The 115343-nt window shown below is 44.1% G+C and carries 117 protein-coding genes, 2 other RNA genes and 5 pseudogenes; 92 read left to right on the top strand and 32 right to left on the bottom strand.

Annotated elements, in window-relative coordinates; all coding sequences use genetic code 11:
- Positions 1 to 341: 341 nt before the first annotated feature.
- A complete protein-coding gene (locus tag AC50X8_RS26125; protein WP_056033054.1) occupies positions 342 to 677 on the bottom strand; it encodes a type II toxin-antitoxin system PemK/MazF family toxin in 336 nt (111 codons plus the stop codon).
- 2 nt (positions 678 to 679) lie between these two features.
- A complete protein-coding gene (locus tag AC50X8_RS26130; protein WP_235533080.1) occupies positions 680 to 982 on the bottom strand; it encodes an AbrB/MazE/SpoVT family DNA-binding domain-containing protein in 303 nt (100 codons plus the stop codon).
- 230 nt (positions 983 to 1212) lie between these two features.
- On the opposite strand from AC50X8_RS26130, the gene AC50X8_RS26135 reads away from it, so the two are divergent.
- Complete coding sequence (locus AC50X8_RS26135; RefSeq protein ID WP_494863642.1) at positions 1213 to 2580, top strand: sensor histidine kinase; 1368 nt, start codon at positions 1213 to 1215, stop codon at positions 2578 to 2580.
- Positions 2581 to 2789: 209 nt separating this feature from the next.
- Complete coding sequence (locus AC50X8_RS26140; protein WP_494882419.1) at positions 2790 to 3812, top strand: alpha/beta fold hydrolase; 1023 nt, start codon at positions 2790 to 2792, stop codon at positions 3810 to 3812.
- Between the two features lie 14 nt (positions 3813 to 3826).
- On the opposite strand, the gene AC50X8_RS26145 is transcribed toward AC50X8_RS26140, so the two are convergent.
- Positions 3827 to 4465, bottom strand: coding sequence for a transmembrane-type terpene cyclase (locus AC50X8_RS26145; protein ID WP_494882666.1), 639 nt, complete (start codon positions 4463 to 4465; stop codon positions 3827 to 3829).
- A gap of 153 nt (positions 4466 to 4618) precedes the next feature.
- Between AC50X8_RS26145 and AC50X8_RS26150 the strand changes: the two genes are divergently transcribed.
- From AC50X8_RS26150 to AC50X8_RS26180, 7 genes are all read left to right on the top strand, one after another.
- Positions 4619 to 4936, top strand: coding sequence for a thioredoxin family protein (locus AC50X8_RS26150; protein ID WP_056032253.1), 318 nt, complete (start codon positions 4619 to 4621; stop codon positions 4934 to 4936).
- A gap of 273 nt (positions 4937 to 5209) precedes the next feature.
- Positions 5210 to 6715 carry a response regulator gene (locus AC50X8_RS26155; RefSeq protein ID WP_494863648.1) on the top strand — a complete coding sequence of 502 codons (1506 nt, stop codon included), beginning with the start codon at positions 5210 to 5212 and terminating at the stop codon, positions 6713 to 6715.
- Positions 6708 to 8477: a cache domain-containing sensor histidine kinase gene (locus tag AC50X8_RS26160; RefSeq protein WP_494882421.1), complete on the top strand. Its 1770-nt coding sequence runs from the start codon at positions 6708 to 6710 to the stop codon at positions 8475 to 8477. The genes AC50X8_RS26155 and AC50X8_RS26160 overlap by 8 nt, the downstream gene beginning before the upstream one ends.
- Positions 8478 to 8569: 92 nt before the next feature.
- Entirely contained in the window at positions 8570 to 9919 is a 1350-nt protein-coding gene (locus AC50X8_RS26165; protein ID WP_056032245.1) for an ABC transporter substrate-binding protein, read from the top strand.
- 103 nt (positions 9920 to 10022) lie between these two features.
- Positions 10023 to 10889: a carbohydrate ABC transporter permease gene (locus AC50X8_RS26170; RefSeq protein WP_494863657.1), complete on the top strand. Its 867-nt coding sequence runs from the start codon at positions 10023 to 10025 to the stop codon at positions 10887 to 10889.
- Positions 10886 to 11713, top strand: coding sequence for a carbohydrate ABC transporter permease (locus AC50X8_RS26175; protein ID WP_056032237.1), 828 nt, complete (start codon positions 10886 to 10888; stop codon positions 11711 to 11713). The genes AC50X8_RS26170 and AC50X8_RS26175 overlap by 4 nt, the downstream gene beginning before the upstream one ends.
- 38 nt (positions 11714 to 11751) lie before the next feature.
- Complete coding sequence (locus AC50X8_RS26180; RefSeq protein WP_494882423.1) at positions 11752 to 14688, top strand: family 78 glycoside hydrolase catalytic domain; 2937 nt, start codon at positions 11752 to 11754, stop codon at positions 14686 to 14688.
- Between the two features lie 161 nt (positions 14689 to 14849).
- Here the strand turns inward: AC50X8_RS26180 and AC50X8_RS26185 are convergent, their stop codons facing one another.
- Together AC50X8_RS26185 and AC50X8_RS26190 are read right to left on the bottom strand one after the other, a co-directional pair.
- Entirely contained in the window at positions 14850 to 15887 is a 1038-nt protein-coding gene (locus AC50X8_RS26185; protein ID WP_056032226.1) for an ROK family protein, read from the bottom strand.
- A gap of 27 nt (positions 15888 to 15914) precedes the next feature.
- On the bottom strand, positions 15915 to 17132 hold the full coding sequence (locus AC50X8_RS26190) for an MFS transporter (protein WP_494882425.1): 1218 nt from the start codon (positions 17130 to 17132) through the stop codon (positions 15915 to 15917).
- 359 nt (positions 17133 to 17491) lie between these two features.
- On the opposite strand from AC50X8_RS26190, the gene AC50X8_RS26195 reads away from it, so the two are divergent.
- Positions 17492 to 18658 carry a serine hydrolase domain-containing protein gene (locus AC50X8_RS26195; RefSeq protein ID WP_494882427.1) on the top strand — a complete coding sequence of 389 codons (1167 nt, stop codon included), beginning with the start codon at positions 17492 to 17494 and terminating at the stop codon, positions 18656 to 18658.
- Between the two features lie 335 nt (positions 18659 to 18993).
- Here AC50X8_RS26195 and AC50X8_RS26200 read toward each other — a convergent pair whose 3' ends face one another.
- Positions 18994 to 19164: a hypothetical protein gene (locus tag AC50X8_RS26200; RefSeq protein WP_155972888.1), complete on the bottom strand. Its 171-nt coding sequence runs from the start codon at positions 19162 to 19164 to the stop codon at positions 18994 to 18996.
- Between the two features lie 192 nt (positions 19165 to 19356).
- Positions 19357 to 19809, bottom strand: coding sequence for an Lrp/AsnC family transcriptional regulator (locus tag AC50X8_RS26205; protein ID WP_056032219.1), 453 nt, complete (start codon positions 19807 to 19809; stop codon positions 19357 to 19359).
- A 208-nt stretch (positions 19810 to 20017) separates the two neighbouring features.
- Between AC50X8_RS26205 and AC50X8_RS26210 the strand changes: the two genes are divergently transcribed.
- Entirely contained in the window at positions 20018 to 21550 is a 1533-nt protein-coding gene (locus AC50X8_RS26210) for an MFS transporter (protein ID WP_494863667.1), read from the top strand.
- A gap of 32 nt (positions 21551 to 21582) precedes the next feature.
- On the opposite strand, the gene motB is transcribed toward AC50X8_RS26210, so the two are convergent.
- Together motB and AC50X8_RS26220 are read right to left on the bottom strand one after the other, a co-directional pair.
- The gene (gene motB / locus AC50X8_RS26215) at positions 21583 to 22335 is read right to left on the bottom strand and encodes a flagellar motor protein MotB (RefSeq protein WP_056032213.1); all 753 of its coding nucleotides are present in this window, start codon (positions 22333 to 22335) and stop codon (positions 21583 to 21585) included.
- Positions 22336 to 22455: 120 nt separating this feature from the next.
- On the bottom strand, positions 22456 to 23097 hold the full coding sequence (locus AC50X8_RS26220; protein WP_056032211.1) for a TetR/AcrR family transcriptional regulator: 642 nt from the start codon (positions 23095 to 23097) through the stop codon (positions 22456 to 22458).
- A 173-nt stretch (positions 23098 to 23270) separates the two neighbouring features.
- Here AC50X8_RS26220 and AC50X8_RS26225 point away from each other — a divergent pair, with 173 nt between their 5' ends.
- Positions 23271 to 24179 carry an NAD-dependent epimerase/dehydratase family protein gene (locus AC50X8_RS26225; protein ID WP_056032209.1) on the top strand — a complete coding sequence of 303 codons (909 nt, stop codon included), beginning with the start codon at positions 23271 to 23273 and terminating at the stop codon, positions 24177 to 24179.
- A gap of 72 nt (positions 24180 to 24251) precedes the next feature.
- Here the strand turns inward: AC50X8_RS26225 and AC50X8_RS26230 are convergent, their stop codons facing one another.
- Positions 24252 to 24890 (bottom strand): class I SAM-dependent methyltransferase, encoded by a 639-nt coding sequence (locus AC50X8_RS26230; protein WP_056032206.1) that lies wholly within the window; start codon positions 24888 to 24890, stop codon positions 24252 to 24254.
- A 153-nt stretch (positions 24891 to 25043) separates the two neighbouring features.
- Here AC50X8_RS26230 and AC50X8_RS26235 point away from each other — a divergent pair, with 153 nt between their 5' ends.
- Entirely contained in the window at positions 25044 to 25502 is a 459-nt protein-coding gene (locus AC50X8_RS26235; RefSeq protein WP_056032204.1) for a hypothetical protein, read from the top strand.
- 162 nt (positions 25503 to 25664) lie between these two features.
- Here AC50X8_RS26235 and AC50X8_RS26240 read toward each other — a convergent pair whose 3' ends face one another.
- The 5 genes from AC50X8_RS26240 to AC50X8_RS26260 are packed head-to-tail and all read right to left on the bottom strand — an operon-like array spanning position 25665 to position 31791.
- The gene (locus tag AC50X8_RS26240; RefSeq protein WP_494863670.1) at positions 25665 to 26900 is read right to left on the bottom strand and encodes a sialidase family protein; all 1236 of its coding nucleotides are present in this window, start codon (positions 26898 to 26900) and stop codon (positions 25665 to 25667) included.
- 32 nt (positions 26901 to 26932) lie between these two features.
- A complete protein-coding gene (locus AC50X8_RS26245; RefSeq protein WP_494882430.1) occupies positions 26933 to 28291 on the bottom strand; it encodes a glycosyltransferase family 4 protein in 1359 nt (452 codons plus the stop codon).
- Positions 28288 to 29508, bottom strand: coding sequence for a glycosyltransferase family 4 protein (locus AC50X8_RS26250; protein ID WP_494882435.1), 1221 nt, complete (start codon positions 29506 to 29508; stop codon positions 28288 to 28290). The genes AC50X8_RS26245 and AC50X8_RS26250 overlap by 4 nt, the downstream gene beginning before the upstream one ends.
- A 33-nt stretch (positions 29509 to 29541) precedes the next feature.
- Positions 29542 to 30504 carry an SDR family NAD(P)-dependent oxidoreductase gene (locus tag AC50X8_RS26255; protein WP_494882439.1) on the bottom strand — a complete coding sequence of 321 codons (963 nt, stop codon included), beginning with the start codon at positions 30502 to 30504 and terminating at the stop codon, positions 29542 to 29544.
- 12 nt (positions 30505 to 30516) lie between these two features.
- The gene (locus AC50X8_RS26260; RefSeq protein ID WP_056032196.1) at positions 30517 to 31791 is read right to left on the bottom strand and encodes a nucleotide sugar dehydrogenase; all 1275 of its coding nucleotides are present in this window, start codon (positions 31789 to 31791) and stop codon (positions 30517 to 30519) included.
- A gap of 289 nt (positions 31792 to 32080) precedes the next feature.
- Between AC50X8_RS26260 and AC50X8_RS26265 the strand changes: the two genes are divergently transcribed.
- Positions 32081 to 33547, top strand: a complete 1467-nt coding sequence (locus AC50X8_RS26265; protein ID WP_494882441.1) for a glycosyltransferase family 4 protein — start codon at positions 32081 to 32083, stop codon at positions 33545 to 33547.
- Positions 33548 to 33934: 387 nt separating this feature from the next.
- Here AC50X8_RS26265 and AC50X8_RS26270 read toward each other — a convergent pair whose 3' ends face one another.
- The 5 genes and pseudogenes from AC50X8_RS26270 to AC50X8_RS26290 form a co-directional block, all read right to left on the bottom strand.
- Positions 33935 to 36010: a serine hydrolase domain-containing protein gene (locus AC50X8_RS26270; protein WP_494882443.1), complete on the bottom strand. Its 2076-nt coding sequence runs from the start codon at positions 36008 to 36010 to the stop codon at positions 33935 to 33937.
- A 245-nt stretch (positions 36011 to 36255) separates the two neighbouring features.
- A complete protein-coding gene (locus AC50X8_RS26275; protein ID WP_494863681.1) occupies positions 36256 to 37194 on the bottom strand; it encodes an alpha/beta hydrolase in 939 nt (312 codons plus the stop codon).
- Positions 37195 to 37318: 124 nt separating this feature from the next.
- Positions 37319 to 37858 (bottom strand): annotated as a pseudogene (locus tag AC50X8_RS26280) (AraC family ligand binding domain-containing protein).
- Between the two features lie 28 nt (positions 37859 to 37886).
- Positions 37887 to 38237 (bottom strand): annotated as a pseudogene (locus AC50X8_RS26285) (LysE family translocator); the annotation flags it as partial.
- 115 nt (positions 38238 to 38352) lie between these two features.
- Entirely contained in the window at positions 38353 to 38901 is a 549-nt protein-coding gene (locus AC50X8_RS26290) for a TetR/AcrR family transcriptional regulator (protein ID WP_056032184.1), read from the bottom strand.
- A 249-nt stretch (positions 38902 to 39150) separates the two neighbouring features.
- Between AC50X8_RS26290 and AC50X8_RS26295 the strand changes: the two genes are divergently transcribed.
- Positions 39151 to 40176, top strand: coding sequence for a ketopantoate reductase family protein (locus AC50X8_RS26295; RefSeq protein WP_494882445.1), 1026 nt, complete (start codon positions 39151 to 39153; stop codon positions 40174 to 40176).
- Positions 40177 to 40447: 271 nt separating this feature from the next.
- Here AC50X8_RS26295 and AC50X8_RS26300 read toward each other — a convergent pair whose 3' ends face one another.
- Positions 40448 to 41539: a GntR family transcriptional regulator gene (locus tag AC50X8_RS26300; protein ID WP_056032181.1), complete on the bottom strand. Its 1092-nt coding sequence runs from the start codon at positions 41537 to 41539 to the stop codon at positions 40448 to 40450.
- A 435-nt stretch (positions 41540 to 41974) separates the two neighbouring features.
- Between AC50X8_RS26300 and AC50X8_RS26305 the strand changes: the two genes are divergently transcribed.
- Genes AC50X8_RS26305 through araA form a run of 3 tightly spaced genes read left to right on the top strand, consistent with a single transcriptional unit; the run spans position 41975 to position 45756 of the window.
- Positions 41975 to 43591: a xylulokinase gene (locus AC50X8_RS26305; protein ID WP_494882447.1), complete on the top strand. Its 1617-nt coding sequence runs from the start codon at positions 41975 to 41977 to the stop codon at positions 43589 to 43591.
- Between the two features lie 2 nt (positions 43592 to 43593).
- Positions 43594 to 44289, top strand: a complete 696-nt coding sequence (locus tag AC50X8_RS26310; RefSeq protein ID WP_056032178.1) for an L-ribulose-5-phosphate 4-epimerase — start codon at positions 43594 to 43596, stop codon at positions 44287 to 44289.
- A gap of 42 nt (positions 44290 to 44331) precedes the next feature.
- Positions 44332 to 45756, top strand: coding sequence for an L-arabinose isomerase (gene araA, locus AC50X8_RS26315; protein WP_099517569.1), 1425 nt, complete (start codon positions 44332 to 44334; stop codon positions 45754 to 45756).
- A gap of 616 nt (positions 45757 to 46372) precedes the next feature.
- Here the strand turns inward: araA and AC50X8_RS26320 are convergent.
- The 3 genes from AC50X8_RS26320 to AC50X8_RS26330 form a co-directional block, all read right to left on the bottom strand.
- Positions 46373 to 46783 (bottom strand): hypothetical protein, encoded by a 411-nt coding sequence (locus AC50X8_RS26320; protein WP_056032172.1) that lies wholly within the window; start codon positions 46781 to 46783, stop codon positions 46373 to 46375.
- Between the two features lie 373 nt (positions 46784 to 47156).
- A complete protein-coding gene (locus AC50X8_RS26325) occupies positions 47157 to 48353 on the bottom strand; it encodes a spr1629 family repressor/antitoxin (RefSeq protein ID WP_056032169.1) in 1197 nt (398 codons plus the stop codon).
- A gap of 37 nt (positions 48354 to 48390) precedes the next feature.
- Complete coding sequence (locus AC50X8_RS26330; RefSeq protein WP_056032167.1) at positions 48391 to 49149, bottom strand: spr1630 family ClpXP-sensitive toxin; 759 nt, start codon at positions 49147 to 49149, stop codon at positions 48391 to 48393.
- Positions 49150 to 49391: 242 nt separating this feature from the next.
- On the opposite strand from AC50X8_RS26330, the gene AC50X8_RS26335 reads away from it, so the two are divergent.
- Both AC50X8_RS26335 and AC50X8_RS26340 read left to right on the top strand, forming a co-directional pair.
- Complete coding sequence (locus tag AC50X8_RS26335) at positions 49392 to 50327, top strand: stalk domain-containing protein (RefSeq protein WP_494882450.1); 936 nt, start codon at positions 49392 to 49394, stop codon at positions 50325 to 50327.
- 86 nt (positions 50328 to 50413) lie between these two features.
- Positions 50414 to 50974, top strand: coding sequence for a maltose acetyltransferase domain-containing protein (locus tag AC50X8_RS26340; RefSeq protein WP_056033042.1), 561 nt, complete (start codon positions 50414 to 50416; stop codon positions 50972 to 50974).
- 78 nt (positions 50975 to 51052) lie between these two features.
- On the opposite strand, the pseudogene AC50X8_RS26345 reads toward AC50X8_RS26340, so the two are convergent.
- Together AC50X8_RS26345 and AC50X8_RS26350 are read right to left on the bottom strand one after the other, a co-directional pair.
- A pseudogene (locus AC50X8_RS26345) lies at positions 51053 to 51439 on the bottom strand (manganese catalase family protein); the annotation flags it as partial.
- A gap of 331 nt (positions 51440 to 51770) precedes the next feature.
- Positions 51771 to 52028, bottom strand: a complete 258-nt coding sequence (locus AC50X8_RS26350; protein ID WP_494882452.1) for a hypothetical protein — start codon at positions 52026 to 52028, stop codon at positions 51771 to 51773.
- Between the two features lie 223 nt (positions 52029 to 52251).
- On the opposite strand from AC50X8_RS26350, the gene AC50X8_RS26355 reads away from it, so the two are divergent.
- Both AC50X8_RS26355 and AC50X8_RS26360 read left to right on the top strand, forming a co-directional pair.
- On the top strand, positions 52252 to 53256 hold the full coding sequence (locus AC50X8_RS26355) for a GmrSD restriction endonuclease domain-containing protein (protein WP_494882454.1): 1005 nt from the start codon (positions 52252 to 52254) through the stop codon (positions 53254 to 53256).
- Complete coding sequence (locus AC50X8_RS26360) at positions 53253 to 53840, top strand: HEPN domain-containing protein (protein WP_494882456.1); 588 nt, start codon at positions 53253 to 53255, stop codon at positions 53838 to 53840. The genes AC50X8_RS26355 and AC50X8_RS26360 overlap by 4 nt, the downstream gene beginning before the upstream one ends.
- A gap of 38 nt (positions 53841 to 53878) precedes the next feature.
- Here AC50X8_RS26360 and AC50X8_RS26365 read toward each other — a convergent pair.
- Positions 53879 to 54070 (bottom strand): annotated as a pseudogene (locus AC50X8_RS26365) (hypothetical protein); the annotation flags it as partial.
- 324 nt (positions 54071 to 54394) lie between these two features.
- Here AC50X8_RS26365 and AC50X8_RS26370 point away from each other — a divergent pair.
- On the top strand, positions 54395 to 54610 hold the full coding sequence (locus tag AC50X8_RS26370) for a hypothetical protein (RefSeq protein ID WP_494882458.1): 216 nt from the start codon (positions 54395 to 54397) through the stop codon (positions 54608 to 54610).
- 254 nt (positions 54611 to 54864) lie between these two features.
- Here AC50X8_RS26370 and AC50X8_RS26375 read toward each other — a convergent pair whose 3' ends face one another.
- Positions 54865 to 56454, bottom strand: coding sequence for a recombinase family protein (locus AC50X8_RS26375; protein ID WP_494882460.1), 1590 nt, complete (start codon positions 56452 to 56454; stop codon positions 54865 to 54867).
- A 233-nt stretch (positions 56455 to 56687) separates the two neighbouring features.
- Here AC50X8_RS26375 and AC50X8_RS26380 point away from each other — a divergent pair, with 233 nt between their 5' ends.
- The 5 genes from AC50X8_RS26380 (at position 56688) to AC50X8_RS26400 (ending at position 58943) form a co-directional block, all read left to right on the top strand.
- The gene (locus AC50X8_RS26380) at positions 56688 to 57362 is read left to right on the top strand and encodes a hypothetical protein (RefSeq protein WP_494882462.1); all 675 of its coding nucleotides are present in this window, start codon (positions 56688 to 56690) and stop codon (positions 57360 to 57362) included.
- Complete coding sequence (locus AC50X8_RS26385; RefSeq protein WP_494882464.1) at positions 57352 to 57855, top strand: accessory gene regulator B family protein; 504 nt, start codon at positions 57352 to 57354, stop codon at positions 57853 to 57855. The genes AC50X8_RS26380 and AC50X8_RS26385 overlap by 11 nt, the downstream gene beginning before the upstream one ends.
- Positions 57833 to 57955: a hypothetical protein gene (locus AC50X8_RS26390; protein WP_494882469.1), complete on the top strand. Its 123-nt coding sequence runs from the start codon at positions 57833 to 57835 to the stop codon at positions 57953 to 57955. The genes AC50X8_RS26385 and AC50X8_RS26390 overlap by 23 nt, the downstream gene beginning before the upstream one ends.
- A gap of 8 nt (positions 57956 to 57963) precedes the next feature.
- Positions 57964 to 58341 (top strand): dipeptidyl aminopeptidase, encoded by a 378-nt coding sequence (locus AC50X8_RS26395; protein ID WP_494882471.1) that lies wholly within the window; start codon positions 57964 to 57966, stop codon positions 58339 to 58341.
- 212 nt (positions 58342 to 58553) lie between these two features.
- Positions 58554 to 58943 (top strand): hypothetical protein, encoded by a 390-nt coding sequence (locus tag AC50X8_RS26400; RefSeq protein WP_494882473.1) that lies wholly within the window; start codon positions 58554 to 58556, stop codon positions 58941 to 58943.
- 371 nt (positions 58944 to 59314) lie between these two features.
- On the opposite strand, the gene AC50X8_RS26405 is transcribed toward AC50X8_RS26400, so the two are convergent.
- Positions 59315 to 59983, bottom strand: coding sequence for a hypothetical protein (locus AC50X8_RS26405; protein ID WP_494882475.1), 669 nt, complete (start codon positions 59981 to 59983; stop codon positions 59315 to 59317).
- Between the two features lie 190 nt (positions 59984 to 60173).
- Between AC50X8_RS26405 and AC50X8_RS26410 the strand changes: the two genes are divergently transcribed.
- The 50 genes from AC50X8_RS26410 to AC50X8_RS26655 all read left to right on the top strand — a co-directional run bounded on the left by AC50X8_RS26410 (position 60174) and on the right by AC50X8_RS26655 (position 95797).
- Positions 60174 to 60437 carry an XRE family transcriptional regulator gene (locus AC50X8_RS26410; RefSeq protein WP_494882477.1) on the top strand — a complete coding sequence of 88 codons (264 nt, stop codon included), beginning with the start codon at positions 60174 to 60176 and terminating at the stop codon, positions 60435 to 60437.
- Between the two features lie 97 nt (positions 60438 to 60534).
- On the top strand, positions 60535 to 60891 hold the full coding sequence (locus tag AC50X8_RS26415) for an XRE family transcriptional regulator (protein WP_494882479.1): 357 nt from the start codon (positions 60535 to 60537) through the stop codon (positions 60889 to 60891).
- A 57-nt stretch (positions 60892 to 60948) separates the two neighbouring features.
- Positions 60949 to 61188, top strand: a complete 240-nt coding sequence (locus tag AC50X8_RS26420; RefSeq protein ID WP_494882481.1) for a hypothetical protein — start codon at positions 60949 to 60951, stop codon at positions 61186 to 61188.
- 240 nt (positions 61189 to 61428) lie between these two features.
- Positions 61429 to 62604, top strand: a complete 1176-nt coding sequence (locus tag AC50X8_RS26425; protein WP_494882483.1) for an Alp7A family actin-like protein — start codon at positions 61429 to 61431, stop codon at positions 62602 to 62604.
- 23 nt (positions 62605 to 62627) lie between these two features.
- A complete protein-coding gene (locus AC50X8_RS26430; protein WP_494882487.1) occupies positions 62628 to 62936 on the top strand; it encodes a hypothetical protein in 309 nt (102 codons plus the stop codon).
- Positions 62937 to 63143: 207 nt separating this feature from the next.
- Positions 63144 to 63326 carry an aspartyl-phosphate phosphatase Spo0E family protein gene (locus tag AC50X8_RS26435; RefSeq protein WP_494882492.1) on the top strand — a complete coding sequence of 61 codons (183 nt, stop codon included), beginning with the start codon at positions 63144 to 63146 and terminating at the stop codon, positions 63324 to 63326.
- Positions 63325 to 63396: hammerhead ribozyme type II (locus AC50X8_RS26440), an RNA gene on the top strand. The genes AC50X8_RS26435 and AC50X8_RS26440 overlap by 2 nt, the downstream gene beginning before the upstream one ends.
- Positions 63397 to 63452: 56 nt before the next feature.
- The gene (locus tag AC50X8_RS26445) at positions 63453 to 64298 is read left to right on the top strand and encodes a hypothetical protein (protein WP_494882494.1); all 846 of its coding nucleotides are present in this window, start codon (positions 63453 to 63455) and stop codon (positions 64296 to 64298) included.
- Positions 64299 to 64341: 43 nt separating this feature from the next.
- Positions 64342 to 64518, top strand: coding sequence for a hypothetical protein (locus AC50X8_RS26450; protein WP_494882496.1), 177 nt, complete (start codon positions 64342 to 64344; stop codon positions 64516 to 64518).
- Positions 64519 to 64561: 43 nt separating this feature from the next.
- Entirely contained in the window at positions 64562 to 64702 is a 141-nt protein-coding gene (locus AC50X8_RS26455; protein WP_494882498.1) for a hypothetical protein, read from the top strand.
- Between the two features lie 227 nt (positions 64703 to 64929).
- Complete coding sequence (locus tag AC50X8_RS26460; RefSeq protein ID WP_494882500.1) at positions 64930 to 65292, top strand: hypothetical protein; 363 nt, start codon at positions 64930 to 64932, stop codon at positions 65290 to 65292.
- A gap of 21 nt (positions 65293 to 65313) precedes the next feature.
- Positions 65314 to 65649, top strand: a complete 336-nt coding sequence (locus tag AC50X8_RS26465) for a hypothetical protein (protein WP_494882502.1) — start codon at positions 65314 to 65316, stop codon at positions 65647 to 65649.
- A gap of 119 nt (positions 65650 to 65768) precedes the next feature.
- On the top strand, positions 65769 to 65993 hold the full coding sequence (locus AC50X8_RS26470; RefSeq protein WP_494882504.1) for a hypothetical protein: 225 nt from the start codon (positions 65769 to 65771) through the stop codon (positions 65991 to 65993).
- A 66-nt stretch (positions 65994 to 66059) separates the two neighbouring features.
- Positions 66060 to 66281: a hypothetical protein gene (locus AC50X8_RS26475; RefSeq protein ID WP_494882506.1), complete on the top strand. Its 222-nt coding sequence runs from the start codon at positions 66060 to 66062 to the stop codon at positions 66279 to 66281.
- A 138-nt stretch (positions 66282 to 66419) separates the two neighbouring features.
- A complete protein-coding gene (locus AC50X8_RS26480) occupies positions 66420 to 66587 on the top strand; it encodes a hypothetical protein (protein ID WP_494882508.1) in 168 nt (55 codons plus the stop codon).
- A 33-nt stretch (positions 66588 to 66620) separates the two neighbouring features.
- Positions 66621 to 66803 carry a hypothetical protein gene (locus tag AC50X8_RS26485; RefSeq protein WP_494859935.1) on the top strand — a complete coding sequence of 61 codons (183 nt, stop codon included), beginning with the start codon at positions 66621 to 66623 and terminating at the stop codon, positions 66801 to 66803.
- Between the two features lie 64 nt (positions 66804 to 66867).
- Positions 66868 to 67050 (top strand): hypothetical protein, encoded by a 183-nt coding sequence (locus AC50X8_RS26490; RefSeq protein WP_494882510.1) that lies wholly within the window; start codon positions 66868 to 66870, stop codon positions 67048 to 67050.
- Positions 67051 to 67341: 291 nt separating this feature from the next.
- On the top strand, positions 67342 to 67638 hold the full coding sequence (locus tag AC50X8_RS26495) for a hypothetical protein (protein WP_494882512.1): 297 nt from the start codon (positions 67342 to 67344) through the stop codon (positions 67636 to 67638).
- 5 nt (positions 67639 to 67643) lie between these two features.
- Positions 67644 to 67710: hammerhead ribozyme type II (locus tag AC50X8_RS26500), an RNA gene on the top strand.
- Positions 67711 to 67821: 111 nt separating this feature from the next.
- On the top strand, positions 67822 to 68535 hold the full coding sequence (locus tag AC50X8_RS26505) for a hypothetical protein (protein WP_494882514.1): 714 nt from the start codon (positions 67822 to 67824) through the stop codon (positions 68533 to 68535).
- 18 nt (positions 68536 to 68553) lie between these two features.
- On the top strand, positions 68554 to 70011 hold the full coding sequence (locus tag AC50X8_RS26510; protein ID WP_494882516.1) for a hypothetical protein: 1458 nt from the start codon (positions 68554 to 68556) through the stop codon (positions 70009 to 70011).
- 504 nt (positions 70012 to 70515) lie between these two features.
- Positions 70516 to 71214, top strand: coding sequence for a DNA-methyltransferase (locus tag AC50X8_RS26515; RefSeq protein ID WP_494882518.1), 699 nt, complete (start codon positions 70516 to 70518; stop codon positions 71212 to 71214).
- Positions 71215 to 71342: 128 nt separating this feature from the next.
- Complete coding sequence (locus tag AC50X8_RS26520) at positions 71343 to 72344, top strand: hypothetical protein (protein WP_494882519.1); 1002 nt, start codon at positions 71343 to 71345, stop codon at positions 72342 to 72344.
- Between the two features lie 10 nt (positions 72345 to 72354).
- Positions 72355 to 73035, top strand: coding sequence for an EAL domain-containing protein (locus AC50X8_RS26525; protein ID WP_494882521.1), 681 nt, complete (start codon positions 72355 to 72357; stop codon positions 73033 to 73035).
- A 61-nt stretch (positions 73036 to 73096) separates the two neighbouring features.
- Positions 73097 to 73870, top strand: coding sequence for a metal-dependent hydrolase (locus AC50X8_RS26530; RefSeq protein ID WP_494882523.1), 774 nt, complete (start codon positions 73097 to 73099; stop codon positions 73868 to 73870).
- A 67-nt stretch (positions 73871 to 73937) separates the two neighbouring features.
- Complete coding sequence (locus tag AC50X8_RS26535; RefSeq protein ID WP_430161367.1) at positions 73938 to 74339, top strand: hypothetical protein; 402 nt, start codon at positions 73938 to 73940, stop codon at positions 74337 to 74339.
- Positions 74339 to 74665 (top strand): hypothetical protein, encoded by a 327-nt coding sequence (locus tag AC50X8_RS26540; protein WP_494882526.1) that lies wholly within the window; start codon positions 74339 to 74341, stop codon positions 74663 to 74665. The genes AC50X8_RS26535 and AC50X8_RS26540 overlap by 1 nt, the downstream gene beginning before the upstream one ends.
- On the top strand, positions 74665 to 76941 hold the full coding sequence (locus AC50X8_RS26545) for a hypothetical protein (RefSeq protein ID WP_494882528.1): 2277 nt from the start codon (positions 74665 to 74667) through the stop codon (positions 76939 to 76941). The genes AC50X8_RS26540 and AC50X8_RS26545 overlap by 1 nt, the downstream gene beginning before the upstream one ends.
- The gene (locus AC50X8_RS26550; protein ID WP_494882530.1) at positions 76938 to 78866 is read left to right on the top strand and encodes a P-loop NTPase family protein; all 1929 of its coding nucleotides are present in this window, start codon (positions 76938 to 76940) and stop codon (positions 78864 to 78866) included. Before AC50X8_RS26545 ends, AC50X8_RS26550 begins: the two co-directional genes overlap by 4 nt.
- Positions 78838 to 80694 carry a TraG/VirB4 family ATPase gene (locus AC50X8_RS26555; protein ID WP_494882532.1) on the top strand — a complete coding sequence of 619 codons (1857 nt, stop codon included), beginning with the start codon at positions 78838 to 78840 and terminating at the stop codon, positions 80692 to 80694. The genes AC50X8_RS26550 and AC50X8_RS26555 overlap by 29 nt, the downstream gene beginning before the upstream one ends.
- Before the next feature lie 5 nt (positions 80695 to 80699).
- Positions 80700 to 81809: a M23 family metallopeptidase gene (locus tag AC50X8_RS26560; protein ID WP_430161372.1), complete on the top strand. Its 1110-nt coding sequence runs from the start codon at positions 80700 to 80702 to the stop codon at positions 81807 to 81809.
- A gap of 12 nt (positions 81810 to 81821) precedes the next feature.
- A complete protein-coding gene (locus tag AC50X8_RS26565; RefSeq protein WP_430161373.1) occupies positions 81822 to 82076 on the top strand; it encodes a hypothetical protein in 255 nt (84 codons plus the stop codon).
- Positions 82077 to 82080: 4 nt separating this feature from the next.
- Positions 82081 to 84204 (top strand): FtsK/SpoIIIE domain-containing protein, encoded by a 2124-nt coding sequence (locus AC50X8_RS26570; RefSeq protein ID WP_494882535.1) that lies wholly within the window; start codon positions 82081 to 82083, stop codon positions 84202 to 84204.
- 302 nt (positions 84205 to 84506) lie between these two features.
- Positions 84507 to 84698: a hypothetical protein gene (locus AC50X8_RS26575; protein WP_494882537.1), complete on the top strand. Its 192-nt coding sequence runs from the start codon at positions 84507 to 84509 to the stop codon at positions 84696 to 84698.
- Positions 84682 to 85587 carry an AAA family ATPase gene (locus AC50X8_RS26580; protein WP_494882539.1) on the top strand — a complete coding sequence of 302 codons (906 nt, stop codon included), beginning with the start codon at positions 84682 to 84684 and terminating at the stop codon, positions 85585 to 85587. Before AC50X8_RS26575 ends, AC50X8_RS26580 begins: the two co-directional genes overlap by 17 nt.
- 190 nt (positions 85588 to 85777) lie before the next feature.
- Positions 85778 to 86158, top strand: a complete 381-nt coding sequence (locus AC50X8_RS26585; RefSeq protein WP_494882541.1) for a hypothetical protein — start codon at positions 85778 to 85780, stop codon at positions 86156 to 86158.
- Positions 86155 to 86850, top strand: coding sequence for an SAF domain-containing protein (locus AC50X8_RS26590; RefSeq protein WP_494882543.1), 696 nt, complete (start codon positions 86155 to 86157; stop codon positions 86848 to 86850). The genes AC50X8_RS26585 and AC50X8_RS26590 overlap by 4 nt, the downstream gene beginning before the upstream one ends.
- Positions 86847 to 88010 carry a CpaE/TadZ family protein gene (locus tag AC50X8_RS26595; protein ID WP_494882545.1) on the top strand — a complete coding sequence of 388 codons (1164 nt, stop codon included), beginning with the start codon at positions 86847 to 86849 and terminating at the stop codon, positions 88008 to 88010. Before AC50X8_RS26590 ends, AC50X8_RS26595 begins: the two co-directional genes overlap by 4 nt.
- Positions 87983 to 89473 carry an ATPase, T2SS/T4P/T4SS family gene (locus AC50X8_RS26600; protein ID WP_494882547.1) on the top strand — a complete coding sequence of 497 codons (1491 nt, stop codon included), beginning with the start codon at positions 87983 to 87985 and terminating at the stop codon, positions 89471 to 89473. The genes AC50X8_RS26595 and AC50X8_RS26600 overlap by 28 nt, the downstream gene beginning before the upstream one ends.
- A complete protein-coding gene (locus tag AC50X8_RS26605) occupies positions 89457 to 90440 on the top strand; it encodes a hypothetical protein (protein ID WP_494882549.1) in 984 nt (327 codons plus the stop codon). The genes AC50X8_RS26600 and AC50X8_RS26605 overlap by 17 nt, the downstream gene beginning before the upstream one ends.
- A gap of 4 nt (positions 90441 to 90444) precedes the next feature.
- The gene (locus tag AC50X8_RS26610; protein ID WP_494882551.1) at positions 90445 to 91323 is read left to right on the top strand and encodes a hypothetical protein; all 879 of its coding nucleotides are present in this window, start codon (positions 90445 to 90447) and stop codon (positions 91321 to 91323) included.
- 33 nt (positions 91324 to 91356) lie between these two features.
- Complete coding sequence (locus AC50X8_RS26615) at positions 91357 to 91515, top strand: hypothetical protein (protein ID WP_494882553.1); 159 nt, start codon at positions 91357 to 91359, stop codon at positions 91513 to 91515.
- 49 nt (positions 91516 to 91564) lie between these two features.
- Positions 91565 to 91951, top strand: coding sequence for a hypothetical protein (locus AC50X8_RS26620; protein ID WP_494882555.1), 387 nt, complete (start codon positions 91565 to 91567; stop codon positions 91949 to 91951).
- Positions 91948 to 92427, top strand: a complete 480-nt coding sequence (locus tag AC50X8_RS26625; RefSeq protein ID WP_494882557.1) for a hypothetical protein — start codon at positions 91948 to 91950, stop codon at positions 92425 to 92427. Before AC50X8_RS26620 ends, AC50X8_RS26625 begins: the two co-directional genes overlap by 4 nt.
- 25 nt (positions 92428 to 92452) lie before the next feature.
- Positions 92453 to 93010 carry a 5' nucleotidase, NT5C type gene (locus AC50X8_RS26630; protein ID WP_494882559.1) on the top strand — a complete coding sequence of 186 codons (558 nt, stop codon included), beginning with the start codon at positions 92453 to 92455 and terminating at the stop codon, positions 93008 to 93010.
- Positions 93000 to 93263 (top strand): hypothetical protein, encoded by a 264-nt coding sequence (locus AC50X8_RS26635; protein WP_494882561.1) that lies wholly within the window; start codon positions 93000 to 93002, stop codon positions 93261 to 93263. Before AC50X8_RS26630 ends, AC50X8_RS26635 begins: the two co-directional genes overlap by 11 nt.
- Entirely contained in the window at positions 93264 to 94052 is a 789-nt protein-coding gene (locus AC50X8_RS26640) for a GNAT family N-acetyltransferase (protein ID WP_494882563.1), read from the top strand.
- A 162-nt stretch (positions 94053 to 94214) separates the two neighbouring features.
- Positions 94215 to 94355, top strand: a complete 141-nt coding sequence (locus AC50X8_RS26645) for a hypothetical protein (protein ID WP_494882565.1) — start codon at positions 94215 to 94217, stop codon at positions 94353 to 94355.
- Positions 94355 to 94741: a type II toxin-antitoxin system death-on-curing family toxin gene (locus AC50X8_RS26650; RefSeq protein WP_494882570.1), complete on the top strand. Its 387-nt coding sequence runs from the start codon at positions 94355 to 94357 to the stop codon at positions 94739 to 94741. The genes AC50X8_RS26645 and AC50X8_RS26650 overlap by 1 nt, the downstream gene beginning before the upstream one ends.
- A gap of 429 nt (positions 94742 to 95170) precedes the next feature.
- Positions 95171 to 95797, top strand: coding sequence for a sce7726 family protein (locus AC50X8_RS26655; protein WP_494882575.1), 627 nt, complete (start codon positions 95171 to 95173; stop codon positions 95795 to 95797).
- On the opposite strand, the gene AC50X8_RS26660 is transcribed toward AC50X8_RS26655, so the two are convergent.
- A complete protein-coding gene (locus tag AC50X8_RS26660; RefSeq protein ID WP_494882577.1) occupies positions 95721 to 96758 on the bottom strand; it encodes a beta family protein in 1038 nt (345 codons plus the stop codon). The genes AC50X8_RS26655 and AC50X8_RS26660 overlap by 77 nt on opposite strands.
- Before the next feature lie 159 nt (positions 96759 to 96917).
- Between AC50X8_RS26660 and AC50X8_RS26665 the strand changes: the two genes are divergently transcribed.
- The 4 genes from AC50X8_RS26665 to AC50X8_RS26680 all read left to right on the top strand — a co-directional run bounded on the left by AC50X8_RS26665 (position 96918) and on the right by AC50X8_RS26680 (position 105988).
- Positions 96918 to 97169 carry a hypothetical protein gene (locus AC50X8_RS26665; protein ID WP_494882579.1) on the top strand — a complete coding sequence of 84 codons (252 nt, stop codon included), beginning with the start codon at positions 96918 to 96920 and terminating at the stop codon, positions 97167 to 97169.
- A gap of 321 nt (positions 97170 to 97490) precedes the next feature.
- The gene (locus tag AC50X8_RS26670; RefSeq protein WP_494882581.1) at positions 97491 to 98072 is read left to right on the top strand and encodes a hypothetical protein; all 582 of its coding nucleotides are present in this window, start codon (positions 97491 to 97493) and stop codon (positions 98070 to 98072) included.
- 78 nt (positions 98073 to 98150) lie between these two features.
- Positions 98151 to 99398 carry an S-layer homology domain-containing protein gene (locus AC50X8_RS26675; RefSeq protein WP_494882583.1) on the top strand — a complete coding sequence of 416 codons (1248 nt, stop codon included), beginning with the start codon at positions 98151 to 98153 and terminating at the stop codon, positions 99396 to 99398.
- Between the two features lie 1157 nt (positions 99399 to 100555).
- Positions 100556 to 105988 carry a hypothetical protein gene (locus AC50X8_RS26680; protein WP_494882585.1) on the top strand — a complete coding sequence of 1811 codons (5433 nt, stop codon included), beginning with the start codon at positions 100556 to 100558 and terminating at the stop codon, positions 105986 to 105988.
- Positions 105989 to 106113: 125 nt separating this feature from the next.
- Here the strand turns inward: AC50X8_RS26680 and AC50X8_RS26685 are convergent, their stop codons facing one another.
- Positions 106114 to 106380: a hypothetical protein gene (locus AC50X8_RS26685; protein ID WP_494882587.1), complete on the bottom strand. Its 267-nt coding sequence runs from the start codon at positions 106378 to 106380 to the stop codon at positions 106114 to 106116.
- 18 nt (positions 106381 to 106398) lie between these two features.
- A complete protein-coding gene (locus tag AC50X8_RS26690) occupies positions 106399 to 106572 on the bottom strand; it encodes a hypothetical protein (RefSeq protein WP_494882589.1) in 174 nt (57 codons plus the stop codon).
- 381 nt (positions 106573 to 106953) lie between these two features.
- Here AC50X8_RS26690 and AC50X8_RS26695 point away from each other — a divergent pair, with 381 nt between their 5' ends.
- From AC50X8_RS26695 to AC50X8_RS26740, 10 genes and pseudogenes are all read left to right on the top strand, one after another.
- On the top strand, positions 106954 to 107313 hold the full coding sequence (locus AC50X8_RS26695; RefSeq protein ID WP_494882592.1) for a hypothetical protein: 360 nt from the start codon (positions 106954 to 106956) through the stop codon (positions 107311 to 107313).
- A gap of 209 nt (positions 107314 to 107522) precedes the next feature.
- On the top strand, positions 107523 to 107909 hold the full coding sequence (locus AC50X8_RS26700) for a histone-like protein (protein WP_494882595.1): 387 nt from the start codon (positions 107523 to 107525) through the stop codon (positions 107907 to 107909).
- A gap of 5 nt (positions 107910 to 107914) precedes the next feature.
- A complete protein-coding gene (locus AC50X8_RS26705; RefSeq protein ID WP_494882599.1) occupies positions 107915 to 109312 on the top strand; it encodes a hypothetical protein in 1398 nt (465 codons plus the stop codon).
- 4 nt (positions 109313 to 109316) lie between these two features.
- Positions 109317 to 110549: a hypothetical protein gene (locus AC50X8_RS26710; RefSeq protein WP_494882601.1), complete on the top strand. Its 1233-nt coding sequence runs from the start codon at positions 109317 to 109319 to the stop codon at positions 110547 to 110549.
- 478 nt (positions 110550 to 111027) lie between these two features.
- Positions 111028 to 111675, top strand: a complete 648-nt coding sequence (locus AC50X8_RS26715; protein ID WP_494882605.1) for a hypothetical protein — start codon at positions 111028 to 111030, stop codon at positions 111673 to 111675.
- A 179-nt stretch (positions 111676 to 111854) separates the two neighbouring features.
- Entirely contained in the window at positions 111855 to 112034 is a 180-nt protein-coding gene (locus AC50X8_RS26720; protein ID WP_494882608.1) for a hypothetical protein, read from the top strand.
- A 180-nt stretch (positions 112035 to 112214) separates the two neighbouring features.
- Positions 112215 to 112508 carry a hypothetical protein gene (locus tag AC50X8_RS26725; RefSeq protein ID WP_494882610.1) on the top strand — a complete coding sequence of 98 codons (294 nt, stop codon included), beginning with the start codon at positions 112215 to 112217 and terminating at the stop codon, positions 112506 to 112508.
- A gap of 190 nt (positions 112509 to 112698) precedes the next feature.
- Positions 112699 to 113448, top strand: a complete 750-nt coding sequence (locus AC50X8_RS26730) for a hypothetical protein (RefSeq protein ID WP_494882612.1) — start codon at positions 112699 to 112701, stop codon at positions 113446 to 113448.
- 13 nt (positions 113449 to 113461) lie between these two features.
- Positions 113462 to 113899 (top strand): GNAT family N-acetyltransferase, encoded by a 438-nt coding sequence (locus AC50X8_RS26735; protein WP_494882614.1) that lies wholly within the window; start codon positions 113462 to 113464, stop codon positions 113897 to 113899.
- Positions 113900 to 114264: 365 nt separating this feature from the next.
- Positions 114265 to 114870 (top strand): annotated as a pseudogene (locus AC50X8_RS26740) (recombinase family protein).
- Positions 114871 to 115343: the final 473 nt, after the last annotated feature.

Here is a 115343-nt window from a genome sequence, read left to right on the forward strand (position 1 = left end):
TCTTCATTGTATCGTTGCCGTTGTTCTCCCACTCGCGGACACCTCTTCTTTTTCGTTACGTCTATTATTAGGCGTTCCTTAACGCTGTGTCCACTTTTTATTCTAGTTACACCCTGTCCGCGCAGCAGTCGAAAACATGAAAATTGCTGAAATAGCGGAATGTCAGTCCTTTAAAATGGAGAATATTCGAGCTGAGCTGACTGAGCGCACTAGTATGCTGCTCTTGTTCGCCCACCGTGTTTCTCACCCTAACTATACGCGAATAAAAATAGAGTTGGCAAATCGCTCATTCATACGAAATCGCCGCGCTCCTAATGATTAAGGGCGCGGCGATTGCTTAGTTAGGCCAGTATAGAGCGCGTGTTGCGCAGCACAGCTTTCATGAAAGGAGAATCTACAGGGACGCTGCCCATAATTTTAATTTTCCGTTTCTGCACGTCGAGACTTTTCATTTGATTGGTCAGGACAACTCCAGAGAAGGCAAGACCGCCAGGCAACGCGACTTCAAACGGATATTCTTTAATTTGGCTCGTAATGGGACACACAACTGCAAAGCCGGTTAGTTCGTTAAAATCAGCCTCGGACAACACAAGAGCTGGTATTCTCCCAGCCTGCTCATGACCAGCTTGGGGATCAAAATCCAGCCATATTAAATCGCCGCGCTGGGGGATAGGTATCGTCAAATGAGCTCGTCTCCTTCAATGCCAACATCGAATTCCTCATGCCGTGGGGAAGCGGGCTGGATTTTAGCAAGGAGTTGCTTTAAATGAGTGCGCAGCTCTTCATTCGTTTCTTGCTGTTGTTTCATAGGACGCAGCAGCAATTCATTTTCAGGAGTAATGACCAATTCGATTTCAGCGCCCTCCTCCAAATTCAGACGTTTAAGAAGCTGATTCGGAATCCGGACAGCACTGCTGTTTCCCCATTTACTAAGCGTTACAGTCGTCATTGGGCTCATATCCTCTCTCTTCTGGTCTTTCAAGTATACTTCACCCCTTTTATCATGTATATACTTAGGATATACATCTTCCGACAATCGGATACTCGATGACCGAAGGAAAGGCACCTAAATCCCATTATTATATCTCCTTGCTATAATAGTATAATGATTACTACTGAATAGGATACGAAACAGGGAAAGAGGGATTGGATGCTTATTATTTTTCAACTCGAAACGGTTCGTAGGCTTGGCTATCGACTTGAGGTGCAACAATGATCAAATCATTATATACACGCGTAGTCCTAATATTCCTAGTCTCCGTGATCGGGAGCACGATCATTGCTTTTTTAGCAGCCACTTGGCTATTTGAAGATCAATTGAACGAAAACTCGCAAATTCTTTTGCGTAATTTTGGACATGACATCGCCTCGATCTACGAGACCATTCCGTCGCGTGAAGCGGACGCGTTAGTTAGTAAAATGAAGCAGCTCAATTCCTATCATATTCGAATTTATGAAGCAACGGATCGATTCCAGTCTTTTGGAGCGCTGGGCGGACATAAGCCTGCTGCTATAATAACGGAGCAAGTAAAAAAGGTATTAGCTGGAGAAACGGTTCAAGGCAATAAGGAAGGTGTTACGGTTGCCTACATTGGATTTCCGTTGAACACAGATATGGGGACGAAAGCGATGTTTGTGGAGACGCTCTCCCCTCCGTCCACCTCATTTGTCATAAAATGGGGATTAACGATTGCAGCCTATTCGTTAATTACAGGAAGCTTGTTTGTTCTAATTGCCTCGATCTTCATCATAAGCCCGATTAACAAGCTGACAAAAGCGACCAGGCGGATAGCGGCTGGAGACTTCAACGTCAAGCTGAATATTAAGCAAACGGGTGAATTAGGCACTTTGGCTCGCAGCTTCGAAGAAATGATGCATGATCTGCAGCGGCTGGAGCAGATGCGCAGGGAATTCGTAACGAACGTATCGCATGAGGTACAGTCGCCGCTCACCTCGATATCCGGCTATGCGATAGCGCTCAAGCAAGAAGGCATCGGAGCTAGCGAGCGCAGCCGTTATCTCGATATTATTATTAATGAAGCCAAGCGGATGTCCAAGATGAGCGATAGTTTGCTCAAGCTAAGCATGCTCGAATCACAGTCACAGCAGTTGCAACTCGTAACGCTCAGACTTGATGAACAGATTAGGCGAGTCATCGTCGGGATTCAGCCGCAATGGTCGGCGCGGAACATCCATTTTGAGCTTAATTTGAAGCCAGCTATGCTAACGGCTGATCACGATCAGCTAAATCAGGTATGGATCAATATCATTGGCAATAGCATCAAATTTTCCAACGATGGCGGCATGATTACAGTCAGCATCGAGCAAGACATCAAACATTTGACCGTCCGAATATCAGACGAGGGCATTGGTATTTCACTAGAGGACCAGAAGCGTATATTCGAGCGTTTCTTTAAGGCAGATCGCTCTCACAGCCGAAAATATGAAGGCAGCGGTATGGGTCTGGCCATCGTTAAGCAGATTATTTCGCTTCATCAAGGCGATATTCGAGTGGAAAGCGAACCGGGTCTGGGAACGACCTTCATCATCACCTTGCCCGTCACAATGCTGGCTGAATAAGAGGCTTATCCATCATTATCTCATAGCGGTCCCCTCGCTTCTCCCCATGCCTGCGTCATCAGGTACAAGCCTCCTGCCTATGATGACGCAGGTTTTTTTGCGTGTTCATATTCCGTTCATCCTGCCGGCATATAGAGTACATTTTCATCGTGTAAGCTTTCCCTATCGGCCCTTAAGGGCGCCCAGTAGAGAGATGACGATAGGAGAAGATGCAAGTGGAAATACGAGAGGTAAACAAGATGGAGCTGGATACAACAACAAATAAAAAGCCAGCCAGCAGTTTGAAAAAATGGCTTCGCAGGTTGCTTAAAGTAATAGCGGCCATAGGAATAGCAATCGTCGTTTTTATAGCCGTCGTTTTTTTCGTGAATTTGTTCAGCAGCAAATCAGAGCAAGCGAAATTATTGCCTTATGGCCAGTCGGTAGCTGTAGATGGGAAATATATGAATGTATCGACCCATGGACAAGGAGAAGAAACGATCGTGCTCCTGCCAGGTTATGGCACAGCAGCGCCAGCACTTGATTTTAAGCCGCTAATCGAACAACTGTCACCGTATTACAAAGTCGTCGTAGTTGAGCCATTTGGTTATGGATTAAGCGATCTGACCGACAAAGAACGAAGCACAGAAAATATAGTAAGTGAAATTCATGAAGCGCTGCAAAGTCTCCATATTGACCGTTACATTTTAATGGGCCACTCCATTTCAGGATTATACAGCTTAGATTATGTGAACAAATATCCAAGCGAAGTGAGCGCATTTGTCGGACTCGACAGCAGTGTCCCAACGCTCAAAGAGCAGAAGATAGGATCTTCCATATTAAAGACGCTTAGCCTGCTCAGAGAATCAGGTTTCGCCAGATTGCAATTGAAATTAGGCGATGACCCTTATGCTGAATTGCCATATGATGATCAAACCAAAGAGCAACTGAAAATCATGATTCGCAAAAACATTTATAATTCCAGTCAATTAAATGAAGCCGGAAGTATGTATGCTAATTTTGAAGCAGCAGAACAATTAACCTTCCCAAAAGCTCTTCCCGTTATTTTCTTTATCCAAGCCAATCATCCAGTAACGGATAGATGGATACCCGAGCATGAGAAGCAAATCAAGGATTCTGTTCATGGGAAAATAGTGTTATTTGAAGCAGACCACTATTTATATCGTACTCATTCGGCAGAAATCGTTGAAAACCTCAGGATGTTTATGGATCAAATAAAACAAGACAAATAGACGATTTTTGCGTCTTATGTTACAATCTGCTGCGAATTGTCCTGTTTTGCGCCGGGGCGCTGCACGATTTTCACCGAACGGCTTTGCACGAGTAAAATATAGCCAACATCAAAAAGGAAAATAAGGACATACATGAACATCAGCAGCAGGGAATCCGGGTAGAGCTTGTAGCTGAGCACGGAGGCGCATAGGGTGCCGAGCATTTTCGCCCAGGCAATAAAACGGGACTGCCCTAGCAAGTCCTTCTGGAACAGCATTTGAATAAACAATATGGACATCATCAAATTGATGCCAAAGGCGGTATATTTGCCCTCCGGGTCATGGAATTCGACCGAGACGCCATAATGCAGCAAGAAGGCGGTAGCGAGCAGAGAGCCTACGATGACGGCAATTTTTTTCGGTGAATAGTCATTGCGGGTGTAATACAAAAATTGCAGCAAAATGATAATGTCGAGCGCGAACCAGACGATTGTAATGATTTGCTGAAGCGGGTTGAAGGGAATGAGAAAGCCAAACAGCAGCTCCCACGTCAGGTTGGCACAGAGCGCAGCCAAAGGCATGCCGCACGTCCTGTCCTTAAAGCCTTGATAAATAATAAGCAGATAGGTGATTGTCCAAAAAAACGCCATTCCGAGCAGCAGCAGCAGGTCCATCAAGCCTTATCGCATCCTTTCCAAAAACGGTTGTTATAAAAACGTATGTTGGCGGCTGCTCGTCTATGTCTTATGTTAAAATAGAAGACAACGAAGCTGGCCGGGTGCCGCTGGGCACATATACAGCCAGAGCAAGGAAAGAAGGAAGAGCGTATGGCAATTTATGAAATTGAAGAGGATGAGTGGCTGCGTCTGGCGCGAATCGGCAATGGGAAGGATGCGCTGCTGTTCTCCAGCCCTTTCTGCGGAACGTGCAAGGTAGCCGAGCGGATGCTGGACATCGTTCAGGCAGCGGAAGTGCCGACGACGATGTATAAAATTAACATCAATTACGCGCCCAAGCTGCGCGAGGCTTGGAAAATTACGAGCGTTCCCTGCCTAGTGCTGGTGAAGGACGGCGAGCCCCAGCGGTTCGAATACGCGATGCGCTCTGTCGATTATCTTTACAAGCTGCTGAAAGAGGATGAGTAGCTATATATACTTTATAAAAATGGCACATCGGAGCATGCTCCGATGTGCCGTTTTTTGAATATAGGAAAGGATATGATTTTCTCGTAATGATACGCGCTGTGCCGCCAAAGGACGGCGACAGCCGTTTCATCTTGTTTTTTTACCTGAAAAAAGCAGACATCGACCTGAAATAAACAACGGTAGGAAAAAATCCAGCTCTCCATTACGATGAAGGAGAATAAGGCGGGTATACTAGAATTATTTAGAAGGTGCTTTGCAGGGAGGATGGGGAAAATGCTGAAAGCGGTTGTATTTGATGACGAATATATTGTCCGCCAAGGGCTGAGCCAAATGATCGACTGGCAGCGTTATGGCGTCGAGCTGGTAGGAACGGCGGGAGACGGCTTATCGGCACTAGAGATGTTTCGCGAACAGCGGCCGGACATTGTGCTGACGGATATTCGGATGCCGGGCATGGACGGACTGAGGCTCATTGAGACGGTGGCAGGCGAAGCAGGGGATACGATGTTTATTGTGTTCAGCGGCTTTAATGAATTTGAATATGTGATGCGGGCGATTGGGCTTGGCGTTGTTGATTATTTGGAGAAGCCGGTTACGGTAGAGAAAATAGATGAAGTGATGCGCAAAGCAATCGAGCGAATTGAGAAGCAGCAAGCATTCAGCTCCATGAAATCCAAATGGGAGGCGTCGAAGCAGGAGCTGCTGGAGAAAGCGACGCTGAACTTGCTGTTAGCGGGCGATAGTGCGCTAGGCAAATGGAAGGAAAGCTATGGCCCGGAGTGGGAAGCGATTGCGGGCATTACGGTGCTCGCTTTTTCCTCGGAATGTGTAGAGCTGCCAGAAAGTGCCGCTTATCAAATCGTTGAGGTGACGAATGGGGCAGACCGGCTGTCGGCGGTGCTTCATTTCAAGCTGCCCGCAGACGAGCTGTGGGAGCAGCTTATGCTGCAGGGCGGAGACTGTGAGCTGTTCGCAGCAGGAGGAACCTATGCAACGCTAGCAGAAGCGCCAAAAAGCTGCAAGGAAGCGCTGCGGGCGCTGCGCTACGGCCGGTTTTTGGAGGAAAGCGGCTTGATCCGCATTGAGGAAATGGAAGGCAGCGATGAGCTGGCAGACCATTTGACGAAGCATGAGGAGTCGGTCATTTTCTCCTTGCGCACGGGGGACAAGAAGGGGCTGCTGGCTGCGTTGGACGAATTCGAGGTGTCGGTTGGGGAGCAGAAGCTGGACCCGGAGCAGGCGGAGCGCGAAATTTTACAGCTCGTTTATGTGGGCCTTGAGGTGCTGAAGGAGACGGGGCGGGACATTCGCTCTCTCGGCAAGGTCGCGCATCAGGAGCTTGGCGTCATGCATACGCGCGAGGAAATGTTCCGCTGGCTCAGGGGCAAGGTGGAGGCGATGCTGACGGCCGTTACCGAAGCTAGGCGCTCCGCGAAGCATGCGGCGGTCGAGAAGGCGCTTGCCTATATGGAGGCTCGCTTTGGGCAGGACATTTCCTTGCAGGAGCTGGCGGAGCATGTTGGCCTGAATGCGACGTATTTCAGCCTGCTTTTCAAAGAAGAGATGGGCATCTCCTATATTAAGCATTTGACTCACGAACGGATGGAGCGTGCAAAGGTGATGCTGCGAGAAGGGATGCTCGTCGGGGAAGTCAGCGAGAAGGTCGGTTATCTCAACTACAGGCATTTTACGGAAACGTTCAAAAAGCTCATAGGCATGACGCCTAAGCATTACCGGGAAGCCTACTCGATCGAGCGTAAGGAAGATGGCCATGCCTAAAAAACGGCTAGTAGAATGGCTGCGGTTCAAAAAAATCCGAAGCCGGTTTTTGGCGGCAATGATTCTGCTCATCGTGCCTTCGATTATGCTGCTCGGCTACATTTCCTTCAATATTACGAAGGACACGCTGACGGATATGAATGAAAAAACGAATTTGGACCATTTGCGTACGTCCAGCGAGGTGGCCGACCTATTATTTCGAAATATTAACAATTTTCATCTATCTATTGTTGTCAACGATGCCATTCGGCAGAGCCTGCGCAGCAGCGGAGAAAATCCGGGCAGCCAGCCCGATACGGTGAACAGCACAACCTCCTCGCGGCTCAAAGGCTTAATCAGCAGCAGCTTTGCTGATACGCGTTATGTAACCTCGGTCTGTCTGCTTGATCTAAAGCTTCACACCTACTGCTTTGGCCGCTCCGATGATGCGGGCGTGTATGAAGGAAGCGATAAAATAGCCAAGATTACAAGCTCGGACTGGTACAAGAGAGCGTATGAGAGCAAGGGAAAGGTTGTTTATTATCCGTCAGATATTTTTGACGATACGAATAAGTCCTTTTCTACCGTGAAGCTGTTTCGCGATGCGGAGGACCCGAGCGGCCAGCCGATCGGCATTCTCGTCGTCAATGTATCCAAGACGATTTTTGATAAAGTGTTCGGGGGCAGCAAGGAGAACGGCTCCTTCATGGTGCTCAGCGAGGGGACTGGCTCGACAAAAGCAGTATACAGCCATAATGATACTGTTCCGCTTGCTGGCGGGACCATCTCGGAAACGCTGGACCACTTGAAGGATGAAGGCTTTCTGGTCAATCCTTATTATAATCAGACGACAAGCTGGACGCTGGTCCATCTCGTCGAATCGAAGGAGCTGCTAAAGCATACCCAATACATTGGCCTGGCGACGACGCTTATTGCCGCGGCTTTCGCGGTGACAGCGCTGATCCTATCCTTTTTTATATCGGGAACCATCACAAGGCCGCTGCTGCGGCTGAAAAAAATGATGAACGACTGGACGCTTGGCAAGCGCGATTTTCCGGCGGAATTTGCCCAGGATGAGGTCGGTGTCATCGGTGAAACGTTCAAGCGCATTGCCCGCGAAAATGAGGAGCTGAATGCGCGGCTCATCAACTCGGAGCTGAAGGAGCGGGAGGCGGAGCTTAGGGCGCTGCAATCGCAAATTAAGCCGCATTTTTTGTATAACACGCTGGATTCGATCTATTGGATGGCGATTTTGCAAAATAATAAAGAGGTCGCCCAAATGGCGGTATCTCTCTCCGAAAGCTTCAAGCTCAGCTTGAACAAGGGCAAGGAGACGATTCTCGTATACAACGAATTGAAGCATATCGAGCATTATTTGAACATCCAAAACATTCGGTTCAACAACCGCTTCCACTATATCGAGGAGGTGGAGGAGACGATCAAGGGGCTGGAGATCATGAAGCTGCTGCTGCAGCCGCTGGTCGAAAACGCCATTTACCATGGTTTGGAGCCGAAGGTCGGAAAAGGAACGATCCGTTTGACGGGTGGAACTGACGGGCCGTATTTGATTTTCACGGTCGAGGATGACGGGGTGGGGATGGCGGATATGGCCCAGACAGAGCAGGGCTACGGCATGCGCAACGTTAAGGAACGGCTGTCGCTGTCTTATGGGGAAGGCAGCTCGCTGACTGTCTGGAGCCGAGAAGGAGAGGGCACCCGTGTGACCCTGCGCTTCAACCCATCGAACCTACCTAAAAAAAACCGACACTCACCTGAAAAATGAAGCGCTTTCATAAAGGTCGTTTCCTCTCTACAATAAGGGTATAGAAAGCTACTTATACAGCATCAGCGACAACGAACGAGGGGGAACGAAACATGAAGAACATGAAGCTTAAATCGCTCGCAATGACAGCAACCGCACTTGTGCTTACCGGAACGCTAGCGGCATGTGGCGGAAGCAATTCGGGCGGCAATACCGGTACGGATACGGCGGCGGGCGGCACAGGCGGCAATACAGAGAAGAAGGTAACGCTCTCGCTGCTGGTTGATAATACGCAGGATTCGGTCAATTTGGCGAATGCTTATGTCGACGCTTTCCAGAAGAAATATCCGAACATTACAGTTGAGATGGAAACAAGGCCGGGCGGCGGCGAAGGCGACAATATTGTAAAGACTCGTCTGGCGACAGGCGATATGACGGATGTATTCTTTTATAACTCGGGCTCCTTGATGCAGGCATTGTCTCCAGAGAAAAACATGCTGGACCTGACGAATGAAGCATTCCAGTCGGGCGTCGTGGACTCCTTCAAGCAGACGGTTTCCTTCAATGGAAAAGTGTATGGCGTGCCGACATCTTCCACGATTGCTGGAGGCTGGTTCTATAATAAGAAAATTTATGCTGACCTTGGACTGAAGGTGCCTATTACTTGGGATGAGCTGATTGCCAATAACGAGAAAATTAAAGCGGCAGGTATTTCCCCGGTTATAGGCTCCTACAAGGACTCGTGGACCTCGCAGCTCGTTGTGCTGGCCGATTATTACAATGTACAGGCACAGGTACCGTCATTTGCGGAAGATTTTACCGCTCATAAGGCAACTTTCGCAGGCACGCCTGCAGCGTTGAGAGGCTTCGAGAAGCTGCAGGAGCTGTATGATAAAGGCTTTATGAACAAGGATATGCTGGCGACAACCTATGATGCAGGCCTCAAAATGCTTGCCGATGGCAAGGGCGCACATTATCCAATGCTATCGTTCGCATCACCATCGCTTGTGCAGAACTTCCCGGATGAAATCGAAAATATCGGCTTTTTCGCCCAGCCTGGCGACGATGCCTCGAAAAACGGTTTGAGCATCTGGATGCCAGGGGCGAGTTACATTTATAAGGAAACTAAAAATGTAGAGGCAGCCAAGCAATTTGTGGCCTTCATCGCTTCTGTAGAAGGGACACAGGTTGCGGCAGCTGTCTCGAAGCCAACCGGCCCGTATCTGATCAAGGATGCGACGATTCCGGACGATGTGCCTACGCTGGTGAAAGACATGCTGCCGTATTTCGAATCGGGCAAAACGGCGCCAGCGCTGGAGTTCGTTTCCCCAGTTAAAGGACCAAGCCTGGAGCAAATTACCGTCGAGGTTGGCGCAGGCATTAAGAAGGCAGCGGAAGGCGCGGCTGCTTACGATAAAGATGTGGAGAAGCAAGCGAAACAGCTTGGACTGGCGGGCTGGTAATTTTCAACTTAAGTAGTAGTAAAAAATAGATAGATAAGCTCGGCCCTGCTTGCAGGGCCGCTTTACTTCAAAATATACGCTTGACTGTGTAGGAGTGATAACGATGAACAATATATTTAAACGAACCTACTCCTATTGGTTCCTGCTGCCAGCAGCCATTATTTATTTTATTATTTTCATCCTGCCGACGATTATGTCCTTCTTCTTCAGTATGACGAGATGGACGCTGTCGGATTGGGAGTTTATCGGGTTTGAAAATTTTATTACATTTTTTCAGGAGCAGTCCTTAAGCATTGGTTTTAAAAATACACTGATCTATGCGGTCGTTACTTGTACGCTCAAGGTTGCACTGGGACTGCTGCTAGGCGTATTGCTAACCTCGAAAATTCGGACCAAAAGCTACTTGCGGTCTGTCATATTTTTCCCTACCTTGGTGAGCACGATTGCTGTCGGTATTGCCTTCAGCATGATGATGCACCCGACGCAAGGCGTCATTAATACAGCGCTTGCCGCCATCGGCATTGAAGGTCCGGATTGGCTCGGTGATACGAGAATCGCGCTGCTGTCGGTCGCCATGGTCGATGTGTGGAAAGGCTTAGGCTTCGCGACTGTCATTTACATTGCCGGGATTTTGTCGATCCCCGCGGAATATTATGAAGCCTTGCAAATCGACGGCGGCAACAACTGGCATAAGTTCTGGAACATTATTGTGCCGCTGAGCCGTCCAGCTACGAACTCCGTTATTATTTTGGCCTTCATCGGCGGTCTGCGCTCCTTCGATCTGGTATGGGCGATGACCAAGGGCGGCCCGGGCTTCACGACCGACTTGATTGCGTCGATCATTTACAAGCAATATCAAGGCGGCTTCTATGGCCTCGCTACTGCGGGCAATGTGATTTTGTTCCTCGTTGTGACAGCGCTTGCCTTCCCGCTCTATACGTATTTGAACCGCAAGGAGGTAGACCTGTGAGAAAGATCAGACAATGGGGCTTTGAGATTGGTGCCGTCTTGTTTACGATTGTCGTGTTCTGGATTCCGTTCTACTTCATACTGGTCAATTCGGGCAAGGACGCGAAAGAGTCTTCGCTGCTCACGATGTCATGGGCCTCCAATAGCCAATATTGGGAAAATATTAAAACCGTCGTTGTGGCCCGCGATTTTATGCTGATTCGCGCCTTCATCAACAGTACGGTGCTGACGGTGGCCTCCATCGCTATTTTGATCGTACTGTGCGCCATGGCAGGCTATGTGCTGCAGCGCCGGACAGGAAAGCTGTCGCCACTGTTCAACTTCTTGATTCTTGCCGGGCTTATCATTCCGCCGGCCATCGTGCCGACGATCTGGGTCATGGACGGGATTGGCCTGTTCAAAACGCTGATCGGTCTTATATTGATCGAAGTCGCGCTGGGCTTTCCATTCGCAGTTCTGCTTTATAAAGGCTTCATGAGCGGCATTCCGCGTGAAGTGGATGAGGCGGCCGTTATTGACGGCGCTGGCGGCCTTCGGCTGTTCTTTGGTATTATTTTGCCGCTGCTCCAGCCTGTAACGGCAACGGTAGTCGTATTGTCCTCGGTTACCATCTTCAATGATTTCACGAACCCGCTTTATTTTCTGCCGGGCTCGGACAATGTCACGGTGCAGCTGACGCTCTATAACTTCCAGAGCCAGTATGTGACGCAATACAATCTGCTGTTCACGAACATATTGCTGATTACGATTCCGCCGCTGCTGCTGTTTATTATTTTTAACAAGCGTATTGTAGCGGGCATGACAGCTGGTTCGGTTAAAGGTTAGTGTCTCATTCATAAATCCAGTAAAAAGGGGATAGCTACATGTTAAATGTTCATTCCGCAAGCTGTGAATATAGAGGTGCTCTGCTTGGCACAGACCTCACAAAGCCGCGATTCAGCTGGATGCTGGAAGCAGCAGAACGCAGAGGAGTCCGCCAGGCCGCTTATCAGCTGCAAGTAGCCGAGGCATCAAGCGGCTTTGAGACAAGCCTTTGGGATACGGGGCGGATCGAACAGGAGCAATCGCTTCATATTGTATATGGCGGTCCTGCGCTTGCAGCCCGTACTGCTTATCGCTTCCGGGTTAGAGTATGGGATACGGCAGGAGAAGAGTCGCCTTGGAGCGAGGAGGGCACCTTCGAGCTGGCCCTTGCTGGCGGGGCAGACTGGCAGGCGAAATGGATTACACCGGATACGTCTTCTATTGCTGCAGATGCGGCCCCAGCCTATTTGCTGCGCCACACCTTTCAGGTGAAAGCGGGGGGCATTTCGTCCGCCCGAGTGTATGCGACCGCGCTTGGCGTGTATGAGCTGTACCTGAACGGCGGCAAGGTGTCGGATGATTTGCTCGCTCCAGGCTGGACCAGCTATCACAGCCGTGTGCAATATCAGACCTATGATGTGACGGCGGAGCTGAAAGAAGGCGCAAATGGCATTGGCTTTATGCTGGGCGACGGCTGGTACCGCGGCGGACTGGGCTTTGATGACAAAAATTATATGTACGGCGACAATCGTGCCGCGCTGCTGGAGCTGCATATCCGTTATGCGGATGGCACGGAAGAGGTCGTAGCGACGGACAGCTCGTGGCAGGCGGCGCTTGGCGCGATTCAATACGCGAATATCTATCACGGTGAAACGTATGATGCGCGCTTGGAAATCGAGGGCTGGAGCGAAGCAGATGGTGGAGTGAACGGATCGGAAGCTCATAGCGATGATAAGCAGGCAGCTGGCGGATGGTCGGGTGTGCAAGTGCTGGATCTGCCATACAGTCAGCTAGTAGCACAAGAAAACTGGCCGACGAACGTCACCGAAATCATCAAGCCGATCTCCTCGTTTATTACCCCGGCAGGCGATCATGTGCTGGATCTGGGACAAAATATCGTTGGACGCATGAGATTTACCGTTGAAGCGCCGGAAGGAACACAAATCGTTCTGCGCCATGCAGAGGTACTGGACAAGGACGGCAACATATATTTTGGCAACCTGCGTCCTGCGAAACAGACGCTGACCTATATCGCGAAAGGCGACGGCATAGAAAGCTATGCGCCCCATTTCACCTTTATGGGCTTCCGCTATGTGCTGGTGCAGGGCTTCCCCGGGCAGGAAGCAGGCGCTGCGTTGCCGGCAGATGCATTCCAAGGCGAGGTTATGCACTCCGATATGCCTTCAACTGGTGAATTCGAATGCTCAGACGAGCGAATCAACAAGCTCCAGCAAAATATACGCTGGGGACAGCGCGGCAACTTCCTCGACGTGCCGACGGATTGCCCGCAGCGCGATGAGCGGCTGGGCTGGACGGGCGACGCGCAAGTATTTATTAGCACGGCCTTGTTCAACTTCCAAGGTGCACCGTTTTTTGCAAAATGGCTGCATGACCTGAAGGCGGAGCAGCATGAGGATGGCGGCATTCCTTTCGTTATTCCCGATATTGTTGGCGGAGCCAATTCGGCGGCATGGGGAGACGCTGCGGTTATTTGCCCATGGACGGTTTATCAATATTATGGCGATGAGCGGCTGCTCTCCGAGCAGTATGAAAGCATGAAGCAATGGGTGGAGTACATTCGGGCACAGGGCAGCGAAGAGTATTTGTGGAATAGCGGCTTTCATTTCGGGGATTGGCTTGCGCTCGATGCGAAGGAGAACAGCTATATTGGCGCGACGCCAACGGCATTGATTGCAACAGCCTATTATGCCTACTCCACGCGCATTGTTCGCGATGCAGCGAAGGTGCTCGGCCATGACGAGGACGCCGAGCGCTATGACGAGCTGCACACCCGCGTAATTTCCGCGTTCCGCGACGAGTTTATGACCAAGAGGGGACGGATCGCTTCGCCGACGCAAACCGCGCATATTTTGGCGCTTATGTTCGACCTGGTGGATGAAAGCGTGAAGGATCGGGTAGCGGAGGATCTAAACAACCTCATCGTCGAAAATGACTACCACCTGACGACCGGCTTTGTGGGCACGCCGTACTTATGTTTTGCCCTGTCGAACAGCGGCTATCATACGACGGCGGTTCGCCTGCTGCTGCAAGAGAGCTATCCGGGCTGGCTGTATTCGGTATCGAAAGGCGCAACGACGATTTGGGAGCATTGGGACAGCATTAAGCCGGACGGCTCGTTCTGGAGCGACGACATGAACTCGTTCAACCATTATTCCTATGGGGCGATCGGCGATTGGATGTACCGCAAGGTGGCTGGGCTAGACATGGACCCTTCGCAGCCTGCCTTCAAGCATATTCGAATCGAGCCGTTGTTAGGATCGACCATGCTGACTTATGCTAAAGCCTCCTACGACTCCGTATACGGACGGATCGAGTCGGGCTGGCGTGTAGAAGGCAGCCGTATTGAGCTTCAAGTTGTCATTCCAGCGAATACGACAGCAGATATTATTTTGCGGGGAGCGACGCTCGCTGGCACGACAGAAGGCGGGACTTCGCTTGAAAATAAAGCGGGCATCGCATCGGTGGAGGAAACCGCAGCTGGCTTGATCATCCGTGCCGGCTCGGGTACGTACCAGTTTGCCTATGAGAGTGAAGGCCTGTTCCGCTCGCAGTACAGTGCCAAGACGAAGATGAGTGAAATATGGATGGATGAGCGGGCGATTGCCATTGTGAGCCGGCATATGCCAAATCTGTTCAGCGGCGCACAGGCAAACATTGCTAAGCCGTTCTCTCTTCAGCAAATCTGCGACAATGGCATGTTCCGTATTTCCAAGGAGACGATTGACCAGGTGCTTGAGGAGCTTGCAGCGCTGTAGGTGTTGGAAGTAAGGGCATAGCCAGACAATGGGGCGTGTAAAAAGGGCATGTAAATAGGGCGTGAAAATAGAAGGAAACCGCACGGCTGCTGCCATGCGGTTTTTTCTATGCAGATAGCGATAGCGGCTGCTGCAAGCCGCATATAACCCTGAAACGAACGTTATTCGACTCCCGTGCCCAGCATCGTACGGATTGTCATTTGCTTTAATCCATGAATGTAGTCCTGCTGCCAATCTCGAATGATAAGTGCGGGTAAATGAGCCTCTGGCACATAAATAGCGCTGCGGCTTCTTACCTCCTCCAGCTCCTGCTCAGACAGATTGATGCTGCAAAAAATAAAAATATCCGGGTTCAGCGTTGCCGTGAAAATCGCAACCAAGCGGCTCATGGCATCAATCAGCTTGGCATCATCGCGTTTTTCGTTGGAACGATCGGTAAGCTCTTGAATGACCTCGCCAAAGTTCTGCTGCCCAAGGGGCAAATAAAAAACCTCGCCAGCAAAAAAGGTGTTCCCTCTGACGAGCTTTCCATTGACCATAATGCCAGCACCGGGGCCATTCATGCCGAAATACAGATAAACAAGCGATAAACTTTTGTTGTTATCCAGTTGGTCATGATAGCCGAGTACCGTGGCGTTCATATCATTTTCAATCTGGACCTGAAGCGGATAGCGGCTCTCGTAAGCGGCCTTCAAATCATAGCCGTTAAATTTCTCGTAGCTGGGAATATGAAAAACCTGGCCGTTCGTCACGCTCGCAGGAACGCCGAAGGTTAATGCGCGAATGAGCGGATATCGCTCCAAATAAACCTTCATTTGACGGTCCAGCGCTTCCGGCCCTTCATCCAAAACACCGGGCAGCCTGTCTTGCAGAAGGACCTCTCCGACATAATTCAGCAAGGTATAAATGGTGCAGTCCTTTTCCAAATACACAGCTAAGCCCGACATATGCGCTGCATTCAGCATATAAATTTGCGGCCTTCGGCCTCCGCTGGATTCCCGCAGCCCCGACAGCAAAACCTCGCCATCCGCCTTCATTTCCTCAATCGCTTTGCTCACGGTCGGGAAGGTCAGCCCTGTTATTTGAGCGATTTCGACCTTGGTCGACTCCTGCTCATAATAGAGCGCGCTGCGAATTTGCTGCCGGATCATTTCGCCCATTAATTTAGGATTCACAAATGGAAGCTTTATTTTTTCCACCCTCCTGACGGTTATAAAATGTGAGACCTACTTGGTCTTTGCCTGATCCTTCTCGCCAAGAGGTCTCGCGGCATGAGACGTCAGCCCTGCGAATACAATGCCGACAAGGACGACGATTAAGGCCATTCGCAAGCCAATTGAGTTGCCAATCATGCCAAGCAGCGGCGGCCCAACAAGGAAAGCCAAATATCCGGCTGTTGCTACAGCTCCGACCCGTGCAGCTACACCATGCGGATTGTCGCCAGCGGCGGACAAAGCGACAGGGAAGCCGAAGGCTGCGCCAAAGCCCCACAATACAACGCCGATAGAAGCGATGATGTAATTGTGACCCAAGATCACGATGAGCAGGCCGGCAATAGCGGATACAGCAGACGCTCGCAGCACAGCTACTCGGCCGAATTTATCGAGCAGCATGCCGCCAGTTGCCCGAACGATCGTCATTGCTGCTACAAATATGCCATAGACGAACGAACCTGTTGAAGCAGAAGTATCATAGCCATCGACCATAATTAAAGGAAGCCAGTCATTGGCTGAGCCTTCGGCGAAGGTCATACCCAAAATAATAATGCCGAGCAGTAAGGTGCGCGGCTCTTTCCAGATGGCAAGGCGCTCTTTAGTCGTTAGCGTAGGAGCATTCTTGTCTGTTTTACTTTCTTGTCCTGTTCCTTTAGGCACGAATCGGGACAAATAGACGATGAGCACAACTAATAAAATAAGAACAATACCCAAATGCATGATGACGGACACATGAGACTTCGTTGCTAACCAGCCCGCGACAGCGCCGATAAAGGTTCCTAAGCTGAAGGCAGCATGAAAGCCGGTCAGCAAAGACTTTTTCATTGCGCGCTCCAGCATGGTGCCCTCAACATTCATTGCCACATCACAAATGCCAAAGCCAAATCCGAAGATTGCTAACCCCACGAACACAACAGGAGCATAGGTGAAAAAGGAGCTGCCAAGAGCAATGATTGCGAGGCCTCCTGCAGCAATGAGCATCCCGTTCATCATGACGAAACGTCCGCCCTTGCTGGCAATAAAATGCCCTGCCCCAAGCAGGCCGAGGATTGAGCCAACAGACAGCCCGAAAATAATCCAGCCCATCTGGCCAGTCGAAGCGCCGAGTGTATCGCGAATGGCGGGCGTACGGGAGATCCAGGATGCCGTGGCAAAGCCGCATAAAGTGAAAATCACATAGATGGCATTACGCCATAATTCAATCTGTCTTGCGCTTAATTGTTCATTCATTAGAAGCTCCCCTTACTCGCTATCATACTTTTTAAAGATGTTTAATAACTAAGCAAGCTTATCATAACGTATCGCAGCCGTATTAAAAAGCTGTCTTTTTGCGAAAATCATATGGGATTGTGGGTTTTGCATAATAATGTCTTGTTTAGCTGTGGTTCTGACACTGAGCTAATATTTTATTGAAACCGGCTCTTTTAAATTTAAGGTTTTCCATGCAAACTGTCTTCATTTTGATTGCTGCAAGACCGATTTAACTTAATTGCCTTATATAAACGAAAATACTTATTTAATATAATTAACTCACAATAGTAAAGTCGAAAGGCTTTAACTATTCGAAAGGATGAAGACTGTTGAATAAGATGGATTCAAGCAAAGTTAGCCCAGAATTTCTACCCGGCCGAATGGATGAGGTAATTGATCAGACGATTGCTGACAAGCGTTTGGTCGGTGCTGTCATTAAAGTGGCGATAGATGGAAAAATGGTGTACAGCCGCGCTGCTGGCTTTGCCGACCGCGAGATGGACCGGCCCATGCAAGAAGATGCTTTGTTCCGCCTCGCTTCCGTTTCTAAACCTATCGTTTCAACGGCCGCCCTAGTGCTGGTGGGGCAAGGTCGCCTGCAGTTGGATGACCGCGTTGATCGTTGGCTTCCCGAGTTCCGGCCGCGTTTACAAAGCGGAGAGATAGCTGCTTTGACGATTCGACATTTGATGACGCATACCGCAGGTCTGACTTACCGCTTCTTTCAAGAAGAAAATGGTCCCTATCAACAAGCCGGGATATCAGATGGCATGGATCAGTCGGGTATTACGTTGGAAGAAAATCTGCAGCGTATTGCCTCTGTTCCGCTACTCTATACGCCAGGTACCGAGTGGAAATATTCCATCGCGACAGATGTGCTCGGAGCAGTCATTGCAAAGGTAACGGAAACAACGCTCAGCGAGGCCGTGCATTCCCTAGTGACAAAGCCGATTGGCATGAGCGACACCGATTTTATTGCAGTGGACCCAGATCGGTTGGCTAAAGCTTATACCAATGATCATCCAGAGCCGAGGCCGATACTGGATTTTGACAAAATCGGCTTTTTGGAAGGCACAGCAGGCTTTCGCCTTGCTCCAGGCCGTGCATTTGACGGTACAGCCTACCCTTCGGGAGGAGCCGGCATGGTCGGCAGCACCGGGGATTTTATGCAGCTGCTGGAAACCTTGCGTAAAGGAGGAGCGCCCCTGCTGCCGGAGGCTCTAGTTCGTGAGCTGACTACCAACCAGATTGGGGATTTGCCAATGGCTTATTGGCCAGGGCGAGGTTTCGGATTAGGCATCACGCTGCTGAGGGATCCCATTGCGGCAAATACACCGGAATCACCGGGCACATGGCGTATGGGCGGCACCTACGGACATTCTTGGTTCGTCGATCCAGAGCAGCGGCTCAGCGTCGTGGCGTTTACCAATACTGCACTGGAAGGCATGTCGGGCCAGTTTACAGTCGACCTTTGTGAAGCTGTGTATGACAGTATCAAAAAATAGCCATTCAAAGAAAGCTAGGTTAGGCGCGATTCTGGGAAATTAAAAGGAGTAAAGCAGCCCCATTGAGGCTGCTTTACTCCTTTTTGGCGGACTGGCGTTCCGCTATTCTGGCTTTTGCTTCGATTTCAGGCCGTAAGCGGACAGGAAAGCCGTTATGGCTCTCGTTATCCCGTCCCAATGGCCGTTTACCGCGCATTAGCGTCTCCTGAGTCCGCAGACTATGGCTTAACCCGTGATTCGGTGAAAATAGCGGCTGCTGAGTCCGCCAAGTCGAGGCGTTGTGCAGAAAGTAAAACCTTCGCCATGCAGCGACGTTAAAGCAGCTAGGCTGCTAATTAAATTTCATTTTTGGAAATACCATTCAAGCTTGGGGCAAAATCGGCAGCTTTGTTGCTAGTCAACGTCTGAGCTTCTTCCGTTAAGTGATCGTCGTTTTGTTGATTGTTTTTCTTATCTGCACGATTATTAGAGCGGTCCATTTTGGGATCGGCGCTATTTTTGGGCATGATATTCACCTCCATCTTTTCAAAGTGTAGTATGAGAAGTTGGATTGAATTTTATCCCAGCCCAAGTGGAACTTGAAGCATACACCGCTGCATTTTCCGCCATTTACTGAAGAAAGGCTTTAGCCAGCAATTGATACGCGTGGTGACTTGCATGTTTATCCGTAGAAGAAGCGCACTATTTTACGTTCCCCATTAGGAAACTCCATTTGCTTCTTCGAGAGAACGAATGAGAAGACTATGATCGATCGGTGAAGACATGACAATCAGTATGGTATAGGTTCCATATTTATCGCACTGATTGCCAAACTCTTCTAGCGTACGTGTGGAGTCCGTCACTACTTTTAATAAATAACTATGTTCTCCGCTTATGCGGTGGCACTCGGCAACATGGGGAGATGCATGGATAAAATCAAGAAACGCCAAGCAGTCCTTAGTCCGAAATAACATATAGGCTGCCGTATGCTTCCCAATTTTTTCGGGAGAAATGACGGTGCGGTACTCTTCGATTATTCCCTTTTCTTCCATTCTCTTCACTCGTTCCGTTACAGCAGGCTGGGACAACCCCACGCTTTTACCCAGCTCAGTCATAGAAATCCTTGCCTGGTTTTGAAGATAGAAGAGGATTTGCTTGTCTGTATGATCCACTTAGAATACACTCCTTTAAATTTAAGGCGTTTTAAATAAAACATCTTATATTCATTTGTGTATTCATCATATTTGATTTGATCTAGTATGTAAAATAAAGAATTTAAATTATATAATAAGTCACACGGGAGTAAGGTGATTCACATATGAGAAGTTGGAGAGGATGGCAAGCAATGAGTAAATACGATTTATTTGGAGGGTGCTTTCAATGACTCTTTCCCATTCCAGTAAAAATATTATCGCATTGTCCGCGATATGTTTGTCCGCGCTAATGTTCGGCCTCGAAATTTCCAGTGTGCCAGTGATACTGCCGACCCTCGAAAAGGTATTGCATGGCAATCTTAAGGATATGCAATGGATCATGAATGCCTATACTATTGCATGTGCGACGGTTCTGATGGCTGTGGGAACGCTGGCTGACCGTTATGGAAGGAAGCGCATTTTTATTATCAGCCTCGTCTTGTTCGGCATTACCTCCTTGGTTTGTGGCTTGGCCCAGAGCACATCGGTTCTAATCGTCAGTCGGTTTCTTCAAGGTGTGGGTGCTGGCGCGATGCAGATTTGCCAGATAGCCATTCTTTCGCATCGGTTTCAGGAAGGACGAGAACGCAGCAAAGCTTTTGGAGCATGGGGGATCGTGTTTGGGATCGGCCTCGGCTTTGGACCCATCATCGGAGGGATGATTGTGGTCGTATTGAACTGGCATTGGGTTTTCCTAGTCCACGTCCCGCTGACCATTCTCACTTTGATTCTTGTCTTTGGCGGTGTCGAGGAGTCGCGTGATCCGCAAGCGAAAAAGCTGGACATGATTGGCATCGTCACGCTTTCGCTCGCGGTTTTTGGCCTTGCCTATTTTATCACACAAGGATCTGAACTAGGCTTTACCAGTCTAACCTCCATCATCATCCTTGCTGCAGCGGCAACAAGCTTTATCGTTTTTCTTTTTGCGGAAAAGCTCAGCGCTCATCCGATGTTCGACTTTTCCGTATTTAAGATACGTAATTTTTCCGGTGCTCTCCTTGGATCCATCGGCATGAATTTTAGCTTCTGGCCGTTCATGATCTATCTGCCAATCTATTTTCAGAGCGGCCTTGGCTATGGCATTGTAGCCGCCGGGTTATCCCTCTTGGCGTATGCTCTTCCCACTCTGGTGATCCCGCCCTTGGCAGAGCGCCTTTCGCTTCGCTATCAGCCTCGTATAGTTATCCCATTGGGTCTGTTCATCATTGGGCTGGGCTTTATTTTGATGAAATATGGCAGTGGAGGCGATCACGCCAGCTGGCTGACCATGCTTCCAGGCTCTCTGTTGGCTGGGATTGGGCTGGGCTTGACCAATACGCCTGTGACCAACACGACGACTGGCTCCGTTCCGATTACCCGTGCAGGCATGGCTTCAGGTATAGACATGAGTGCGAGATTAATCAGTCTAGCCATCAATATCGCCGTGATGGGATTCATTTTACAGGAAGGGATACGGTCTTATTTGAAGGGAACCCTTCTTGGGAATCTCAATACAACGCAATTACGGGATTTAGCCGAGAAAATAGCCGCCGGAAACTTTGCATCTCTCAAGCAGGGTTTGCCAGAGCTAACTGCTCTGGACGCGTCCGGAGCAGTGGTCCATGCAGCACTTGTGCACGGCTTTGGCTTGGTGATGCTCTATGGTGGCCTTGGCGTGTGGGTTTTGGCCGCGATTAGTTTTATAATCTTCGGCTCCAAGAAAGCATCGGCGCAGCATTAAACGGTCATTGATTTGGTGACGCATCCTGAAGGTTAATTCATCTGAATCGTATTAGACTGCACTAAAATCTCAACACGTCTGTTGCGCTGCCGGCCCGCCTCTGTAGCATTGCTGTCAATGGGCTTATATTCGCCAAAGCCTTTGGAGCTGAAGTTCCGGGGATCGAGCTCCTTGTTTTGCAGCAATAAATTTAGAAAATTGAGTGCTCGCATGGCGCTAAGATGCCAATTGGAATCAAATTCAGTCATGCCAATCGGGACATTGTCGGTATGTCCGCTAATGATTACATTATGTATAGGGTCCATGACCAGAAGCTGTGATATATCTTTGACGATGCTGATATTGGAGCTTTGGACCTTGGCACTGCCGGAAGCAAATAAAACATCATCCTTGATCGTAATGAGCAGCCCTTCATCCGTCATTTGGGTTTCTAGCTTTGCGGTGAGCTGGTGCTCGGAAATATATTGGTTCACCTGCGATTGTATATGTTCTAATTCGTTTATTTCTTGTGCTTGCGCGGTATCCGGCGTTTCCTGCACGTTTCCCTTATCTGATTTTGCAATGACAGGATTCTCTAATGCAGGCTGCCCTTCGAGTACGCCAGTACCGCTATTAAAGGCCATTCGAAAAGCTTGCGACATCTGTTCAAACTTTGCAGCATCAGCACTGCTCATGGCATAAAGCACGATAAATAAAGCGACTAGTAAAGTCATTAAGTCCGAATAGGGCAGCAGCCAGGACTCATCCACATGCTCTTCTTCATGTTCATGCTTGTTTCGTTTCATTTGTTCCACACCTTTCAAGTCTAATTTGAATGGAATTAATTCAACAATCGATGAATTATAATCATAAGAAGAGGAGCCATTTTTCCAGCAAAATGGTTTCCCTTTCTTATTATTCCCTTTTTAATCGACGGCTATTTGAAAAAAATTAGCCAAAACGGATTGCTTCATTTCGCCTTTAAGATCGCTGTTTGCCGTAACGTCTTCTTTGAACTCATTTACAAAATTAGGAATCGTTCCAAGAAGGGAAACGGAGTTCACAAGCATTAAATAATAGAGAGTAGGCTCCTGTTTCTTGATAACGCCAGCCTCCATACAATCCTTAATAAAAGGCACGAGATGCCGGTAAGTCGGCAGGAGCATTTTATCCATTAGATAGGTGGAGCGTTCACTCGGGTGGGACAACTCGTTCGTCACAAACATCATGTGGAAAGGAAATTCAAAGCAAAAATCTACAATGTTGTCGACAAGAGCAAGGCAAGCAGCCTCTAGCTTCATATGCCTATAATTATTTTTAAAGGGTACGGTTTGAAGCGTGATCCGTTCAGTTAAATAATCGACCACCGAAGTCCATAAACCAAGCTTTGACCCGAAATGGTAGGATAGCAGGGCGACATCCACATTCGATAAGTTTGCCATTTTTCTAAGACTTGCCCCCTCATAACCATGCTTAGCAAATTCAATAAGGGCATGAGTCAATATCTGCTCTTTCTGGAATGGTTCATCCTTGGATGGACGCCCCGGGCGGCGCTTCGTCTCTTTCACTTTGTCGGCCTACTTTCTTCAAAACAATAATTCATCACATGATGATTTTAGCATGTTGTAATCGTTAGTGTCTACAAACGAATAAATTGGCTATAGCTGATGAGATATATGCACATTTCCAATTCCATTGATATGCGTACTATGAAGTATATCGTTTAATGAGGAGTGGAGTTATGAAAGCGTTGGTTACCGGGGGTGCGGGGTTTATTGGTTCCCACCTAACGGATATGCTTATCCAAAGCGGTGCTGTGGTACATGTCATTGATAATCTATCAACGGGATCAAAGAATCACGTGCATCCTGCCGCTATCCTGCATGTTGAGGATATTAACAGTGATGCCTGTTCTAAAATTATTGAACATGTTCGGCCTGATGTTGTCTTTCACCTAGCTGCTCAAGTCGATGTCCAGCGTTCAATGGCTGACCCCGCTTTTGACTCTACTGTTAATATTGTCGGAACAATCCGGCTCTTAAAAGCTTGCGAACAAGCTAAAGTAAGTAAGATTATTTTCTCTTCTACTTCTGCCACATACGGAGACTCCAATAACGAACGCCATGAAGAAGAAGCTATTCCCGCCCCAATTTCCTATTATGGGCTTTCCAAACATGCTAGCGAAAGCTATATTCGATTGTTTCATAGAATGTACGGCATTAACTATACCATCTTGCGTTATAGCAACGTGTATGGCCCACGACAGAGCTATACAGGAGAAGGTGGTGTTGTCGCCATATTTCTAAATAAATTAAATAAAGGACTTCCTGTACTTGTTCACGGCAGCGGCGATCAGACTCGAGATTTTATTTATGTACAGGATGTTGTTAAGGCAAACATGGCGGCCATTCACCAAGGAGAGCAAGAGACGATTAATATAAGCACGGGTTTGCGGACTTCTATAAACAACCTCATACACATGATGAAAATGATTCATGGCCAGGACGCCCAGATTACGTATGGCACCGAACGGCCGGGTGATATTATGGATAGCTGTCTAGATAACTCAAAAGCTGAACGAGTGCTAGGATGGCGGCCAATGAGCAGCCTGTTTGAAGGATTAACGCAAAGCTATCAGCAATATCGTTGAAGGATAGGTATAAGCCAAAAGCCGATATATGTCATTCAAAAACATGACATATATCGGCTTTACTATTATGCATTATTTTATGGCTACAAGCACATTCGCAAACCCATCTTCACGCCCATAAACTAGCTCATACGTCGCATTATCCTGTGTCAGCACCTGTTCGATTGTAAAACCGCAATCCGTTAGCAGCTTACGCAATTCATCTGGCCGGTAATGCCGATAATGGTGAGGATTCACCCCGTTAAGAAAATAAGGGTTTTTCAAATGGGGGATAATCTCTTCGTTAGGGGCCGAGATGAGAAGAATACCGTTTGTATGGAGCGATTCATAAAGCTTTTGAATAAAGGTCCGATCATCCTTTATATGCTCCACGGTTTCGAAACAGGTAATAACATCGAACGTTTGGATAGGAAGCTCATCACGAAACGATTCGGACAAGTCCGTTTTTACATAAACCGTATTGTCACCTGAAAAATGATCAATGGCCCAATTTAATGCATGCTCCGAGCGATCAACCCCTACGACTAATGCACTTGGGGAATGAATGGCTATATAATGAGTGCCATATCCCGAGCCGCATGCTGCATCTAGTATGAAATCTCCAGGGCGGATAAAGCGCGTTGCAAAATGATAGCGGTAATGATGATCCATCATGACATCATGAATGGAGGTAGCATACATCCGTTCCATCTTTGCGATTTCGTCATCCATCTAATTTCCCTCCATTACCAGTCTAGTCTCTTTTCTCACGGCTTTCTCTCTTTGAAAATATCAGCTATTTCTCCTGGTACATCTGTACATTGCATCAAACCCTATCTATGAATCTAATATATAGAACGCGTTACTAGAAAGGAGGTGATCGCTATGACCGTTACAATAGTAGATTATCAGTTTCAAGAGGTTGCTGTTGGAACAGGTTCGCTTCCGTTTATCATTTCTCCAGGCTCGGAAGTGCTGCTGACGTCTCTCTTTCTCCAGATTAACAATATTAATAACCGTATTGAGTTAAAAGCTACAATCGGATGGGAGGCGCAATTACTGCTCTTGAATATTGTGCCGAAGCTGCTTTTTCGGATTCGTCGCGGAGGAACAAGCGCCCCGGCAACCGTTGTATTTCAAACAACGGATTCCGTTTTTTTGGGAACAGCATCTGAAGGTCCATGGGTTCCGCTTGATTTCACAACTTCGTTTCAGCATACTGAAGCTGCCACAGCTGGAATCGTCGGTACCTTTCAACAATACGCCCTGACTGTAGAGCATATTGGGCAAAACTCCGCCACGATAACCGGACCCGTTCATTTTGATGGTATTGTTTATTTATGATGTAGTTGAAATTTACCAAGTGGTCGGATTTTCGTGAAAATGAAAATCCGACCACTCTTTCTTAAAATATAAGCATGTATAAGTTTCCCCCGTATAGTGGGCTTATATTTCACCCTCGAAACGGAAGCTTTGCCGTTAGAGGACGGCGACAGCCGTTTACGCTTACACATCCTCAAAAATGTTTTGGGACCCTGTGCGAGTATCCATCCATACAATAATAGGAGTGCCCGTGGCTCTTACGACGAGGCCGTTATAATCCCCAATTGAAGGAGTAGGGACTCCAATCGACGGATCGGCGTTAGGATCGAAGGAGACGCTTGTTATGCGGCGGTTAGGTAAAAACGTGGAGCCTGCATCGTTGGACTCTGCCAAATACACATCGAGCAGCGTGGTGGTGAGACGGTTTGTATAATACATAACCCGCACCCCTCCATTATCACGAGAAACCGTTAAATTTGGCAAAAAGTTTTGTGATGCGGCAGGGCTATCGTCTACTTGACGGAGAGTCGACCAGGAAACGCCTCTGTCGGTTGATCGTGACATATAGATGTGTGCATTGCCTGATCGGTTATCCTGCCAGACGGCATAGACAATTCCTTCGCCATTGAACGGCGAAATGTCGACCGCTAAATAAGCAATAGTCAGGACGCGAAAGCTAAAGGTTGGTACAGGGAGAGGGGTCGGAACGAGCGAAACGGTCGATATCGTAATAATGGGTCCAAACGTTATCCCGCCATCAACAGATCGGCGCATAAGAAATTGCGGTGTTCCTGGCCCATATTGCATCCACCCCACATAAATATCGCCTTGCGGTCCAATAGCAATGGTTGATCCGAAGCTAGTTACACCTTGTACTTGGTTCGTTAGCAATATAGGCACAGACCAGGTCACACCTTGATCGAGTGATCGTTGAAATAACGTTTCGGAGCTTTTGAAATTGTTGAAATAGCGTGTAAATGCAATATACGCCTGGCCAACATAAGGACTCCCATTCGCCGTATCAATGGCTATCGCTGGTTTATCATTATAGATCGCCGTGCTATACCCTTGATTGACAATGATGGGTGTGGAGAAAGAAGCGCCATTGTTTGTTGATCGGTAAACAATGATGGATGAATCTGCTACAGGGTTAACATTTAGGGCAGTCGCAGCAACAAGAAACAAATTGGGATAACCATACGCAGCAACCCCATCACCGGAGGCTGCGAATCCAACCGGGGGTGACATCAGCATCTGGGTATACGATGCCCCGCTATTAATTGAGCGGTAAACGGTCGTCATATTGTTTCCGGAACGCAAATCATTCGTCGTCACGATAACGGTTGCTTGATCCAGTGAATTGAGCGCAATCGACGGCTCCTGTTGAGGGCCTGAGGGGGTTACTTGTATATTGGCCATCCGCAGCTTCCTTTCTATACTTTTAGTTAATCTTATCTCGCTTGAAAAATAATCGAGCCGACAATGTGATCATCCACGATGGAGAAGGAAGCTGGAATATACATTCGTTGATTATTGCGGAGCAATTCACATATGCCAGATCCATAATGGCCAGCATATTTCGGAGGATGATTTGCTTTTCGTATATGCTGGTTACTTAGAAGTATTTCATAACAGTCAACTACCCGATCGACCATCTTCGGAAGCGACCATTGTCTGATCCCCCATTCGTAACCGTTATAAGCTAATCTTTGTGAAAGCGATTGGTTTTCGAGCAGTACTTGCAAGTAACGTGACAGTTCATTGCTATCACCTGCTTTTGCCATCAATCCGGTATGGTTATGCCTCACCATTTCCGGAATTCCGCCGGCATTGGAAACGACGAGTGGCTTGCGCGAGATTTGTGCTTCCATCACAGCATAAGGCTGGTTATCATGCAGACTCGGGAGTACAACAATATCGGATTGCTGCAGCAGTGCGGGAACGTCGTTTCTGCTGCCAATAAAAAGCACATGATGACTCAGTCCCAAATGAGCAGTCTGATTTTCCAACTCTGACCGAAGATAACCGTCGCCAATAAACAGACAAATCCAATCGCTCCTGGTCTGCTTTAACTTGTATAAAGCACTGAGCAAGCTGCTATGACCTTTCACTTTATCAAGCCTCGCTGGACAGGCAATAATGTTAAGATTGGACGGGAGCTTTAAGGTAGTATTCTCTTTCATCCGTTGCAAATGATGTTCAACGTTCATTCCATAGGGTACAACTTCCATATGATCGATGGGCACTAAATAGCTGGCTAGTGTTTGCTGCAGCCATTTTGTCGGCACGATGGACAAATCGCTCGAAGTAGCTCCGTAATATTCTCTTGCGCAAGCATATTTCCAAATGAATGCAGGTGGTGCTTTTCCTTCAAGTGAAATCCAGTATTCGGTCGCCAGGCATCCATGAATAGTGTTTATTAAAGGCAGGTCCTCCGGCTTAATCTGCCATAGTGCCCGGGAGGATATGACATCCTGTGCATGAATCAAATCATATTTTTTCAGTCCGAAATACGAGGCTGCTAGCGCATAGGTGCAAAACTCAATTTCTTGGTCGACGATCCATGGATCGATGGGAATTTGCTGTGCAGCATATACGGCCTTAATTTCTCTCTCGACGAGCTGTTTGAAATACCTTTTCTGTACTCGCTGCCCTGTACCCAGCATATAGTAGCTTTTTTCATCGGGATGTAACGCAAACACATCTACCTCATGGCCTAGACGCTCCAAGCTAGTTTTTAAATCTTGGATATATGCCCATACACCGCCAACATGTGGAAGCTTCCAATACGTGGCAAGGAGAATCCTCATTTTCCACCACTCTGCTTGGCTTGAAGTGCCTCATCGTACAGTTGGAGCGTTCGTTCCGTCATTGTATCCAAAGACCATTGCCTAAGCCCGTGGTATCTGGCTTGATTGGCAAGTCTTTTCTGAAGCCTGTCATCGTCAAGCAGTTCATTGATGCGTTCACATAATAAATCTGCACGACCGGATGTGAATAATAACCCGCTTTCTCCATCAGCTATCATTTCTGGAATTCCTCCTGCATCCGACGCAATTATTGGCTTCCCGGCTACTTGTGCCTCCATGATGACAAAAGGGAAATTGTCATGAATACTTGGTGCCACAACCATATCAGCCTGACTTAGAAGTGCTGCCATATCGTTGCGATGTCCCAGAAACATAACATGCTGCTGAAGCTTTAAATCATGGGTCAGTTGCTCAAGCCTTGGGCGCAGCGGACCATCCCCAACTAGCCAACAAACCCAATTTGACCGTCTCTTTCGCAGAAGTTCAAGAGCGTGTAGTAGAACCTCGTGGCCTTTAACCGCGTCTAGGCGCGCCGGACAAACGATTAGCTTTAAATCGTTTTTTGGATTGGCCCCATTCAGACTTATGGCTTGGCGAAGAAAAGATAACGTATCGAAGCCATATGGTATGACGTCAAATGGATCTTTTTCTAAATCGCTAGTTGACTCATACTGCTGCTTGAGCCACTCTGAAGGGACGATGATTCGGTCGCCCACCCTGCTTCCATATTGATCAAGTGTATTGGCCCACGTTGCTGCCGGGGAGGGGTCAGAAATAACACCCTGAAGCTTCCATTCGGCTGCCAGCTTGCCATGGAGGGTAACGACAAGCGGAGTGTTCTTTGGCTTAATTTCAGAAACAGCAGTCGCAGAAATGACATCTTGTGCATGAAGTACATCGTATTTTGTTAGTGTGAATGCTGTTAGAGCTTGACGAAAAGCAAGACGCTCACCTTCCATTGCCGCAAGCCAAGCATCGTAGTTTCTTGAATTCATATTGAAGCGAATCCCAATTTGTTTCATAATCGGAGTTAAAAAGGTTTGCTTATCCATGGATTTGCCTTTATCAACGATATGATAATGTAATCCGGATTGGTTATGGGAGAGGATGTCAACTTCATGTCCCCTCTCCTCAAGGCCTTTTCGCAGCGCCAAAACATAAGTGGATACTCCGCCTGTATAAGGAATACACCAATAGGAAACAAGTCCAATTTTCATCTGTCACTCCCCCTTCGGCTGCAAGGATTCATATCATAACCGATTACGATACCATTCGATTGTCTTGTAAAGCCCCTCTTCTAAATTCACGGAAGGCTTGTAGCCGAGCAATGATTCGGATCGAGTCAAATCCGGCTCACGTCCAGGCATATCCTCATAGCCTGAGCCGTAAGCTTCGGCATACGATTTGAGCAAGATCGGAGAGGTCGAACTGCTAAGCCTAATAATCAGCTGCGCCAACTCCCAGATTGTGATAGGGCAATTTGAGCCAATATTAAAGGCGAGTCCGTTTGCTTTCTCGTGAAGTGCTGCTAAGGTACCATTAACCGTATCGTCCACATAGGTGAAGCAACGCGTCTGTGCTCCGTCGCCATAAACCTCTAGCGGTTCCCCTTTCAAAGCTGCTTTTATAAATCTTGCGACTACCCCGCCATATTGCGAGTTCGTTTGTCTTGGTCCATATGCATTGAAATATCGAAGCACAGTGACAGGGAGTCCCTTTGCTGCATAGGCGAAGCACATATGCTCATCGAGCGATTTTGCTGTTGCATAACACCAACGATGGACAGAGGGGGCACCATAAAAACGATCGGACATTTCGTGGAAGGGCAGAACTTCATTTTTTCCATATATTTCTGATGTTGATGAAAAAATGACCTTTGTATGACGTGGATATGCCAATTCAAGGACATTGCGCGTGCCATCAATGTTGCCTTCAATAACCTTGAGGGGATCCTCTACTGTATTTTTGACACCCAATACAGCAGCAAGATGAAAGACAACATCCGCTCTATCCATCAATTTCTTGAGCGTCCTTCGGTCAGTTACTGAGCCTTGGATGAGCGTATGACGTTTATTAGCTTGAAGATGGGATAAAAACTCCGGCCGTCCGGTCGAGAAATCATCCAACGACCAAACCGTATGGCCCGCTTCCAGCAGACGCTCTACTAAATGAGAGCCGATAAAACCTGCACCACCCGTTACTACTACCTTCATTGGAATACCCTCCTAGAGTAAAATAACATTGTTTCGATCTGCCATTTTTCCAGTGGCGTTACGTGTATCGATGACAATGGGCGTGTGCGCCACAAGAAGCTCATATGGGATATTAGAATGATCCGTTAAAATTAAAGTGCAATCATAATTTTTCATTTTTCTGGCAGTAAGCGGTGTACTATGAAGGACAGTTTCACCTATTTTCAGAGTTTTCACATAGGGGTCAAAGTATCCCAGATTGACGCCCGCTTGCAGTAAATGCTCCATAATAGGCAGCGCAACGGACTCCCGCATATCGTTAACGTCTTTTTTATACGTAACTCCAATGACAAGCACACTGCATTCGTTAAGCGCTTTTGGCTGCAGGCTTTTTGCCACTCGTCCCACAATATACCCAGGCATATCCTCGTTTACTTGATGGCAAAGGTCAATGAACGGCAAATCCATATGATGTTCTCTCGCCTTCCAGAGCAAATATAGGGGGTCAACCGGAATACAATGCCCTCCAACGCCAGGGCCTGGATAATATTTTGTAAATCCAAACGGCTTAGTTCCCGCAGCCTCGATGGCTTCCCAGAGATTAATATCCAGCTCCTCGCTTAACTTCAACAGACTGTTCATAAATGAAATATTCAAGTATCGCTGGCAGTTTTCCAGAAGCTTCGTCATTTCAGCTACGCGTGGCGATGACACGAGGACCACTTCATTAAACACTGAGCCATATACTTGCTTCGCATAGGCTGTGCAGGATGGAGTTACGCCGCCAACCACTTTAGGGATTTGTTCCAGCTCCCATTTAGAACCGGGATCAATTCGCTCTGGTGAATAGGCGAGCGAAATGTCTTTACCTACAAGAAGTCCAGTTGACTCCAACATCGGTTTTAGCCGTTCCTCGCTTGTTCCTGGAAATGTAGAGCTTTCCAGTACAATAAGCTGCCCTCTATGCAAATAGGGGAGTGAGCTTTGTGCTGCGCCTATTACATAGCTCAAATCAGGTTGATGCTGCTCATCAAGCGGTGTCGGAACGCAAAGGATTATGACATCGACTTTCTCAATGACATCGAATGCAGTACCTACATGAAAACTATTTTTACTAAAAAGCTTTCGGATGTCTTTTCTATTAAAGTCAGACAGGTAGGATTGCTGCTTGTTCAACATATTGATTTTTCGTTCGTCTGCATCAATGCCATAAACCGTGTTTCCTCCTTCCAGAAACAATTTGGCGAGTGGCAATCCGACGTACCCCAGACCGATAATACCAATTTTATACTCAGGGGCCTGCTCCATAATTCTGTCAGCTCCTTTCATTCTTCTTCTAGCATGATACGCGAATGAATGAAAGCCGCTATAGTTGAGTGTCTAAATTTTATGGAAATAGTAGAGTATCACGAGGTCTAGCAGAAATAGAGAGAGGCGCTGGGTTTCGGAAACAATAGTTGGAATTAAAGGGGCTGGAAAGAAAGAACGATATGATAATTGCCTGTATCGATGCGAGGGATAAATAGGTTGGTGTACGTTAACAACGCACTTGAAATCTCATATTATATTTGGACGACAGACCAATCGGAGGGAACACATGCGAATATTAATCGCCTGCAGTTGGTCGCTGCCACATGCCGGCGGCGTAAACACATATGTAAATCAGCTGGAAAAAGGACTAAAGTTCGCGGGGCATCATGTTGATATCTTCTCCCCGACACCTGATGGGCAGGGGTTTTATATTCCAGGCAAAGAAATGGCTATTGATAAAGCCAAGCTGCAACCACTGATTGCCCATCAATCGAACCATTACATGGATCACCATTTGTCCGGAATTGATCCCTGGATTACATTTTCTGAAGTTGAGCGTTACTGTTTTGAAGCAGCTGCTATGTATTTCGGCTTGGCCGAGTATGACTTAATACACGCACAGGACATTATGAGTGCTCATGCATTGTCACGTGTGAAGCCTCCTCATACGCCCTTAGTAACGACTATTCACGGATGCCTCACGAAGGAATGGTTCGTTAGATTAAAGACATTGGGGTTAACAGACCAAGATACAAACTCCCCTCTTTGGAAATATTCGTCATTACGTGAGCATCTGGGGGCAACAGTCAGTGATGTCACGATATCGCCTTCAGAGTGGTTAAAAAGAGTAATGGTTGAGGATTTTGCAGTTCCCGAACCCAATATTATCGTAAGCCACTATGGATTTGATAAAGAACAATTTCAACAAAATATGCTGCGTGATTCCATGATTGTCAAGCCTGAAGGAGTAAGTGTATTTTTATGCCCTGCCCGCTTTGATGTTGTGAAAGGACATATTTATCTCATTCATGCACTAGTAAAACTGAAAGCGGAGCGTTCGGACTGGGTTTGCTGGTTAGCTGGTGAAGGCTCACTCCGTGATGAAATCATGAATATAACGAAAGATTACGGTCTGGGCGACCACGTCATATTTTTAGGAAACCGTGAGGACGTTCCAGCTTTGATTCATCAGGCAGATTTTATCGTTTTGCCCAGCATGCAGGATAATCAGCCGTTTGCCGTTATTGAGGCTCAAATAGCGGGCAAGCCGGTCATCGCTTCTGACGCTGGCGGTATACCGGAAATGGTAACCCATTCCGTGAATGGGCTTGTATTTCATGCCGGAGATATTAATGAGCTGCATTTATGCTTAAGATCCGCTTTACAGGATACAAACTGGTTAAGCAGCATGGCGAGTCAGGCAAAAGAATGGGGAGAGCGGCATTGGGCATTGCCTGAGATGACTAACCGTGTGTTAGCACTGTATGAGTTGGCGAGGAGCAAGCATCCCGAACAAAATACGGGGATTGAGCCGCAGACGGAACAGCCTGCTCAACAGCAGGCTGAGCAACAGATCGAACCGCAAATCGAACCACAGCTCGCACAGCAGACTGAGCAGCAAAGCCCAATAACGCCACTACAGAGGGGAAGAAGAAAATGGCGCGCCAATCGAAGAAAAAAACAACCGGCAGCAATAAAGCGAAAAAGAAAAATAAGAAGAAAACAAAGAAGATTTACAAGAAAAAGATCGTAAGGCGGGTACGTAAACGTCACCCCAGACTGAAACGGGCAAGCCATGTATTACAAAATCAACAAGTAGTGCCCACAAATGACCATGATCCAGCCATACAGCCAGCGCAGCCTGTAGATAAAATCTCTAATCTTTTATCTTCTCTATTTGTATACCCGCGATATGACGAGCTTCCTCCAATAGAGGAGGACATCTGGGAGCGTGTTTTTCAAGCAGCTCCAAACGGGTATAAGATTCCGGATGTCAGCATTGTTCAGTCCCTTCTTTAGAATGCTGCTCCTTCATAATATTTTGAGCAACGTCTCTAATACGAATTCAAGGAGTAAAGGGGCCACCTTAAATGAGGTGACCCCTAGTGTTGTTTAATATATGAAGACAAGTCTCTATTTTTTACTTTTTCAATGAAATGCCAAACGTAGAGCCAACCTCGCCCGCAAAGACAACGCTGCCGTTCTCTGGCAATACGACCTGATTGTTATCACTGATAACGGTATGGTTTATGCATATTCCGGCTTGATTATAGACGGCAAAGGAGCCGTGGGCAGGCATGTTAACCGTCAAAACTTTTCCTTTATCCTTCGCTGAAACGGTATACCATTTGGCTTCGCCGTCCGCTTGGATCGTTGCCCAGGATTGTTTACCCGAATAGAGCGGTTTTACAAGCTCCCCACTGGCGTATAGGTTGCCTGCTGCCTTCAAATACTCTACTCCATTTTTCTTGAAAAATTCGATTTCCATCGTGTCACGGCCATCCATGCCAGGGATTTGCAGCTGGTTGATGGCTTTGTTTGCTCCAATAATTTTATGATTCAACACATACCCTGGAACTGCTTTAATGGTCTGAAAAGGTATGATAGGTGTTGAATGGAGGTAGGACGTTGATGTGTATTTTCCATTCACCCAATAATATTTTTGACCGTCACGCTGTGCCCATGCGTCAGCGACGTCTTGAGCTAATGGGTTGTCTTCAAGCTTCTCGGCATTATACTCGGAGATTGCCGTTTGTCCTATCCCCGGTACAGCTATATAGGAGCGGGACCACAAGTAGGCATGCCCATTTTTCTCCTCAACGAATTTTAATTTCTCTGTGCCTTCATCGTTTACAAAAGAACCGTCAGCAGTGTACGTATACGTTTGGGCAGGATTGTTCGGAGCCGTAACCGTGGATACAGCCATTTCGCCCTCAGTATTCACTTCTATCTTCAATAACTTATTTGAACCACTACCATAAATACCCGCGTACTGTGTTATTTCTTGCGGCATGTCTGCCTTAATAGGCACGCCATACGACTCCTCCGGTTTCCGTTCTTTAATAACACCCTTCTCCTGAAGGACGCTAAGCAGCAGTTCATTGGCGATCATTTGGTCTAATGCGCTTGAACCACCTGAAGAGATAACAGCGGCAGACAGCTTGTATTCCGGGAGCACGACTAAGGATGAATGATACGAAATCGTGTCGCCACCTTTGGAAAGGGCCTTAATGCCGTATTCGTTAAAGGGGAACAAGTGGACGCTATCCCAGCCTAGCCCGTAGGAGAGGTAGGACGGATTGGCTTCCTCCGGCCACATGCCGCTTTTATACTCCTCTTGTGCCATCGCTTCTAGCGATTTTGCAGAAAGAATGCCTTCAGCCTGCCCTGTGAAAATTTGTGAAAAGGCAGCGAGATCTTCAGCTGTGGAGTAAAGCCCTCCCGTTGCAATAATATTATAATTCTCTTGTGGGAGCTGTCCCTCATACAGCGGGGAATAGATGCCGGCCAGCGCCGCTTGATCAATGAGATCCTGCGGTGTTTTCGTATGGCTCATGTCTAGAGGCTCAGTAATATATTTGTGTATAAATGCTGTAAAACCGATGCCGCTAACTCTTTCTACCAGAATTTCAGCCAACGTAAAACCATCGTTGCAATAGACTGAAAAGGCTCCGGGGTCTGCCTTTAAGCTTTGGGTCGCCAACTGCTCTAGAAAAGTATCATGTGCATAAGTATCATTATCCCCGTACAAGGTTGCATTATTGCCCGTAGTTCCGAGTAAGCCGGAGGAATGATTCAGCAGCATGCGTGGTGTAATCTGTTTGTAGCGGTTGTCTTTCATCTTAAAATCAGGGATATAGTTCACAACGGGCAAATCCAAATCTACCTTGCCCTCGTCTACAAGCTTCATAACAGCCGCCGTGAGAAACATTTTGCTCGTAGAACCGATGCCGTATATTGTTTTTGAGGAAAGTGGAATCGAATCCGTTAGATCATTTTTTCCTGCATGCCCCGAAATCGTAATTTCCCCGTCATCGATGAGCGCGTATTGGACGCTTGTGATGCCGTAGGTTTCTGTCAGCCGCTTGGCTTTCTCAGCCGCTATTTTTTTAGCCGCATCAAAAGCAAGTGGGTTGCTATTCGCAGCAGCCATTGCAGACATGGGAGCCAGCATACTCAGCGCGAGGGTGACAGCGACAATGGAAGTTCTTTTCATGTTTATCTACTCCTATCTTCAGCAGTGTATTCAGCTGCCTTAAGGGCCGCTAAATAAAGCTTATATGACGGGGATGTCCTCACCGTGACGTCAATATGAACGGAGTATGAATAAGTAAAAAAATTCCATGGCATCATATGCAAGGAAGCTTGCACATATGGCCATGGCATAGGGAATACTAAAAGCGTTTATCTGCTTGTCGGACTGAAACGCCGCGCGCCGCCAGGGGACGGCTTTCGGCCGTTTCACCTTGCTTCTTCCATAAACGCCTTAAGGTTTTCAGCGATTTCTTTGGATCTGGTATGGTGCAAATAATGTCCGCCTTCAAAGGTCATCACTTTTCCATGCACAGAATCTTTGATTTGCTCTTCATGCAGCGGTATCCAGGTTGGAATGTCTTCATTATTCGCTTGGATAAAGAAAATAATCGGAAGCTCTTTTGGAAAGGTTAAATGTTCAGCTGCTTTAAAGTTAGCAGAAATATTTTTCATTTCATTTAGCATCGTGGGACTATTGCTGTTCTTGAGCGAAAGCATGCTCAGCTGTTCTTTTGTTTCCTCATCATATGGAAGTCCTTCATAAGGGTCGCTGCCTGTTTTCACGATCAATCGTTGCAAACCGGATTGTTTGAGAAAACCAAACGTTTTTAATGGGAATTTCACATCCATGCCGGGTTGTGTCGGAACACTGCTGTCGATGCCCACAAATGCAGTAACTTCGCTTGTATATTTGTTTGCATAATCGATACCGTAAATGCCTGCAATCGAGTGGCCCATTAGAATATAGCGGTCAATGTTAAGGGCTTGCAGCGCTTCATGGAGTTCATTTACTATATTTTCTGTCGTTCTTTCCTTATCGGTTCCATCACTTAAGCCATAACCAAATGGTTCAACTGCAACTACTTTGTAAGAGGGTGACAGCTCATCGATTAGCGGTTTAAAATCGAGCGCCGGCGCTGCTGTTCCATAACCCGGCAGAAGCACGATGGTTTCTTTGCCTTCCCCTTGAATCAGCACATTCATCTTTTTCCCGTCTACGGGTACGAGCTGACCATAGGCATGTATTTTGCCTTGCTCAGATTTGCTGCTGACCTTGTTGACTATAAACACAATAGCCATAAAAACGACTATTGCTATAACAATTGCTGCCAATATTTTAAGTAAAACCCTAAGCCATTTTTTCATAATCGAATCTTCTCCTGTCGTTATCTTGATAGTAGACTGCCTTAACGGCTGCTCATGTAAGCTTATACGACGAAGATGTCCTCGCGATGACGACAATGTGAACGGAAGATGAACGAGAAGTTTTTTATTTTGCACAACCATTTATTTGCGAGATATATTCAAATGCGGTTGTTCCATATACGCCTTTAAAATGTTTATTTAAATGAGTTAAATCAACAAAACCGCATTCAGCTACTGCTGAATAAACATCGCTATTTTTTTCAATTAATTGCTTGGCATATTCGATCTTGCAGTTATAATTGAAGCTCTTCACAGATCTCGTCAAGCTTAAGGACATGTTCAAAATGGGCATGAAGCATATCCTTTGCTTTTTATCCTTTTTCTCAATTACGTCTAGAAGCAATTGCGGTTCAATATACAGCATGACATAATCGAGGCCTGTCTTATCATGGGCCATACCGTCATGGGCCTGCTCAGGATTAAAAAGCATAATGCCGTTTTGGTAGGATAATTGCAAACCGCCATCCATGTTATAATGTTGAATCCCACGCAAGGTTACACCTATTGCATATTCCTGATGAGCGTGCTTTTTATATTTAAAATCAGTCATGCTTGCTGACAGCGCAGTAATACCTGCCGATTTTTTATAAATAAATTTGTCCACTCGATTCACCTCTATCTAAGTACACCTGAACTACCTTTGGATTTAAAAACTGCATAAGGAAGCCTGACTTAAAGGTAGCCGTATGGTTTGCAGCTGGGTTTGATGCATCCATTTTGTAGACTTGATAAGCGAGATAGATCATATAACAGCTTCCCACTATCTGCATCACCAATAGAATTTTCGGCAATATCGTTAAGAGCGCCGTATTCAACATAGCCGATATAACGAGTAATAGTCCAAAACCAACCGCTGCTCCATACGTATATTTCAAGGCTAGTTTGGCACCCGAATTTTGCACGGTAGATAATATGACGATATTAGTAGGACCTGGTGTAAAAGTAGCAATCACGCAATAAATTAAAAAAGATGTCATATCCATGAGAATACCCCTTTCAAGCTATTCTCATATGCTACATCTTAAAGGGATAAGCCTATAGTATATTATTGCAGATAAAAAGCTTCTTCCGCCATGGATCTAAGTGGAAAGGAGCCGTTCATTGTGGTTTGAAAGAAGAAATGATACGCGCAATCGCTTCCGGGCTTTCCTCGCCATCTGATTCCAGCCATTGATTAATGACTCCCATTGAGCCATGAACCATATAAGTAAAAGAGTAGTCCAATGCGGACGAGTCTTTTCGGTTTGGGTCATCTCCTTTTCTTTGCAAATAATCTTGATGAACCTCAACCAGCACCTCGGATAAAAAGCTGCTTTCTCCTCGATCCGAAATCATGATGCGAAAAATTGTTTTCTTCTCTTGGATAATGTTCAATAGCTTGATCAAGGAGCCATCTTCCGCGCATGGACTTTGATCCTTTTGCAGCGTCTCCCATAGTTCTTGATTAAATTCCTTCTGCATCACTTCAAATAATTCATAAGGATCTTTGTAATGCAAATAGAAGGTACCTCGGTTAATGTCAGCTTGCTTGCATATTTCGGTAACCGTTATTTGCGGCAATTTCCTCGTTTCCAATAGAGCAAGAAAACACTGCTTAATAAGCTCCGTCGTATATTTGGTTCTTCTATTGTTTTTTACTCCGACCATAAGATCCGTCCCTTTCCGTATCTAATCGAACAAACGCCAGGGAAAGTGTTGAATGAATAACATTATTCCGCATATTGATGATTGAGCTTGCGGCTATTTTGAGATTATACTATCACCATGATATTAAATCAACAGGTGTTCATTTTATAGGGGTGGACGAAACGGCAATCACATAGTCGTTCCTCTTATTCCTGCGGCATAAATTTATTTCAACGAATAATTGGAGAGTGAATAAAAATGACAACTAGCATGAACAAACCCAATATTCTCATTGTAGGAGCGGGGGCAGTAGGCTTCTCTGTCGGCTACCATCTCAGTTTGTCCGGCGCTAACATTACCTTCCTCGTGCGAGAAGGACGGAAAACGGCATTCCAATCTCCTCAACAGCTTTATTGCTATGACGATGCAACACTGAAAAATTTTACCGGCTTCAACGTCATTGAGAATGTCGCTGAACTGGCGGATACACCACTTCAGTTTATTTTCATTACACTTGACGGAAATGCCAGTCGAACGGCAGAAGGCATGGCTATGTTGAGCAAATTAGGCGACATCGTGCGCGCTTCTAAAGCTACTGTCATTATGAACGGTTTCGGGATTGGCCTTCGCGAGCACTATATCAAGGTCATGCAAATTTCGGAAGATCGCTTGCTAAGAGGAATTCTCGGCATGCTCAGCCACCAGGGAAGCGCGAACCTGCCTGTACATGCACCAACAGATCCAGCGAAAATAGCAAAGGCTGTTGTCTGTTACAAGCATCCTACGAACAAGGTCGGCTTCCAAGTCGAGACCAACAATAAAGCGGCAGCGAAGCAATTCATTGAGCTTTACAACCGCAGTAAGATTTCGCGCTGTGGTCAAGTAAGCCCATCGATGTTTAACATTTATTCCAGTATTGGCTTTCCTGTATATGCAGCGTGTGACATTGCGGGCTGGTCTGATTTTTCGACGGTTTCGGCGAACAAGGAGCTTTGGCGGCTTGCCATCCGTGCACAAGGTGAAATAGCTGCACTCCCGCAGCATGGTTTGTTGGGCAAAATAATGGCCTTGGTTATGGGACCGCGCATAACGGCAAACGTGCACATCAAAATGGAGCGGGACATGCTGCCGCTAGATTATCAGGCATTCAACCGCTTCCATCATGGCGGCAAGGTTCGTGCTCAGGACGTTGAATCGATGCGGAGCTCCCTTGCCGAAGGGCAGCGTCGCGGCCATCAGATGCCAGCTCTGCAGGAATTGCTGAAACGTCTCTCGGAGCACGAAGCGGCAAGTTAAGGGCATTTATAGATCAGGTAATGAACGCTGGTTAGAAAAATGAGGAAATAGTTGAATGGTCGATATTCGGGGATGAAACGTGTGTAGGCCGTTCTAGATTTAGACATCAGCATTTATGAGCAGGACCAACAGATGTCTAAAAATGAACAACGTGATGCCTGAGGTGCTTCCGGCAGCAATATAAGCACAACGAAGGAGCTTGCCGCGGCGGCTCCTTTTTTCTTTTTCGCCGATAGATCCGAAACCTTTAAGTCGAACCTAATCACAAAAATTACTCCACTTCAATCTCTTTTACGGTTTCACCTTCAACTAACACGGGTTGGTAGTAGGTGTTGGTAGGCAGGTCTTTTTTTCCTTGTAAATTTTTAATGACCCAGTCCGCTGCGTCCCGTCCCATTTGTTCTTGGGGGTGCGTCAGAGTCGTCAGTTTAATATTCGCATTTTTGGCGATATACGAATTGTCCTGGCCAATGATGGATAGTTCATCTGGAATGGATATCCCCAGTTTTCTGCAGGCATGCACAACTTCCAGCCCTACCTCGTCGTTGTAGCAAACAAGCGCAGTCAGAACATCCCTGTTGTCGTTTAGGAACTCCTCCAAGCTCGTGGAGAGGTTCGGCTTCGTCGCCGTGTCGAAGGAAAGCACCTGCTCGGGGTGAAACCGCAGTTTGGCTTCCCCAAGTGCCTTAATATATCCCTTCATGCGATATTTTCCTTGCAGATCATCCATTTTCGCGATAATGCCAATCTGGGAATGACCTTTAGCAATCAGTTCCCGGGTTGCGAGATAGCTGGACTGCACGTCATCCAAACAGAAGAAAGGGACCTCCAGCTCTTCATAGAAGGCGTTAATCATGGTGAACGGAACTTCCTGCTCCTTGAAAGACAGGTAATAAGCAATATTGGGGTTGTATAAATTGCTTTTGGTCGGCTCAATAATGAGACCGTCCACGCCATAGGACAGCATCATTTCCAGCGCCTTTTTTTCCTGCATAATATCATTATTTGTACTGGCTAACAGTAACGAATAGTTGTCTTCATTCAATCGGCCTTCAATACCACGGATAATAGAGGGGAAAATGTAATCCGAGATATAGGTCGTAATGACGCCTATCGTTTTTTTGGCGGCATTCCCGCCCGATCTGGAGCGGTATTGGCTGCTGACATACGTCCCAGATCCTTTTTCGCTTCTTAGGAACCCTTCATTGGACAGCTCTAAAATGGCCTTCCGAACCGTCTGGCGGCTAACATTATAACTGCTCTGCAAAGCAGATTCTGTAGAAATTTGCTCTCCTGCTTTGTACGTTCCTGACAGGATATTGCTTTTTATATCATCAATGATGATCTGATACTTTGGCTTCACGCAATCCACTTCTTTCATCGTTGTTCAGAAAGTTGTACGTACACATTCTAACATGATTTGCAGTGAATGAAAATGCAGTACCATTTTTCATGAAAAAAATGAGGTAATTCCATGCTTTTTACTGGGATTTTACATGGGGAATTGTCTGAAAAGAAGAAGCTAACTCCAAGGATTAAGAGGAGAGCGTGCCGTTGTAAGTATAACTATTTGTTTGTATTGACAAATGTACGTACAAAAAATATACTAAGGCTGTCACTAATGGAAAGCGCCTTCTTTTGATTAAATCGATACGCCTCTCTTTAAGAGGTGAACCGTTTAATTAGGAGCAGCTATTATACGAAACAACATAGACCCGTTATTATGAGGTATCACATTCATTTTATTTTCCATCCTTCAGGTTTAAAAACCGCGAACAGAGAGGGGACATGCGTGATCATGAATCATGTAGAGTTGAAAGAAGCGATAACTAAGGGAGAAACTTCGCTGGGGATCGAATTTGGATCTACGCGGATTAAAGCGGTATTGATCGATCATCGTTTTGAGACCATCGCGTCAGGAAGCTATGAATGGGAAAACCAATTGAAAGACGGATTTTGGACATACAGCCAAGAGGATATCCTCATCGGCCTCCAAACGGCTTATCGCGAAATGAAGCAAGAAGTGGAACGCAAATACGAGGTCACCCTTAAGACCGTGGGCTCGATCGGATTTTCCGCAATGATGCACGGCTATATGGCGTTCGACAGCACGGGTGAATTGCTCGTACCGTTCCGGACTTGGCGCAATGCAACAACCAGCGAGGCAGCAAGGGAACTGACGAACAAGTTCCAATTCAATATTCCTGAGCGCTGGAGCATCGCCCATTTGTATCAAGCGATTTTAAACAAAGAGGAGCATGTGCCTCGTATTGATTTTGTGACGACTTTGTCCGGTTACATTCACTGGCTGCTAACGGGCAATAAAGCGATTGGTATCGGGGATGCCTCTGGTATTTTTCCTATTGACGAATCGACTCATAATTACCATCCATTGATGGTTAAGCAATTCGATGAACTGATCTCAGCGGGCGGTTATCCGTGGAAGCTTGAGGATCTTCTTCCGAAAGTCCTCCTTTCAGGCGAGCAAGCTGGTCAATTAACGGAGGCGGGAGCCCGCATTTTGGACCCGTCACTGGATCTGCAGCCAGGCATTTTGCTTTGTCCTCCGGAAGGTGATGCCGGGACAGGCATGGTTGCCACGAATAGCGTGAGAAAGCGTACGGGGAACATCTCTGTAGGCACCTCCGTTTTTGCGATGATTGTGCTTGAGAAGGAATTATCCAAGGTCTATCCGGAAATCGACATGGTCACGACGCCAGACGGGAGTCCGGTTGGCATGGTGCATGCCAACAACTGCTCCAGCGATATCAACGCATGGATGGGATTGTTCCGCGAATTTTCTGCAGCCATGGGCTACGAAGCGGATAATGCAAAATTGTTCAGCGTCATGTTTAATAAAGCTTTGGAGGCCGACCCGGATGGCGGTGGTTTGCTGAGCTACGGTTATTACTCCGGCGAAAACATTACCGGTATTGAAAAAGGCCGTCCGCTATTCGTGCGCTCGCCGGAGAGCAGCTTCACTCTGGCTAATTTCATGCGCACCCATCTGTTCACGGCTTTCGGAGCACTCAAGCTTGGCATGGACATTTTGACTGAAAACGAGCAAGTCGCCATTGACAGCATTTTGGCTCACGGCGGTTTATTTAAAACCCCTGTCGTCGGACAAAAAATGGTAGCCGCGGCGATGAACGTTCCGATTTCCGTCATGTCTACAGCCGGCGAAGGCGGGGCGTGGGGAATGGCGCTTCTTGCTTCTTATTTGATCAACAAGGATCAGCAGGAAAGCCTGGACGACTTCCTTGAACACAAGGTCTTTAAAGATGTGGAAGGGCAGGAAATTTCTCCAGACCCATCCGATGTGTTGGGTTTTGAATTATTTATGGAGCGCTACCGGAATGGGCTGGCCATTGAGCAGGCTGCTGTAGACCATCTGATAGAGAACGGGAGGGACTAGCGATGTTAGAACAGCTGAAGGAAGAGGTATATGAGGCGAATTTGGAATTGCCGAAGCATGGACTCGTAAAATTCACATGGGGCAATGTAAGCGCCATTGATCGGGAAAGCGGACTCTTCGTCATCAAACCAAGCGGTGTCAGTTATGACAAGATGAAGGCGAGCGATATGGTCGTTGTCGATCTCGATGGCAATGTGGTTGAGGGAGAGCTAAGACCTTCCTCTGATACCGCGACTCATGCCGTATTGTATAAACATTACTCAGAGATCGGCGGCATCGTGCATACCCACTCCACTTGGGCAACGATCTGGGCACAAGCAGGACTTGATGTGCCAGTCATGGGAACGACGCATGCGGATACCTTTTATGGAGCTGTGCCTTGTGCCCGTTTCCTGAATCAAGGGGAGATTGACCGGGGTTATGAGGCCGAAACGGGACGTGTCATCATTGAAACTTTCGAGCAGCGCGGGCTGGATGTCATGGCGATACCGGCTGTCCTTCTCCATGGTCACGCACCGTTTACGTGGGGCAAGGATGCAAAATCGGCAGTCGTGAACAGCGTCGTGCTGGAGGAAGTTTGCAAAATGAACTTGTATGCACGGCAATTGAATCATTTTGCCAAAGAACTGCCGCAAGGCATTTTGGACAAACATTATTTGCGCAAACATGGGAAAGACGCTTATTACGGGCAGAAATAATCATTTTATCCACGACTAAAATTAGAAAAGAGGATGATCGGTATGTCAGTAACATTAGCTAAAGAGTTTTGGTTTGTCGTAGGTTCTCAAAACCTGTATGGGGAAGAAGCATTGGCTGAAGTGAAAGCACATGCTCAGACGATGACGGATGCCTTGAATGCAAGCGGTGTGTTGCCTTACCCGGTTGTATTGCAGGATCTGGCTGTCAGCGCAGATAAAATCACAAGCATTATGAAAGAAGTCAACTATCGCGACGAAGTGGCGGGCGTCATTACGTGGATGCATACGTTCTCGCCTGCGAAAATGTGGATTCGCGGCACGAAATTGCTGCAGAAGCCGCTGCTTCACTTGGCAACTCAATACAACGAAAGCATTCCTTGGGCCACGATCGATATGGACTTCATGAACCTGAACCAGGCCGCTCATGGTGACCGCGAATACGGCTTCATCAATGCCCGTCTGAAGAAGCAAAATAAAATCGTCGTAGGCTACTGGGAGCGTCCGGAAGTGCATCAGCAAATTGCCGACTGGATGGACGTAGCAGTTGCCTATAACGAAAGCTTTAACATCAAGGTTGCTCGTTTTGGCGACAATATGCGCAACGTCGGCGTTACGGATGGAGATAAAGTTGAAGCTCAAATTCAATTCGGTTGGACGGTAGATTATTACGGCATCGGCGACCTCGTACAATACGTAAATGCCGTTACGGAGCAAGAAATCGACGATCTGATGGGGCTTTATGCAGAGCTATATACATTTGATTATGGCACGAGCAGCAAAGAGTCTTGGGAAGCTAGCGTAAGAGTACAAGCGAGCTATGAAATCGCGATGAAACGTTTCTTTGAAGAGAAGGGCTACAATGCCTTCACTACGAACTTCGAGGATTTGCATGGGATGAAGCAGCTTCCGGGTCTGGCTGTCCAACGCCTGATGGCACAAGGCTACGGCTTTGCCGGTGAAGGCGACTGGAAGACGGCTGCGCTTGATCGCTTGCTGAAAGTGATGAGTCATAACCAAAATACAGGCTTTATGGAGGATTACACATATGAGATGGCAGCTGGGCAAGAAGCCATTCTGCAATCTCATATGCTCGAAGTAGATCCGACCTTGGCCAGCAACAAACCAACAATCATCGTTTCCCCATTGGGTATTGGCGATCGCGAGGATCCAGCGCGTCTCATATTCGACGGCAAAGCTGGCGAAGGTGTCGTCGTCTCCATGGCGGATTTCGGCACCCATTACAAGCTGTTAATCAACGAGGTTTCCGCATTCGAGCCAACGGTTCCAGCTCCTAAGCTCCCTGTAGCTCGTGTGCTGTGGACGGTGAAGCCGAACTTCCAGGATGGCGTAAAAGCTTGGATTGAGAATGGCGGCGGCCATCATACGGTCGTTTCCTTGAACCTGACGACAGACCAAATCGTGACTTATGCTAAACTTGTGAACCTGGAGTACGTTGTAATCAAGTAACACCGCTAAACACTTAAACAAATAAGCTTTTCCTTATGGCCGGAGGTGAACCTCCGGCCTTTTTCTTTTGCTCTAGGGTGTGTATGCAAACGGGAGCCCTTCTGCTGCTCCTTGTTAAGTGATTATTCGAGGCAAATCTCTTCGGACCATTCAAGGCTTAAGGAACCACAGCATGCAATTGTTGCTGAGAGCACAGTTGCAGTGAGCACTGTGGCTGAGAACACGCAGTTTTGGAAGCGAATTCCTTTTTTGGCGGACTGAGTCTCCGTTATTCTGGCTTTTGATTCCCTTTCGGGCATTAAGCGGACAGGAGAGCCGCTATTGTCTTAATAATCCTCTCAAAATGACGATGTGCAGCGCATTAGCGGCCCCTGAGTCCGCAGCCTCTGTCGTAGCCCATGATTCGATTAAAATAGCGGTTTCTGTGTCCGCCAAGTCTGTCTATATGTCTTTGTGCAGGGAGCAAACCCCAGAAACGAAGAGCATGAAGCAGACTTTTGGTTCGTAGGTTCACATTTTTCATATTTATAAGTTGTGCTATTCCCGGCAGTAGAGGGAAGACGTTTGAACGCTGGTTTTTATCGGAAACCAGCTCGCTTGCGTTTGCATACACGCTCTAGTTCATTATATTTACTGCTTTGGCAATTGAAGTTGGGGGATGGGTATCCAGCTGTTCATTTTCGGCAACAAAACGAATTTTCGAACCGATTTTCATAGCGTCAAAATCAAATTCTTCTGCGGAAATGTTTCTTACATCCAGCCAGTGTAAATCGAATTTATTAGCCCTTAGAATGTCCTCGGCATTTTGATCAACTATCGTTTCTAATTTGGACTGCAACTCAGTATTTTCTATATCTAATGCAAGCAGAATTTTCTTGCGTCCTTCCAAATCATGTTTTGCAACAACGAAAGCTTCAAGTGTAAGAAGTGAGTTTTTCGATTTTTTTGAATGGTTAGAGCCTCCGTCGTTACTACTGCAACCAGTAACTACAAAAAGGAAAATCAAGAAAGAGAATATATATTTCAATGTCCTCACCACCTAACCCTCACTAATAATATCTATAAGACGCTTAAATTGTAGTGAGGGTTGCAAACCCATGAAAAGCCTAAAATGATTCGCCTTTTTAGTTTGTAAAGGTATAGGTTCATAAAGCTTGGTGGAACGTATCTTCCACCTTATTTCAGTAGAAAGCAAAAAAACACATTGTCTGCGACTTCGACAATGTGTTTTTTTGCTTTTTTACTTTTGTGTTCTGCGATTAAAATAATCACTTAAAGATTAGCTTTATAGAAAGCTCCCCATTTTACAACAGCTTGTTTAACCGGTTCTGGTCTGTCGTAGAGATCGTAGTAACTTGCACCTTCAACAATATACAAATCCTTTTGTATAATAATTTTACTTAAGAAGTATGCTTAGATATTTCAGAAATATCACGGAGTTCAAAATCCAAGCTTCGAGTCAAATATTTGTTGAAAAAACTTGAATCAATTCCTGTCAGCTGATGGAAGAAGGGAATTTCGGCTTTCCAATCATTCTCAATCATTTGACCAATGTCAATAACTCCTTTTTTTGAAACGAAATCAATGATGGTTTTGATTTTCATTGGTTTCTGAATTGGAATTACGTTATCAAGGGGTTCAAACTCCAAATAACCTTTCCGATGCATGGCTGCATAGAAGTTACGATGATCCTTTGGCTGAAGGATTCCAAGATTAGCTGCTCTATACCCCAACACCTGCAACGATGTTTTCCATTTCTTTTTTAAATCCAAATAATCATCTGGATTGGTAAGATGGGACACGTCCTGCATATCGGTGGTGAATTCGTCTTCAGGCAATAATAAAGCGCCAGCAAACATATTTGCTTCATTCTCAATAAGTTTGTGTTCTTTTCGTTCTAAGTTCGTAAACTCCATACGATAATGAAGTAATAAATGACCTAATTCATGAGCGATATCAAAGTTCCTACGAACGGCGGAACGCTTCATATTGCCAAGTATAATATATGGCCTATCCTCCAGAGTCCAAAGGCTATAGGCATCAATTTCTTCACCAATAGCCTTTTCAAACACGAAAACACCGCTTTTTTCAATTAAGAACATAAGATCATCATTATTCGTTTTTGATAGCTCAAGTCTTTGTCGTGCCAAGAGAGCAACATGGTTGATTTGAACAGATCTATCGTCCTCTGTATGATTTAAATACGCTATAACTTCATCGCGTAATTTAATCATTTTAAGGGTGGGATAACTAATTTTAGTTGTAAGATAGTTGACAAATACATTCAAAAATTCAACATGCTTAGCCTCTGCTTGTGTTTTTGAGATGACATTCAGCACTTTTGAGCGATAAGCAATATTCGTTAAGTCGATATTGGCTGAAGTGATATTCTTTTCAAGCATATCTTCTATATAGAAATATTTACTTTTCACTTGAAAAATCTGTTTTAACTCATTTACGATTTGCATTTTAGGAGATGTATAAGCATTCTCGTATTGCCAGACTGCTTGTTCGGTTACGCCTAACTTGTCGGAGAGCTCTTTACGCGAATATCCGTGCATGATTCGTAAATTGGTTAGGTTCTTACCAATAAACATGCCTGCTGCCTCCTAATTTATTTAACATAATGCCATTTTATATATCTTGTTTTTTATCTTTTTCAATAATACCAATATCAAATGCTGCTGGGTCCATACGATCATCATTTAATTCAGGTGCTACTACTTCTCGGTCCTCATCAGATAGTGTAGCTCCTGAGATGAAATCGGACAGATCCTCGACAAGGTATGCGATGTTATCATTTGGATTAGGAAGGTAGTGCAAAACCTCAGAAATTTGATACGCTTCATCAATAGAATAGGTGAGTATGTGGAATTCGTTGTAAGAAGATTTGAAATGATCCAGGTCGGCTTTGACTTTACTTTCTAAAATAAATAAGGAAAGTTGTTCGACTCGCTCTGTTCGTTTTCCTCTTTTTAGCGATTGTTCTGATGAGGAAAATGCTAAATCTTTATTTATTTTTGAGAGTTCGTGAAGATAGGTGCGAAGAGACCCATTGCTTTCGCTCTCATCTGGGAGCGTAGCTTGTGAAAAGCAATCTTCATTGAAATAAGCGGCATTTTTAATAAGAAAAAGAATTTTGGAATCTCCATTCATGAATTGGAGGTAGTCCCATGTTAATCCAGCCTTTGCTTTCTTGTATGTAAATCCATGAGCGATGCACTCTTCAGCGAGTTTGCTCTCAATAAAATTACCCTTAGTCCAAGAAAACGCAGAGCTGATTTTCATTTTTGATTTTCTGTCTTTCCGATGATCAACATAGTCACGATAACCTTCAACAATAGCATCAACAATCATATTATTATGTGCAGGACTAAACTTGTATTTATCCACATCAAACACCCCAGTTCAATAATATGAAGACAGTTCATATTGTAATCGAAGTTGGGGTGCATTGAAATGATTTTTTTTGTTTTTTTTAAAGTTTGAATCTATATCTTGCTTTTTCTTTATAGTAGTTAGTTCGAATTATTGACTGATACCCATTTATGGCAACAAAGAATGGAATTGGAACGTCTAGTTATTGTACTTCCTAGTAACGACTTGGGAATAAGCAAAGCAAAAGGAGCGCATCCATGAAGCTAAATGCCGGAAAAATCGTGGTGGTGGGAATCGTTGCTGCGATTCTCATCCCTATTCTGCTTTACGCGGAGTTTCAATACGGCTTTTACCAAAAGTTCCGATTCGAGCAGCGGGCGGAGCATTATTTGGCGGAGACCTATGCCGAAGACATGACGATTGTGAACGTTCGTTATTTATGGGATAACATAGAACCGCTAGTAGCGACTGTACAGCCAAAATCCGATCCATCGCTCCAGTTTTATATCTACCATAGTAAGGAATGGGAGCTCGGATTAACGGACGACTATGCGACCACTTTTTGGAAAACACAGGCGATGAATGAAGCGGAGGCACTACTGCGTCCCATACAGCCTGATTACGCTCGCCACGCGAGTATCGATTTTTCCTGCTGTAAGGTCAGTGAATATGATTTTGCGTCGATTCGCGGGGAAGTGCCGCATTACGGAACTACAAAACTGCCCTTCGATTTAGCAGTTACTCTGGAACGGGCGATGGAAGCAAACGATTTAGATCATATGTATCATTCGGTGGCGGCTCTTCGGGAATCCGCATCACTTGTGCTGGGGAGCCTCGTTTTCCGCTTTCCGCTTCCGGAGACAGGCGGCTTCGCTGTATTTGAGATTCCGGGTGATGCCTTAAATGCTGTCGCATCCGCAGCGGATGTGGAAGCCTACAATGCAACGAGGATACCTGCACAGGAAATGGCCGAGCGGATCGGAGCCTCTTTTGAGTGGAACGAGCAGAAGAGCGAGGCGATTTTCTCCCGGGATGATACGACTTTGGTCGTTCGCAGCTGGGGAAATGAGGCGGTTGTGAACGGACAGCCCACTGCTGACCCAATAGGCGCTTATATTGGCGACTCCATGCAGCTCATGGTGCCAGTCTGGTTGGTCGAGCGCGCTTTTAAAGAGAAAATAGCACTGTGGTAGCCTTTTTAATGGACGGACCATACTATTTAATTCGTGCAGCTGTTAAGATAAGTTCATGCAATATGAAAGGGTGAACGAGCGTGACGATTAGAACCGAGAAAGAAAAAATGCTAGCTGGAGAACTATATCTGGCTTCGGACCCGCAATTAACGAAAGACCGGGAAAATGCCAGGAAATTGACCCGTTTATTGAATCAAACGATAGAGACGGATTATGGCAAACGGGTTGATTTGCTCAAACAGCTCTTTGGCTCAACAGGGGAACATCTCTATATCGAACCGACGTTTCGTTGCGACTATGGCTACAATATTCATGTAGGCAACCATTTTTATGTTAATTTTGACTGTGTAATTCTGGATGTATGCGAGGTTCGTATCGGGGAAAATTGTTTTATAGCACCAGGCGTACATATCTATACAGCTACTCATCCATTGAATCCGTTTGAACGAATCACCGGCGCCGAATTTGGCAAGCCGGTAACCATCGGCAACAATGTCTGGATAGGAGGAAGAGCGGTCATCAATCCGGGGGTTACGATTGGGGATAACGTCGTCATCGCTTCTGGAGCGGTAGTAACCAAGGATGTACCTGCCAATGCTGTCGTGGGAGGCAATCCTGCAAAAATCATTAAGAACATTGATGTTTAAGCGATTACCCACAGCAATAATCAGAGGAGTAAAGCATCCCACACAGGTGGCTGCTTTACTCCTTTTTTTGTCCCTTCCTCAATAAACCTTCTTCTGATCCCGATCCTCCTTAATAATTTCGACCGCTTCCTTGAAGCGCAGCGCATGGACAATTTCCCGCTCGCGCAAAAACTTCAGACTGTCCTGCAAATCGACGTCGTCGGTCATATCGATCAGCCACTGATAGGTCGCTCGCGCCTTCTCCTCAGCCGCAATATCCTCGTATAAATCCGCAAGCGGATCTCCCTTGGCCTGTATGTAGGCGGCGGTGAAAGGAACGCCCGAGGCATTGTTGTAAAATAGCGCGCTGTCATGGCTCGCATAATGCGGCCCCAGCCCAGCCTCTTCAAGCTGCTGAGGAGTCGCATCCTTGGTTAGTTTATAGATCATCGTAGCAATCATTTCTAAATGCGCAAATTCTTTAGTACATCATCCGTAGAAGTAATGATTTTGTACATATTTAAGCAAAGTCACTTGGCAAACAGGTATGCGATTAAGATTATGTGCAAAGTAACCTCAAGTGTTTTCGGAAAAACGTGCAGTAGACTTTGAAAGACGCTATGCTGGCTTGGATTGGGGAAGGACTATGGATCGAGGTTCAGTCAGCACAAACGAGCAGTTGCGAGCTTATGGAGTCAGAGATGTAATGGTGAACCCGCTTTCCTTCAGTAGTAACGTCGTTTCGCGCGACTCGATTCTACCAACCGGGGCTGCACCTGGATGGCGGTGAGGACTTCGGAGCCGTGCAGTAACGGCGCTACCACCACCATGACCCAGAAATTCCTGCTATGGCATGATCGCCGCCGTTTCGGTCAACGTTTCCATGAGCTTGCGGACGATTAGCTCGTTTCCAGCAAAACGAGGCCTGTTGGTCGAGGTAGAATGATTCTTCTTCGTCGGCCATCTCGGTCTCCAGTTGCCAAAAGAAACTGGCGATGTATTGATTCAATGCTATGGGCGCTCTTCCGTCCCCGGTGCAGGTCTTCGATGTCTTGTCGAGTGTTAATGGTCGCATGAGCCTCCCTCCTAAAAAAGTTGAGGCTCCTCATGTAGCTCAAAGATATAATATCCTTTTAGGAGAATGTTTTACGGGCCAGCAGTGTAACTTTATGAACTAAATACGATAAAACCTTATGCTTGAATTTAATTGGTGCGGAGTGAAGCATTATCAGTGGTGGAAATTATTCTATTAGTTAGGTATAATTATACACATTATACTCAATGGATTGGGGATTTGTATGAGTCAAAATGTTCTTAATTTGTTTCCAATTGATTACCCTTTTGAAACCCTTGTAGATCGTGTCAACAAAGGTTCATTAAAGCTTGATCCAGATTTCCAAAGAAAATATAAATGGAATCTAAATAACGAAGAAAAGACATCTCGATTTATTGAATCGTGCTTAATGAGAATTCCACTTCCAGCTTGTTATTTCGCAGAAAATGAGGAAAAAAAACATATAGTAATAGATGGCGTTCAACGTATCACTACAATAAAGAGATTTCTTAATGATGAGTTTGCGTTGGAAGGTTTAACAGCCTTTAAAGAATTAGAAGGTAAAAAATTTAGTGAACTTGAGGATTTGAAGGAAGACTTAAATTCCTACACAATAAGATGTATTGTTTTAAGGAATGATAATTCTAAAGAACTTGTTCAGGATATTTTTGCAAGATTGAATCAGGGTGCTGTAGAACTAACAGACCAAGAAATAAGACATGCAATATATCCCGGAACGTTAGATAACTTATTAACTGAACTATCGACCACAATTATATTTAATGATTTTGGTAAGAAGGAAAAGAACGGATTAGAGAATGATGAGCAAGTTTTGAGATTTTTCGCAATGCAGGGTGATCTTGAAGATTATGAAAGTAGATTATCTAAGTATTTAGACAAATACATGAGAGATAATCAAAATATAAACGAAGAAACAGTAAATGAATTTAAAGAGTCCTTTTTAGTAACTCTGGATAAGTGCATAACAATTTTTGATAAGGATGTCTTTATGGATATTTCAAAAGATAGACCTCGCCGCAGCGTTGTTTATTATGATTTGCTTATGTGGTCTTTTTCGAAATACGAAAAGGACTTTCTAGTGAGAAAAAAAGATAAAATAATTGCAAAATTTGAGGAAATGTGCGGTTTAGACGAGTTCCAAAGAACCTTATCTGGTGGCTTACAAAGAAAGAATTCAATAATTAAAAGAAGAGAATTGTGGCAGGAACGTATGGGAGAGCTTGAATGAGTAATACACCAGCTTACCAGAAGTATCTTACTCTTTATGATGAGTTGATTCAACTTGTAAACGAAGCAAATCAACGCATTGTTATAGAAGATCCTGATCCATATATATATAACAATGCAAATTTTTTCATAAAGTCTTTTTTAGTTATGGCGTGTACTTATTTAGAAGCATACTTAAAAGAAATAAGTGAAATTGTAATAGATAAGTATGAAACACAGCTACAGCAATACCCCATTCCATATAATCTTGTAAAATGGAGTGTGGATAATAACAAAGACAAGCAGTTTAAGTTTGATGACTATAAGCTAGGTATAAGCAAGAAAGATGTTGATGATATCGTATCTGGTAATGTACATAAGACAATAAATTTATTTGCAAAGCTGGGTATTAATATTGCTACAGAGGAAAAATTTGGTGACAATAAAGACATCGTTGGCACAATCGTTACGAAAAGAAATAATATTGTTCATCATAATGATGATGCAAGCGATGTATCACTTCCTGATATTGTGGGTTACATTGTGCAATTTAAAGAATATCTAAAAGCTATAGACGATAAAGTAGTTGCAGAAGCACTAACTTAAGGAGAGTCAGGTGCTTTCTTAACAAAGTACCTCTTAGATTATCGAGAAATACTACGTCTTGAGACGTAGTATTTCTCTTTGTTTTGGTGATCTAAATGAAAATAGAAGAAGATCGCTCCCCTCCTTTCAAGGAGGGGAGCGATCTTCTTCATGTTCTGCACAGCTGCGGTCATTAGAGTTTGCTCCATTACATTGCGCAGCCCCTGCAACCGGCAATAGCGAAACCCATGATGATGTGCCGGTATGTTTTGTTTTTGCTCATCTTTTCACCAATATCTAATTAATAACTGTTTGCATTAAATCCTTTTGTTACTCGAATGCGACTTTCGTGTTCTTAGAGAAGTTATTAAATGCATAGTCCACTTTGGTAATGAATATACAAAAATGAAAATGTAGAAGTTCTAGTATTGTCTGCAATAAATGTATTTGCTATAATGACTTTAATCGAATACTTGAAAAGCGGAAGCACCGCTAACTTACCCATTTGGGTTGGTTAGCGGTGCTTTTTTTCATTTCGAGAACAAAACACATTCATTGATGAGGAGAAGAAAAATATGTCTAATCGTTTTCCACCCTTGCAAAAGGGTCAGAGAGTTGAGGTTTATCTTGTGGATGGAGAGATCAACGAAGGTGCCTTTTCAAGATGGGTATCAGTTAATGGTTGCAATTTTCTCATTGTTGACCAAGATGAACGCTTTGAAGATGGTGATCATATTACGGGTTTATGGTTCATGAGCGAAAGCTCAATAAAATTGATTTATCAATTATAATGCAATAAGTGAGCTTTTAATAGTAGCTTAATATCTCAAGAGTAGGTTACCGGTTCATAAGAACTGGTGACCTACTTAAACTGAAACATATATACCTGCAAATTTTATGATTCTGAATACTTTAATTAATCAAATAAGAATTAATCATGCTACTCTAGATTAGTGTTTTGTTTACCTTTTCATTATGTGTATCATTGTGTGTTGCGATAATTCTTTAGTGCATCAACCGTAGAAGTGATTTTCAACCCAGTGTTTTAGGGGGTTTTTGGGTATAAAATTAATTCAAATACGTCTTGTTTGTTACTCCAGCGTCCCCCTTCCTTTTTAGTGTAGATAATTTTATCGAGCAAAGAGTGGAGTAACTCATTTTTTAGCGCGGGACTATCTAATTCATAGTAGACATCTATTGCATGTTCGAGATGAGGGATAACCCGAGTCCGCGCCTCCTGACGATTCTTTGCTGCAATAATTTCTATACGGTGCTTATTAATTGCCTCTTCTGTTTCTTGAATGAGTTGTGCGACCTTCCCCGAACGCTCTAAAAACTTCTCCACTGTGTAAACCTTTTGTTCCAGTAAATCGTGTAAATTATCCGATTGACCTTGATATTCCGTTAATTTTTTCTCTAGTGACTTTAGCGCAGTGGTAAATGCCTTTAGACGTAAGTCATCTTGAATCTCTGGTGCGGCTGGGCGATTCGCTAATATTTGATCTTTATAATGGTGAAGTAAATCTTTAAGTGCCTGAATTACCTTTGTTTCGACTATACTTAAGTAAGCCCCGACATTCTTGCAACTACTTTTGGGGCAAATAAGCATATCAGGTGATTTAGGGTTCGGTCTTAATTGTATGGGTCCTCCGCACATTCCACATCTTATTACACCGGCGAACGGGTTCGATATTTTATTAGATGGACCTTTACGATTCGGATTAAGTGACAAATATGCTTGAGCTAGATTAAAAACTTCTTCACTTACTAAGCCTTCATGGAGCCCATCAGATTCCTCAACTGCCTCACGGTCTACCCGTGGACGGCTATCTTTATCCTTACCTTTGACCACAGGCCTGGAACCCCATCGTACATTCCCCAAGTAAATGGGGTTACGCAACATTGTATTTATGGTTGCCTCGATCCAAAGGCAGTTTTTTTGTGTAGGTATCTTTAACTCATTAAGATGATGACAAATTGATGTAGTGCCTTTACGTTGCTCAGGATCAGGATCGGTGAACATGCTGAAAATTAATTGTACAATCTGCGCTTGCTCGGGATGTGGTTTCAATGAATAGCCTTTGGTAGGTAATTTATATTTTATGTAGCCGTAAGGTGGAAGACTCCCTACATATCTGCCTTCTTTAACAGCAGCCACTCGTCCGTTTTGTAATCGTCTATTAATGGTCTTAAACTCTCTTCGAGACATGAACAATCCAAATTCAAAATATTCTTCATCGTTGGGATTATTGGGGTCATAAGTTCGCATCGGTGTTACTATCAGAGTATTTGAATATTTGAAAGCCTGCGCAACTATACCTTGATCCATCGTATCACCACGGGCTAGACGCTCAACTTCAACGACGAGGACACCTTTCCATTTCCCTTTCTCAACATCTTCTAACAGCCTAATCATTTCAGGCCGGGCCGATATACGCTCTCCTGAAACTGGTGCCTCACGATATATCTCCGTAATGGTAATTCCCATTCTTTTAGATAATTCAATTAATTGTCGTTCATGCCTAGCATAAGTGTCGCCTTCTCCTTTATCTTCAGCAAGAAGATCCGATCGAGATTTTCTGAGGTAGAGGCAATATTCATAGCTAGAATTATTTAGCATTTTAAATTGAGACATGAGAACCTCCTTACTTATGAGGTGGATGTTTTGTATATCAATATATCAAAAGATATCGAGTATTTCCATGATGGACGAACAGATGAGTAGATTATGAATATTCTCCTAAAGTCAAAAAATTGAAGATAGGACTAATTATTTATAAAGCATATTGCTTTCAGTATGTCCTCATGCAATGATTATATTAAAATTGAATATCGAGTTTCAAAAATACATTCAAAGACGGTGGCGACTTGGATACTATTAATTTTCTGATATTAAGTATGTTTGATGCTCTTGCTGTCGTTGTTCTTATGTTTAAATTTTTCCGCCTGAGTTTGAGAGAACATAAATATTTAATCGCGTTGTTATGTGCTTTTAGCTCATGCTCTTCTTATTTATTCAGGGTTGTTCTTGAGCTATCTCCCGTGCTGGATATGTTGGCACAAATTGCGATTTTCCTGCTGTCTAATAGGTTCTTAATAAAGGTGAAATTTTTTTATTCATGGATAATGGTTGCGGCCGGGTTTGGTATGTTCGTTGCTTTACAACTTCCTGTTTACTACGTCGCGACGCTGTTCGGTGTTAGCGAATCCGTTGTTGGAAGCACTGGCGGGCCGGGGGTCGAAACCATACAAATATTAACCGATTTTACCGCTTTGATTATAGGAGTCGTTTTCAAACTCTTTCACCTTGGTTTTGCGTTCATCATAATCCCGCCGCACGACTTTAGCATCAGGGAACGCTTTTTCAGCGGTACGAACAGATTAATCATATTTTCAACTATTGCCCTTGCTGTCATTATTACAGCTGCGTTGTACATAACCATTCACTTTAACGCAGTAATGTATTTTTACCCGCTGGTGCTGTTGGCATTGATCGTATTGTATTACCTTTCCAGCAGGAGGGATCGAGAGGATGATTATTGAATACATATCCAAAAATATAGCCTTGTCGATAAAACGAGCAGATCCTCAAGGCGACGTTTCCGTTGAGGTTATGACCTTCCAGCTTGGGAACTGGCTGAATCCGGCAGCAATAACAATTGTGTCTTTGGGCATTGGCTGGGCGACTGATGCCATGTTCTTGACGTTGCTTGGCATGCTTGCGTTTTGTATTTTGAGGCATTTTACAGGAGGCTTTCATTTCTCATCTTTAACCATATGCTTTATCGTTTCTACCATTATACTTTCAACGATTCCACATATTGTTTTAAATGGTGTAGCCGTGATAATATTAACCTTGTTAAGTGCAGGTTTGTCTTTGATTTACCGGAGGGGAAGCAGTATTTCATTGCTGCTCATATCGTCGAATATAATTCTACAATCAGATGTAATCGCGCTCGCATATTTGGCGCAGATGCTCCTAGTTATTATTAATCAGATTGGAGGTGTTGATCATGAAACAGAAGCTAGCTCGTAAGCTATCCGAAATATTGCACAAGAATGCAAAGAAGTCGGTTGACAAAAAGGACTTTAAAATCTTCATCGGCAGCCAAGCGGTACCGAAGGAATTAAAGTAGTGTGAGCCATGGATATGACATCGGAGATTTTAGGACAGAGAGTTTGGGAAGATGAGAAAGAACGGCATGGCGATCAATTCGATACTTTCAAGCTCAGTGAAGTACAAATGATTGACATGTTTAAACCGAAAAAAAATTACGCTGTACCGCGATTTCATACCACAAAAGGTGCATTTACCGTTATCCTAACACTGGACTCCTGTAAACAAATTTTTATGCCGTTGGGGTTTAAATCATTGGATAGCAACATTTTGGTTAACATCCAGCACGTAAAATATGTAAAGGTTGATAGATGGGGGAACACCGCATTTTTCGAGGGTGGATTAACTGCAAATGTCATTGGCAGGAAGCTGCATTTGGTGGAGCATTTAATTAAAAAGGACTGATTCCTAGTAATTCAGGGATCAGTCCTTTTTTAGAGCTGAAATTATACAAGCGGAGTGGATGGAAGTCAAGAAATTCCTTGACTAGTCTCGAAATATGGGAGCTGTTCGACACCATACGACAATGAGGCATATACTCCCTATGCTATATTAAAAATGTAAAACCGAGGGAAACAAATAAACCATAGAGATAGATAATATTAAGGAAGGACAGCATGAGAATTTCAGATTTTGAGTCCTCAGCGATTAAACATTTTGCTGCCATGAAACGAGATTGGTCGGGTAGAGGGCCGGATGAGACAATTTTAAAAGTTCGTGGCAATAAAATTACACTGATCTACATTGCCCAATTCACTAGGTTTGAATTGTATTTCTTAAACAGGGAAGTGAGACGCGGCAGCTATGAAGACTTCCTAAACGAGATGATTGAAATAATGCGGGGAGATTTTAAGACGTATTTCGAATCCTTACACACAGGTCTCGAAATCATCGACATGGGGACGTTCGTGACGGGGCAAGACTTCCGAATGCAAACTACGTCGATTATTCTTAACAAAGACCTGCGCCGGTTGGTGATGGATAACCGGATAAAAATACCATCATAAAATTAAAGATGAGTTGGAAGCCGAATGGAGAAAGGCCGGATCGGAAACCGACACGAAGATGCTGGAAACAGCTTACTTTGTGTCGGTTTTCTTGTTTAAATGGTAAGTATTCTAAATCCCAGCTACTTTCTATCAAGCTTGGGGGGGATGTATTATAGCTCCTTAGATATGGGTATATAATAAATAATTAAAGATGGGAAGGTATCACTAATGTATATAAACTCGGAGAAACCTAACATTATCGTAACTTATGAATTACAGAATTTAATTATACATGTAGCTGATAACGTATATCGTGATGAAAGTATAGATAGACTTAAGCAAACGCTAGAAGACTTTTATACTGCCTTTAGAGAATTTAATATCTGAGACTACTCTTTGTTATCTTTCCCCATGCGGTATGCCTGGAGAGCAACTCTAAGAGCCTTCAATTCATCTTCCTTTGGAGGCTCAGAATCGAATCCTAGTTCCTTATAAACTCGTTCATATTCTTGTTTTAGTTGAGCCTGGATTTCATTCGGCTCTTTTCTTATGTCCTCTTTGAAAATTGGAATCTTTGGAAAAACTACAAGTGATTTGTCTTCTTCATTTAGTTGTATTGAAAAGAATCTGGCTAAGATCATTTTATTCTCTCGACTTGTATTCCTGAATCCTTCTTTGTAGTTCTCTAGCGTTAATGGAACATAATTAGTTTTTTCTAGTGCTGATTGTACTTTACGTCTCTCATTCATTTCCTCAACAAAACCATCCCTGTCTACAAGAAGGTCAACCAAGGAATTAAGTAACTCATCAAATCCCGATTCCCCTAATTCTTCCAGAACAGGCTTAAGACGCTCCATCTGTGCAGCAATAATGAGCTTATTAACATCTCCACCAGTAACTTCAGCAAGAGCTCGGGTTAGATCATCAGAAGCAGGTGGCTTATTACCATTCTTTAATTTACTTATATACGACTTTGTTATGTTAATATCTCTGCTAGCAAGTCTCTCAAGAATCTCTCCGATCTTTAAACCGCTTATATTGATGTATTGAGTAAGCAACTCATGATATCGTAACATTTGATTCAATCCTTTCTAGTGCTCTTATATAAAATAATAAATGTTGACTAAATATTCAACCACTATACAAAAATTAAAAGAGATTGTTGACTGATTAGTGATGCGATGTTAAGATTCAAATATAAGTTGACTAAATAGTGATTTTTATTTTATTTAGAAAGAGGTGAAAAGTTTGGATTACAAAGATCTATTAATAAAAGGATTTCAAACGAAAAATCTAAGTCTTCGTGATGTTAGTATACAGGTATTTGAGCGTTTTGGATTGACAGTTGACCATTCGTATTTATCAAAATTACGAAGCGGATCTAAACCACCGGCCAGTGACAAGGTTAATGAGGCTCTAGCTTCAGTCTTAGGATTAAATACACTTGAGTTGAAAACTGCAGCGTATAAGGAGAAGATTCCCCCAGACGTATTAAATGAGCTTACATTATAAGTATCAAGCGATCCTCAATTCAATATTGAATTGAGGAAAATAGTATAAAAATTAAATAATATGAAAGTTCCATTTAAAGAGAGGAGCAATAAAGAAGTTGGACTATTCGCAAATATTGTCGGATGCTTTACGTCGTAGCGGCTTGTCGATGAGGGAAATTTCTCGAAGAAGCCCTCAATTCGGGGTTGAAATTTCTCAAGCATATATCAGTAAGATAATTTCCCCTGAGGCTCGGCCTGCTGGAGATGAAATAAATAAAGTGCTTGCTGACATATTGAAAATTGATCCAATCGAATTAATGGTTGCGGCTTACAAAAAGAAAATTCCTGAAGACATTCTAAAGATTATAGTTGAACGAACCATTCAAGAGATGATTCATTCTAAAGACTCACAAGCATTTTACTTAGAGAGCCAAAGCATTGAAATAGTAAACGGAGAAATAAAGCTAAAGTGATTGATCGTCCAAGTTTTTAACTAATAAATACTTTTTTGAAAAGTGGTGAAAAATTCAATGGCTGTCCCACAAGAGAAGCTGCATATAATGCCCCAAAGGGGTGAAGCAGCTGTGAAAAATGAAGAACAACCTAATATCGTAAAGAGCTACATGCTTGGCAACACAACGATAAAAATTGCTGATAATGCCTATAGGGATAAAACTCCTTCAGAGCTTCAAGACGTTTGGGCAAATTTCTATATAACAGAATGGCTTTGCTGGAACGAAGTTGAACGGCAAAGGGTGAACAAAGATTAGAATGATTAATAAATGTAATCGTAATTATTTCGTGGAGGTATTTTGGTTGAAGTATTGTAGCAACGTAAAAAGACGATCGATTGGCGTCGATCATCTTTTGGGAGTGCGATGTAAAATTAGAGCCTAGACACCTCTAATCTTACACCCTTCCCCTAAAGCTACGCAATGTATATTTCTTATTTCCTTTCTATTATTTCTCTCATTTACCTGATCTAAACCTCAAATATGGAGTGATGACAATTGAATATAAATCGTATGGTTGCTGACTTTGGCAACTCCCTTGGCCAGTTTATGATTGATGGTCATTATTTTGAGATGCCTTCCTCGATTGCAGAAATTACGGAGAAGGATTTTCAAGGCATGTTCGCGCACACCGTGCCGACAGAGTCATTGATGAACCATTTGGTATTGAAAATCACAACTGAAGAAGGTCTTCGCTATTATATGGCTGGGAAGAAAGCACAAGCCGATCTGCTGGGTAATGCCCACATACACAGTTTGCACGACAAAACGCAATCGCAAACGGTATGGGTCACTTGGTTAGCTGCTATTGCGTTGTATCATGCGACCAAAGAGCCCGATATGAAAGAGGATACAATCTCCATTGATTATTTCGGTACGCTGCTCCCCGTTTGGCTAGTGAAGAAGGCGAGCAGCTTCAAAGAAAAGCTATCCGTCATGTCGGAGCGTTTTCTATCAGAAATTTCTTTTGAGCTGGTCACTATGGGATTTCAACGCAAACTGCAGCTTAAAGTCGAACAAGCCCAATGTAAGGTCGAAGGTGAGAACGCCAGGCATGCACTTAAATTTGATTTAGAGGGGAATCCGAAGGAAGATTCGATACGCTTTAAGGATGCCTATGTGGTTATGGATGACATCGGTGGGCAAAGTCAGGATCTATGCAAACTGCAGCATGATTTGAGAGGAGCTCAATCAGCAGATGATTTTGTCAGCTCTACCGATCAGAGCTATCTAGCGGTGCTAGAGAAGCTGCGGACGGACAAGCTCATGGACTACTTTAGGGACGTTCGAGCTTTGGAGGAATTTGTGCTGAAGCATATTGCAACGCGCAAGTATATTTATCTCGATCCCGTAAAGCATGCTGAGCATGATTTAACAGAAGATATTGAACCAGTCCTAACAGATTTTGTGGAAGTGGCCATGCAAAAGGCACTGCAAAGCTTTCATTTTCAGCAAGGAGATGTAGTCTTTTATGTTCATATAGGTGGCGTGAACCAGGCATTACGTGAGTATATGATGGAGTTTCTCGGTGGATATTTGGGCGAAGCTGTAGCGAAAAAATATCACCTGTTCCCTGAAGATTCGAGAAAATTGAATATTTATGCTTGCGAGATTGTTGCAAAGAATGTGCTGAAGCGTAAAGTCGATGTAATTAAACAAAAGGTTGATGTGTAATGGGTCGCAGAGATCAGTATAACGTGAGCGCGCTTCGATTTTCTGATGAGGTTCATGATTTTATATTGAAGTTATCCGCGTCCAGAAAGCTCTCTGAATGGATAGCTAGGCATGCTGAACAGGATTTAAGAGAGAATAATGGGTCGGATAAGTATTCTAACAACGAAGAAATCATGCTCGAGCTGCGGGAAATTAAGCAGTTACTGCAAGGAAGAGACCATAGTCTGCAGCAGCGCCAGGGAAATTTGAAACAGGAGCTGGTCATCGAACAGATCAGCTCTTTCCGAGTGCAAGAGTTAATTCCGGAAGAGGATCTGGAATACGGATTTTAATGAAGGGGGCGTTCAGATGATAATCGTGTCGCATGTCACTAACCAATTAGGGATGAGTGGTTTTTGCTTGTTCCATCAAGCGCTAGTCGAATCTGTAGTAGAACCTGATCCTGAAGAGGTGGCAACCGAGACGGGCTATCACCCATTCGCATACGAAATGCGAAATACAAATGTTTTAAAGAAGGAGAATGGTCGGTATTCCGTGACATGGCTGTCACGAGCGGCCTTACCTTAATTATGGTCAAGTCCGAATTAAAGGATCAAATAGAACTGATGCGCAGTAAGATGAACAGTTTAGCTGAAAAATACAATGAGCTGCAGCATCCGGAAGTAATTCGTGCCAGTGAAGAACTGGACAAGCTCATTAATGAAGCAATGCAAGCTAGATAGCCGAAACGCCCAACTGCAGGCTGGGCGTCGCGAGGAGATAATCTACCTCGCCTGATGATGGCAGATTGAGGGAGGGGGATTATCATCAAAATTAGTTATAAGGAAATTAACTTCAGGCAAGACAGTTTGGATCTCATCCATAAGGTAAACAGCATTATTCGTGAATATCAGGATCAAGGGTATGATTTGACGTTACGTCAGGTGTATTACCAATTGGTGGCGAGGGATGTTATTGAAAACACAGAGCGCAGTTACAAAAACCTCGGAAATAAGGTATCAGACGCTCGTTTAGCTGGTTTAATCGATTGGTATGCCATTGAAGACCGGACGCGCAATCTCAGAGCTAATAGCCATTGGGATACGCCTGAAGATATTATTCACTCGGCAGCTCAATCGTTTGCCTATGATAAATGGGCATCTCAGGACCATTATCTCGAAGTTTGGGTTGAGAAAGACGCCCTGGTTGGCGTTGTCGGACAGATTTGTGCGAAGTGGGATATCCCCTATTTTTCGTGCAGAGGTTATGTAAGCCAAAGTGAAATGTGGGTAGCAGCACAGCGCATTCATGATAGATCCGATAGACAAGCGGTTATTCTACATTTGGGCGATCACGACCCTAGCGGTAGAGATATGAGCCGCGATATTGAGGACCGGCTAAATATGTTCGAGGCATACCCTATCTTTCATCGCATAGCACTCAATATGACTCAAATTGAAGAGTATATGCCACCTCCGAATCCGACCAAGGTCACCGATAGTCGTGCGTCTGGTTACATTAAAGAGTTTGGTCATGAGTGCTGGGAGCTGGATGCGCTCAGGCCAGAGGTAATGGCGGCTTTAATTGAAGATAGGGCGCTGGAGTATATGGATCAAGACCGATTTAATGCTGCGTTAGCAAAAGAGCAAGAGGCTAAACGCACGCTGCAGAACGTTGCAGAGCGATGGCCAGAAATTCAAGGCTTTTATTCATAACAATGCGGAGCGGACGTTACTGCTGCAGGAGAGGAGGAGAGCGATGTCTTTTGAGTACGTTACAGCGCATGTGCACCGTGGTTTAGACATTTGCATAGCATCACCGGCTACTCCGGATCAGCTTGGCTATATTATCGATCATATTGATTTTGTGAGTCAGACGTTCAGCCTGGTTGCTGATGCCGTTGAAGCAATCGACGATTATCTAAACCAGCAATAGTTTTTTGTGCTCCCCATAAAAAAGCGAGATAGGAGGGCAGATGATGACCGAAAGATTAAATGATTTAAAGCTTCAGTTAAGCCGTTTAGATAGTTTGTTGAGCCGACTAAACGATGACATGACTAGCTTAGAGGGCGATGTGCAAAAGATTCATTTGCAAGCAAAAGCTGAAAAGGAGTGTTAACATTAATGGCTCTTATTACTAAAAGCAAAGCTTTAGAGCTGATTGGCGACTTTTCCAACGGGTTCCGGACTAAAAGAGACATAGATGCTTATATATTGGGGTTACTTTCGGCGGTTCTAGGTACTGGAAAGAGTCCGACGGAGTCGCTTAAAACAGTACGGAGGATCTTGGAAGCTTACGATGAAGCTACCAAGGCAAGAGAATTGAATTAGAAGGAGCGTGTAGGTATGCACTGGATTTGCATTGATCCTAATTGCCGAACAACCTTAGAGTGCTCAAAGGCAACCATGCAGGTAACGCCTTGCCCTGGATGCGGAAGAAAGGGATGGTTTACTCAATCATCAAGTAAAGATGATACGAAGGTCATTCACGAAAACAATAGTCTGCGAATAAATTCTTTAGCAGCTGAACAGCAGATAAAAAAAGAAATAGAGCAATACCAATCACAAATAAAAGATGAGTTAAATGATTATAGACAACGCCTGCTTCCTTACTTTCCTGATGATGAGGTGGAGGATCTTGTGGGAATGTTGCAGGTCTCCCTGCTGGGGGCTTACCGAGATGGCTGGGATACAAGGGGCCGTTTATAAATAATGCCGAAATGCCTATTCATGATGATTAGGCATCGCGAGGAAAGCGGACAGACCTCGCCTGATGATGGCGGCCAAAACATTTTAGCGGGAGTGTTAGCGATGAGGAAAATACTGATTGTCGGAGTCATTTTAGCTTGCTGCTCGGGTTGTGGCTTGTTTCTTGAAAATCAACAGGCTCTTTCTTCTGAAAATGAAAATAACGTCAAATTTACTACAGAAAGATTGGGTGGTCCACGTGGCTGGATTTTAACTGATATTGAGACGGGCTGTCAGTATATTGTTCAGAACAACGATGTGGCCTATACCCCGAGGCTAACTGCAGATGGCATTCCAATGTGTACGAACACGAAATAGCTTTTTTTGCGAGAAGCAACTTTGCTAGGTAATTATCACTTGCAAAATAGTGTCTATAGTATATATTTTAAATAGTTACTATAAGAATAATCCATGCGTGAGAGGAGGTGTTTAAATTCATGGGGTTTCATTCTACAGGCTTTAGCCGTTTATCTTTAGAGCAGCAGCAGCTTTTTGAGAGTGTCTTTTCAAAGCATCACAATGCGATGAGTGATGAAATGAGAAAAAAATATTCAAGAAACAACATTACCAAAATCGTTTGGGTGAAAGAAGAAAAATGCTTGCATGTGCATTTTTCCGACGGCGAATGGTGGCACTATGATCCTGATGGTACGTGGTATTGATGGTCGTTATTTTTGGTTTTAACCCAGTCCCTAAGCCAAGAAAAGGTGAACGGAGGAGTGGCTAGAATGAGCGACATTAAAAAAGTGCTTGAAGCAAAAATAAAGGAACTGGCAGCTGGCATTAAAGACGTAAAGTGCCCCTGCTGCGGTAAAACCACAAGCACCGGATCGGAAATAAATGATCCTGAAGATGACACAAGGGGAATCGTCACTTGCGAGGTAAACGGCTGCGAGTTTTATATTATCGAGTTTACGGACGGAACCACATTGCTAGAGACAAAATACTAATTTAATAGTTGAGGTAGTTAAAGCCGAAACGCCTGTCACTTTAATCAGGCGTAGTGAGGGGATAGGTTCTCCTTACCTGATGATGGCAGCCTAATATTGGGCATACATTATTTTGTTGAAAAGGGAGCGTGCGTGAAAATGGAAATCAAAGTCTATGAAAATGGGAGCAAACAGAAACTTATAGCTTATGTTGTAGAGGGTAATGGTGACAAACGTGAGTTGGTAAGAACTGATAAGGGCAGGGATGATTTGCTGAATCAAATTGACGCAATGAACTTGTCTTATCTGCCAGTAGAGTTCATGTAGGTATCACAGTGAATAATAGGGAGCGTGAATGAATTGGATCTCAAAGTACAGATTGCAGATTTGAATGAGCGTCGTAATTTGTTAGAGCAACTGGTCGGGTATGGTGACCTTATGGCAGAGGCTATTGAAAAAGGGGATTTGGAACGCTACGAAAAAATGGAACGTGATTTTAATAGTATCGTTGAACAACTGGAGTTCGTTGGAAAGCGTACGTAACATATTGAATATTCAAGAACATGAGGATAATAATCGATTTTGGTCTTAAGGAGGCATGGAGATTATGAAAAACAATGAGCAAATGTATTTTGAAAAACAATCTGCAGAGTTGCAAAATAGTCCATTTATGAACAAGCTAGGTTCCGGTAAGAGCCTTATGAGGGAAATTCAGCAATCCCGAAGAAAGTATAATCCGCCTTTAATAATGGGTGAGGCGCTGCTGCAAGCATATAAGGAACAATCGTGAATATTGAAGAACTTAAAGAAAGGCTGCATTACAGCAGCCCCGTAAGAAAATCAGTCAGTAACTTTCCAAGAATTGAAATAATAATACCCAAAACAACTTTACGAATAATTGCTTTCCTATAACTGTTGTTTTTCAAAATGTTCTTTATCCAATGCATACGAACCCCTCCTTTCTACAAAAAAATGTTATGCCTTAAATTATAGTTATCATTACTGCGGAATTATTCAATTTGTAAGAGGGGTAGAGCAGATACGTATTAATTAGTATTCAATCACATGAGGGGGGATTTACTTGAGTGACAGATTGATTAGTTCTCAAAAACTGTTGTCATTTATGGAAAACAGTACTGAAGCAAACAGCTTCTGGCGTGGCGAAGGAACATTACGTTTTTTTGATGAATTAACGGATGCCATTGAAAACGGACAGTTAGATCCGACAATCCCAAACCATATATGCAATGGCGATACCGTTATTTTACCTAACGGTAAAGAGGCAGTAATTATCCAAATCCAATATATCCATAACCGGTATCAACTCAGAGGTGTGAGCGGATGGGCCTATGGGATAGATCAATTAAAGAAAAAGTAGGAAGAAGCCGAAACGCCTGTAACCAGGCGTAGCGAGAATGGGGCAAATCTCGCCTGATGATGGCAGCCATAGAAAGGAGCTGTTTTTGTGATATGTAACGCATGTGATGAAGCATGCCAAGAAATCAGGGCTGAGGAACTATACCAGTGCCCATCATGCGGTCAAAAATATGAGCAAGCGGTATTGGCATTAGATTTGCCGCCAACGCTTCAAAGTGAGGAGCAAAATATGCGACGGAAAATTATAGTGACCCGGAGGAACATCGCTTCATTTCCCTTATCTTGGCTAGTCGTGCAGTTGGGGAAATTGCGCAAACAACTTCGTACGATCGAGAATCCGGAGCTTCGAGAGGAAATTCGTTTAATTGAAGAGCACTTAAAGTCAACGGGTCAAGCTAAGACGAGATCAGCTCCCTATGATGAGACACAAATTGTGATGGATATACCCGTTACACGTCCAGGAGAATACCGAGCTTTAGTAAAGACGTTGCTTGGAGAGTATTATGTTAAAAGATGTCGCAGAGATAGCATCAAGGAGGAGCTGGAGTCTTTGATCCTGCAGCCGGCCTTACAAACGGTTACAGCGACGTATGGCGGGAGTATCGGAGGAGGTCGCACAAGCAATTCCCCCTTGGAAGAAGCTTTTATCCGGAAGGAAAGTCAAATCGAGCTTAAACGGCAAACACTTCGATCCCTGGAATGGCAGATTACTCCGGTGGAAGAGGCGCTGGCCATGCTGACCTATGAGGAGCGGGAACTCATTGAAAAAAAGTTTCTTGTACAACGTCCACCATTAGACAACCTGCTGATTGAACAAATGCATTTCAATCGACAATATTATTACGAGGTCAAGGCGGCGGCAGTTTTGAAAATTGCGCAGTGGCTTAAATTAGTATAGAGGAAGGAGAAGACAAGCATGCTGAACGAATCATCTACATCCCTGCAGCCGAAATCATTCCAATTTCCTATCAAGTTCAGCTACCGTTACCTTCAAGCATTGTTAGGCATTGAAGCCTATCCTACACGCAAGACCTTTCGGAAGCGCCGCGATGGACAAATCAGATTGGCCAATAAGCTGACCAAGGCCGATCTGCAGCTAGCCATTACCTTGCAAGTGGGTATTCAGACGGATGGCATTTCAAACTTTGTGAATCGGCATATTGTCTATCTAAAGCTTCAAGAAATATTTGAAACACCTATTACAAAGGATCAGTTTTACGCAGCCTTTGAAAAATTCGAGTTGAATAAGCTAATTACAGTTTGTAACGAGCCACATACAGGCACTATGCATTTAAAACTTGAATCCTATTTGGAACCAGATGGCCAGCTCGGGCGTTTTTTCTTATTGCCTAATCTGGTCTGTTCGGCTGTCTTTGGCACGCTGCCAATAGCGGCACAGAAGCTCTATGTGTATGCCTGCGGCCAGCAAGGCGATCAGCGAGGGAAAATACTTCAGCTCAATTATGATAAGCTGGGCGGCCTCATAAGAAGAGAAGAGCCTAGTCATATACGCAAGGTGTTAGAGCTGCTTGGCACGCAGCCTATTGTCGGCAGCCAGCCGTTATTTTCGGTAGCACGTAGTGAAAGGAATGTGTTTAATCAGCCTAAAGCAGTATTTCAAGTGAACGCGGATTTGATGCCAAGGCACATACAAGGCATTCATTACCGTTCTATTTTCCCTGCCAAAAAAAGCTATAGACAATTAATTGCTAGACTAGAAAGCTATCTTATAGCTATAGGATGCGAGTCTTTCACCGTTTGGAAAAACGGTCAAGCTCTCCTCCAACTAGCAGCTCTATTAAAAAATAAAAGCGAGACGGCTACAAAGTATGTGATGGCCAGGATTCGGGAGTTCTCCCTGCAGGGTGACTATCCAGAAACCATGCTGAATGATATTCGCCTTGAGATCGTGGATAAGAGCACGGCTGCATTGCTCAACATTGCTAAGGACACGGGCGTCATTCGTTATGTACAAAACCGGTCAGAGTTTGTTTCTAAACTGAAGGGCCTAGCCAAAACGGGCTTCCGAAAGCTTTGTAAAGGAGCCTTAATCGAGCTGGAGCGTAATTTCGCAAGGCCGGCTGCATATGGCAGCCTGGATTACCGTAAGCCAAACTTAGCGACGGAAGAGCTTGAGTCGGTCATTGACCTCGATTGCTACCGCGTTAAGGCATTCCAAATGCAGCGGGATCCAGCCAGCTTCATCGATTTAGTCCAGGATGCTTACTATAAATGGCTAAGCGGATTATCTCCTAGCGATGTTGCCCATTGGATAGCATGGGAGCTGGATAAGCTGCCTAAGTGGACGCCTATTCCGGATCCTCCACGTCATTTCTGTGTGGCCACGTTTCTTCAACAAAAAACCAACGTCTAAAGCCCTCTGCAACAGCAGTATAGGGCCTCTTCGTTATTCCCCTTCCTAACCCCTACAGGTAGATGAACCCCTGTGATAGCGCTCAACAAGCAGCCTTAGAACCCGTTATTCCAGCAGATGGAGTCAACACGATTATTTTTCCTACACGACCATTCTCTTTTCTTGTCTTCACGCGAAAGAAAACAGAATGAACCCTCCCTATATTCTGGTCTTTAGGCGAGTTTAAGGCCCTTTTCTCTGCATCGAAGCCCGTATGTTCATAGTTTCCGTTTTTATCGGCGTATTTCGCCTTGTTTCCGTTTTTATCGATATAAATAGCATGTAGTTCGTTTTTATTCGGCAAAAACCGGTATGTTCCGCGCTGGCTATAGGCTCATTGAGTATGTAGTCGTTTGGTCTTTAGACGTTAAGATTTATAATCGATTTCATCATCATTATGGGAACTTACGTTCCTTTTTTACGTATGTATAAGGTGGAGATTCATATCATCAGAGGAGGAAAACGATGCTCTATCATACTTGCTGCATTGAAGGTGCCAAAACTCATATCCAGACGGACTCAGTGGATCTCTTTATCGCGGATCCCCCATTTAACCTACGCTTTGGGGGAACGACGCAAACCAAAACTAAAAAGCCTAGATTTGAAGTGTTTGAAAATGACAACTTAACACCGGCTGCCTATAAACAATTCTGCATGCAATGGATGGCTCAGGCCTACCGCATTTTAAAGCCAGGACATCATGCGTATATTTTTATAGACTGGCGTATGTATGCGGATATGGTGCATTGGCTCAGGCTAATCGGTTTTGTCGTGAAAAATTGTATTGTGTGGGACAAACAGAATATGGGGCTAGGTTGGCAATATCGCTTTCAGCATGAGCTCATCATTTTCGCTGTAAAGCCGGCCAAGCGTAATCGGCGGATAAATACGCGCAAGGATACGGATATTTGGCGGATCCCAAGAATTCACGGTAATAAAACCATTCACCCGACTGAAAAGCCAGTGGAGCTGCTGAAGCGTATTATCCTAAATAGCACAGATGAAGGAGCAGAAATGGTGGACTTTTTCTCGGGTAGCGGCGTGGCCTCGGAAGCAGCCATTCTCACGGGACGTAACTATAAGGTCTTTGAGATTGGTGAACACTGGTATCAAGTATCCAAAGCCAGGATTGATGCAGCTGAGCAAAGCCTTACTCAAAAATGATCATACTTTTTGCATACTAAATGCGTACTCTGTAAGGGGAAAAAGGCTGTATAGTAGGTAATATCATAATTAGCGAACAAACAAAGCCTCCGGAGAAATCCAGGCGGTTTTTGCATGTTCGCCTGGAGGTGGAAGGATTGCATGTTTTAGTTTGTGGATTGAATGTTGAAGGTATCTTGCCTCCAGCGCTGCAGCTGCAGGTGGTAGATACAACAGAAATAATGGAGAATGTTTTGTTACATGCAGAACCGGCCGTCATTGTAATCGCGGAGGAACTAGCAAACGGCATGATAGAGCGTATAGCAAGCCTTGCGCCCCAAATACCCATTGCGGTTGTTACAAGGGTGTATACGCATGTTATAGCCCGACAGTGGGCTTCACAGGGGATGACGTGGGTATGGCCATCCGATAGTTGGGAAGAGCATATACGGCGTACACTGTTACCCAACCCCATGGTTGAATCGGGACGGCCCACAAAAATGGAGAGTCTGCTTCAACAGTATGATTCTCAGGATACGATCGTGATTGCGGTGTCTGGGCTATTTGACGGTGCAGGGAGCACGCATATGGCACTTAGTATCGCTAATCAGTTAGCTAGGCACGGTAATGGCCGAGTGGCACTGTGGGAGGCTAGCAGCAAGCCATGCTTTCAGTTCCTGGCCTTTAATGCTGCAGGTGAGTTTAGCCACAAGCCGCGCTTTCAGATGGGGGCGGTTACTTGTTTTAAGGACACAGCAGATATGGAGTGGGTAGAGGCCTATTCCGAAAGTTTTAAATATTTAGTTGTCGACCTAGGCAACATTCATACAACGCTTCATGCGAAGAGATTCTTTCAAGCCACCATACCTGTATTGGTTGCCTCTAGCAGCAGTTGGCGCCAACAGGAGCTCGCTAGATTTATTCGGAAACATAGCCATATGCGCCAGGACAAGTGGCGAATAATATTACCGATGGCAACAGAGGATGCTTATGATGAAATGCTGGAGGCATATGCGGGCCGGCATTTCATAACTATGCCGGCTTTTGATGCCTTTCATCCACATGATGAGGCTGCCATTGTTCTCGATCAGCTCGTTGATCCTGTTTCTATGAAAAGGCCGAATCTTCTACAACGCATATTTCACCGATAGGAGGTGCGAAATGGATTTTAGTTTGCATTATCAACCGATCTGGGACATAACCAATCAGCGGATAATTGGCTATGAAACATTTGTTCATGGCGCTCAAGGCGAGGCGGCATCTACCTTGTTTCGTCGATATGCAAGGCAAGTTGTTTCGATTGATCGAGCGATCATTCAGCGAGCAATGGTTGAAGCTTTGCCGATGCTAACAAGCGATCAGCAGTTGTTCTTAAATGTTCATCCAAAGTCGCTTATAGCGGGGCTTCGCCTTGATTTAAAAGCGATCAATACCAAACAGATCGTTTTAGAAATCACAGAAAAAACAGCGTTCAATCAGCGCGTGTTGTATCAGCTGCAGCGATTAGCCTTGCAAGGATTTGCTTTTGGTATTGATGATTTTGGTACACAATTTTCCAACCTGGATCGACTCATCTCACCGACATTCAAACCATCCTATATGAAACTGGACAAATCATTTGTTCGCGGCATTCGGCAGCCAAATACAGAAACCGTTATTCGATTTACTCAGGAGTTATGCGACTTGCTTCACATTAAATTAATCGTTGAAGGAGTAGAAACCTTAGAGCAGCAAAATCATTTACAGGCTTTAGGTGTTCGTTATTTACAGGGTTATTATTTGGGAAGGCCTAGCGCTATCTTTCCTTCCAGTCTTAATCAGGCCATATGTTTAACGCAGTAGAACCACTCTTTGGTAAGCGAAGAGTGGTTTTTTTATGGGCGTGAGGGGAGGTGAAAAAAAGATGAATAAAAAAGGGCACTTAGCACTTGGAGTCGCTGTCGGATCGGCGGGGCTCATTATGATACCTTCATGGGGACTGCAAACAAGTGAATCTATGCTGTATCTAGTAGCTGCAGCGATAGGTAGCCTGGCTCCTGACCTAGACCATAAAACAAGTACAGCAAGCAACTTGATTCAGTTGTCACCTCAATACCGGCGAATGGCCGGCTCAATAGGGCTGCTCCTGTTACTGGTTGCAGGTGCGCTTTGGGGGTTGCCACGGCTGGGGCTAGATATGAATCAGAATTGGATCCGTAGCGCTCCCCTATGGGCAGCAGCAGGTGGGCTGAGCTTTCTATTAGGCAAACTTCGCAGCTTGGTTTTATTCGGCGGTGGAGCGCTGTTACTTGCAACATATGCGCTTTACGATTGGCACTGGCTGGCTGCTTTTGCAGGCGGGGCATTATTGCTGCTGCCATTGGTTAAGCATCGCGGCATCATCCATACGCCAGAGTTCGGGCTCGCACTGAGCATAGGCATCATTTCCTTTTGCCATCATGCAGATGGGCTATTATGGGGTGCGGGAATGGGGTTTGTGGTTGGTTGGTGGGCTCACTTAGCCGGGGATCTCTTTGGGAAAGAAGGAATTCAGTCTCTACTGCTACCAAAGGTCAAAGTTGCTCTTCGCTGGTTTGATAATGGAGGATCCGCTGAGCGGTGGGTGGCTAGGTTGTGTTGGTCCATTAGTTTCTGTTGCTGGGCGCTAATTTTGTTCAACCCTACAAAAATCATATAGAAAAATAGACATTTTAAGAAAATGGGGTTCAAACCCTACAGAAATCCTACAAAGGGAAGTGTTGGTTATGAAAAAATGGATGGCGTGGTTCCCGCTTGCGCTCTTGCTTTGGATGATTCCTATAATCGCGTATGCTGCCGGGGATGAAAACCCGATGGACCGGTTGAAAAAATTCTTTAAATTTAACTGGGCGGTCATTGATAACCTAGGTTTTGCTTTTTATCTCATCATGGTCCCGATTACCATCTTTATATTTGTCCTGCTTGTTTGGACAGTTGTGGGCTTGATCTCCTTTTTTTACAAGGTTAATAAAGGTGAAAAGAATTTCAAAGACAAAGATTTCTGGATCCGTACAGGTGCTATTATCCTTTTCGTCTTTCTCATCGTATCAGGAGCATTGTTTGATTTCCTTGGTAACATTTATGAATGGACGGTTAAACTGGACATTGGCTCTGGCGGCGATGCCTAATGCTTTCGCTCAAAATTGATTACATCAAAGAAATGAAGAAAATTTACACCATAAACTTTTCTCAGTTAGAAACATTGGAATGGTTTCTCGTTATAACGGGATCGGTGGGCACTGTCATTTGTACCGCTGCTCTCGTTTATTGGGTTTGGAAGCTAATTGCATTTTTTTGGCGCGTGCGTTTAGGGCATGCGCCCCTTAATGATAAAAAGTTCTGGGGTAGGATGCTGGTTGCTTTGCTCATTATTTTCCTTTTCATGAGTTCAGGCCTATTTTTAATTGCAAAAGGATTGGTACAAGTCTTTATAGATTTGGGGTGGCAAGTATAGTGCTAGCGTGGATAGTCTCAGTCTTATCGGTTGTAAATGCAGCAGCTGCTACACAAAACGAAGAGTCTGCGTCTGGAGGTAGCGAGCAAGATGGAGGCGGATCCTGGTATATACCGGATTGGGTTAACGATCTGGCTAATCAGTTCAGAGAAATTACTCAGACGTTCAAAGATTTAATGAGCGGTAAACTCATTAAAGATGCGATTGATAGCATGGTGGTCAGTTACGCAGATGAAATGCTAACCCCTGTATACGGGGCATTTAATAAAATATTTTTATTTACGCCGAGGCTAGCTGAGATTAGTTTTGTGCAGGCAGGTTGGTCTTTTTTCTCCATACTCAGCCTATCTTCTCTCTTTCTCGCCATTTTAGTCATTGCAATAAAAGTAATCCAGGGCAAAAAAGAGATGAAAACGTTGTTGAAAGTGTTCGGCTGGTGTTTCCTTGCAAATTTTTCAAGTTTAACCGTCATGAATTTTATTGGGGTAGGTCTTAATTTTGTCACGCAATCCATACTTGCCGGTATTATCGGAACAACGGATATTCAATACGAAGCATTATCAGGCGAGGAAGTTCTAAAATCGCTAGTCGTCGGAATTGATACGGTGACGGATCCTTCCTATGCAGGGCTCACGCTTGGGCAACTCATGGCGGATTCAGAAGGCGGCATTCTTACGTTAGTTATGTATGCCATGACCATCGTCTATCCTCTATTTTTAATTGCTTCAGTCAAAATCCTTGTGTTCATCATTATGTATATCTTTGTAGGGGTATGGATTTCTTATGCTGCCTTTACCGGGAAGTTAGAGACGCTACTGGGATTCCTGAACATTTATATCCGGACTCAAATTGCGGGTGTGCTGATGGCTACCTATTGGGCTGTCTTTGTAAAATCTCAAAGTGATTATGGCAGTGATCTAGGGTTTTTAGCGTCAATTGGCATTCCGCCTGTTATTGCGACTCCCCTAACGTCGATTGCGCTCGTTGTGCTTCTTTTTTACGTTTGGATAAAACCTTGCTGGAAGGCAGCGCGTTTGCCGACGAGCCTAAACGGAGGTCAAGCTGTAGAAACGCTAGGTGCACTCGGCAATAAGTCTTCGATGGCTTTAAATGCGCTGGGCAAACGATTTGGAATGGAGAATCTGCAGCGTAAAGGACTAAGCTGGGCTCGATCAAGTGAACGACTCGCTGAAGTCGGCCGAAAAATGCAAGAACGAGAGACGCAGAAGAAAATATTGAAAGCGGTCATGACCAAAGGCGCTACGGAGGCTCTTTCTGGCGTTAAATACGCTGAGCCACAAGTTTGGGAGAGTAGAGTGGGATCCGTGGTTGCAAATAGAGCTGGTGCAGAGATTAATTATGACACTAGTCTAATCATGGATACCCCTTCGCATGAAGTGGCTCACCAATTAGAGCCAGAGGGTTTTACACCAGGTGCCGTTATTAAGGTCGAACCAGATCAGCTAGAAGAAACACGTTCCCTAGCTTCATCCTTACATGCCAAATATGGAGAAGCGGTGGATTGGAATTATCAACGAGGCGAAATGCTTGTCCGTAATAATGAAAATTTAAAGCCTATCCTGCATGAATTTGAAAAGGCGAATATCGCTCGCACCATTAGCCCGGGGTATGAAAAAGATGGTGTGTTTTTAGATGTTGAGAAGAAAGTAGTCAAACGTTTTAGCGGCAACGAGGAAACCGAAAATACCATGAATCAAGTGAAAGGGAAACTGCCGATTTATTCGAGGGTCAACAACTTAAGCCCTACCGAAGCGACAAGTGCATTCGAGCACTTACAACGATTGGGTAAGCAGCATCCTGCAACGGAACAAGTCAAGCTAGTCAATGGCGAGCTTTGGATTCCGGATTTGATGATTCCTGTCATGGTGCCTATCTTGCAAGAGATGCGTAAAGAAAGTGCGATGTTTGTACGATTCGATCTACCAAAAGGTTCTCAATATATTGAAAGTTTACACCACTATATTCAGAACCATGGGACGGATGCATTAAAGGATGGACTCGAAATAAATGTTTCAGAGAATAGCTTACTTGTACGTGAATCTCAGACCAGGGTTTTCGAAGAGATCCATAAGGCATATCGCAATGACAGGATCCCTTATTGGCGCACAAAAACAGGGAGAACGATGGTGATTAAAGATGGCTTACCCGTGGATAATGGCCAACAACCATTAACGGGAATGAATATGGGCAGCTTTGAACAACTTCAGGCAGATATGATTAGAGCGAAAGACGGGAAAAAAGGAGGAGGCGGATGAACGATAATATTGAACAGGAACAGGAGCGACTACGCGAAAAGGAAAACGAGCTGCTTAGCACTTACTTTATGGGAGATATTCGTGAGGATGTCATTTTCTTGGGTCTAAATTATAAAGATATGATTTGGATTGTCGGGAATTCGCTTCTCGGGAGCTTATTCCTTTTTATTTTCCCCTTCTCGTATTGGATTAAGATACCTGGCATGCTGTTTATTGTTGGTTTGAGTTTAATCAGTCGTATGCTGGCTTGGCCCTATAAGCGCCGTCGCCGACTGCATTACATGCGGCAAAAAAAACAGGGCGTGGATCTGCAGCCTATTCACAATATTGAAGAGGAGAGCTGGTATTACCGGAACGGTAAAACCATTCACGTAGCGTTAGGACTCTCTGCAGATCCCTGGGAAACGGCTGTTTATAATCAGAAGAGTAATCGAATCCAGGGTTTTGAAGCATTTCTGAGAGCCATGGCAGCCGAAGGTTTTAGTGCCCGACTTTCGGCGGAAATGGTGCCCGATTATCAAACGGAATTATGGAAACAAAAATCGGAACAGCCTACTGAGTCATTTGGTTTGAAGACGCTGAAGCAGAACAGGATTGACTTGTGGAAACGACAAGCTGATAAGGAGACTGCAAAACGAAGCGTCTATATCCTGACATTGACCATAAAAGAATTTCGCATCGACATCCGAGAACGGGATGATGAGCCAGAGGAATTAGATAAAAATGAACTGAAACGGTTCCGTATGCTGGCTGAGCTGCGAGAAAAATTAAAACGGGTGTTGGATCCCTTAGCTGAGGCTGGACATGCTTCCACCATTTTATCTGGCTATGCAGTGCCTGAAATCATGAGTCGCTGGTGGGATCCGCAAGCATGGAAGATGTGGGTATCTACTGAAGGGGATTGGTCGGATTCGGAAGAAGGTTCCACGGTCGATCAACTGGAACACATGGCCGAGGAAGAAAGGCAAATCCAAGAGAGCGTAACGGAGGAGTTCAGCGAAGTGGCTGCTTCGTCTGAGGAATTACCGGTTAAGAGCAAGCGTATGTTTATCCTGCGATTGCTAGGGGCTGCAGGGCGCACAATTTTGTTTCTGCTACAAAGAGTGGCAAACGGGTTTGTTTTTGCTTCTAAGGCTTGTACAAGGCAGTTAAGGCGCTTAAAACGCAATAAGAAGGCTAAAGAGCCGATTAATGATCCCTTACCTGAGCAAGATGGAACTGATCAAGAGTCCAAAGTGTCAACGAATCACATACCGCCTGTTCAAGGCATTACCTATCTGACTTCACCGGCTGCCACAGGGAAGTCTTTTTTGGCTGCCAATATGGCGGTTGCCATGAACCAGGTAAAGGCCCAGGAGCAGAAATCAATGGTTGTAGTTGATTTATCTCCGGACCGGGGTGTTTTAAGTTACCTCAATCCACTGCAGGTTAAAAGTCCAGTGGAAGGTTGGGAGCTTTGGATTACACGAAATGCGCCAGGACTCGAGCTTTGGCTGCCTATACCCAAGCGTATTCTACATTTGGAGGAGCTGGCGCAAAGGTTGGCGGAGCTAAAAAAGAGGGGGACGGTCATCGTTGATTTGCCCTTTCATTATCCTGGACGTGAGGCGTTATTCCGTTTGGGTACGGCCATAGCCATTGTAGATGACGACTATCACCACTGGCTGCAATGGGTTCAGGCGGCTGAGGAGTGGTCTGGAGAAGTGTGGCTGAATCAAATGAAAGAAACGATGCAAGCTCCGCTGAGTGCAGTTGTGAAGGAACAATGGGATAAATCAGTGACCTATTCTATTCCCTTCTTTTCAGATGCTAGTCGTTGGTTGTTCAATGGCCGGCCTTATGCCCTGCATCCGGAGGCGGCGCAGCTGTTAAGGCAAGAAAGGGAGGATGCTAGCGATGCTGAGCGCGACGAAAAAGCTAATTAAACGATGGGAAAAGGCTCCTACCGAGACGGTGGTCAACGTTCTCGACGCTTCCGATAAGCAAAGCGGGCATTACGTTCGTGTTCTAATGATTCAAAATTATACGCCCGTTATTGTGGCTGGTTATTTGGACAAGCTCGATGTGCTTGTGACAGCAGAAGGCGCTACCTTGCGTAAAACAATCCGGTACGCGAGCAGTGGTGTTACCTGGAATCAATCCATGAAAAATAAACTGAAGCGGCTGAATAAATCTATCGATTCGACGCCGCCTGATGATCCCGTGCGAAAGGCGGAAGTGCAGGCAAGGGATACCATTATCGCGCTGCGAGATGCCAAGAGTGATGACAATCGTAAATTGATTGATGTTCATACGTTCTTGACCATTATGGCACCCAAAAAGCATCAGTTGCATGCCGTGCAGGCTAAGCTGGAACGCTGGTTTGATGATAAAGACGGCACCCTAAACGCGCTAGAGTATGAGCAAATGGAGGCATTGAAGCAAACGGGGCCTGCACATGATATGCATACACCTGCAGGTGAATTTTTCGAAAAGCATCATTATGGCCAAGTGACAACAGATACGGTTGCGGCTCGCACTTATCCCATGACAAGAGGTTCTTCTTCTGATGGTCAAGGTGTTTATTTCGGGCAGCGGACGGAGGACGGATCATTCACTTTTAAAAACATTTGCGATCCGGACGATCCGAGAGCTCAGAATATTACGGTTTTTGGCAAGTCCGGAGAAGGGAAATCCTATTTCCTTAAAGCACTTGTTGTTTCCCTGTTAGAAGAGGGCATCTATGTATTTGTTTTTGATCTAGATGGGGAGTGGCGAGACCTATGCGCCTATGTTGGCGGTACTTATATTGATCATACTTCCGATCAAGGGCGATATTTTGAGCCGTTAACCATTATGGCAGCTCTACCGGAGCTGGACTTGGATTGCGTAGAGTTCAACCGTAACCGATACAAGAAAGCCATGGATAACGGCGTTCGAACTTTTTCGTTGTTGGCAGATGGTCTTACAAAAGAACAACTGTTTGAGTGCGGCGAAGCTATTGAACGAGTGATGAAGCAAGCAGGTATCGATGAAAAGAACCCGTCTACCTGGAATGCGCCTTTTAAAGGTGAACGCCCCACTATACACCTTGCATTTAGAGAGATCGAAAAGGCAGCTGCGGAAGGGAACACAGACGCAGATAGTCTTTATAAAGCGGTTCGTATTTACTTCATTGGGATATACAAAGGCATCTTCAGCATGGAAGAGAAAATAGAATTTGAATCTAAGAAAACGAGACTCACTGTCTATAAAGTAGGCGGAGGGCAAACAAGTAAGGATGATAAAAACGAACTCGCGAAGCAAGCGCAATTAAAGATGTCGATGTCATTTGAAGTGGTTAACTCCAACATTCAGTGGCTTAAATTTGAAGGCGTCCGCTTTTCTGCTGTTGTGGTGGATGAGGGTCAACGACAAACGAAAAACCCAGAAATGCGGCGAGAGATTTTTGACTGGTATACAGCTATTAGGAAATGGAACGGCATGATGATCCTTGGCTCCAATACGCCAGCCATTATGCTGGATACGGCTGAAGGCGAAGGTATGTGGGAAAATACAAGCGTCCGTGTTTATTTCTATATGGAGCGCTCCGCCATCCGTAAGTTGGCTAATCATTCAAGCGTTCCATTGGAGATTCAGGAACGAATATCTGAAAATGAAGGAACGAATCGATATGTTTTGGAGTATCACAAAAAATTCGATGAGTTACTCATGACTGTGCCGGCTGAAGAAAGTAGATTGTACAAAACGCGTGGCCTGAAGCAGGTAGGGTAGCGCTTATGCAAGATAAAGTACTGAAAACCGTAAAGACGGTGCAGCAGGCGAGGAAAGTTTATCAAATCATTGCAGCTCTCGGTTCTTCCAGCGTCCTAGCCATTATCGCGATTATCTTAGCTCTTTTGTTTGTACTGCTCATTATTGGTTTGACCTTTTTGCCTTTTTTATTATTCGCTCAAGAGGGAAGCCTGAGTAATCAGACAGGTATGGAAGCGGGATGGGCGCCGGTACGTCTAGAGGAAGATGGCAGTGAATATATGTGGCCTGTCCCTACCATTACAAGGATTAGTTCTTATTTTGGAATACGAAACATAGGTGCAGGAGCGGAAGCGCATGGTGGCATTGATATCGCGGACGGTGCTCCTAAAACGGAGCTACAGCCGATCTATGCTATGGCGGCCGGTGTGGTTACGGTTGCTGGTAACGTGAGTGGTTATGGGCGAGCGATCTATATTGATCACGGCAGCGGTCTCGTCAGCATATACGGGCATTTGGACGCTCGGATGGATGTAAAGCCGGGCGATCAGGTTGGTAAGGGGCAGCGGATCGGTCTAATCGGTGCTGGCAAGGTGGGGCGATCAACGGGGCCTCATCTACATTTTGAAATTAAGCTAAATGGCAAGCGGGTTAATCCCTTGGATTACGTTCAGCCTAGTTCGCAGCTGCCAGGCGATCTGTCTTATCGATCACTTAAAATTGCAGAAGTAAAAGCCTATTTGGAAGGGAAGAAATCAGCGCTAGCTGATGTTGCCATTTTGCAAGCGATCGATGCAGCTGGACGGCAGCAAAATGTGGATCCCCATCTACTTATAGCGATTACAGGACAGGAGCAATCGTTTGTGCCGGCTAATCGCAAAAACGCAGCGCTTATCGTTAAAAATCCGTGGAATGTCTTTGGCTGCTGGTGCAGCGGCCGTGGCGCGACACTGACGACTGAGCGCTCAGCACTGATTGCGGCCAAGACCATCGTTAAGCTCTCTGAGGATCGGCCGGCCGGGCGCAATGCGATTGAATGGCTGAGCGCTAAAGACAACCCCCGTGGTTATTATGCAGAGCATGCTGGCTGGTGGATTGGTGTGTCCAAGTTTTATAAGACCATTTCAAAATTATAAAGGAATGATGCTATGTATACGTTGGTATTACTCGTTGGATTGGTACTTTGGTTCTTGCATCGGCATGGAACCAACATCGTGATTCCCAAATGGTTATGGCATATCATCGGTCTTTTTCTCATTTTTATGATTGTAAAAAATATCAGCGATGTGTTTGCTTTTGCAAACGATGAAGCAGGAGAGTGGTGGCCGTTGGTTCGCCAAAATGCGCAACAGATGAGCGCTCAACTCCGAGAACTTATTAGGGATATGATGCAGGGAGGATGAGCGGATGGATGGCAAGGAGCAGCCTCAAAAAGAGAGTTTTGGACAGTTTATTACAAAGGTGAGTGGTGTGTCACTTGTAGCTGGCGTGGGTCTACAGTTTCTGGAGGTGCCTGCTAATCTTCAGCAATTAGCAGCAAAAGTGATTCCTTTTTCGATACTCCTATTCACCTGCTTTGTAGCCATTCCAGCAGCGATTAATTGGGGCTGGAATAATCGCTCAAAATTTTTTGTGTTTCTTCGTCAATTAATTAAACCAAAAGCAGAGCCTGCGAAAATGATAGCTGTTGAGACCTATCAAGATAGCCATCAAGCGAATCAAAGCTCTCCTTCACAAGATACAATACCGGCATCTGTGAGCGTAATAAATATGTCAAAAGAAGCGCTCAGCGGGGTGTATGCAATGCTACCTGCTAATCCAAATCCTACAGTGCAATCTTCCTTGACGATGGAGACGGCAGGCCCCATCCTTTCGGACGCACTGCAATTGGCAGGCTTCACGATTGAGGGGGATGTTGAGTTACTGGAGATTATGTCTGGTCCAACCCTGCAGTCCGTTACCTTTCAGTTGCCGGCCAAGGTGCAGTTAAGTAAATTGTCATCTAAGAGGGATGACATAGCCAATCACTTAGGCCACAGTAAAGGATTTGATATTCGCTCCACGACAAGGTTTAAAAGTGCTGCAACGTTTGTCATCCCACAGCAGCAGCGGGCTCTTGTGTATTTACGAGATTTAGCAAGTGAATTACAGGAATTTGCGAAAAAAGTAGCGCTCCCTGTCGTATTTGGTAGAGATGTGTATGGGAAACCTGTCTTGCACGATTTGGCGAAAATGCCTCATCTACTCATTGCTGGCGCAACCGGATCCGGGAAGTCTGTTTGTATTAATGTTTTATTGAGCTCGCTGCTTTTGACTCGAACACCCGATGAATTACGGCTCCTGCTCATTGATCCAAAAAAAGTGGAGCTCTCCGTTTTTAACGGCTATCCCCATTTATTATCTCCGCCGATTACGGATATGCGTAGAGCGATGCAGGCTCTTTCAAAGGTTATTGTGGAGATGGAACGGCGATACGAAGTGTTTGAAAAAATGCGGGTCCGGAATATTGAAGCCTACAATTTAATAGCATCGGGCGAAGAAAAGCTCCCTTATATTGTCGTTGTCATAGATGAGTACGCTGATTTAATGGTGGTTAGTGGAGCGGAAGTGGAGGAAGGGGTCATGCGGATTACGCAAATGGCAAGAGCTGCTGGTATCCATTTAATTTTGGGTACACAGCGTCCAAGTGTGGACGTTGTGACAGGAGTCATAAAGGCAAATTTGCCTTCCCGAATTGCCTTTAAGTTGAATTCGTCTGCTGATTATCGAACGCTATTGGATGGAGGAGCTCCTCATTTACTTGGTTATGGTGACGGAGTGAGTATGATAAACGGGGGCGTCCTTGAACGCTTCCAGTCAGCTTCTATTAGCATTAAAGATGATGAGTCAACAGGTTTTCTCGAAGCGCTCAAGCGTGATTGGATTAGCAAGTCTGAAGCGGATCGGCAAGCAGCCTGGTCTATAGAAGAGGGTAATGAATCGGAAGAATTGTCAGAAGAAAGGGACTGGCAGGAGCAGCAATCTGATGTGGAGCCAGAAACGGATCAGGCGATAAATGGACCGGCGGAAGAGGGTCTCACCGAATTAAGTGAATACGACCGTGTTTTGGAAGTTGTGAAGGCCAAAGGCGGTTTAGCTATCAAAGATGTCCAAAAATTGCTTCGTTGCGGTTTTTCTGAGGCAGCTGCTTATGCTACGCGCATGACGCAAGAAGGAATCATAGGGCCATTTGATTCCACGACCAATATGCGGCCACTGATTCGTGATCAGCAGCTCGATGCCGATGAGGTTTCAACTGCGGACAGCGATCTGCTAAGAATGAAAATGTATATATGTTCCGTTCGAGCTGCTAAATCTGCCGATTTGCAAGAAGTTCTGCAAGTCCGGAAACAAAAAATTATTGAGTACATGCAGGTGCTGGTAATGGAAGGGTTTTTGCTTGCTCCCACCAGTCCGAGGACGGGATACATGCTAGCCTGGAGTGAAGAGCGGATGGATGCTTTCCTTCAAGAGAACTCGGAAGTGGCATAACGGAATGCTAAAAAGCTTCCCTAATTTTTTTAGTTCCCATCTTTAGTTCCCGTTATTAGTTCCCGGTTTAGTTCCCAATAAAAAAAATCCGAAACTCCTTGATACATAAGGGGTTATTTGTGATTTGTATATGACGAAAAAAGCGGGAACCAAAAACGGGAACTGAAAAAATGAGGCATTTATTTGCAAATAGGGAGGAGAAACGAACATATGATGAGTGTGCTAATAGGGCTGATAATGACGGTAGCAGGGATTGTGGGATTTGTTTTTTTCATTTGGAGCTTAACCAAACAGTATTTTAAATGGGCAGTCATAACGGGCGGCGTTGTCCTTTTGCACTCGGCGGTACTATCCTTTTTATTTTTAACCCATTTTGTTATTGGGGTGATTATTTAATGGCCGTAACGATTATGCCTGAATTGAAGAAAATTATTGATCGGGTACAGGCAGCTGATCACGCTGGATTTAAGCAAGCGATTGAATCAGCTGTCTAGAAAGTTTGTTGCGGCCGGCGATGAAATAACGGCGGAAGCCATACAAGTGGAAGCGGAGAAATATACGCAGCGTCATCACTATCAGCAGATGCAGACGTTACCGACGAACAGTGGGATTGCAATGGGGGCATTGTACACGCCTGCTGAATCAAAAGAAAAAGCAAAGATGCTGGTCTTGAGTGACGAAAACGATCAAATGCTTGGCGAGCTTCTTGAAATTTATGAGAGTCGGGAACTCTTCTTCCAAGAAGGGATCCCGTTACCAACAAAATTACTCCTGTTTGGCCCACCTGGAACGGGGAAGACGATCAGTGCTTATTACTTAGCCTATAAGCTTCAGCTGCCGCTTGTTATGGTTCGCTTGGATACGATAATTGCCAGCCATTTGGGGGAGACAGCGACGAACATTCGTAAAATCTTTGAGTATGCGAAGAAGATGCCTTGTGTCGTATTTATGGATGAATTTGACGCCATTGCACGTAAACGAGGTGGACAGCAGGATGTGCAGGAAATGTCTCGTGTAGTCAATACGCTGTTACAGTGCATGGATGAGTTTAATAGCGATGGCGTGATCATGGCAGCCACGAATCTTAATGGGGACATCGATCCAGCGGTTAGCCGTCGCTTCGATACCAAAATGACCTTCTTGGTACCAGGGGAAGCGGATGTTGAAATGTACATCCGGAAGATTTGGAAAGCGCCATCCTTGCCTGCAGAGGTGGTCAATCAAGCCAGGGAGCTGTTTAAAGGCTGTACCTTCGCGGAAATAGAACAAGTTTTTCTCAAAGCCAAACGTAAAGCCATCTTGCGAAAAGAGGTCCTGCATATTGGGCTTATTGTTGAAGGGATGCAAGAGTACTTCCCAGAGGGTCGCGCTTCAGAAAAATGATCATACTTTTTGCATACTAAATGCGTACTTTTCGATGTTCATATCCCTTTATGATTGGATTATCACAAATTTGCAATGAAGCTATCCGTTATGCGGGTAGCTTTCTTTGTGGGGAGGGATGGTATGAAGCGGAATAAACGCTCACCACCGTTACGTGTTGTTCTGCTGGTTTACAGAAAGGGGGAAGCCGATGATTGAACTGACCATGAAAGAAGTATCGGATCGGCTGGATATGGCGGAGAGCAGCCTGCGGCGCTGGCTGCAGCTCATGGAGCAGAATGGTTATGTCTTTCAACGAAAGGACAATCAGCGACGTCAACTAACGGAGCAGGATGTTGCCGTTTTGGCTGACATCAAATTGATCAGCCAAGTGAAAAGCCTTGAAGAGACGTGTCTGCTGCTCATTCGGCCTTCAAATTTAGGGTCGCATGTTGATCCATCGGCAAAAAAAGAGTTTGAAGTTATGCTCGAACAACTACTTGATGTGATCTACTGGCAAGGTGCTGAAATGGCAGTAGAGCAGCTGCGCAGGCAATGGCTCAAAATGATGAACACGGAGGAACTGGGATGAAGTGGAGAATGGAATTCAAAAAGTTAAATCGTATTTTTTTATATGTGCTGTGCATGCTTGGCTCGCTGAGCTTGATGTACATGTTAGACATCAAGTGGTCAAAAGATGTGGATACGAGCTGGGTAGTCATTGCCACCAGACAAATTATTCCACATGAGAAAATCGAAATTGATGATTTAGTTTTGGTCGAAATCAAGAATAACATGAAGATTAACGGCGCAACCAATCAACGGGAGCTCTTCGTAGGTAAAGAGGCGCTGCAGTTAATTGAAGCGGGAGATCAGTTAACGCTCAATCGGGTCGATAAAACGGCGTTGCTGCGATCTCCCGGTGCACAAATTGTTGAGATTCCAGATGATTGGTTACTCTCTGTGCCGGGCAGTTTGCGACGTCTAGATCGGGTGACTCTAACTGCTATTTACAGTGATCGGTTGAGCATAGATAGCGAAACAGGGCTGGCAGAGAAAAAGAAGGAAAACATCGAAGTGTTATCCAGTATTGTTGTAGCGTATTACAAAGACTCGGGAGCATCAGAAGTAGAAGCTACGGAACAAAATAAAAATCCGAATATCCGGGTGGATGCCACCGTTCGGGGGCGCAAGCTTGAGCTTGAACTTGCACCTGATCAGTTGGCTGCCTTATCGCAATTAGCATCAGAAGGATATGAGTTTATTGTGGGGTACACATCATGAAAAAAGTGGCATGTATTGGGCTGGATGTTGCGCTAACTGATCGCTTAAAGCAGCTGCCTGTTGAGGATGTAACTGCCCTGACAAAGGAGCAAGTAGTGTCCGGAACGAGCGCTGTTTCAGCTACCATTTTCGATTTGGTAGTGATTAGTGATCGGTTCGTCAAGCCGTTTGAGTTGGAGTCGCTAATCGATCGATTTCCTGATTCTAAAATCGCTTATCTGATTAGCTATTCGGCCAATATAGCATCTGCCGAAGAAGCATCTTTAATCTGCAGGAAGCTGGGCATTTTGGACGTGCCTCCCAAACATACCGTGGAGCAAATCGCTCAAAAACTGCATAGCAGCTTCTTGGGCGGCTATATAGCGCCTGATGTCTATCAAGGGAAGGTGATCGCTTTCCTGGGCACGCTGGGGCAGGTTGGCGTTACAACAACCGTTCTAGGCTTAGCTGAGCAGCTTGCTGGTACAACGACGGCAAAAATTGGCGTCCTTTCTTTTAATGCTTTCACGCCTGGTGATCAGTATGTGGCGTATAAGGGAAGCCTTCTTAACCAACTGCATACCCAGATCCATGTGCTAACTCCGGAAGAGCTCGAGAGTCATATGCATGCTTTTCCAAAGTTTCATTATCTAGCCGGCAATGCTGATCTGACCAAACGTTATCGCTATTCGGCAGATGCCATTGAGCATTTGATTGCGGCGGCAAGGTCGCGTTTTGATATTGTCATGATTGATGCAGGGTGTAACCCGGATAACAACTTATGTTTACAAGCGCTCATGCAGGCAGATATGCGGGTAGTCGTGACGACGCAACAACCGGCTGCTTTGCACATGTGGCAGCAGTTCAGTCCTGTGCTTCAGCTTGTTAACGGTGGAGAGAAAATGTCGTTCATGATGATTTTGAATCATTACCATGCAACACGCGGTGACGCTCGCTTAATCGAAAAGAAAATGGAGGTTGCGTCTCTTGGTGTGTTGCCTGACTTGGGCGAACAAGGTCATCTCTGCGAAGCAGAGCAACGGCTGCTGACAACGACGGACAATAAGCTTTACCTGGAAGGCGTTCGTGCCATTTCGGAGCTTTTGCAAGCACGTTACAAATTGCCGCAACTTGCGGAAGGAGGGCGAAAAGGATGGTGGCAAGCACTGCTCGGCAAGTAGAGTGGCGAGAGAAAGACTTTCATATCAGCGAGTTAATCCATGCTCGTGAGGCGGAAGCTTCTGCTGCAAAACTACATGAGGCGGATCCGATGCATTTTAAACGTTTATGTAAGCAAGTCATCAAACATCTACAAGAGAAAATGAAAACACGTAAAGAAGCTGATATTCAAAAATGGCAGAAATTACAGCATGATGCGGTTGTTGGGAAAAAAGAAGCGGTACGTATTTTTAAAGAGGAAATCGAGGAGTTTGTGCGATTATCTCAACTGCAAGGCACATCGTACCCTCGTTACTATAAATCATTGACCGAAGCGCTCTTTCAAGAAACTTTGGGTTTGGGGCCTATATCGTTGTGGTGGGCACATCCTCTCTTTCACAAGTCAGAGGCTGCTAAAATTATCGGAACTAAGATTTACTTTGACATTCCTGGGGAAAGCGATCCCCTCCAGTCCTTCGAATACGAATCAGAGGAATATGTCATTGAAAACGTCATAAACAAAATCAAAATGAAAGATGAGCATGCCCATATTAATCAATTTAAACCCACGCTCGAGTTGGAAATGGATGATGGGACACGCGTGACCATGATTATACCGCCGCGGGCACGGAAACCAATGGTCATTTTCAGGAACTATACGATGAGAAACCCGAGAATCGAACATTATGTGGGGCTTGGGAGCATGCCGGCGAACATTTATGCATTCGTACTGGCTCTCTCAAGAGCTCGTTTAAATGTCGTTAACACAGGAGCTCCTAAATCCGGTAAGTCTACCTTTACGATAGCCATGTCTGCGGAAAGGATGAAAAAGGGCAAGGTGACGGTTGTCATCGAACATGATTTTTCTGAATTGAAATTAAGTGATCTTCACCCGGATCATCAAATTTTAGAATTCATTGTCCGAACGGAAGCGGATTATGATGACGTGTTTCGGCAGGTCCTACGTTCCGACTATGATTTTGCTATTATTCCTGAGCTGCGAAGCATTGAAGCGGAATTGTATATGCTAGCCTGCGAGCGGAGCAAGGGCGGGTCCATTACAACGTATCATACGGAGCAAATCGAGAACATTCCAGGGCAAATTACACGGCTCATTCTACAGCGATTCCCGAGCCGGCTTTATGCAGAGGAATTAATCCGAGTGGCACGCAATCTGGACATCGGTTTCGTTTGGCGAGAACGATCGGATGGTTCTAAGCAGCTCTATCAGATTTCAGAGTTCCGTGTGGATCCGTTCACAAATGAAATAAGCACGCATGATTTCATGCGCTACGATGACCTTACAGATCAATACACCTTCAGCGCGGGAGTATCGGATTCCATTCGAAAAAAATTGTTTGAACAGGACCCTCTGCTCGCTACAACTGCTTTGAGGGAACTAGAAGAACTTGCGCAAGCCTATCCCCTTCAGGGACAATCATTGGCTCAGCACAAGGAGGAATTAACCCATGTTCCAGTCGTTTGATCTGGCTGCCTTGGGCGTCATAAAAGTTTTGCTAATCTTTATTTACGCCTACTCTACTTACCGGCTAACGGGTGCTGTATTTGAACGTTTGCTGCTGAAGTGGCGGACACCAGCCTATCTTATGGTCAAACCGCTGGAAGCAGAGAAGGGCTCGCGTTATTTTACACATCTTGAGCTGCTGTTACGATCGACGACACCTCGGTTCAATCGTCATACGGTGAACCAGTTTCTAGCCAAGAGTATGACCCTTTTTGCTATCGTCTACTCTATTTTATTAATGGGCTATGCGGGAGATCGATTTTCATTACAGCTCCATTTTTTATGGAATTTTGACGCCTTTCGTTATGCGACCATCATAGCTTTTCTTCCCTATTGCTGGTTAAGGGTACGGTTGTACGTTCTGCGATATGAGAATGGCTATGCGCTGATGTCGTTTGTGGAGAAGCTGTTGTTGAAATATCGTGCTGCTCATCACGAAGCGGATCTGTATCAAACGTTATATGAATTGGGAGATGAGCTGGAGGGGCCGATGAAACGAACGGTAAGCTCAATGGTTTCTGTTTTGCAGCTTGAAGGCAAGATGGCTATAAAGGAAGCGGTAGAGCTTTTCACCTATCAAGTCCCAGGCAGTTGGGGAAGGCAGCTCGGGGTAATGTTCATCAAAGCGGCTAAAGAAAACCTGAACATTGAGAAGGCGCTGCAAAAAATCCATAGTGATATGACAACCTTCGGCCAGATCGTTGAATCTGAAAAGTCCGATGCTTCTGAAACGGTCATTATGGGTTTGTTTCCCTTGTTTTGTGTACCACTTGCTCTTTATGGATTGAGCCTGGTTATTGACGTTTCCTTGCTGAAAATCCTGCTCGATGAACCACGCGCACTGTTGGCTCTTATCCTATGTGTGATCGCGATCTTTGTAGGCCTTTTAACGTCAATCGTATTATCCAAACCTAAAATAGAGGTGTAGGAACATGTATGTGCTAAGCTTCAAGGCTGTGCTTTACCTTGTGATGATGATAGCCACGTTCTTTATTGTAAGGGAGATTTATTATGTGAGGAGGCGAAGCCCACCGCCTAAGCTCTGGGACAGTATGAGAAAAGCAGCAGGAGGCTATCGTCCGCGAATTGAGGCTTTATACGCGGACGACCATTTAAAAGATGCTTTCTCTTTTGCTGGATTACCCGAAAAAATGACAGCTTGGTCGTATCGCTTTTGGCGCGACATCGCTTTTATGGTTGCGATTGTAGGCGTGCATGCGGGGATACTCATTAACAAGACCTATCCGACCAAACTTATGTTGATCATTGCGGTTTTATATCTGGCCTCGCTAACCAGGAGTCGCTACTTTCCTGTGCGGTTGTTATTGTCCATGGCGGGAAAAGAGAAAAACCAGCAAAAAAATAACGAAGTCACTCAAATTTATATGTTGTTGGTCAATGATTATCAAGTGGAAACGGAAGGTTATTATAAGAGCGTCTATGACAAGCTGCAGGAATACCGGGAGTATACGACGGTACTTGGAAACGATATTGATCAAATGTTGTCTGATTACCGCATTGAAGGTAATGCTGCCTTTAAAGCCATCGGAGAAATCGTGGGCACAAAGGAAGCGAAAACGTTAAGCGATATTCTGGTGAAAATCAGTGAGTCTAATCCGGAGCAGGCCGTGGATTTGCTCGAAAAAAATTACGAAACCTTTCTGGATTTTAGGCGCCAACGGCGTCGGAAAAAGCTGAAGCTTAATCATTATATAGGAGTTGTCTTAGCTTCAAGCGCTACGCTGACCGTCGTTAATTTTGCAATTGTTGTTACCAGTGTCTATCAAGGTACCTATGTCTTCACCCAATAAAATCGGTTTAAAACCGAAAGGAGATTTTATTTAATGGAAAAAATTCTAGTTACGGTATTGGCTATTGTGTTTACATTCGGAATGTTTATTGCGAATATTTCGAATGAAGATGATGGGGTTGCTGCAATGGGAACGGAACAGAAGAAGGCGGCTTGGGAAATCAGCAAGTCCATTACGATGCCTGGCCAATAAGTAGTAAAGGAGGGGTGCCAGTCGGTCATCAGATCGGCTGGCTCTTTTTATGAAATCGATTATAGGTTTGCTATTAACAGTGGTCTATTTCCTGTACTTCATTTTTCAGCCTTCTGTCGAGCAAACCGTCCAGCACCGAGATCAAATGCTGCAGCGCAAGGCGTTTGAAACGGCTCATTTGGTTGCGTTGGAAGGTCGTATGACGGCTGAGATTCGTGAGAAAACACTAGCTAGTCTAGAAAAAATGAATTTTGATCGATCAAAGGTAGAGCTTTTAGGCCCGTCTTCAACGGTGGAGCGGGGAGCTCTAATTGAAATTTCCTTGCGGTATCCGCAAGGACGAACACAGATTTTCGATCTTTTTGAAGCAAATGAACCGCGAGATTATTATTATCCGGTTAGCATCATGAGCGAACATATTGAGAGCGCAACATGAAGTGGATACTTATTTTAATCCTGATGACGCCAGTTATATTATCTTTCAACATACAAAGATCCGATGAGGCTTTAAAAATTAAGCTGAGTACTCAATTGAAGGAAACGATGGACGTGGCTACACATGATGCAGCTATTCAAGTCAATCAGGAAGAATTGGAACAAGGTCGTGTTTCGTTCACGGCAGCGGCAGAACGTGTTTTTCGTGAATCCATTGAACGTTCTAATCGATTGAATCCGGAATGGCAGCCTATGGGGAATAGCACGTGGAAGGATCCCATCGAGCTCGTTCTCTTTGACCGAGTAGAAAGTGGCTCATTCCCACAGCTTTATAACTCGGGTCCACCTTATTACTACATGGATGTCTTGCAAGGTCCATCCGTTGTCGCGGTGGTCAAGGTTAAGCATCCGCGCTATTACGGCCTGTCGGACGACTTTGAATATATCGTGGGTAGCAGCCATGAGTATGTTGAATGAAAATAAATACAGAGGGTGATGTGCAATGATAAGGATCATTTGTGATTCTGATGACGTGCTTGCCGAAGCGACGCTGCCGGCAATAGATCTATACAACCGTGAATATGGGGAACGACTTGAGTTTTCTCAAATTACGGATTTTGAAATGGTTGATTGTGTGAAGCCGGGAACAAGTATCGCTAAATACTATGACTTGCCCCATTTTTATCGTAGCCTTCCAAGAATTGAAGATGCTCAATCGTACGTAAAGCGGCTAATCGATGAGGGGTATGATTTCATCGTTGCTACCTCTTCGCCCAAGCTGGGGATCGTGGATAAAATTGAATGGTTACGAGAGCATTTTCCTTTTGTGCCCTACGAAAATGTGCTTCCGATTAAAAGGAAGGAACTGTTGCACGGCGATATTATAGTTGATGATAAGCTCGAAAATATACTTTCTTCTATCTGCCCCGTTAAAATTCTGGTTGATAAGCCCTGGAATCAAGAAATGAAACGAAGCGGTCAATATTATAGGGTGCACACATGGTCTGAAATATACCGTGTTATCACGGGGTACAGTCAGCAGAGGGCCTATGAGCAATAATCAGGTTGTCAGGGCTTACCTGAATATTAATAAAAACTCCCGTTGGTACGGGGAACTCGTATATGCAGCAACGCTGAAGGATGTTCTATTGCCCGGCACCGCTGAAGGGGATTATAGCGAGTTAAAAACAGGACATCAGCTAAATGAGCTCAATAGAATTAAAGATAAGTTGTTTAAATTTAATGATTTACAAGGCTATAGAGAGAGCGTGGATGCTTTTGTTCAAGATGTGTTGAAAGGAGAAGGAAAGTAAATGGAATTAGGAACAAGGAACATGTATGTTAACGGGAAGCTTCAACCAGCGTTAGCTTATAAAGTTGATTCACATGCAGAGCTTCAAATTATGGTAGAAAACCATTCCCTACTGATACCTGGTTTTCTACACTATGCGGTTGGAAACGTATCTGCTTCGCTGCTTTCTAGACTTACAGAAGAAGAGTTTAATTTTTACTTGAAAGAATTTATTTCAACATATAATCATTATTTGCTTGATGTCAGAGGGCTCGTTAATTCTGGTACTCAGGCTAATAAAGATGAAGCACACTCGGTAAAATGTTATCCGAACCCTGTGATCCACTTCTGGGAATCAGATACATCCAACACATCCAGCAAAGTTTCATATTACTTTAGAGACATGGTCTACCGTCTCGTAGGCGAATGTGCCGTTAGAATGTCGTTTGAATTTGATTTAAACGGCTTTGATCCTTCATGGTACTTTTTAGGTAAAAAAGTATTCTTTGTTGTTGATGGGGATGATGAATCGGTGTTCAAAGGATTCGTGTCTTTTAGTGCTTTAGACGAAAAGACCTGTGAGTTATGGATGGCATATGTGTACCCAGAGTTTAGGGGTCAAGGTGTTTTTAAAACACTGATGAATTCTGTCAAAGAATATGCCTTTAAACATGGATATCAGTTTCTAACAACTGCAACGGATTCCACGCCAAAAAACCCAATGAATGCTATTTTAAAATCAAATGGATTTCAACTGAGTTCGGTTACCTATAGGAATGGTGTTAAAGGGATCCAGTCATCCAGTCAATGATTTAAATAATCCTTGGGGTAGTAGATGAGCTTTATAAATCCAGTCTAAACGTATATACTATAGTCAACAAAAATGATTACTTTTTGATGTAAAACTCACCTTGGTTAATTAGGTATGGCACTTTATCGAATCGGTAAGGCTTAAATCTAGGAGGTGGGTAATGTGAAGGAAAGGGATGAAGATATGGCGATTGATAAGCAAGCGAACAACGTGAAGAAAGTCAGTGACGAGGCTATTCTTAAGGCAGCTCTTCAAGGGATGGAGAAATACGATAAAACGCTTGAAAAGCTGGCTAAAAACTAATGGTCATCGGATTAACGGCCTCACAAATTAGTAAGATCCATGATCTGCAGCTTCAAAAGTACGGTGGTCTTACCGGAACAAAAGAACCAGGATACCTTGAGCTACTAGCCGAAAAGCCGTTTACGGAATATTTCGGAGAAGAGCAGTATCCTGGTTTGTTTTTTAAGGCAGCAGTGTATTTTTACGGCATTGCTATAGCTCATGCTTTTAACGATGGAAACAAGCGGACAGCTGTAGTGGTGACCTATACCTTCTTGAGTATTAATGGTTACGAGCTGGATGCGGACTGGGCGGAGCTCTTTGATGTGGCTATTGCTGTAGCCCAAGGGAAGATGGATGTTCATAAGTTAACGGATTGGCTTGCACACAATTCGTTACGAAACTAATAGAAGAAAAAGCGCAATGTTCCTTTCTGGTTATTGTGCTTTTTTATTTGTCGGCGGGGTCGTAACGTAACCATATGGATGAGAGTTTAGTAAATTAGGTCGTAGTTCTTCAGCCAAGAATATCCTAATAAGCTTTATAAAGTTAGCCGAAACGTATATACTAAAGTCAACTTAATTGATTACTTTTTCATGTAAAAAAATGCAGTCATTATATGACGGGCAGGTGTTCTTATGCCAAAACATGATGAAGGTTGAGCGGATGAAATAGTGAATGAAGCAGAGATGGCACTTCTGGACGTATGAGTTAAGGACGGCAAAAGCCAGAAGAGGCATTGGTCAAGCAATCTGAATTACATGTAAAAAAATGTAGCTCATCATCAATGTAAGGCATCAATATACTGCTCAAGTAACGAAGGTTAGGATGATTATATGGAGAAGTTGCGAGACTCTGATATTCGTAAATACTTATATGCAGAGCTACTTAAAAAAGAGGATTTTATTACAGATCCTACAACGGTTGTCGTTAACGAGTTGGACGTATGCTCGGGTGCCGCAAGAATTGATGTCGCTGTAATTAATGGAAAACTACACGGTTATGAAATAAAAAGTGAGAGAGATAATCTAGACAGATTGCAGTCTCAAATTGAATATTACAATCGTGTGTTTGATACTATGACTATAGTTCTTTCAGAGGTTCATTTGTCAAAAGCGCGAGCTGTGGTACCAAAATGGTGGGGAATAGATTGTATAAAGAGCGGTAAAATGGGCGCTTCACTTCGAACAGTTAGGAAGGCAAAGAAGAATAAGAGCAATCAGTCCTTTGATCTCTCCCAGCTATTATGGAAAGACGAACTGATTGAGTTATTAAATTCACACGGCATAAAAAAAGGCCTCAAGAGCAAGTCGCGGCTTGCTCTTGGGCTTTTAGTCTCGCAACAAATTGAGAAAGAAACGATCGCCTCTTTTATTCGTTTAAAACTTAAGAATCGTGAAGCCTGGAGAGCTCTTCCGTTACAACAGCTATATGGTGATTTGCAGCTATCGTTACCCAGTTAGTATTATTTCCAGGGCCTCTTAAACCTAGGGCCCTATCTTTAATTTCTTTATCTCCAAAAGAGAAGGATTCACCATAGTAGTACTCGGAATTTAAGATTTCTGCAGCCATTGTTACGGAAGTGCGTATCATTTGTTTCGTATCGTTATTTCTTTTTCCCTTGAGAATCCAATATTGATTAGGGATAGTGTAACGGACTTTTGGTAACGGGCCATACTTCATTCGCGAGAAATCAATTTCGGTTTCTGTAAACCTGGTTACTCCGTAGTCAGAAAAAAGTAGTTTGTCTCGTAAGGAGCTGTAGGCAGAGTGATTTAAAATCGTTTCATAGATTTTCATTTCAAGACGATCTATAAACAGATCTTCTCCAGAAGCGAGGTCAGAGAGTTTATCGGGGAAGCAAGTTGAAGCAATTACAATATTGCCAAAAGCACTATTGTTCAATATGTGTGAATTTAAAACAGATTTAAGCTCTGTAAATAACAGATTTCCTTTCTTCTTGTCCTCAATGTAGTAAAGATCAAGCATGATATCTAACGTAATCCCTTTATCTTGCTGCCATTTTGCGAGAGTAGAGAAGATTTGATCATATCCATCTCCATAAATATCTTCAGGTACGGGTATACGTATTAAGCATCTTTCAGTCAGAGGGGCAATGTGGTCTGCAACCTGAGGAAATTGTTCGTAGTAGAGCACTGGGAATATGGAAGAAGAGGAGCCATGAACCATATCCATTAGGGAGTTTATTAATTGTCCATCTTCATCGACATAGTACATGTCTACATAAAGAGGCATATTGTTAAAGTTCTCTGTTAACTCCTGATGTAGTTGCTGGGGATCCACTGGCTCAACGATTTCCAGAACAGGACAAATAAGTGCCTGCTGCTCATGAAATAGATTGTCTAAAGCGGCTTTTTCTCCAGATTTCCATTTCAAGATAGGCAAATATTTTCTATTATCCATCATGACTCACTCCTTAATGTATCTCCATCGGTTGAAGATTGAGTTTAGGTCTTCAGGCGTATGTCTTTAGTATAAGAGGAATATAATGACGAAACAAGAACTATTATGCCGAATATTGCAAGAAAAGAATATATTGGGGTTTAGGGGGAGGAAAACCTAATGGATAGGCCTAGTCAATGGGGAGGGGCAAGAACAGGCGCTGGGAGAAGGGCTCAGTCTCAAAAACGTAAACGTTCTATTACGTTGTATTTAACTGATTCCCAGTGGGAAGCTTTAGAAATAGAAGCTAAAGAGCAAAATATTAAACTTGGAACGCTAATTAATACCGATCAAGAGACAAGAGCGAATAAACTTATGAAGAAATTCGGTCTAGCTCCAGAAACCAATACAAATATTGAAAATGGCGAGTAGACTTTAAGTAGTCTGTTCGCCAATTTTTTTTGTAAAGGGCAGCTCGCTATTTACATCTTGAATATTGATGGTTATAATTCAAGATAATAAATATCGGAGGTGCCAAAATGATCAATGACGAATTGATTAAAATTGTACAAATCGTCATATTTGCTTTTATTGTATTGGGTCTCGTTATTATGGTCTTACCTGAGCGTAAGAAGAAGCATGTGAAAACGATTCCTGTTATGGTAGTAAAAAGAATATTAGACTAAACTTCCTTATTTACAGAATTTGCTTTAGAATATGTATATTTGAATCTAAGGCATCAGAGAGGAAGCGATGGTAATCATTATTTTGGATCCTATTTTTACATCTATCATCTGGCCGGCTTGTATTATGATTGTAAGTGCGTTAATCGGCCTTTATGGAGCGAGGTATGGGGCAAAGACAAGTCTGAAATTTCAACAAAGTGTGCAGTTGAAAAACGAGCAAATCCAGCGCGATAAGATCCTTAAAAATATGCGAATGGAGTTAAAACGCAATCTGGAGTATTTTGAAACCAATAAAAAATACTATTTTAATTCTTTTCGTTCCGGAGATGTTTTTATGCAGAGCTCGTTATTCCCGTATGAGGAGTTTGAAGTGCTAATTGAAAAAGTTCTTGAAGTACATCGAGAATTTGATAAGTTACAAGTTGCATTAAATGTTAATCAACAAATTGCTGCAGCTGACACTGCGAATAAGTTGAAGAACCCTATTATATCTTCAATTAAATTTTCTCTATCACCTGAAAGTATGGAATCTTCTCTTAAAGTTATGGAAGTAGCCATGTTGGATACGGTTAATAAAATGATACCTACATTAAAGGACGCTCTGGAAGTGGTTGAAGGGGAAATTATTAAACTGCCGCCAGTGAAATAGGCTTACTTTTTGCATACTAAATGCTTACTAATGACAGTGTTTTGTACATTAACATTGTATTATCGGGAGATTTGCTTAATGGAAGAGCTGCTTGAACCGATATACCAATATAAGGGAGTGGTAGTTATGAAGAAGATTATCGCTGTATTTTTGGCAGTCAGTATGCTGGCCGGTTTTGGCATTACAGTTAAGCCTGGACAGAACATAGTTGTTGCAGCTGCTGCGGTACCGGCCTTTAAGGATATTTCGGGTCATTGGGCCAAGGAATCGATAGAGGCTGCGGTAAAGGCAGGTGTATTAAATGGGTATCCGGATCAGACCTTTAAACCGCAAAATCCGATTACTCGCGCCGAGCTGCTGAAGGTTATAGCGCTCACCAATAAAATAGCGCCAGCTGCAAGCCCAGCAGGCAAGCCATGGTACACAGCTTATCAAACGGCCCTGTTAGATAATAAAATTTATGTAGCCGGCGATTTTGCGGGCGATATTAATAAACCGGTAACCCGTGCCGAGATGGCCAAGCTGGCCATACGTGGAGCAAATGCTGAGTACCGTGGTGCCAAGCTATCGGCAGAGGAGCTGATGTTCCGCGCAGTTAATGCAGGATTGTTGTCGCGTACTGGTACTAAAGCGGATACGATCGATCCATATGGTACGACTACGCGTGCTCAGGCTGCTGTTATTGTTACACGGCTGCTTAAACTGGCTAGCGGCGGGCAACTAACAACAGATCAGGGTGCCTCTAGTGCAGCTGAGATTGCTTGGCATCGGCATAATATGATTACAATGTTCCAGCAAGATGATTTAGTCTCTTTTCCTCATGTTGAGAAAATCAAATCTAGCTATCAAGTTACGATCGACAAGTTAATAGTACTAGACCCGGCTGATAAGAATGGATATTTTGCTGAATATTTAGAGGGAGCGACCTATTATTTGGGTGGAGCAACATCCAGTGGGAGCAAAGGGTATATCTTTGCATATAAATTAATAGGTAAAAGTCTTGATTCGGGCGGGTTAGAAAATATTCAGGGAAGCTTCTATATGTATGTTGCCGGTGATTCTGGTGTAGCTTATCTGGACAAAAAATATAATTACACTGATAAGTCCTTAAAGGAACGTCAAGGTCTTTTTACAAACGCTACTTTGTTAAGTGCGGGTGAAACAGGCCATAATTATAGACTTGAATTTGTCGATAAGATTTATATCAAAAATCAAATCAAAGAGCTGGGCGGTGTTTCTATTCATTTAGAAAAGTTTGGTATGGGTTTTGGAGATAAAAAATCTCAAATTTATCTCACGGAGGTTAAAGACATATGGTACAAATAAACCGAATAATTGCAATGCTATTGGTGTTGCTGATAGGCGTAGGCGGATTTCCGCTTACGCCTTTTTCATACGCTGCTACTGAAGACATTATTAATAGTTACAAGCTTAATGTCTCTTCAAGTTTTAGTAATTCATCAACGATGAGTAATGTTTCAAGTGAGTCGATTACCGTGCCGACCGGATATAAAATTAAATCATATGAGGTATGGAAGGCGGTAGTTACTGATAAAACCATATCAATGGTTAATAAAGGGCAACTGAGCGGCAAGATACTAAGCAATAAGATTACGATTGATACTTTAAGTGGCAGTGAAATGGATTTAAGCAGTGTAGGTTATACCTCAAGAATGTACTGGACCACTTGGCATTCCACCAACCATCGAGAGTGGTTATTTGAATCGGGAGGAGGAAGGCAATACCGTGTTTCCCCTACCCCTGGAGGTCCCGACGGGTGCTGGAGCGGAGGAATTGCAATATGTCCGGGTTATCTGCCAAGTGTTGATAATCTTGGTCAGACACTAGGATCAAATGTTAGGACGGCTGAAGGGTGGGCTATTGCTGAGAGTTGGGGGTTTGCTGGTCCAACAACCTACAATTTTAATGCTTCAATATCTGTTCCTACTTCAGCAGTGATTCCATCATCAATAAAAATTACAAGTGCAGTACCTCGAAATGGTCCACATAAAGTCGTGAGTTTTGGAAAAGGAAATGATGGATATGGTCAACTAACTGTTTCAACGGCTCCAATCAGCTCTAATCCAATAGCGCAAGAGGTGGGAACTACCCTTCGATATGATATGGAGACAAGAACAAATTGGTCAGCTAGAACATTTTATTACCAAGGTGAGGTTAAAGTAACATTTGAAAAACTACCGCCGGTAGATGAACCATACTTGGACTGCACCTGTAAGGTAGATCCATCAAGTGTAACTTTCGCTAATGCAGATATTGCAGTAGTTTCAACAATTGATGCTTCCATTAAACAGCAAGGTAGCCTGCGAATCAAAGAATGGAAGGTGTATGGCCGGCTTCAAGATGGTAGCCAGCTACAGTCACAAACCATTTCCCAGGCTCAAGGGAGCATAAGCTACAAATTTAATTTTACCATCCCCAAGTCCCGATTAGACAATCAGGACAGCTACACAGAGTCCTATGTCATGCGAGCAATCGTTTATTTTACTGATGGGACGAGCGCGGAGCAATTAATAGAATGCTCGACTACAGTTACAAAGCCGGGGGCTGCCACACCAACAGCAACAGCAACGCCATCGACGAGCGAACCCACACCAACGCCGCGGCCCATTATTGAGGTTTCAGCGCAATGGGATCCGTCTTCAATCTTCACAGGGGATAAAGCTTCGTTGTCCGCGACCGGTCGAGGCTACACTGAAGCTCATTGGGAATTATCAGATAATCTAAAGCCTTTTATTCAAAATGATGATTTCAATCAACCTAATATTACATTTGATACAGCTGGTGTTTATACCGCAAAGATTGTCGCATCCAATGAGTATGAGACGGTATCAGATACGGCTATTTTATACGTTAACGATCCCAAGCCGGTGGCCATCATATCTGGTGTTACACGTTGGATTCAAGGCCGGCCGTTTCCGACTCTTCATCATCTAAATAACTCCTACAGCCCATTAACTTCTCGAGGTGTAACGATCGATTTCGATAAATCGGAGATTCGTTATAAGAAGAACGACATTGGGCCTTATACGGTTGGGGCTTGGCCAAATAAAGCTCCGGATGAGCTTGGATCCTATACGCTTGAGGGTAAGGTATTTGATTCACAAGGAAGAGTAAGTGAATGGGCAACTTATCCTTTAGAAATCGTGCCTGATCAGCCTCCGGTCGTTTCCGTAATCGCTCCTGAAACGGGGGTACGCAACATTGGGCTCATGCTGCAGATCGACGCAAGCAGTCCGGACGGAGACAAATTGGAGAATCTGCTTCTAGAAGAACGATATGATGCCGATAACGATAGTGATTTTGACGAAGAAACTTGGAAGGTAATTTATAATGGACCTTTCACTACTACGCATGCAGCTAACTATACAACGGTAGGGAAACGTCAGTATCGAGCTACGGTTACAGAGGACTATGGATTATCCGGAAAATCCAATATAGCGGAGACGGATATTATTAATCGTGCACCAATCGTTGATTTTACTGCAAACGGTCTTACCCAGCAGCCAGATCAGGGCGCTGACAGCGGACCACCGGTTACGACCTATTCACCAGATTCCATTTTGCGTTCATGGGTCAACAAGACGCCATATGAAGGTGGAGCTACAAATAAAGCAAGCTGGAAGGCAAACGGAAGCAGCTTAACGACCCGAAACGCGGTATGGGCTGACTTTAATGGCAATTATAATTTAGCCAAAAACTTGAAGCCGCTGCCAGCATGGGAAGGCAGCATTGGTCAAGTTTATGCCGGCTATAAAATGACGGTCATGACTCAAGCCGGCTATTATTGGACGTATAGCTACAGACAACCAGAGTCGAAGGATTGGGCGTTTGCAATACGGGATGTGTGGACGGGACGAGTGGAGCAAACGTATATGCATCCTGGAATTACATTCAAGGGGGCATTTTATCAATATCATCCGAGCCAAATCAAGCAGGCCTATTTTATGGAGGAAGGGACTGTAAATGCTTCGGGGGACACGCTGCGTTTATACAACATCGAGACCGGTCAGCTATTGGAGGAATATCCGAACATCGCTCCGCCAGCGACTGGAGGAACAAGCAGCAGCTATTGGGACGATCCGAGCAATACAGTAATCGGCACAGCGTTCTCGCCTGATCGGCAGTTTCTGTATGTCGCTTACCGGGAGAGTAATGGCGGCAGGACGTTTGATATTCGGCAAAAATTATTTGTGGCCAAGTATTCTGTCGCACAAAAAACGCTCTATTGGACCAAGTTGGTGCATCCAGGAATTGATCAGTGGAACGTGTATCAAATAGGGGGTATTGATGTAGATGCAGTTGGTAATGTTTTACTGGCAGCTAATACAAGGCGAGGTACGGAGGATGATTGGACAGCGCTGTTTTATGTCGTGGATCCGAACGGTAATCAGATTGCTAGCCATGGCATCCCGCTGGGTATGTTGTCGGAGATCACCATGTCAGCTGATCGTTCAAAAGGGTATGTAACGTCGATGTGGTTTTCATCTGGTCGTTATGGATATTCTCAGATTAGTGGGGTTTTATCCTATAATACGGTGACTAATAGCATTACACGTCCGGAAAAGAGTAGTGGCACGATCGATGATGTGAAGTTCCCAAATAAGCTGGGCAAAACAGCTGTTAATAAGGCAGGCATCATGGCTACTCCATTTGGCTTTCTAATTCTTTCTAATGGGTCAATTACAAGCGAAGATACAAGAAATCCATACAACAAGCTAGGGGCGTTCACTGCTGCAGAAGCTAAGAGTCCGACGCCAAGCGATCCGATAACAACGCAGATTCTTTGGCCGAAGTTAGGAATAATTGGACCTTTTTCGCAGCCTTCCGATGAATTTTGGGTTTTGGGAGCTGGAGTGAAGAGATTCGACAAGGTGACGTATCAAACGGTTAATGGGCAATCAACCTGGTCTAGTTCGGCTTTTCAAAAAACACAGCAGTGGTCAGGTGTGCTGGCCAACAATCAAACGCCGACGTTGGGCACGGAGAGTTCTGACAATAAGGCTTATTTTGTAACAGATACGATGAAATACACGGATGGGAATGGTTATGACGGAGTGACTTTCACCGGATCTTCCAGCGTGCTGCCTAACGGTGCTGTAATCGGAACTGGCACGCAAGTAACGTACACCGGACCGATCTCAGGCTCCTTTACAAGCAAGCAGGTTGTTATCCCGTTTAGAGGGGAATCGACCGGGGAGCTGCCAAGGCTGCTGGACGATAACACAGTAGAAATCGACAGTGATGCTTGGGGTGGGCTGCTTTACGACCCAAACAGCATTATGCGTAACCAGGTAATAGAGTTCGATATCGCGATTAATCATTTGAGTAATGATAGACCGATCGGAGCTGCTATTCAAATTCAAGACGAAAAAAATATGTACGCGGTGGAATGGACAAACAGCACGCTGACATTATACAAGGTCGTGGCTGGTCAAAAATCGGTGTTGTCCCAAGTTGCAATGACACGCAGCGTGGGTTATCCGTATGCTGTTAAGTTTGAGTCACTCGCCGGCACACAACGGATAAGCATCAATGGCGCAAAGAAAATTGAGGTAACCGACAATACCTACAAGAAGGGATCGGCCGGAATATTGTCTCTTGGGCAGCAGCAAGCTGCCTTTGCTAATGTGAAGCGTACTAATTATGGTGATTCTGTTCCTGAAGAAACTATAGCTGCTGTGCTTGTTGGGGAGCCAATATTGTACGAAAAACTATTCAAGGATCCTGAATCGGATCCTAAATGGTCGGAGACATGGCATTATGCCCATGATCCTAACTACTTTGCCAACTCGCTCGGACGCAGCATGTATGATGAGCAAACCTTCAGTGCAACGTTAGAATCACTGGACAAGCCGGGTAAGTATGAAATTACACATCAGGCTGGAGATGATCCGGGGTTTGCAAGCTATCGGTTGTCCTCGGAGCCCATCACCAAAACGTTGTATGTGCATCGCAGGCCAGTTGCAGTGCCCGATGTGCGCTTTACCGGCACGGTATATCCCGGTGGAGCTGCGCTGGATTATTTAACCTACGATAAATCGTATGACCCAGATATTCCAGATCGATTGGACAAGCGAGTGTTCCGTACGCGCTGGGCAGATGAATCTGTCTGGACGGCAGGCGAGCGCCTGCTTTATAACCGGCCCGGAGTTGAGCTGATCGTGCAGGAGCAGGTGAAAGACCTTTACGGCGCTTGGAGTTTCTGGGCGGAGGTACGTGTGTATTTGGACGCCTTGCCACCAGTTAATCAAAACCCACCGACCATGACCATCGTTGTTCCGGATGGCACGCTGGATAAGCCGACAGTCTATATTAGCGAGCCGACCGTTCGCTGGATATATAACGACCAGGAAGGAGATCCGCAAGAACAATATCGACTTAATATGGTCTATGCTGACGATAATACGACTGTCCTCAATACAACTCTCTATGGGGATGACCTCACGTATGAAATACCTGAAGGGATGATCGAGCGGGGCAGAACGGTAAGGGTACAAGGTAGAGTGTATTCTAAAGGAGCCTGGAGCGAGCTAAGCAACAAAGTATACTTTGTACTTAACACACCGCCGCAAACAACACTCCTCAATTACCATGGGGCTAAAGCGTCGGAGCCGGTTTACACCAATAACAATAAGCCAAACCTGCAGGTGGCCGTCACCGATAGGCAGGGCGACGCCATAAGGTACGTTGATTACGAAGTGTTTTATAATCCGACCGGTACGCTGGTAGTGGATACTAACACTGCAACCGGATCCGCCAACTATACAACGCCGGCCCTGCAGGAAGGGCTGCATAATTGGCGCGCTCGAGCCCATGACGGCTTGGAGTGGGGGCCATACAGCGGCAACGGTTATTTCTTCGTGGATACAGTGCGACCGGCCGACGTCGATGAGCAGCTGCTCATCGAGCCAACAGCGGTCACGGTCAACTTCAATGCATTTACCGATGCCGTGCCATCTTCCGGACATGCGTCCCGCGTCTTCTATATGCAGAAGGTAAATAGCGATGGCAGCGTGACGAATATTGATCTTAATAAAGATGGGACAACTGAGTATAGTATCCCATTGCCGTTGACTACACGCTCGTATAAGGTGGCCGGCTTAGTACCAGGGCAAGAGTATCGGCTAACGGTGATCGATAATGATGTAGCTGGTAACCAAGGTCATTATGCTTATATTTACTTTGTAACGAATCGTCCGCCGACTGGTGACTTTGATTGGTCGCCAAAGCCGGTGTATGAAGGGGATACGGTGACTATAGTTTCTAATGTCGATGATCCGGATAAAGATGAACTGGCCGTCACCTATAAGTTCAAGGATCCTGAAGGTGCAACAAAGACGTTTTCTTATACGTTTAACAGCCCATATCCCGTTACCGGACCAACCTTCAAAACGAGTATCGTTGGAGATTGGGAAGTGGAGCTGACGGTATCGGATGGCTTAGCAGACCCTGTAAAGGTGACCAAGACCATAAAAGTACTGTCACTTGGAATTACGGCTGAAGTATTGCATGCCGAAGAGTGGGAGAAAAATCGGATAACCTGGAATAAGGAGAAACCAAAAGAGATTCGCGATGCTTCTACTTTCTGGGCGGGCGAACGATTTGTGCTGCAGGCTGCCACGACGGACACTGGTGCAAGCTTGACCAAGGCCACTAGAGTCGATGTTAGGGCAGTTAAAATTGGTCAGACTACACTGAGCTCAAGCAATAAAATCTCATGGGCTGGTTATATTGGCAACGAAAATTCCGACCTAAAGCTAGAGACGCTTAAGGATGGATCCTACCTCTTCAAATTTACTGCCACGTATTCTAATGGGGTTGTAAAGGAAACAGATGTTACGATAAAAATTAATGGAAAATGGACGGATTTTTTTAGGTTCCATAAAAATTGGTGATATGCAAAAGTCTGGCAGTGGACTCTAAAGCATATTGAATTATAAGCCATATGACATAGACGCTGCAGAGATGATTTAAGGGTAAATCCGGCAGCCCTCTTCAATAGAAGAAGGCTGCCGGTACACTATTCTGAATCACATTCTCCTTTTGACATGCTACCTCTTGCAGCATCATCTTTATAAGCAAGTCGTATACATACTGCCTCAGCTAGTATAGGATACTCTCTATATTGGTGAGTATCTATTACTGTATCGTTGCTATCATATGTGGTACAACAATACGTGCTTTTCCCTAGCGCATGTAGATTATCACTGTCTAAATCGGTATTTATGGTTTCAATGAACCCTTTCTTTATAACTATTTCTCCGTCTTTTTTTAATTTAAATTCCATGCTCTATTCCTCCTTGAATTAAAATTCACATACAAAACTACAGGTTACTCCGCCTGAAGAGTTTGGTAAGCAAATCCAATTACAACTTGCCAACTCTAAATCTTCATTTGCAGAATGAATTTCAATTTGTAATGGTTTCTCTGGATCAAAGGTGTACTTGGGTATTTCTTGATTATTCATGTTTGCGTTCATTCAGTATCACCTCCTTTCTGCACAACTAGTATGGCAAGCAAATGAAATATTATTCTTTCTAAATAAATGCAAAATAATGATTAGCTATATAATTAGAAAATAGCCCTATATTAAGGGGCTACTTTTTGTTAGCGATGCAGATAAAAGCGTTCTGCTCGGAATTGGATGGCGAGTGATTTACAATATAAGATATAGAAGTGGAAAAATTATTAAATTAATGACTGGTTCCAGTTATTCACTCAGAGGTACAGCGTTTGGTCAACATCGATTGTATGCTTCAGGCACCAGCGACGGCTGGCGCACAGCTGCAGGGCTAGCATCGATCTCCAGGAGCAGGGAGCAAGCTTGCGTTTCTGGATCCAACGCATCGAGGAGAGCAGATTGAAACTATTGACGATAATTAATCATGCAGAAAACATGTTACTATTCAAATCAGTGGAAAATGGACTGATTTTTTCAGATTCCATAAGAATTGGTAAATCTGCTGTTATTAATAGAAAGTGGCAAGTGGCCAGTATTAGGCTGCTTGCTCTTTTTTATTTGCATTTTATGTACATTCTTTTTGTAATCAGGACTTGTGCCCAGATTGCTTTTAATTTAGGTACGGTATCGATTTGTATCATTGTGGGCCATGACTTTAAGAGCAGAAAAATGGGGAAATCATTGAATGATTTAGATATGCAAAAAAATTTGCAACAAAATAGGTGGTTAAAACGAAAAGGATATTATGAAACAAATTAAATTAGGAATTGTATATGAGATGGAAAATTTGTAGCTACCAACCTAATACTGCGAAGCTATAAGACAGGAGTCCTTGCTGGTTCTAACTGTGGAATCGCATATTTGAAAAGAATTTTTACTCCAGCCAAAAAACTATTATCCTTAACTAGCAAGTATTGGGATATTCATATAGAATAGGTCTTAAGTAATGGACATAAGGAGGATGGCAAATGTCATTAAACCAAGAAGAAATTTATATCGATGACGAGGAACTGGAAGATGAAACCGAGGATGATGGTGTATTTCGAGCTACGAGAAAAGGGACCCTTACCAAGTTCATAAAAGCAAAATCTGAATTTCGTGTATCTAATGAATCTAAAGATGTACTGATGGCACAACTTGATCAAATAACGATGATATTAGTTAAACGTGCAACAGAACTAAGTCATAAAGAAGGAGCTAGAACGATAATGCCACGACATATTGAGGTGGCCTACGAGGAATTGTTAAATCCGCATAGTTTCATCCAGCAAATTGTTCAAACATTAGAGGAACAAAAGGAACAATTAAAGGTTGTAGCACAATCATCCCTAGTTCGGCATATGGAGGTTGATTAGGCTTAATGTCCACAGATCGTACATTCTTCTTAAGAGGCGACTACTCAACGACTGAAAAATATGAACGGATATTTTCTGATGACTTTATTAGAGAATTTAAAGGTTATGCCCTGCCAGCTGAAGATAATCCCCAAACAGTAGTTCTTAACAAAGGCAGTTGTTATCAAGGACTTTCTCAGGCATATAATGGAGATGAACGTTTTCACCTTGCTATCGATCAGGCATTTCAAAGTTACGGGCGAAAAGGTGATAAATTGAATGTAAAGCTGTTTCGATTAAATCCCGATTTTTCTTATAATCTTTTGCCGGAAAAATTGACAGCGATTCAAGAGATAAAGGAACGGAAAGATAGTATAAAAACAATTGATCATTTATCGCCAGGTTTGGAAGATGATCTGTTTATAGAGGATTACAATGTTACATCAACCACGTTAGATTTACGCTTTAGATTTAGCTCAAAGACATTAGTGCATGAGCCATCACCTCATATGGAAACGTCAAATACATATTTAGAAGCTAGAATTTATACAGGGCCTGGCATTGTAGCTTTGTTTATAAATGATGCGGGTACGAAACAAACCAATAGCGTTTTAAATGTTATTCATCATTTATTTCACTTTGCTTTTCCCAAGCATTCAGAAATCGCTTTTGACGAAGCACAGTTAATCATGATTCAGCTTCGTCTAAATGGACAAGTCTCTTCTCCTAGGTTTCGTTCAGAAGATGATATTCGGGTAGATATTCATGGTTTAAACGAAATAAATTATGAAGACCCGATAGTGCAACTCGTACAGGGACAGTCCCGACTTAAAATATATGAACTGTCAGCACACTGTGTTGTAGAGGGGAATCGTTGTTTTTTGAAGCTTTCTGCTGAAGGCAGGATTCAGATTGAGACTTATGTATTGCCAAATGTACTAGATAAGATTATTCAGGATATTGAGTGGGTCATATTAACAAAAGAATATTATCAAGAGTTGAACCAGCAAGCAGACGACCTCTATAAAATAAAAAGTCCAGCATCTCTGGGTACACAAAGAAAAAACAAAATTGATGCCGTGATTTCTGATTTGCATAAAATGCTTGAAAAAAACACAAACCAAGCTAACGATATCAGAAAAAAGAAGCTTGTCACTACAATTTTATTTAATATTGGTTTATTTTTGACAAACAAAGATGTAAACAGATTATTGCCTGAGGGAATCCAAACAAACGAAAGTGCTGAGTTCGTCAATTTACTCTCTTTTATTACGGATTATCTGGTTACGATTAAGCGTAGAAACCGTTCTGATTCGGAAGCAATAGCGAATTCAATTGTTTTAATGCTACAGTATTTGTGTAATATTCTAGGCGGAGATGCGGTATTATTAATTAATAAGTATCTAGAACTCGCAGGGGACTGATATTATGTTTATCGATGATTACACTTTGTCTGAGTCTGAAATTGCATATTTAGATGCTATACTTACCGACATTGTGAGTAATTACTCGCCAAGAACACTCCATTCTTACGTTCGAGAATGGAGTGTTCTTGAAAGTCTAGATCAATCTGGTGCACTCGAAAGCCTTCGAATAAAAGGGGTTTTTGAAATTGAAGATCGATTAAGAACAATTTCCTATTATGACAATGGCTTAGAGGAACTAAGACAAGAAACGTTTACAGTTGGAATATTACAACCCAAAAGATTAGTATTTGCATGGCTCGTAACTGTCTATTATCGCTCTGCAAAGCAAATAACACTTGCAGATATGCAAAAGCTAAATGAGGCTGATTCGAGTTACAGTTTTCCGATTCAAGTAGGGGATGACAGTGTAGATATTCATTTAATTACAAAAGAAATGGATGATACCTTTTATTCGAGAAACCAACAATCATCTATATTCGTTTCCTTTATTGGGGAGTTACCTATAAATCAACAATATTATATCCATTGGTATTCTCCTATACAGGAGCTTTCTGCGGCAGCAAGGTTTTTTGCGTGGATCAATGAGTATAGCAAACCATTTATATCCAAACATTTTCTTGCAATTGATTTGCCGACAGATTTAGAGAAGGACGAAGTCGAAAATATTTATAATTTGGTCAAAACGAATTTTAGAATCCTTGACTATCAATATGTAAATCAACCAGATCAATATAAACCAGAAAGTATAGATTATTTTTTCTCACATACACTTATTCGCGGTTGTTTTATTAAACAAGCTGACAACAAAAAGGTTTTTCTTATCTTCTCAGAAAGAAAAATCGAGGTGCATACGTTTCATAATGGAATTAAAGTTCTTGACGATGAAGTAAGTAAACATATGATAAAACTGCAAGAATGGATCGATAAGAAGTCAAAAGAGATCAGAAGTATTAAATATGTGATGAAATCGTCATTAATAACAGATCTGACAAAATTAATACCTATTATAATAACATTTGTTGTTTCAGCTTTTACTGCAGTCGTATGGCTATGGTCTGAAAACGAAGAGATAAAGAGATTTACTACCACAAGCTTCTGGTACACTATTCTTTTAGTCGTAAATATAATGGCGATTATCGTTTTATTCTATTTAGGTTTAGTTCCTTCCATACGTCAGCGTTTTTTCTCGTGGGAAAGATACTTCAAACGATATATAAATAAAAATAAAAATTAAAAAACAGCCCCTGTTTTGAGGGGCTGTTTTTTGCTAATGGGGCAGATAAAAGCGTTCAGTGTTCACTCTTATCTTGTAAAGGTGACCAAGACCACTAGAGTCGATGTTGAGGCGGTTAAAACCGGTAAGGCTTCGCTGGACTCAAGCAATAAAATCACCTGGTCCGGATACCTCGACAATGAGAACACCGACTTGAAACTCGAGACGCTGAAGGATGGGGCTTACACTTTTGATTTACTGCGACATTTTCGAATGGGGTGGTAAAGGAAGTAGAAGTTGCTATACAAGTCAGCGGAAAATGGACAGACTTCTTCCGCTTCCATAAGAACTGGTAGATGACAAAATAGGCAAGTGGCCATTACTCAGCTGCTAGCCTTTTTTATTTAATCAAAGCTTAAAATAATTAGTGAGTGACATACGGAGTAATATGTAACTTTTAAAAATGAGTAACGTATATTGACAAAAAGGGGGATTTACTATGATTTTTCTGTCTTGGTTAAGTATTATTTTTGGGTTGTTTTCACCTATCTTATTGTTTGTATTTAGGAAGAAACATAGCTTTATCAATGGAGCATTTATCTTTACTCCGATTTTAACATTAGTTTTTGTTTTAGTTGGTTCAATGAATAATGATTACTTATTAAATGAAAACTCATCACTTGCTTATCTTTTGTATATAATCGCTATTGCGGAGGTATCACTATTATTTCTCTATTTGATGTATTACGCTTGTGTAAGAGGCATAGCATATGTTGGCACCGACAATGACTGGTCAAGAATCGGGGCTAAATCAGAATTGTTTATTTTATTGTTTGTAATGCTTTGTCTTCTGTTAATGCCTCATATTGCTTTTGGAATGATGTACAGTCTGTGGGGGATTCTTTCAATGAGCAACTTCAATCTTACAGCCGCTGATAGCGTTTTTTTCTCATTCTCATTAGTACACTCATTGCCACTCTCAGGTTCTTTAGAAAATTTCCAAGAACATATCAGCACAGTAACTGTATTGAGATATGTTCAGATTTTACATGTGCTTGTTTCCAAAATCATAGAATTCATAGTAATAGGATTTATTATCGGTAAAGTCTCATCAGTAATTCATAATAAATTAATAGCGAGACCCTAATATTATTGAATCTAAACGACAAACAGGCAGGTCTGCAAAATCTAAATAACAATGGGCAAGTGGCCACTTACGGCTACTTGCCTTTTTTCTTTGGATTTTAGTCATACTTTTTGCTTACAAATTGCAGACTTTTGACAGCCCTATTCCTATTAATCTTAGTAATAAGGAGGTGATCAGACATGCTGGAAGAACTTGCGAAAATGGGATACAAAAACGTGAAATATCAAAGCAGTTGTGCAAGCTTTGATTATTATGATGCTGAGGGCTGGGAGATCAGAGTGGATAAAGAAAAAAATGAACGGGGCGAACGAGAAGTGGCAGAACGCCGTCAAGGGACCGAGGACTGGGACGATGTATAACCAACTTCGGTATTAGCCTGTTGCACAATTATACCAAGTAAAGGCCATACAACTGCATAAGTGGTTTTATGGTCTTTAATATTAAAAAGCTAAATATTGAGGAACCAGGGGCGGTTTCAATGGCAAAAACGTGTTCTACGAAAATAAGGCGAATTTTGAAATCAAATAGGAGGTATTTAAATGAGTCTTGTAAAAAATGTGTACACGGTACCCGTTATTCCAGGTAGGGATCAACCACAACAAATTGTGGTTGATAAGATTCACTTATATAGAGATTTAATTGCTAAAAAAAGGGCGGAGAGTAATCAAGATCATGAAGAGATTAAACGGCTGGAGCGAGAATATGCCACATTTTATGAAGATGCGTTGCTTATGGGGGTATTACCTCGTTGCGCAACATGCAATGCAATCACGCGGAATGAGGTATGTGATCATTGCAACGCTTATAATTCCAAACTTGGTACCAGCAATTAGTAAAGCGCGCCTAGGAGTTTGATTTCGTAGGTAATCGGAATTTGCAGTGGCTATGCGACATCATCCTGAAAATGAAAAATGTAGATGAAAGAAGTGTTGACATTTGGATTATTTGCTAATTGTAATATCACTGGTGCTCTGGGGTTATAAAAGTAACTTGTTTAAAAGGTCGCTTACAAGTGCAACAACTATGAATCTGACTGCGCTATATGCATTTACGCAGCGAGGACTTATGTTTCTATTCGGATTATTGTTTATCAACAAAGATGTTTTCAGCGCGTTCATGGAGCCTTATTTTTATGTATTGATGTTAATCGGATTTGTAAGCTCCATTGGGGCGGGTATTCTAAACAACAAGAGTAATGCTACATTTACTACTGCATTAGTAAGTGCTGCAGCTATGATTACATCATTATTATATGCAAGTATTAGTATATGGGCTTTAGTGCCAGTGATTATTTGTATCTATTGTCTGTACACTTATTTTAAACAGTTAGGCCAGCAAATAACTTGGAGTGGCATAGGGGTCAGTTTACTTCTAATCTTTGTTCCGACGGTTGGTTATTACTATTATATTCCAATCGTGACGGAGGATTACGGAAATGCAATGTCAGTATACGGACTGTCTATGCTAATTCCGTTTATTATTATGAGTGCTGTTCAGTTAAAGAAATTTAAATGGGAAATGGCTACGAAGACAGTAATTACATCAGCAAGCATATCCGTTTTAGGACATGCTATTGTTTTTTATGCCTTTCAGATAACTGGAAATAAGGCAATATTATTATTTATGTTAGCCTACGAGGCATTAGTAACTGAACTGTCAGCAAGACTGATGAAGGATAATAGTAAGTTGAATTTGGGAAAGAGATCGACGTCCCAACTAGTATGCATCATCGTGTTTTGTTTGTGCTCAGCCGTAGTGGGCAAATTCCTATAAGGGGGTGTTAAGGATGGAAATTATTATAAACACATTAACATCTGAGGACATGGAGGAATTTTCTTTATTCTACCTAGAGTCATTCCAAGTGAAGTCTGATATAGATCTAATGAGAAAAAATTTTCCGATCATACAATCAAATCCCGACTACTTAATGCTGACTGCCAGAGTTGCCGGGAAAATAAAAGGATATGTTATGGCAGTGTTGATACGTGATTTTGTTGGGGATACTAGACCATTGATGACACTTTGGTCTGTATGCGTACATCCAGACGCTCAACGTATGGGAGTTGGGCGATCTATGATGGAATATGTTGAGCAGGTAGCTAAAAAAGAAAACTGTGAGTTCATAACATTCATAACAGGGGAACATCGGACTATTGCCCATGAATTTTATCGATCATTAGAATATGATTTGAATCGTGATAAGGCTGGAATTAAATTTTTATAAATAAACGAAAGAACGGAAACGCGGCATGGATTTCAAAATTGGGGACGAAGTTATATTGAATAAAGATATAGTAAGATTTTGGCTTAGTCGAGATGTTCAATAAAATCAACTCTCAAAGCATTCCGACACAAAAAGGCTACAAGAAGGTTAACCTTCTTTGTAGCCTTTTTATGACCGATGCTTTCGGATTTCTATCATTGTAACATACAAGCTCGTTGCTGTGAATAATTATTACGTTTCAAAAAGCATGCTTTTTGAGACTAAGCAAAGCACCTGCGTTTCTACGTATCAAAAGGTATTGAAATGAGTTTAGATACGTTTCAGCGAAAAAAACTATTTGAGACGATTGGAAGGAGGTTTTACAGATGAGATTGGCATATGGTCGTGTATCGACAAAAGACCAAAACCCAGAAAGACAGCTCATTAAGTTCTGGGAACTTGGAGTTGAAGAGCGATACATATTTGTTGATAAACAGAGTGGAAAAGATTTCGAACGGCCCAAATATCAGGGGATGCGATTATTGGTACGCAAGAACGATTTGGTTTACATCGATGCTCTTGATAGACTAGGTCGAGATTACGATGGGATATTTAGAGAGTGGAAATATTTAACGAGGGAAATCGGGGCTGATATTGTTTGCTTAGACAACGAGACACTGTTCGATTCCAGAAAATTTAAAACGATGGGCGATCTGGGGAAACTTTTGGATGACCAGTCTTTAAGTATGCTTGCTTATGTGGCTGAGCAAGAATGTAAAAAGAACCGTCAGCGTCAAGCTGAAGGGATTGAGGTAGCACAGGCTAGCGGTGTGAAATTTGGTCAACCAAGGCAATAAATTAATGATGCATTTGTTCATGCTTATAACGAATGGAAGGCAGGTCGACTCACTGCCGTAGTCGCCATGAAACTATCGGGATTATCTAAGCCGACATTTTATCGGGGAGTAAAAGAGCATGAACAAAAACACTAACCTGGGGCATGAAACTGGGAAGATGGGTTCCCAACAAAGAGAAGGCAAAAGAATGATACAAAATTGATGAAGAGGACAGAAATTTTAAATATCGGCACGGGTATTGGCGGAACATTCTTCTCGGGTAATTAAATATTAGATCCATGATGCAAGGGGGGGATTCGCTATTAACATTATGCGAACAATGAATTTGGTTTACTGACAAAATGGCGTAAAATCTCATAAAATAGCGGCACCCATCGGTAAACCAGATCAGGTGCCGCATTTTTTTGCCTATCGTTTGAACTCGCAAACAACCATAAGTTCTTTAGTGGTCTGGTGGCAAGATACCTAGTTAAATACGAATTGACTTAGTAATGGGTAGGTTACATACATGTTACTCATCCATCGGCTCCTATGCTTTTACAAAATGCAAAAGTAGGACAATTTTAGGCCTAAATACACGTTTTATTTTAATTAAGTGTTTGTAATGT

It is taken from the genome of Paenibacillus sp. JT22N15 (assembly GCF_059383755.1).

What these genes read in the sequence shown, in the direction of transcription:
- AC50X8_RS26135 (WP_494863642.1), top strand. Translation starts at nt 1,213, where the DNA reads ATGATCAAATCATTATATACACGCGTAGTCCTAATATTCCTAGTCTCC.
- AC50X8_RS26140 (WP_494882419.1), top strand. Translation starts at nt 2,790, where the DNA reads ATGCAAGTGGAAATACGAGAGGTAAACAAGATGGAGCTGGATACAACA.
- AC50X8_RS26145 (WP_494882666.1), bottom strand. Translation starts at nt 4,465, where the DNA reads ATGGACCTGCTGCTGCTGCTCGGAATGGCGTTTTTTTGGACAATCACC.
- AC50X8_RS26150 (WP_056032253.1), top strand. Translation starts at nt 4,619, where the DNA reads ATGGCAATTTATGAAATTGAAGAGGATGAGTGGCTGCGTCTGGCGCGA.
- AC50X8_RS26155 (WP_494863648.1), top strand. Translation starts at nt 5,210, where the DNA reads ATGCTGAAAGCGGTTGTATTTGATGACGAATATATTGTCCGCCAAGGG.
- AC50X8_RS26160 (WP_494882421.1), top strand. Translation starts at nt 6,708, where the DNA reads ATGCCTAAAAAACGGCTAGTAGAATGGCTGCGGTTCAAAAAAATCCGA.
- AC50X8_RS26165 (WP_056032245.1), top strand. Translation starts at nt 8,570, where the DNA reads ATGAAGAACATGAAGCTTAAATCGCTCGCAATGACAGCAACCGCACTT.
- AC50X8_RS26170 (WP_494863657.1), top strand. Translation starts at nt 10,023, where the DNA reads ATGAACAATATATTTAAACGAACCTACTCCTATTGGTTCCTGCTGCCA.
- AC50X8_RS26180 (WP_494882423.1), top strand. Translation starts at nt 11,752, where the DNA reads ATGTTAAATGTTCATTCCGCAAGCTGTGAATATAGAGGTGCTCTGCTT.
- AC50X8_RS26190 (WP_494882425.1), bottom strand. Translation starts at nt 17,132, where the DNA reads ATGAATGAACAATTAAGCGCAAGACAGATTGAATTATGGCGTAATGCC.
- AC50X8_RS26195 (WP_494882427.1), top strand. Translation starts at nt 17,492, where the DNA reads ATGGATTCAAGCAAAGTTAGCCCAGAATTTCTACCCGGCCGAATGGAT.
- AC50X8_RS26200 (WP_155972888.1), bottom strand. Translation starts at nt 19,164, where the DNA reads ATGCCCAAAAATAGCGCCGATCCCAAAATGGACCGCTCTAATAATCGT.
- AC50X8_RS26210 (WP_494863667.1), top strand. Translation starts at nt 20,018, where the DNA reads ATGACTCTTTCCCATTCCAGTAAAAATATTATCGCATTGTCCGCGATA.
- motB (WP_056032213.1), bottom strand. Translation starts at nt 22,335, where the DNA reads ATGAAACGAAACAAGCATGAACATGAAGAAGAGCATGTGGATGAGTCC.
- AC50X8_RS26225 (WP_056032209.1), top strand. Translation starts at nt 23,271, where the DNA reads ATGAAAGCGTTGGTTACCGGGGGTGCGGGGTTTATTGGTTCCCACCTA.
- AC50X8_RS26230 (WP_056032206.1), bottom strand. Translation starts at nt 24,890, where the DNA reads ATGGATGACGAAATCGCAAAGATGGAACGGATGTATGCTACCTCCATT.
- AC50X8_RS26235 (WP_056032204.1), top strand. Translation starts at nt 25,044, where the DNA reads ATGACCGTTACAATAGTAGATTATCAGTTTCAAGAGGTTGCTGTTGGA.
- AC50X8_RS26240 (WP_494863670.1), bottom strand. Translation starts at nt 26,900, where the DNA reads ATGGCCAATATACAAGTAACCCCCTCAGGCCCTCAACAGGAGCCGTCG.
- AC50X8_RS26245 (WP_494882430.1), bottom strand. Translation starts at nt 28,291, where the DNA reads ATGAGGATTCTCCTTGCCACGTATTGGAAGCTTCCACATGTTGGCGGT.
- AC50X8_RS26250 (WP_494882435.1), bottom strand. Translation starts at nt 29,508, where the DNA reads ATGAAAATTGGACTTGTTTCCTATTGGTGTATTCCTTATACAGGCGGA.
- AC50X8_RS26255 (WP_494882439.1), bottom strand. Translation starts at nt 30,504, where the DNA reads ATGAAGGTAGTAGTAACGGGTGGTGCAGGTTTTATCGGCTCTCATTTA.
- AC50X8_RS26260 (WP_056032196.1), bottom strand. Translation starts at nt 31,791, where the DNA reads ATGGAGCAGGCCCCTGAGTATAAAATTGGTATTATCGGTCTGGGGTAC.
- AC50X8_RS26265 (WP_494882441.1), top strand. Translation starts at nt 32,081, where the DNA reads ATGCGAATATTAATCGCCTGCAGTTGGTCGCTGCCACATGCCGGCGGC.
- AC50X8_RS26270 (WP_494882443.1), bottom strand. Translation starts at nt 36,010, where the DNA reads ATGAAAAGAACTTCCATTGTCGCTGTCACCCTCGCGCTGAGTATGCTG.
- AC50X8_RS26275 (WP_494863681.1), bottom strand. Translation starts at nt 37,194, where the DNA reads ATGAAAAAATGGCTTAGGGTTTTACTTAAAATATTGGCAGCAATTGTT.
- AC50X8_RS26290 (WP_056032184.1), bottom strand. Translation starts at nt 38,901, where the DNA reads ATGGTCGGAGTAAAAAACAATAGAAGAACCAAATATACGACGGAGCTT.
- AC50X8_RS26295 (WP_494882445.1), top strand. Translation starts at nt 39,151, where the DNA reads ATGAACAAACCCAATATTCTCATTGTAGGAGCGGGGGCAGTAGGCTTC.
- AC50X8_RS26305 (WP_494882447.1), top strand. Translation starts at nt 41,975, where the DNA reads ATGAATCATGTAGAGTTGAAAGAAGCGATAACTAAGGGAGAAACTTCG.
- AC50X8_RS26310 (WP_056032178.1), top strand. Translation starts at nt 43,594, where the DNA reads ATGTTAGAACAGCTGAAGGAAGAGGTATATGAGGCGAATTTGGAATTG.
- araA (WP_099517569.1), top strand. Translation starts at nt 44,332, where the DNA reads ATGTCAGTAACATTAGCTAAAGAGTTTTGGTTTGTCGTAGGTTCTCAA.
- AC50X8_RS26325 (WP_056032169.1), bottom strand. Translation starts at nt 48,353, where the DNA reads ATGTTTATTGGTAAGAACCTAACCAATTTACGAATCATGCACGGATAT.
- AC50X8_RS26335 (WP_494882450.1), top strand. Translation starts at nt 49,392, where the DNA reads ATGAAGCTAAATGCCGGAAAAATCGTGGTGGTGGGAATCGTTGCTGCG.
- AC50X8_RS26350 (WP_494882452.1), bottom strand. Translation starts at nt 52,028, where the DNA reads ATGCGACCATTAACACTCGACAAGACATCGAAGACCTGCACCGGGGAC.
- AC50X8_RS26355 (WP_494882454.1), top strand. Translation starts at nt 52,252, where the DNA reads ATGAGTCAAAATGTTCTTAATTTGTTTCCAATTGATTACCCTTTTGAA.
- AC50X8_RS26360 (WP_494882456.1), top strand. Translation starts at nt 53,253, where the DNA reads ATGAGTAATACACCAGCTTACCAGAAGTATCTTACTCTTTATGATGAG.
- AC50X8_RS26370 (WP_494882458.1), top strand. Translation starts at nt 54,395, where the DNA reads ATGTCTAATCGTTTTCCACCCTTGCAAAAGGGTCAGAGAGTTGAGGTT.
- AC50X8_RS26375 (WP_494882460.1), bottom strand. Translation starts at nt 56,454, where the DNA reads ATGTCTCAATTTAAAATGCTAAATAATTCTAGCTATGAATATTGCCTC.
- AC50X8_RS26385 (WP_494882464.1), top strand. Translation starts at nt 57,352, where the DNA reads ATGATTATTGAATACATATCCAAAAATATAGCCTTGTCGATAAAACGA.
- AC50X8_RS26390 (WP_494882469.1), top strand. Translation starts at nt 57,833, where the DNA reads ATGAAACAGAAGCTAGCTCGTAAGCTATCCGAAATATTGCACAAGAAT.
- AC50X8_RS26395 (WP_494882471.1), top strand. Translation starts at nt 57,964, where the DNA reads ATGGATATGACATCGGAGATTTTAGGACAGAGAGTTTGGGAAGATGAG.
- AC50X8_RS26400 (WP_494882473.1), top strand. Translation starts at nt 58,554, where the DNA reads ATGAGAATTTCAGATTTTGAGTCCTCAGCGATTAAACATTTTGCTGCC.
- AC50X8_RS26420 (WP_494882481.1), top strand. Translation starts at nt 60,949, where the DNA reads ATGGCTGTCCCACAAGAGAAGCTGCATATAATGCCCCAAAGGGGTGAA.
- AC50X8_RS26435 (WP_494882492.1), top strand. Translation starts at nt 63,144, where the DNA reads ATGGCTGTCACGAGCGGCCTTACCTTAATTATGGTCAAGTCCGAATTA.
- AC50X8_RS26450 (WP_494882496.1), top strand. Translation starts at nt 64,342, where the DNA reads ATGTCTTTTGAGTACGTTACAGCGCATGTGCACCGTGGTTTAGACATT.
- AC50X8_RS26455 (WP_494882498.1), top strand. Translation starts at nt 64,562, where the DNA reads ATGACCGAAAGATTAAATGATTTAAAGCTTCAGTTAAGCCGTTTAGAT.
- AC50X8_RS26460 (WP_494882500.1), top strand. Translation starts at nt 64,930, where the DNA reads ATGCACTGGATTTGCATTGATCCTAATTGCCGAACAACCTTAGAGTGC.
- AC50X8_RS26465 (WP_494882502.1), top strand. Translation starts at nt 65,314, where the DNA reads ATGATGATTAGGCATCGCGAGGAAAGCGGACAGACCTCGCCTGATGAT.
- AC50X8_RS26470 (WP_494882504.1), top strand. Translation starts at nt 65,769, where the DNA reads ATGGGGTTTCATTCTACAGGCTTTAGCCGTTTATCTTTAGAGCAGCAG.
- AC50X8_RS26475 (WP_494882506.1), top strand. Translation starts at nt 66,060, where the DNA reads ATGAGCGACATTAAAAAAGTGCTTGAAGCAAAAATAAAGGAACTGGCA.
- AC50X8_RS26480 (WP_494882508.1), top strand. Translation starts at nt 66,420, where the DNA reads ATGGAAATCAAAGTCTATGAAAATGGGAGCAAACAGAAACTTATAGCT.
- AC50X8_RS26490 (WP_494882510.1), top strand. Translation starts at nt 66,868, where the DNA reads ATGAAAAACAATGAGCAAATGTATTTTGAAAAACAATCTGCAGAGTTG.
- AC50X8_RS26510 (WP_494882516.1), top strand. Translation starts at nt 68,554, where the DNA reads ATGCTGAACGAATCATCTACATCCCTGCAGCCGAAATCATTCCAATTT.
- AC50X8_RS26515 (WP_494882518.1), top strand. Translation starts at nt 70,516, where the DNA reads ATGCTCTATCATACTTGCTGCATTGAAGGTGCCAAAACTCATATCCAG.
- AC50X8_RS26525 (WP_494882521.1), top strand. Translation starts at nt 72,355, where the DNA reads ATGGATTTTAGTTTGCATTATCAACCGATCTGGGACATAACCAATCAG.
- AC50X8_RS26530 (WP_494882523.1), top strand. Translation starts at nt 73,097, where the DNA reads ATGAATAAAAAAGGGCACTTAGCACTTGGAGTCGCTGTCGGATCGGCG.
- AC50X8_RS26535 (WP_430161367.1), top strand. Translation starts at nt 73,938, where the DNA reads ATGAAAAAATGGATGGCGTGGTTCCCGCTTGCGCTCTTGCTTTGGATG.
- AC50X8_RS26540 (WP_494882526.1), top strand. Translation starts at nt 74,339, where the DNA reads ATGCTTTCGCTCAAAATTGATTACATCAAAGAAATGAAGAAAATTTAC.
- AC50X8_RS26550 (WP_494882530.1), top strand. Translation starts at nt 76,938, where the DNA reads ATGAACGATAATATTGAACAGGAACAGGAGCGACTACGCGAAAAGGAA.
- AC50X8_RS26555 (WP_494882532.1), top strand. Translation starts at nt 78,838, where the DNA reads ATGCTGAGCGCGACGAAAAAGCTAATTAAACGATGGGAAAAGGCTCCT.
- AC50X8_RS26560 (WP_430161372.1), top strand. Translation starts at nt 80,700, where the DNA reads ATGCAAGATAAAGTACTGAAAACCGTAAAGACGGTGCAGCAGGCGAGG.
- AC50X8_RS26565 (WP_430161373.1), top strand. Translation starts at nt 81,822, where the DNA reads ATGTATACGTTGGTATTACTCGTTGGATTGGTACTTTGGTTCTTGCAT.
- AC50X8_RS26570 (WP_494882535.1), top strand. Translation starts at nt 82,081, where the DNA reads ATGGATGGCAAGGAGCAGCCTCAAAAAGAGAGTTTTGGACAGTTTATT.
- AC50X8_RS26575 (WP_494882537.1), top strand. Translation starts at nt 84,507, where the DNA reads ATGGGCAGTCATAACGGGCGGCGTTGTCCTTTTGCACTCGGCGGTACT.
- AC50X8_RS26585 (WP_494882541.1), top strand. Translation starts at nt 85,778, where the DNA reads ATGATTGAACTGACCATGAAAGAAGTATCGGATCGGCTGGATATGGCG.
- AC50X8_RS26590 (WP_494882543.1), top strand. Translation starts at nt 86,155, where the DNA reads ATGAAGTGGAGAATGGAATTCAAAAAGTTAAATCGTATTTTTTTATAT.
- AC50X8_RS26595 (WP_494882545.1), top strand. Translation starts at nt 86,847, where the DNA reads ATGAAAAAAGTGGCATGTATTGGGCTGGATGTTGCGCTAACTGATCGC.
- AC50X8_RS26600 (WP_494882547.1), top strand. Translation starts at nt 87,983, where the DNA reads ATGGTGGCAAGCACTGCTCGGCAAGTAGAGTGGCGAGAGAAAGACTTT.
- AC50X8_RS26605 (WP_494882549.1), top strand. Translation starts at nt 89,457, where the DNA reads ATGTTCCAGTCGTTTGATCTGGCTGCCTTGGGCGTCATAAAAGTTTTG.
- AC50X8_RS26610 (WP_494882551.1), top strand. Translation starts at nt 90,445, where the DNA reads ATGTATGTGCTAAGCTTCAAGGCTGTGCTTTACCTTGTGATGATGATA.
- AC50X8_RS26615 (WP_494882553.1), top strand. Translation starts at nt 91,357, where the DNA reads ATGGAAAAAATTCTAGTTACGGTATTGGCTATTGTGTTTACATTCGGA.
- AC50X8_RS26620 (WP_494882555.1), top strand. Translation starts at nt 91,565, where the DNA reads ATGAAATCGATTATAGGTTTGCTATTAACAGTGGTCTATTTCCTGTAC.
- AC50X8_RS26625 (WP_494882557.1), top strand. Translation starts at nt 91,948, where the DNA reads ATGAAGTGGATACTTATTTTAATCCTGATGACGCCAGTTATATTATCT.
- AC50X8_RS26630 (WP_494882559.1), top strand. Translation starts at nt 92,453, where the DNA reads ATGATAAGGATCATTTGTGATTCTGATGACGTGCTTGCCGAAGCGACG.
- AC50X8_RS26635 (WP_494882561.1), top strand. Translation starts at nt 93,000, where the DNA reads ATGAGCAATAATCAGGTTGTCAGGGCTTACCTGAATATTAATAAAAAC.
- AC50X8_RS26640 (WP_494882563.1), top strand. Translation starts at nt 93,264, where the DNA reads ATGGAATTAGGAACAAGGAACATGTATGTTAACGGGAAGCTTCAACCA.
- AC50X8_RS26650 (WP_494882570.1), top strand. Translation starts at nt 94,355, where the DNA reads ATGGTCATCGGATTAACGGCCTCACAAATTAGTAAGATCCATGATCTG.
- AC50X8_RS26655 (WP_494882575.1), top strand. Translation starts at nt 95,171, where the DNA reads ATGGAGAAGTTGCGAGACTCTGATATTCGTAAATACTTATATGCAGAG.
- AC50X8_RS26660 (WP_494882577.1), bottom strand. Translation starts at nt 96,758, where the DNA reads ATGGATAATAGAAAATATTTGCCTATCTTGAAATGGAAATCTGGAGAA.
- AC50X8_RS26665 (WP_494882579.1), top strand. Translation starts at nt 96,918, where the DNA reads ATGGATAGGCCTAGTCAATGGGGAGGGGCAAGAACAGGCGCTGGGAGA.
- AC50X8_RS26670 (WP_494882581.1), top strand. Translation starts at nt 97,491, where the DNA reads ATGGTAATCATTATTTTGGATCCTATTTTTACATCTATCATCTGGCCG.
- AC50X8_RS26675 (WP_494882583.1), top strand. Translation starts at nt 98,151, where the DNA reads ATGGAAGAGCTGCTTGAACCGATATACCAATATAAGGGAGTGGTAGTT.
- AC50X8_RS26680 (WP_494882585.1), top strand. Translation starts at nt 100,556, where the DNA reads ATGCGAGCAATCGTTTATTTTACTGATGGGACGAGCGCGGAGCAATTA.
- AC50X8_RS26685 (WP_494882587.1), bottom strand. Translation starts at nt 106,380, where the DNA reads ATGGAATTTAAATTAAAAAAAGACGGAGAAATAGTTATAAAGAAAGGG.
- AC50X8_RS26690 (WP_494882589.1), bottom strand. Translation starts at nt 106,572, where the DNA reads ATGAACGCAAACATGAATAATCAAGAAATACCCAAGTACACCTTTGAT.
- AC50X8_RS26700 (WP_494882595.1), top strand. Translation starts at nt 107,523, where the DNA reads ATGTCATTAAACCAAGAAGAAATTTATATCGATGACGAGGAACTGGAA.
- AC50X8_RS26705 (WP_494882599.1), top strand. Translation starts at nt 107,915, where the DNA reads ATGTCCACAGATCGTACATTCTTCTTAAGAGGCGACTACTCAACGACT.
- AC50X8_RS26710 (WP_494882601.1), top strand. Translation starts at nt 109,317, where the DNA reads ATGTTTATCGATGATTACACTTTGTCTGAGTCTGAAATTGCATATTTA.
- AC50X8_RS26715 (WP_494882605.1), top strand. Translation starts at nt 111,028, where the DNA reads ATGATTTTTCTGTCTTGGTTAAGTATTATTTTTGGGTTGTTTTCACCT.
- AC50X8_RS26720 (WP_494882608.1), top strand. Translation starts at nt 111,855, where the DNA reads ATGCTGGAAGAACTTGCGAAAATGGGATACAAAAACGTGAAATATCAA.
- AC50X8_RS26725 (WP_494882610.1), top strand. Translation starts at nt 112,215, where the DNA reads ATGAGTCTTGTAAAAAATGTGTACACGGTACCCGTTATTCCAGGTAGG.
- AC50X8_RS26730 (WP_494882612.1), top strand. Translation starts at nt 112,699, where the DNA reads ATGAATCTGACTGCGCTATATGCATTTACGCAGCGAGGACTTATGTTT.
- AC50X8_RS26735 (WP_494882614.1), top strand. Translation starts at nt 113,462, where the DNA reads ATGGAAATTATTATAAACACATTAACATCTGAGGACATGGAGGAATTT.